A 115,343-nucleotide genomic window follows, 5' to 3' on the forward strand; every position below is an offset into this window, starting at 1 on the left:
GATTCTAGCCTTCAAAGATAAGGAATTACCGATAGAAGTATCTTTATCGCTGCTATCTCAGCGTTTCTTTTCCCACAGAGGTACACGGAAGAACACAGATGTTTATTATAAATGGATTGAAACTTAGCGGCGTCTTTGCGGTTCATTAAACCCATTTTAGTTTTTACCGCTAAGATGCAAAGAACGCGAAGGATTGAACCTCACTTTTCTGGAACAAGAATGAGAAACAGAATCAGAATGAGGATTTAATTCATCATTCTCGTTTTCATTCTCTTTCCGTAAAACTTAGCCCTCAAAGATAAGGAATTACCGATAGAAGTATCTTTACCGCTGCTATCTCAGCGTTTCTTTTCCCACAGAGGTACACGGAAGAACACAGATGTTTATTATAAATGAATTGAAACTTTGCGTTCTTTCACTTTGCGGTTTATAAAAGGGCTGTAATTACCCTCTGCTACGTCGGACAAAGAACGTTAAGTATTACCCTTCAAAAATAAGGGAAATCCAAAGTACTTTGTTGTAAAGTCGATCGATTGGCTTAGAAACAGGTGAATTGTCCTGGATCAAGGAATTGGAGAAACTTTGAGAGAATTTCACTTCAAAACCAAACTTGAAGAATGGAGCGAACCATTCCAAACCACCTCCGACCTGTCCCTGAAAATCATTTGCCTTGATTTTGATAAAGGGGTCTATGAAATTTTGGGAAGCATCTTCCTGGGATTGCAAATCGAATGAATACTGTCCACCTACCAGAACGTATGCTGCAAAGTTATTGATGCGTAAGGTCCGGAACTGAAGCATAAGCGGAAAATCGAGGTTGGTGGAATTTACGCGTTCCTCAACAAAAATATCCTTTGTTTTCGAAGGATCCGGATCCTGATAGTAATACTGAACCGCCCGCTCCTGGAAAGACAATGTCGGGATAAACCGCAAGCGCACAATCGGGTGACCTAATTTGATGGTGGTCACGATTCCAACTTGTCCGCCCGGCTGACGTTTGGTCTCCAGAGATTTCAAATTATAGCTAGCATAGGCATCGTTTACAGGAATCGCTTTGAAATTAGCCATGTTGACACCCAGCATGAACCCAAAGTGAATCCAACGCTCATCGAAGCGCTTGTAATTCTTTGTTTTCTCTGGTTGTGCAAAGAGCAAACCGGTTATTAAAACACAGACAAACGTAATGACCCATTTTCTATTCATACCTTTCAAACGTTGTTTGACATTTTTTATTTTGCGGGGCTTCGACTACGCTCAGCCACCGCCCAATTACCAAAGTAGACTGAATGCTTGTGCTAGAGCTCTTGCCTTCGCATAGGCGCAGCGGAGCCGAAGTCTACTTAATTCCGGAATAAATCGTTGCAATTCCACCGGAAACTAATCTGGCAGATACCTTTTTGTATCCGAGTTTTTCCAAAATATCTGTAAAATCCTTTCCTTCAGGGAATGCTGCCACCGATTCCGGCAAGTAAGCATATGCTTTCTCATCTTTCGAAATACGTTTTCCAAAGAATGGGATGATGTATTTTGAATGGAAGGAATAGTATTGTTTTACCGGAAATTTCTTTGGTTTCGAAAACTCCAGGATGATGATTTTTCCACCCGGACGAACCACACGAAGCATTTCAGCCAACCCTTTCTCCAGGTTTTCATAATTCCGCACTCCGAAACCAACTGTTAGGGCATCAAAATAATGATCATCAAATGGCAGATTTTCGGAATCACCCAACAACATGGAAATGACCTTGTCAAAACTGCGTTTCTTCATTTTCTCCCGTCCAACTTCCAGCATTCCTTCAGAGATATCCATCCCCACCACTTCGACCGGATTCAGTTTCAGTAATTGAATTGCAAAATCACCTGTCCCGGTTGCCAGATCCAAAATGCGCTTGGGCTGGATTTCCTTAAGCATGTTGACCGCTTTTCTTCTCCAGATCTTGTCTATTCCAAGGGATAAAAAGTGATTCAAAAAGTCATAGCGCTTCGAAATCTTGTTGAACATCTCTGCAACTTCTTCTTTCTTTGACTTGTCGTCTGTATTATACGGTTTTACAACTTTTCTTTCCATCTTACTAATTGAGAATGGAAAAGGGCCTTCGACTACGCTCAGTCACCTTTTCAATTCTACATTTTAAATTTTCAATCCTAATAACTATCGGGACTTAATTGAACTGTTTTCCTTCACATTCCTGGATCAACTGATCCGGTTCGATACTTACCACTCCGCTCTTTTCACAAACCAAACCTCCTGCAAGGTTTGATAATTCAGCAATACTTTCAATTGAAAGCTCTGCAGTCAGACACAAGGTTGCAACGGAAATAACAGTATCTCCCGCCCCACTAACATCCGCGATATTACGCACGTGTGCCGGTGTATGGAATTTCTGCTCCTGGTTTTTGATATAAACCCCATATTCGGAAAGCGTTACGAAGGTAATTTCGTTTCCTAGGTTCTGCTCCAGCAAATCAATCGCCTGATCGAACAAATCTCTTTTTTGAAAGCTGCAGTCGATCCCAACACCTTCTTTCAATTCCTTCAAGTTCGGCTTGAAAAGCGTCACTCCTTTGTAGGCCAGGAAATTGTCTTTTTTCGGGTCGACTGTTGTTGGAATTTCGTGTTTTTTAGCCAGCGCAATGATTCCACCGATGACTGTTGGTGTTAGCAAACCTTTATTGTAGTCCTCAAAAATAATTGCGTCTATTTTCTCCGTTTGAATGGTCTTTTCGACAGAAGCCAGAAACAGTTGTTCCTCTTGTTCATTCAAGGGATGTGTATCTTCCGCATCAATGCGCAATAATTGCTGTTGATTACCGATCACGCGTGTTTTGACTGTCGTAACCCGATTTTCGCTGGCTACAATCCCTGTTGAAAGCATATTTTGCTCTTCCAGCAATTGTTTCAGCATCTTACCATCCTTATCTGAACCAACAATAGCACATAAAATCGGAGTAGCTCCCATGGATTGAAGATTCAAAGCCACATTGGCAGCTCCTCCTAATCGTTGTTCCTGACTTTCCAGGCTTACAATAGGAACCGGCGCTTCAGGACTTACACGGTAAACTTTCCCCAACATGTAAGCATCTATCATCACATCACCAATCACTAAAATGCGTTTGGTTTTGAATGCAGCAAGTATTTCGTGTATTGTCATCTAGTTCAATTCTGCTAATGCGTTTGCAACGCGTTTCATCGCTTCGGTCAAGGTTTCTTCGGAAGCTGCATAAGATATACGCATGCAATTGGCATCACCAAATGCTTCACCGGAAACCAACGCGACTCCCTTATCCAATAAGTACATGCAAAGATCTTCTGCAGTTTGGATCGTCGTTTCTCCATTCTTTTTACCAAAGAAACTGGAAATATCCGGGAATACGTAAAACGCTCCCCCCGGCTTATTGGTCTTCACACCCGGCATTTTATCCAACGCGTCTAAAACCAATGCCCGTCTGTTTTCAAAAGCTTTCACCATGTCTTTCAAAATCGCAGGATCTGCATTTACTGCAGCAATCGTTGCACGTTGAGCAATGGAACAAGTTCCGGAAGTAAACTGACCCTGAATCTTATTACATGCATCTGCAATCTCTTTTGGAGCACCAATATATCCAACTCTCCAACCGGTCATCGCCCAAGCTTTCGAAACACCGTTTACGGTGACGATCTGCCCACGCACATCATCAAATTGAGCCATCGAATGATTGTGTCCTACAAAATTGATATGTTCATAAATCTCATCAGACATGACGATGAGATTTGGATTCTCTTTCACTACATCCGCTAATGCACGCAATTCTTCTTTGGTGTAAACGGTTCCCGTAGGATTACACGGAGAAGAAAACATCATCATTTTTGTTTTCGGGGAAATAGCTGTTCTAAATTGTTCCGGAGTGAATTTGAAATCACTTTCAATCGTTGTAGCAACCACCACCGGGATTCCTCCTGCCACTTTTACAATTTCCGCATAGGAAACCCAATAAGGTGCCGGAATAATTACCTCATCTCCCGGATTGATTGTAGCCATCACCAAATTGGCAATGGATTGCTTGGCTCCTGTGGAAACTACAATGTTTTCACGTTTATACGGAATTCCATTATCGCGATTAAACTTATTGGCAATCGCATCTCTCAAATCATCGTATCCGGGAACAGGAGTATACGTTGTGTAATTCTGCTCCATTGCCTCAGCAGCTGCCTGCTTGATAAAATCCGGAGTATGAAAATCGGGTTCACCCAAACTCAATGAAATAATGTCTTTCCCCTGAGCACGCAACTCCCTACTTTTTCGAGACATCGCAAGGGTTGCCGACTCTTCCATTTCCAATACGCGATCTGATAATTGAATCATAAAATTGCTTCGTTAATGAGTCCCAAATTTAGGGATAATTCAGAACAACAGCGCACTAATTCGGGAATAGTTTGCTATTCGATACAGAACTTTTTTCCTTAGGTTTATAACCCCAGAAACAGATCCGGCAATCCTCCGAAATTTTTTTCATTTGATTTACACTAATTTACATTTCTTTAAACGAGGTCCGATCCGGAGGGCTTACCTTTAGTGGAAACAAATGAGATTATGAAAACTCTTTTTATCGGGATGTCTCTAATTGCTTGCCTTTATAGCGCCCAACATTCGGAAAACACCAAACAACCAATTTCAATTTCATCAAGCCCTGATCTGGACGATTCAGTGGTATATGGTCCAACATTGCCTTGTTATTATAGCAACGCTGTCAGCGAGTATGTGAGACGGATTTTTCAGGATAGCAGGGGATTTCTATGGTTTGGAACCAATACGGACGGTTTAGCTCTTTTTGACGGGTATAAACTCTCTTACCTAAACACCGATGAAGGACTAATTGGTTCACAGATTACGGGAATTATGGAAGACAAAGAGGGGAAAATTTGGTTTTCGACCAACAATGGAATTTCCCGATTTGATCTTTCAGCGGCATCCGGCAAAGAATTTCAAAATTTCGGAGAGCAGGAAGGATTGAACAATAAGAGCACCTGGTGTATTTTTCAGGATCGCAAAGGAACAATCTGGGTCGGAACATTTCAGGGATTGTGTCGCTTTAACGGCAAAAATTTCGAGTCGTTTCCAATCCCTACTGCAGAAAAAAGCTGGATCAGATCTATCACTGAAGACCGGAAGGGCAATCTGTGGGTTGCAACGGCTGAAAAGGGAGCTTTCAAGTTCGACGGGAATACTTTCCGGCAATTCTCTTCCAAGGACGGCTTGTGCTCCAATGATCTGACCTGCATTCTGGAAGATAAACAAGAAAACATCTGGTTTGGTTCCATGGATGGTGGAATAAGCAAATACAATCCTTCGGAAAAAGGTAAAAAGGCTTTCGAAAATTTCAATTCCGAAAAAGGGATTGGAGGAAATGAAGTCTGGACAATCTACGAAGATTCAAAAGGAACAATCTGGTTTTCCTGTGAAGGTTCCGGAGTTTATATTTATCAGAATCAGAAAATTTACAATTTCAACGAAAAGCAAGGACTTCACATGAATGCGGTACAGGCATTTTACCAGGATCGTTTTGGCCTATTTTGGATTGGAGGTGGCGGTGGTTTGGTTCGTTTCACCGAAAATTCCTTTCGGGTGATTACCAAAGATGGACCCTGGGATGACGGTTGTTGATTGTTTTATCTTCTATGATATTCTGTTGGGACGCGATGCGTCGTGTCCCAACTAAACTAGTTATCTATTATTGTTTTACAAACTTCAGGTACTGATCCTTTATTTGAATGAGATAGATTCCATCATTTAAGGAAGAAATATCCAGTGGATTTGAGTCAGAGATTTTTCCTTGTTGGATTAGCTCTCCGGTACATGAAATTACTTCAACCACTGATTCTTCTTTCAGACCCGCGATTTGAATAAAATCGGACGATGGATTCGGATAAATACTCCAGTCTGAATTCTTGAATTCGTTTATTCCCAGCACATGAGCGGGTTCACAGGAGACGATTGAATCCAGGTTCACATAAAATGCATCGCTGTTCTTGAAAAAACAGTTCAACTGTCCTACTCCGTTGAAGTCAGGCTGAGCTCCTGCAGCATTGATCAAAGAAAGCGAACCGACTCCTTCCACCCAAACGGGATAGGCATTGTAAGTAGTATTACTTGCTGTTGGCGACCAATAAAAGTGACGGTATGAATTCCCGTCTTCCAATGGACGTAAGCGAATCGAATCCAATTGAAAAAAGCCGGGATCTTCCATAAACGGACTATTCGGATTAAATAATTCCATTGTATCCCCTTCGTTCTTCGCGAAATCGTAAAGCAGGAATTCGTCAATTTTAGTTGGATTGATCTTTGCCAGAGTCACCGTACGATTCGGAACATCTTCATAAAGCAGAAAAGTACGTGAAATGTAATGGTATCCATTGAGAATCTTATAGGTCTTTCCTCCCATAACCGTATCTCCGTCCGTATAATACACATCCGTGTTACATCCTGAAAAGCAAGTTGTGAAATGCCATTCATTGAGATTATCCAAAAGTGGTTTATAGGGTTGTGCCTGCGCCAAATGCGTGCAACAGATTATTCCGATAAAAACACTCCAAACTTGTTTCATGGTTCGAAAATACGAATTTTATGTTTGTAGGCACGCGATGCGTCGCGTGCCTACAAACAAACATAATTATTCCTTCACCTTCACAAAAATGTGCTTGGTGTTCTTGTTCGTTGTCTCACGGATATCAATCTCAAATTCGTCCATGCTTTTGATCAAAGGAAGTAGTTTTTGGAATCCGTAGTTCCGCGGATCAAAATCGCGTTTCTTTTTCAGAAGGAAATTCCCCAATTCACCCAAAAATGTCCAACCTGTTTCGTCTGCCAGATCACTCACACTTTCCTTTATCAAATTCACCAAACTCATATCGACCTTATTCATCGGACTGGCAGCTTCTTTCTTGTCCTGCTTTTGTTTGGTTTCGGATTTCGATGGAGCCGGTTTCGGTTTCAGGATTTCGATGTAGACAAATTTATCGCAGGCTGTAATAAACGGAAGCGGGGTTTTCTTTTCACCAATCCCCATTACCTTCTTTCCTGATTCACGCAAACGTGTTGCAAGTCGTGTAAAATCGCTATCGGATGAAACGATGCAAAAACCATCCACTTGCTGGGAATACAAAATATCCATCGCATCGATTATCAAGGCACTATCACTGGAATTTTTTCCGCTGGTATAACTGTATTGTTGAATTGGTGTAATTGCATTTTCAAGGAGTACTCCCTTCCATCCGTTTGCATTGGGTTTTGTCCAATCCGCATAGATTCGTTTAATTGTTGGGGTTCCGTTTTTGGCAACTTCTTCCAACATTTCTTTGATGCTGGAATAAGGTACATTATCGGCGTCAATCAAGACCGCCATTTTTTGTTCACTCATATCATTCATTTAATTCATTCGATCTGCTGTAATTCATGCTGAAAATGAAAATCACTTCCAAGAAAACAAATCGAACAGCTTACAAGATAAACATAATTACGAATGCCGAATTCCGAATGCCGAATTATTTGAGAATCACTTGAGTTAAGTTATTAACCACTAATCCTTTATGTTTATTATGCCGTTGAAGTTTTGGGTATGAGGGGATCATTGCGAATGCCTAATTTTTTGAATTAGTTCTTAGGAGGTGATTTCTTTTTTTCGGAGAATTCCTTATCCAAATCTTCCTGAACAATCATTTCGTGGAGATTATCCAGTTCCAATTTCTTATCCGCTAGTTCTTTTGAAAAATCGGGGCTATCTGAAATGAATAATAGTTCTCCCTTTGGCTTGGGTTTCATCAGTTCTTCCATGGAGGCAATGGTCGATTCACGTTGCTGCTTCCACAACTCATCCAATTCGATACTTTTTCGGCAATAGGATGTTCTCAAATTGTAAAAATCGGTTTTTAGCGAATCGTATTTCTGTCTATTCAATCGCAGGCGCTCATCAATTTCCTTCAAATCCGCTTTCATATCCCGGATGTAATCCAGTTTTTGTTGTTTCGGATAATTTGCATAAAACAACTGATCGTTGAGATGATCCAACAACGGATTTCTGTTTGCGTAGCGCTTTTGCAATTCCCGGTATTTCGAATTGGAGGTATCTATCTGATTCAAACCAACCAAAAAGATATCTGCCTGATTGGGATTCTTGTAATGGTCTGCTAATTCCAGGTGCAAGTATCCCGTTTTATCGAAGGAAACAGCTTCAACAAGCCAATCCGTATTCATTCCGCCTTTTGGTTCCGGAAAACCACAATCACCGCTAATCTTAGTCAACTTGAGCGGAAATGGTGCCGTGAATTCAAAAAAGACCTCCCCGTTACGATCCGTAATCCCGCGTACCTGTCGCTCTCCGAATTGAGCTGCTTTGTCCGGAAACTCAAAATACATCCTGGAATTAATCAATGGCAATCCTTTGAAAGAGATCCGGAGATGGAAAACAGCTGAAGATGCCTCAAAAGGCAAGAAAACGCAAAGGCAGATGAAGAGTTTTTTGAGCATGGTGCTTAAAATTACGAATGAAAATTCAATGTTTGACTTGATGTTAAGAATTGGTACAAAAGACGCTCTATCCATGCTCTATCTATGGAGTATCCATATATAATCCATAAGGTAAATTGTCTTTTCAAAAACGCAAATTTTCTATTTCGGAAAGTATGTGGTTTACCACATTCTGGAAATGTGGTAAATACTGAAAATGAGGGTGAAAAGATCAACTAAAAAGGTGTTTGATTAGATTCGCAGGGAAACCTTTTTGTTACTATGAAAATAATTACTCTTGCGCTGCTGCTATTTGGCTTTTTTAATACCTCATTTGCTCAAACTTCTTATCCAGGTCAAGGATTAATTGGCAAAGGTTATAATGTATTCGGTGAGTTTGCAAACAACAAAAGTGTACAGAGATACAAGTTATTTGATTTTTCTAAAGTTTCCACTATAGAAAATGACCTTGGCTTAAAAACACCGGAATTAGTTTATGTTGAAAGTTTTTCCGAACATCTTATTAAAAAAATAGATGGCTCATCAATAAGTGAATATTCAAATAAATTTTCTCAAGATTTTGGTCTGGGAGCGCAGGCATTCTTTTTCAAAGCCTCTTTTGACGTTCAATTTAAAAATACTGCACAACAAACTGAGAGCCTACTCTATTATACCTATATGGATATCAATACCAAATGGAGAGTTTCATTGGATATGCGTAACATGGAAAAAATAATTTCCAGCTTAGATCAACAATTCAAAACAGATCTTGAAACAATGGAACCCAAAAAGCTTTTTGAATTATACGGTACTCACTTTGTTTCAAGTGCATATTTGGGAGGGCGGGTTGATTATTCAACAGTTTCACAGTTAACGGAGGATATATCTACAGCTGAACTCAAAGGTGCACTCGCTGCTAAATACGGCGCAATAAACGGGTATTTTTCAGAAAACAATTATTACGAGAACATACTAAATGAAACACATACAGAAACAACACTTGCAGTAGTTGGAGGAAATGCTGAATACACAAACTCTATTTCAAATAAAGACCAATATAAAAAATGGGTTGAGGGAATTGAAAAAAATTCCGTTTTATGCGGTTTTGACAATAACAGCTTATTACCAATTTGGTCGCTAACCCTTAATGAAACTAGAAAAAAAGAACTTGAAAATTATTTCAACCTATCAATTTTACCATTGTATCCATTACCCAGCGCTGTAAAGAAAGATTTAACCTTAGAAAGTACAGAATTTATTGAAAAGTTCAATGTCTATCTTAAGGGGTTTTATGTCGCTCAGGATTGTGATTACTACCTCCTAACCGGTGATGAAGCTGGTGATTTCAGATGTAAAATTCAAGTTGATTCAAATGGCGAAACTGTTTACGAATATGTTACAGAGACGGGAAAGGTGCAACCAGTTTGGAGTGGTGAATGGCTAAACATAAATAAAACGACTAAACTCGAAATTCCATTGAATTCAGCAAGTGAAATTGAAGTAAAAGCAATACTGGTTGAATTTGATGATTTGCAAGAGGAAAATCTCGGGTCAAGATCACACAAACATTTATTCCCGTTTTCAACAAATGACTTATACAATACAGTTCTTGATGAAATAAACTATTATAGAATTGATTTTAACAATGCAGATGATTGCAAGGCTGTTTTATTCTATCATATTTCTCCATTTGAGGATAAAACGGCAATTGATTATGGAAACAAAGGCTGGGAAGAGTTTTTAAATGGAAACTATGAAAAGGCACAACATTACAATCGGGAAGCTTTAAAACTAACTAACACCCTTTGGTTTGTGCAATATAATGTTGCACTTATTTACCTTATTCAAAACAATCCTTTGGCTCTGGAAAAATATAAAGTTATATCCGATAATTGCCCTAATGCAGAAATCTATAAGGCTGCACTAAAAGATATTTTAGATTATGAAAAGAAACATGGGCAACTGAATAATTCAGAACAAGTAAAAATCTTATTACAATCAAAAATTAAATAATAAGCGTTTACGATTGTTCAATTTAAGATGTCGTATAAATAACCAAATTATGTCTAATAATAAAATTACGATACATGTCAGTAACGAATGAACAGAAACAACAGCAAAAAGAAGCTATCCTTGAGAATATGTTAGCTATCAAATATTGTCTTGACTTTAACAAAAATGAAGATGATTTACTGAACATTGATGAAGGAGGTTGTTTAGGTTATCCGGCTTTTATTCTTATTTGTTCAGTAATAGATACAATCGGATCTTTTTTTAGCGGTGGTGACCTTGAAATTCAAATTGATGGAGATAAAAGGAAAATTGAAAAAGCAGCTGAACACTTCTTCATATTAAACCAACTCAATCTATTTAATTTTAATCTTTCGGGCACCACAATTTTCGACTTTTATAGTTGTTTCAGGTCCACTTTAACCCACAATAATTCACTTCCAGAAAACCGATTCCTAAAGAAGGGGGAATCTGGTTCTAAGATATTCGAAATAGATAACAATCAAAAAATTCATTCCATAAGTCTCATCCCATTGAATGAAACATTATGCACAGCAGTAACCAGATTTATTCATTGGTTGGAATATGGAACATGGAGTCCAGACCATAAATTGAAAAAGGATTTGGAAGAAAAGTCTAAAAATCACAATTCGAAAAGTATTGATTTACTTCGAGATTCAGGTTTTACCGAAACTATTATTGTTAAAATAATTTCTTAATTAAAGTAATATGACAGCACGTTCAAGAGGAGCCATACTCAGTGATTTTTTCAGTGTCGTTCAAAACTTAAGACAAATAAACGTTTTAAGAAGTGATAGATATCTTGGTGATATTGGAGAATTCATCGCTTCAAAAATATTTGATGTAGAGCTATCAATTAATCAACGAGAAGAAACAATCGACGGTGAAATAAATGGCAATACAGTTCAAGTTAAATTTAACTCCTCTCCTACCAAGACAAACATTAATGTAGGCAGAGCCAGAGATTACGACTTGATGGTATTGATTTTATCAAGTTCATCTAAACATTTTCCAATAAATTGTAATTCTGATTTTGTCGGTTATTTGATAGATCAAAATTCCATAATTAGTAATTTCTCTGAGACAGCTAACAGTACTTTTTCATGTACTAGAAGGACATTAGGAGCGTTCGAATACCGAGAAATCAATTTTGTAGATTTAAACTAAATCAACATAACATGCATTAAGCAAAACACCGAAGAAAGCTAACGAACTACCAATTAATACCTTTCTACGAAATTAAAACCACTATAACATGTCTTTAGCTATTCAGGCGAATTTGATTGAAAAGGTTCTGGAAATAAAACAGAAACACCAATTACTTGAAAAACAAACAGGAGCTAATTTTTCCGTTTTTAATCTTCTGAAAATGGAACATGATGAAGTAAAAACGCACAATCGCCTGATCGGAGCCTTGCTCAACCCAAAAGGCGGTCACCATCACGGCGATCAATTTTTACAATTATTTTATGATGTTCTTTTATATTCTGAAAGTGCACGATTAAGTGAAGAAAAGAAAAACTTGATCTTAGAAATGCGAAAGGCAACAAATACCATTGTAAAAGCTGAAAAATGGCTTGGTAAAAAAGATTTGATCCAAGTAAAGGGAGGTTCGGTTGATATACATATTTCAACGAATGTTGGAGAAATACGAATTGAAAACAAGATTCATGCAGGTGACCAGGACAAACAAATAGCAAGATATTATAATGAGAAAATTGCTGATAAATTAATTGTTATTTATTGGACCAAATTCGGTACTGAACCTACCGATTCAAGTAAATTACATCTGAAAAAGGAGGAAGATTATTTTTGTTTATCGCACAAAACAGATACTGTCAATTGGTTAAACACCTGTATCGAGCAAGTTGGTGACAAACCTTATCTGCGGGAGGTCATTTCTCAATATTTAACGAGCATAAAATCAGTAACAAATCAATTAAGCAATCAACAGATGGAATCGGAAATCATTGAAGAAATATTATCAAGTCCTGAAAAATACCATGCTGCAATAACCATCTCAAAAGCAGTTGAAAACGCACGATTTGGAGTATACCGTGACATTTTAGATCGAATTGAAACTAAACTGAGAGCATCCGGATATTTTCCTCTGCAAAGGCGCCGATCCTTGCGCCAAGATGGTGGATTCATTCCAATCATCATTATAGAACTTGAAAATGAGGGAACTCATGATATCGGTTTGAATTTAGAATTGGATAACAACTATTTTTTCTTTTGTGCCATAAAACAAGGAACAAATCGCACCTACACGCAAATAAACAAATCACCAGCTGTAGATTCGATTTCGGAATATTTATTAGCCAAAACATATTCCGGTAATCATGGAGGCTCACGCACTGGGTATTGTCTATCAGGTCTTCATTATTTCACCGAAGGTTTTTCCTTCACTAATTATTTAACTTTCGATGCCGAAAAACGCAATCAATTAGCAACGAAGTACGCAATTGAAATTGTTCTAGGGATTGAAGAAAGTGAACTTAAAAAATATCATTTATAAAATGACTACGGAACCAACTCCCCTATCCAACTCTGCTTTTCAAAAGGAACAAGAAGTACAAATAATAAAATCCTTCAACGAGACTTTTCCTGTTTTTGTCACTGCTCAATTTGGTATAGTGTCTGAAGATGGCTTTTCCTTTCACTTCGACTTTGCTAATGAGGAACGCACAACGATTGGTGAGATTTACACCTGTAGTTTTCCGTTAAAACCCGGCCAACTGAGAAAAGTAAAAGGGGATATTCTCAAAATGCTGACCTTCGAAAAAATGAAGCCCAAAAAGTTAGATGAATTAGAGAAATACTACATTCTGACCATTTCTAGTCAGGATGCTTTGGGTAAAGACAGAATAGGTGAGTTTGTAAAAGATCACCAAGGTCAATCCATGTTCCCCGATAAAAGTTGGTTCCGAAAAACATTGAATATCTTTAATATCCACGTTTACTATTACGTGTTGGATGAAGATAAGCGCAAAGAATTGGAAGAGGTGCGCAAAATGCAGCAGGAAGGGATGAATACGAAGAAGTAAATTAGTGTCAAATTAATACAAACAAATTATCACTATTTTCACCCCAATGGCAATCTCCAAAAAACAAAAGCGAACTATTACTGTTGATGGGAAAACCTATCTGTGGTGGGTGTTTGATGAAGTGGACCAAACGGAATTTGATGGTACGCAAATCAAACTGATCTCTGAAGGCCAATCGCATTATCTAAAATACGGATTGGAGCAATCGGATGACAATCGCAGGGTGGTGATCGGCTTGCAAAATGCAGGAGTCCTCATTCAATTGGAATGCCCGAAGTTTGAAGATGAACAGGGAATCATCACTCCTGGCGGGGTTCGGAAACTGATCGAATGGTGCAGAATGAGACCGGATGAAAATACCGTTCGAACCATCAAACATGCATACGAGCCGAAATTACATCCTTTGTCGGAAGAGCGGATCGGGCAGCTTTACAAACGTATTCTTGATGCTGTGAACAAAGGAGTTTAGGACTCACATGTGACCCAACCTCACTTCATCTTCCCCTTCCCACGCAAATGAGCTTCGAATAGATCCTGATCCTCCTGAGTTTTAAAATAACCTTTCGGAATCCACAGGGTTTGTCTGGTCTTCAAACTGACTTGATAGTGTTTTCGCAGCGGGACAATTTTTTCTATATCGACCAGGTAAAATGGAGTTTCTTTTCCATCCTGATCTTCTATTTCAATGCAGTGTTCAAAAACCTTCACCACCCGCAAATGCCCGATCGCCGGATTTTTTTTCAATTTGCTGATAAATCGATAACGCGCCCGAATAGTAATTAACGTAAACATTCCAATAGGAATGAGTGAGATGACGGATGGATTTTTAATCGTAGCGTAAGTAAATATTCCAAGTACAATTCCAAAAACAGGAATTAATACAAACCAGAATTTTCGAAACAGCAATGAGAAATACAACGCTGCAAACTCAGATGCACTAAACTGGTAAGGATTTGTCGTGATTTTCGGTTCCATCTTGCAAAGATGAGGAAAATTAGTCTCATTCTCTCCTCATTCTGTTTCTCATTCTCATTCTGTTTCTCATTCCGTCTCATACAACTCCCTGCCCCATTCGTCTACGCTTCGGTGATTGTAATGGTCATTCCAAAGCAATTCGCTGAATTCCTGTTTTAACTCGCGGATGGCTTCGGGATCTGTGATCCGAATACGGGTTTCGTGATTGAATGAACATCCGGAACGGGTAAAGTTCACAGAACCCAAGTAGGCAATGCTGTCGTCGATGATGTATAACTTGCTATGCAGATTAAAAGCTTTCGAGCGATCGTGCTTCTTCCGGGAGAAATAGGAGTAAAACACCTTGATCGGGAAAAGAGAACTGTAGGAATAGTACCAGAATCGGATGCCTTCGGCGTGTTTCCAAATAAATCGTCCGATCAGTGCAAGACCCGAAAACAGGGAAAATTGAACGACATCCGGAAGTTCGATGGAAGAAGATAAAACACCCGACAATCTGGTGACGGCAAGCAACCCAAAAACGATCATCAACCCGATCCCCAACCAATGAAGGAATTGCTTCTTGCTCTTCAGTTCTTCGTCCACATGTTTGTGCTGTTTAATGATGTGATAACAGTTTTTATCTGCATGCTTGTGGTCTTCAATATCATCAGAGGTTACCAATTCGATATGTACTCCAAACCGGAGACGTTCCAGGAGGATATCCACCAATCCGGCAGACAGATAAGGCGACATTACCCGAATGGACCGTTTCGCCCGAAGCATGTCTTCGATAATCATCTTCCCAGCTCCTTTTCCAATGTAGATGTCTCCTACAATCGTATTGATTTCCTTGCTCATATCCGCTATTTTTTCAGTCCGGCACTCCTTTACTATCCGGTAATTACCTATATGAATAATGGAAAACAGGGAAATTGGTACAGTTGACGAATCCTTTTCCTGAAAAATTTAGCGTAAAAAATGAAGAGCGTCTACTATGGCAGACGCTCTTTGCTTTAAACTATTTTTTAGACTTCGATTTCTCAATCCGGAATAATTGTCCAGCTATTGTCTTCATTCAATGTTGCATTCATCTTTGTAATTCCCGGAGGAAATGATACCTGAGCACTATTCGTCATTTCCTGAACATTAATGACTTGGCTCTGTGTGAAATCACCGAAAGCAATCCAATATTCCGGAGTTGGAGTAAAAACCAATTCCATATTCGGTTGCGCCTGAATCATAAAAGTCGGAGCTCCACACATCCCGATACCAACTGAAGCACGATCCAATGGAATCGTACCATCTTCCTTGATATACAAACTTCCCTCAGGAGTTTGATCAACCGGATCAATAAAGCTGTAGCCTTTGTCGTAAGTAAGCGTAATCCCGTTCATGGTTAATAAACCTTCGCCGGCAGGAAGGGATTGGGATGTTCCCGAAGTAATTCCAGAAGTAATCGACTCACTTTCCATCCATGAAAAGTTGTAATTGATCGTCCAGGAAAAGAAACCTTGCGTCTTGGGATTCGCATATTTGGTAATCCAAGCTAAGGAGTTAATTCCCGGCATTGCCATATTGGGATCTTTTTGGAAAACCATAAAGGTTCCGGAATTACTCGAATTGTTTACAAAATTGATTTGGAACACCGTTCCGTTAGAATTGTTTTCAGCCATAATGAATATTAGTTAGGGTACTAAAATTAATAAATTATTTAATTCTAACTTCTTCAAAATATCAGTCGGGGCTAAAAATTTTTAGCCCCGACTGTGCTCTATGAATCATGCTTTATTGAATAATAAATCGTTCAATCAATGCTTCTTTACCTTGCGGAATCACTTCCAGGAAGTATTCACCTCTCGGAAGATCTTCTGCATGAATATACAATTGATTCATTCCTGAAGAAGTGGGAACCTCTTGTGTTCGAATCACTCTTCCGGTTATATCCATAATGCGCGTTGTCGTTGATTTGGATAAGTTTTTCAAGTTCAAAACAGCTACAAAACTTCCATTGGAAGGATTCGGATACAAGTACAACTCTGTTTCACTGATTTCACATTCCACACTTATCGGATTGAAAGTTGTCACTGCTCCATCCAAATCAGTTTGTTTCAATCTATAATAGATCATGTTCGGATTGGTTCGCTCGAACTTCACTGAATAATACTGAAGTTCATTGGTTGTACCGGCTCCGGCAATTTGTTGAATCGGTTGATAATTAATTCCATCGATACTTCCTTCCAATGTGAAGTAATCATTCTTGAATTCCGATTCAGTTGTCCATGAGAAATCAATGATCCGATCGGTACAAGCTGCATTGAATGCTGTCAAGGATACTCCCAATCCACATGGATCAACCACTAGTGTTACACTTGAAGTCAATGGAACCAAGCAATTGCCATTCACAGAAACCAAATACATGGTCTGTGAGGTCATAATCCCCGGAATAATAATCTCCTGATCATGGTGGCTTAGAACGATTGTACTGTTTCCTCCTCCAAAATTATAAGTCAAAACTGCGCCATCTGTTCCGGAAATATAAAAAATCCCGTCCAATCCTGCGCAAGGCTGAGAATTGGTTGTAATCGTGTAATCCGGTGCAAGCAACTCCGGAATCGTTACCGATGAGTTGGAGATACATCCGTTATTATCTACTATAGAAACCGGATAAGTTCCTCCGGGAAGATTCGTTTGTGTTAATGTCGCCGTATTCGGATAATTTGTTCCATTCCAGTTGATCGTATAAGTTGGAGTACCTCCCATTGTATTTACAGTTGCAGCACCATTTGAATTTCCTTCACAAGCTGGCGTATTTGCTGTAACAAATAAGTTTGGTTGTCCACTTGTCGGGTAAACATTCACTGCTGCCGTATCGGTACAACCTGTTAAGGTATTCGTTACAATTACCGAGTAATTCCCGGGAGCAAGGTTGGTAATACTTGAACTTGGAACTGTATTTACATTACTCCCATTTGACCAGGCAAAGTTGTAATTACCCGCTGGACTTGGAGTTGAGTTTACTGAACCGTTATTACCGCATGAAACTGCATTCGAAGTTAAGTTTGCCAATGGATTTGGTTGAACTGTAATCGGGAAATTCAATGTAACAGGGCATCCCTGAACGGTATTTCCACCGGCCGTTTGATAAGAAGTAATTGTTGCGTTATAGGTTACATTACCTGTTGGTGAAACAGTTGCCGTATTTCCTGTTTGCGAAATGATCGAACCAGTTGGACTCCAAGTCAAAATATTGGTTGCAGGATTAAATCCATTAACTGTTAAAGTAACTTCATTTCCCGCGCAGACACTCGTCGCTCCTGAAGCAGTAACTGCGGGAATAGGGAGCACATGTAAATAAATAGTCTTAGGAGTTGATGGTCCACAACAATCAGTTACCAAAGTCAATGTAATGGTATAATATCCCGGTGTATTGAATTGTGCGTTCACATTCTGAACAGATCCCGGATTCGCAATGGCTCCACCAAAATTCCAGATATAGCTGTCTGCGAAATACACACTTTGGAAGTTCGCAAACGAGCCTACACATAATTGGTACACATCTGTTGCTACCAAGGTTGCATTCGTTGTAATTTGAGGAGTCAGACCTCCGTCAAAAGCAATATTGTGAAACCCGGTATAGGTATTCGCTCCCATGGAAACGCTGTATCTATTGATGGTTGAATATTGAGTAATTGTCGGACTAACTGCCCCCGCTGTTGCAGGAGTTGCAAAATTTGTCACCACATCAAAATCCCATGCTGCTGGTGCAGCAGCAGTATAAGTTACATTCGTATTGGTACAATTGACATTCGTTACAGTAATAGTAGGTTGTCCGGGTAAATTGAAGTTATTGACATTCGTTGCTAAAGCAGTTCCGCTTTGTAAGTGAACAGCAATAGAAACACCTGCCTGACCAGCTCCTCCACTTCCAGCGGCCCCACCGTTTCCGCCGTTTCCGCCATTTCCTCCGCCACCAACTTCAGAACCTCCATAAGGACTTCCTAAACCACCAGTACCACCAACACCACCTGCACCACCTGCTCCTCCGGTTCCTCCAGCTCCGGCAGTTCCTGCTATTACGCGCGATTGAATAATATTCCCCCCGGTTCCATTCGTTAATAAGTAAACTCCAAATGATGCACCTCCTCCGGTTCCACCGGTTCCACCATTTCCACCTTGGCCGCCACCGCCACCGCCACCGCCGCCGGATCCGGAACCATCAATACAAAATGTACAACCTTGACCGCCGCCACCGCCGCCGCCTTTTCCACCTTGACCGCCATTTCCAGCAGTTCCGTTTCCACCGTTTCCACCAGGAACCCAAAACCCAGCAGTATGCGTTCCAGCTGTCCCTGCTGCTCCAGCCGTTCCGGCCGTTCCTCCTGCTCCATTTCCACCATTAGCGCCATCAACACTTTCACCGCCGCCGCCGCCGCCTGCAGTATTTGAACCTGATACGACACCGCCACCAGCTCCACCGGCTCCACCGGAACCATTTTCTTCGCCTCCGGAACCACCTCCGCCTCCACCTCCACCACTTTGAGCAGAAGTTGAAACTGAACCTGCAACACCTGTTGTTCCATTTGCACAACATCCGCAACCATTTGCATCATTTGCACCTTTTCCTCCATTTCCAGCCGTAGTACCGCCAGTACCGCCATTACCTCCTGTTATTGAACAGTTATTTGCTGCATTATAATTTCCAGTTGCATTTACTCCAGCTGTTCCAAGTGTGGTTCCAGCACCGCCGCCGCCGCCGCCACCACCGCCTGCATCCTCTTGATCATCAATATCTCCGGCTGAACCATTCCCTCCATTACTTCCCGCATTTCCTGCAACTCCTGCCGTACCAGAGGCACCAGCTGATGCTGTTCCTGGCAAAACTTGCGTGCGTACCATATTGTAGTTCGAACAATTGGTTAAATGAATTCCATAGGTGGACATACCAGGCGAATTGGCATTTGCTGTAGTAATCGTTAAATCCTGTAAGCGGAAACCAACTGCGCTGTTCCCATAAAATGCGACTAAGCGCTGAGCGCCGGCCGTTCCTTCAGGAGCAACAGTACTTCGTGTAATGGTGGTTGCTCCCGCTAAACTCGTCTTCACCCAGGTTGTTGGATCAAATCCACCTTCAAGTGTTAAATAACTTCCCAAATAGAGCGGTGCATTAATCGTATAAGTTCCTGTTGCCAACTTGATGACTGCATTATTACACTGCGCCATAGCTAATGCATTTTGCAAAGAAGTGGGACTAGCTTGAGTACCCGGATTTCCAGAACTACCAGTAGTAGAAACATAAATATTCACACAACTTGCCAATGCAGGAGGCGAACCAACAACTACTGTCATGGTTGCATCAGATGAACAACCTGTAATAGTATTCGTTACCCGTAATGTGTAGATATATGTTCCCGGAGTAGCGGGAGCCGTTATAGGTAAAGAAGAAGAAGTTGGGGATAGAGTTCCAGTACCCAAACTGACCATCGAAGGATTAAACCATTGGAAGTTCATTCCGGTTGCATTCGTATTTCCTGTTAACAGCACCGTCGAACTTGCACAGGCAGAAATAGTTGTTGGAAAAATCGTAGCTACAGGGTCAGCTGCAACGGTAACTTGTACCACATCAGAAGAGGTACATCCATCCGTATTCACTACTGAAACGGTATAACTTGTTGTAGATCCCGGAGAAGCTGTAACGCTTGGAGTACTGGTACCAGATAATCCCGTTGGAGGTGTCCAAACCAGTGAGGTGATACTTCCTGTATTCGTTGCATTTAAAACAGTACTCGAACCCGCACAAATAGTCACATCTGGTCCTGCATTTACTAAAGGATTGGGATTTGGAATAACATTAAGTGTAATTACTTTTGAATTCTCACCCACGTATGGACAGGCATCATCCTCTACATTAATGGTCAGATAATGTATCCCGATATCACCTGAAGAAGGAGTCCAACAAATTGTTGCTGTTCTATTTACTCCTGTTCCAATAACGCTGAAAGTTGCCCCTACCGGTAAGTTGCTATTTGAAATGGTCAGTTGTTGACCTGTATTTGCATCTGTAAGATTTATCGTGAAACAAGTAGCAGAATTTTCGCAGATTGTAATATCATAATCATTTGCAACACCGTTAATACCTCCAACATTCGGTAAGGCATTGGTACAATTGGAAATACTGATCTGCAAATCACGGACTACTGATCCGATTAGAATACCACCTCGGTATTCCTGCACCAAAATAGAAATGACTGCGATTTGTGGTCCGTTGGGAGTAACGGTTAATTCTCCTGTAGTTGAATTAATTGTTGCCGGATCTGTAAATGGACTAATCCCGCTATATCCGGAATTATAACCAACAGAAGTTCCCGGATTGGAATTGGCATTTATCAAGGAATAAACCAATTGATCCCCATCAGGATCTGAGGCTAATTGTTGAAAATGAATGGTATTCCCCACACATCCGAACAATTGTGGAACGGATGCAAATTGAGGAGAACTATTGCACGATCCAAGTGCATTATTAAGTGTTGTTTGAACATAAATATCTTCACTATCCGGAGTAGAAAGATTCGTTATCGAACCATTCCGGCAACAAAGATCGTAGCTTAAAATCCAATCACTGCAACCATTGGGTAGGGTTAACACTCCTGTATAAACCAATTTTTCAATTCCATGAACTGTCCCACCGGAACAAGTACTCACAGCAGAATTACAGACTGGAGTAATATCGACTGTTGACTGTAAATTTAATTGGATGGAGGCGTTTACTCCACAGGCAACACTTTTGTAATTGATGATAGTGCTCGCATCTGCGCTAATTCCGCTGCAATCTCTGTAAGTCACTAGTTTAACCTGGTATTGATTGGGTCCAATACAGGTATAGGTAATTTCTGAACCTGCCATGTGAGAGGCTCTCAAGGTAAGGCTTGTCAATAGAAAAAAGACAGAGAAGAAAAACTTCCTTGAAAAAATCAGGTCAATCATAAGTAGTAGCTAAAATTCAATTCAAATTTAGACATAATAAAGCCCCCCCTGTTTCAATGAAAATTAAATAACAATTAATTTTCAGTTAGCTCAAAAACAATTCGGAACTTGGAGAGAAGTATTTGATTTTCATGAAACTCGGCATTATGAGCTAAATAACGAGAGTTAAGGATCACAATCTGATACCGAACTCATATTAAATACCTAAACACAGGAAATAGTTAGATCTTTTTTAAACTATTGAAAGAAATTCAGGCAAATGCACTTGTTATGAAAATTTAATTAGATTTGCTTCATTCATTATTCACTATTGCTGTAAAACTGCAATTTTGCAGCATCCTAAACAAAATCTATTCATGAATAAGTATTTATTTAGTGACAATCCGGCTCTGAAGCAGCGCGATTTGTCAAATTTGGATGCGGATAAGGCGGCAGTTAATGCCATGGTTCAAGCCGCGGTAAACGTCGAATTATTTACCATTCCCCTCTACATGACTTCCCTGTATTCTGTTTATGGAATGCATCAAATCAATGGAGCCGGAAACAACTTTTATCAAGGTCGTTTATGGCCCGGACTAACTACTACGCGTAAAACAGACACTTCTCTTACCACAAACCAAGACGTTTTCAACAAAGTATTCAGTGTCTTTATTGCTGAAATGCTGCATTTACAGTTAGCATCAAACATTTGTACTGCAGTAGGTCATGCTCCCACATTCACTAGTCCTATGTTGCAAAACCCGGATCACAGTTGGAATTGTTACGGAGACGACAAAACCATCATTCCACATGTGATCGATTTGAAAGATGTGAAGAAAGACAGTGAATTCTACGGTTTGAAAGTAAAATTAGACTCTATGAATTCCACTCAGGTTCGCTTGTTTTTAGCAATCGAAGAAACGGAATACAATGCAGAAAAAAATGTAGATCCTGCTATTTGGAAAAGTAAATACTCACCAACAGTTCCTTACGCTGGCTGGAAAAGCACTAGCACAGAAGCGGATCTTCCATTATTCGGAACGATCGGTCATATGTACATGTGCTTGTGGGAATACTTATCCCTTGAATACACCGATGGGAAAAACTTATGGGATAAAATGTACGATCCCAATTCCATTCAACAAGACATTTTCAATAGCGGACCAAGTACAGCTCCACAATATCCGAAGATGAGTGTCCAAATCGATCCTACTTCCGAAAAACACCCTTTACTTCAAGTAATGGACATGATCAACGGAATCACAGACCAAGGAGAAGGAAGTGGTGTAGTTGGCGAAATTCAAAAGCGCTTACACATTCAAATGCTGAAAGCGGTTCAGGGACAATACCAACCGGATGAGGCAAATGTTGCAACAGACTACCCTAGCTACTCGGATGTTGGAGTAGAATTACCTACTTCTGCTGATGCAACAGCACGTGGAGGAGTAAACGGTGGAATGGATCACTTTGAAATATTCCAGGCGGTTCAGCAATTGATTGAAAAATCGGATTTCCAAACATGGGATCAATGGCATCAAAAAAATAAAGGATGGAATGCGAGTGATTTGATTAAGAATCAAGCGGATTATGAAGCAAACCTGAAAAATTATCCGCAATTGCCAACAGCAGATCAAATTGCAACGGCAATGAACAACCTCACTCCTTCAGCAGACGCACTGGTTTGGCAAAAGAATTACGAATTGTTCAGTCAAATAGCGACAGGTTCTATTTCCGGAATGACGACTGTTTTGAACGATTACTGGAATGTTCCCGGAACGAAGTTCCCAATGCCGGCAATGAGTGGAACGGGAGATCGCATGTCGATTTGTTGGGCACTTTTTGGAAAAGCACCCGATTTATCCATCGCTCCTCCTGCTAAAAAATCAAATACATTATACCATGCCTGTCAGGGAATGACACTTGATCCGAACACACCTGTTCAAGATTGGGGATGTGCTTCTCCGGCTATTTATCATACTTGTATCGGTTCAAATGAATGCCGCACAGAAGGTGGTTGCGGATTTGTTCAATCGACTGCCGGAGGCGGAAGCTGCGGAGGACCAAGTTGTGGTAGTAAAACACTTCGCGGACCAGTTGCTGCAGGAAATGTACTTTGCGGTTCGAAAGCAACAACTTATGGTGCTCCGGCAGATAATAAATGTCGTGCATTCGGTGGTTGTGCAGTTCCAATCTCAGCTTCTCAAATGTATCCTGATCCGAAAGGTCAAATGGAATTCTTTAAATTCGAACAAAATGCAGACGGAACTTGGTCGAGTATTCCATTGCCTGACAAATACACTTATCAGAAAGGACAATTGGTGCATGATGTGGCGTGGGATGCTTACACAGCGGTGTTGAACAATGAGAAAAAACCTGTTCCACCAAAACCTGCTCCAAACGATATTCGTTTAGCATTCCCTCCTTCGACCTAGGATTAAAAACTTACAAAAAGGTAGCCGAACGGGATTTTGACTCCGTTCGGTCGCCTTCTTATCAACTAGCTTTTCACTATTTTTTAATCCGAAACAAAATGGATCAACAAAAAAGTCTTCCTAGAATGGGATTCCCGAATTTAGGTTTGGGAGTTGGTTTAAGAAGTCAACACTACGATTACTTGCTGCAAAACGATCCACAAGTAGATTGGTTTGAAATCATTACCGAAAACTACCTGGATAATTTTGGATTGGGTCGTCATGTTCTGGAACACATTCGAAATCAAAGACCGGTTGTGATGCACGGCGTTTCCATGTCCATCGGAAGTACCGATCCAATCAACTTCAAATACCTTCAAAAAGTCAACGAATTAGCAGACTTTATACAGCCAAACTGGATCTCAGATCATTTATGCTGGACAGGTGTTGCACATACAAATACTCACGATTTATTGCCATTACCACTTACAGAAGAAAGTTTGAACCATGTTTCAGAACGCGTGCTTCAAGTACAAGACTTCTTAAAAAGACCTTTAATTCTTGAAAACCCTTCTACTTATTTGGAATTTAATCACTCCACTATCACAGAATGGGAATTCCTTTCAGAACTTACCAAACGAACAGACTGTGGCTTACTTCTCGATGTGAATAATGTATTTGTATCCGCAACCAATCACGGATTCGATGCAGAAACCTATATTCGTAACATTCCCGCAAACCGGATTGTACAAATTCACCTGGCAGGTCCAACGGATTGCGGTTTTTATCTGGTAGACACACACGACAATCCTGTACCCGGTGAGGTTTGGAAATTATACCAATTGGCGCATAACTTAACCGGTGGTGTTTCGACTCTTTTAGAATGGGATGCCAACATTCCTGCTTTCCCCGAATTGATTCAAGAATTGCATTTAGCCAAAGAAGTTATTCAGGGAAATATTCCCAATACTCCCTTGTTTCAATCCAAACATGAAACCGTTTCCAATCCTGTTTCTCATCAATTGACCCAACCCTATGAGTGAGAAAACAATTTCACAAATTCAAAACTGGTTCAAAACCGTATTGGTAAGTCCGGGACATATCCCTGAGAAAATTTATCATGCAGAGAAAAATTCGCCGTTAAAGGCCTATGAATTAATCAAAAGCGACGAAAGGGTTTCTGCTGAAACACGACTTGGAATTTATGCCACCGGATACATGTTGCGTTTACTGGAATGTATGCAAGCTGATTTACCTTCCCTTTATGCTTTTTGGGGACCTTCCCTCTTTGACATGTTCGGGAGAGCATACATTTTACAACATCCATCCCAATCTTATTCGCTCTTTGATCTGACGGCCGCTTATGCCGATTTCTTAGATCTTACGCGCCCGGCAGCAGAAAAGATTGATCCTGAAAACAGAATTCGTTATGACATTCCGGCAGAGTTGGTTCGCATGGAAAGAGCACGTTTATCAGCTATCCTTAGCAAAGGAACCGAAGGGAAACCATCAATTCCATCATTGAGTTTCTTTTCTTTTTTCTCCGGTTCAGAAACGGCTATTCAAGCACATCCTGCCTTGCAATTGGTGATTCAAAAAATGCCTTTAGTTGAACTTTACCGGCAATTGATGCAAGAGCAAGAACCAGTTATTCCGGAATATCAAACAACTTATCTCGCAGTATCACGCCTGAATTTCAAAATTCAATTTTATGAAATCAATGATTGGCAGTTTCAATTCCTGAGCTATCTCCAATCTCAAAATCGGCTGGTAGATTTGCAAGAAGCAATTCACTATACCAGTCTTCAAACCTTACAAGACAAAGCGGATTTATTGAGCATGATTTGTCTTTGGCTACCCAACGCTATTGAAATGGGATTGGTTGTTGAAGCTTAAAGGTTTCTTAATAAAGTTATCTTTTCAACACCAAACTTTCATTGTAAGCAAGTAGAGTTAATGACTAACAATTACATGTTTTTGATGATTTTTCCTGAAAATTGCTGGTTCTCTGATTCAATTGTGATAAAATAAATCCCTTCTGATTGATCAGTAAGATCTATAACTGAACTGTTTTCCCCTTTGAAAATTAGATTCCCCAATGGGTTAACAATTCGTACCTCGAAATAATTCCACTCTAGTGGAATATTCCATTGAGTTTTACCTGAGGTTGGATTCGGAAATATACTGAAACTAAAATCCTTTGAAAGTGATTCGATTCCTAGCGAAGAGGTACAAGGTGTATAATTAATCGTCTCATCCCACAAATCTGATTCTGCTGTTCGCAGGCCACATTGAGTTCCGTTTGAGGTTGCTTTGATTTCCAAATAACAATCTGTTGTACTTTGATATCCCGACCATGTTGCCAAACCTGCTCCATTTGGATTTCCTGTATTAGCAAAATTTACCCAATATTGAAGCATCGCATTTTGTACCGAATCATCTTGAGGACTAAATAAAGGTCCGCTTCCAAGGGTTGCATTTTCCCAGTTATTGAAAACGTAAAACAGTTCCATCCCATGATAACTCCCAAAAGATGAGAGTGCCGCAACACTGTGTTTATGTGTAAAAAAGTAACGGAACACCGGTTCTGATTGATTCATACTCACACAAGCTGCCACACGTCTTGTTGTAGCTGTAAACTGTGCGTCTGTCAACAAATTAATGTATGAAACACGTGCCTCCGTGGTATTTGAACCAGGAGGATACAAAGCGGTAGCTTGCGCCTGTAAAGGAGTTGGAACATACCCACTTATCAATGCTGAAACCATCAATGGAAAAACCGTTGCCGGCGCGGATAAACTCATTTCCTCCGAATTGGAACCAATGATTAGTGGTACGTGATTGAAATTCCCCGACTGGAAGCTATTCATTGGTAAATCAAAAAAAACATGATTGTCCACGACTGCTTGCCAAGTCAAGCCAACTGCCCCTCCACTTATTGGAGGCTCCTCATCTTTCACTAATGAATCACTCGGCAAAGAGCGCATATATGCTATTTTTTGCACATCTGTCCCGACCACAATAAAGCTGTCTACATAAGCTGTTCCGTTGTTTCGCGCAGTGGAATAATCACTAATCATTGGCACTGCAGATTGAATAATTGCACGCTGAAAAAGTCCATTTCCAAGCGGAGTGGTTAACAAATTCCCCACATTGATTCCTCCTGCACTTTCTCCAAAAATCATCACCTTGGTTGTATCACCACCAAACTGTGAAATGTTATTCTTTACCCAATTCAAAGCCAACAGCTGATCCATAACTGCATAGTTTCCTGATGTTCCTTGTACATTTTCCGGCTCCAAACCTGCATGTGCCAAAAACCCAAGTGGTCCCAAACGATATTGAATGGTCACTACAACCGCATTGCCACGTTCTGCCATATTTTTACCAAAGAACATTTCCGTTCCACCATTCACTTCAGAAGCACTCCCCTGCTGGTTTCCACCACCGTGAATAAATACCAATACCGGAAGATTTGCCGTATTCACCTCTGGTGACCAAACATTCAGGTACAAACAATCTTCATTCCCAATGACTGTTCCATTAGTTCCGCCTTGATCAAAACTTTTTTGCGGACAAACAGGTGCAAAACTCGTTGTGTTTAAAACACTTGCCCATGCTGTAGGATTTTCGGGTGCTTTCCATCGCAAATTTCCAACAGGTGGTTTCGCGAAAGGAATACCTAGGAACTGGTACACCGAACCATTCATATTTCCTTGTATTGGACCAAATTGAGTCGTTATCGTTTGTCCTTTTACACTAGTGATTGTTAGAAAAGAAAGTATGGACACTATTAGTTTCATCATGATGGAGTCTATTTAATCCGTAGTAGAATTGGAGTCGTTTTATACTCATGAACGCTACATTTCCAACTGTATAGATACACAAAAAACGAAAAGGTTTAATACAAAAAGCAAATTCTTTCTTATGTAAACTTATTCTTTCCGCGCTAAACTTTCACTATCTTCGCACACGAAAAATAAGAACTCACTTCATGAAAAACGTAGCAGTAATTGGTGCAGGAACAATGGGAAATGGAATTGCCCACACGTTCGCACAATTTGGATATAAAGTGTCATTGATCGATGTGGCTCAGGCCTCATTGGACAAAGGATTGGCGACAATCACTAAGAACCTGGACCGTCAGGTTGCGAAAGAGGCAATCACGGAAGCTGATAAAGCAGCTACTTTGGCTAACATCACCACATTCACTTCCATGGAAGAAGGTGTGAAAGGTGTTGAATTAGTGGTTGAAGCGGCAACGGAAAATGTCGATTTGAAATTGAACATCTTCAAACAATTGGATACGCTGACAGCTGATAACGTAATCCTTGCTTCGAATACATCCTCCATTTCCATCACGAAAATCGCTTCGGTTACCAATCGTCCGGAAAAAGTGATCGGAATGCATTTTATGAATCCTGTTCCGGTAATGAAATTGGTTGAGATCATCCGAGGATATTCCACAACGGATGAGGTTACGAACCTGATCATGGAAACTTCCAAGAAACTGAATAAGGTTCCTGTTGAAGTGAATGATTACCCGGGATTCGTAGCAAACAGAATTCTGATGCCGATGATCAACGAGGCAATTTACACCTTGTATGAAGGAGTTGCAGGCGTAGAAGAAATCGATACCGTAATGAAATTAGGAATGGCTCATCCAATGGGTCCATTGCAATTAGCTGACTTTATCGGACTGGATGTTTGCCTGGCAATTTTGGAAGTGTTGCACAACGGTTTCGGGAATCCGAAATATGCGCCATGTCCCTTATTGGTAAACATGGTCACTGCCGGTAAAAAAGGAGTGAAAACAGGAGAAGGATTCTACTCTTGGACACATGGAACAAAAGATCTGGTTGTTGCTCCGAATTTTGCAAAAAAGTAATTCAAAAAGATCTGAATACTCATTGAAAGCGGGGTTCTGAAAAGGAATTCCGCTTTTTTGTGTTTTGGAAAATCTAGATATTTGAACATCGCAATATTGCGATGTTCAAATATCTCTTCATTGCAATTTTCCTACTTAGAAAAATCTTGAAACAAGGCATTTCAAACTTTTCTCCTAACTTAGCGAGCATCAAAGAAAACACGTGAGATCATTCTTCGCTCTTCCCCTATTTAAAGACATTCGGTTCTGGATCATCCTGTTCTTCCTGATCCGCATGTACGGGATTACCAACCCTCCATTGGAAGTTGCCCACAACTGGCGACAAACCACCGGAACAATGGTGACGCGTAATTTCTACGAAGGTTCTTCCAATATTTTTTATCCGAAAATCGATTTCGCCGGCGAAAAAACGGGAATTACCGGAATGGAATTTCCATTGCTGAATTATCTGGATTATCTGGTATCGGAGGTTTTTGGTTATCAACATTGGTATGGCCGACTGATCAACCTCATCGTGAGCAGTTTCGGGATTTGGTTTTTCTTCCGACTTCTGAAACGGTATTTCACCAAAGAAACGGCCTTTAATGCTTCCATCATCTTACTGGCTTCCATTTGGTTTGCCTATAGCCGTAAAATCATGCCCGATACATTTGCCACTTCATTGGTTATTATGGGATTCTATTATGCCGCATGTTTCTTCGAGGATAAAAAACGGATGTGGCTCAATCTACTGCTCTTCGCTTTCTTTACACTTTTAGGTGTTTTAGCTAAACTTCCTGCGGGATTCATACTCATCCTTTATGCATTTTTCATCTTCAACAGACAGATAGCTATCCATCTCAAGATCGTCTTTTTCATCACCGGCGGAATCATACTGGCACCTATCGCCTGGTGGTATTTCAGCTGGGTTCCATATTTGGTGGAAAAATATGAATTCTGGCATTTTTTCATGGGAAAACCAATCAGCATCGGCGCAAAGGAACTCGTTGATAATTTGGGCGACGGATTAAAGCATTTCTACGATTCCGCCTTGAAATTTATCGGATTCGGACTATTTCTTGTTGGAATATACTTCGCCTTCAAAAAGGGAAATAAATTGCTTTTTTGGATTCTTGGGCTTGGCTTTTCGGCATTCCTGGTGATTGCTTTGAAGGCTGGTTTCACCTTTACGCATCACTCCTACTACATTATTCCATTTGTTCCGATTATGGCTTTGGTTGCAGGCTATGGAGTTGCCGGATTTCAAAAGAATCTCGTACAAATTGTTATTCTGGCTGCAATTATGTTGGAGGGAACGCTCAATCAACTGCATGACTTCCGATTGAAAGAACATGAGTTGGCATTTGTGAAATTGGAGACCGATCTGGACCAATTCTCCAAACGATCCGATTTGATCGCGGTCAATACCATTGATAATCCAACTCCGATATACTTCGCACACCGAAAAGGTTGGGTAGCCAGTAATGATGAACTTCTGAGCGCATCATTCCGAAAAGAGATCCGACAAAAAGGGTGTAAGTATATTGTGGTGTTAAAACGTTACTTAGGTGGTGATTTGTATTTGGAGCTTCCCGTGGTTCTGAACACTAAGGATTGGGTGGTTTACAAACTTTGATTTAGCGTATAATTCTTTATTTTTGCTGAACTTTTCAAATCAATCAATGAAAAAAATAATCACCCTTTTCGTACTCACTTTTCTTCACGCGCTTGCATTCGGACAAATCATCAGTCCAAAAGTCAAGTCAAAACCAGTCAGAACGAAACCAGTCAAGGTTTCCTCGAGTGACACCAATAAGATTTTCATCGTTAGGCATGCTCCGCAAAACATGCGCTATGTTCAATTTGGAATTGAAGTTGGAACTGCTTTCATTGCTGATTCTGCTCAAAGGTACTACCTCCCCAAAAAACAAGTCATTCATTACGGACTCAATCTACGCATTGGTGATATCTATAAAAATCGTGTTTACGGAATCTTTGGTCTTGAATTATATGCTCAAAAATCATATAAAAGTAAACCGGTTCCTGAACCTAGTCCTACCGGAACAACTGTCGGAATGGATAAGAGCTACAACAACAAAAATGTCATTAACTTCATGGGATATATGGGATGTCAGGTTCCTTTTCATCTTTCAGAATTAACTTCTATTAATCTATCATCGGCATTGATGTTTGGTATTTCTGCGACACCAAATAGTGAAGATGAAATTAATTATTTTGGAATCAGACTGGCAGCAAATGTAGAACGAAGATTGGGAAGTCTTCCTGTTATCGGAATATTTGGAATTGCCTATGACAACAATTTTCTCTTCAGGGATGATCGCTCATCTGCTACAAGAAATCCGAATCTTTTGAAGATTTATTTTGGGATACGCATTTGATACTTTCTTTCTTTAACCCGACTTCAATAAGCTTTTTCAACGTAATTTAGTCGCCGAATGGCAAAAAGAAGACAACCCCGTAAAAAAGCGGCTCCAAGAAAGAAATCATCGTCGAGCAAGAAAGGCAAAAGCAAATTCTTTATTTGGATTTCAATTCCTGTCGGAGTGCTGGCATTCTTCTATTTCTGGTACGAAACCAACGGAATGATTCAAACTTCCAGCCATTTCCACGAGATTATTCCACCGGGTTATAAAAGTGTCGGTTTGGATGTGTCGCATCATCAGGGAGAAATTGATTGGGATTTACTGCTCAATGAAAAAGGATTCGACACGATCATTGATTTTGTTTATTGCAAAGTCACGGAAGGCTCCGATCATCTCGACACACAATGGGAGCGGAACAGGGAATATCTGAATAAACACGGGATCTCAAACGGCGCGTATCATTATTTCAATCCGAAATCGCTTCCAAGACCGCAAGCAGCACATTTTCTTTCTGTCTATAAAATCAGAAGCATCGACCTGCCTCCGGTAATTGATGTGGAAGACGAAGGTTTTTCGGATGAGGATCTGAGAGCAAAAGTATTAATCTGGTGTGAAGAGGTCAAAAAAGCCACCGGAGTAAGACCCATTATCTACACTTCACTCAGTTTTTATGAAACGAAATTTCGTGGAAAAATGGAAGGATATCATTTTTGGATTGCAGCATATAGCCGGGAACCTCAATACATGACTGATCGCGAGGTACTTCATTGGCAATTTTCAGAAACCGGAAGATTACCCGGAATTTCGGGAATGGTGGATTTGAATGTGAGTAAACAAGAACTTTATTAAAAAGTTGCCTTCGACTACGCTCAGTCACCTTTTTAACTGATCATAGAATCTAAGTACACTGAGCGAAGTCGAAGGGTTAATTATTCCAGTACTGCCCTTCTCCTGTTTTCATCTGATGGTACGAACGTGTGATATACGCCAATAAAACGCGCATGGCATCAAAGGCTTCTTCTGTTTCCTGACTGATCTCTTTCTTCTGTAATTTCAATAAGAGCTTCATGTAAAGTGCATGGAAACAAACTTCCAGGTGATTCATCCCTTTCAGATTGGAGTGCTCGATAAAATCTTCAATGTATGGAAGAGCTGTCGAATAAAGGGTCCGGTATTTCTCATCATTGACTACTGTGAGCAATGAATTATGCAAATAAGATAGTTCAACCAACACATCCTGCAGTTCCAGGCGATGTCCTGCTTCAATAATCCGTTCGGATTTCATATCCCGGATCAATCCTGCATACCATTCCTTGTAGCGCTCCAAATAAGCACGATCCGGAAGATTGGGTTCCACTACTTGTTTAACAATACGATCAAGGTCGAATTGATATGCACGGATCAGATCTTCAATCTGATACATGTATAAAATATATTCAGCGATGTTCTCGTTAAGTTTCTGTTGGGCTATCAGCATATCTTATTTTCCCAAATCCTTATCCATAATTTCCTGCTCGTGATTCAAGAAGTCTATGAATGATTGGGTTACGTTCATTTTATCATTAATGAAATTGATCTGTCCACCTTGACCGTGGATCAACAAGATATCAATTCCATATTTCTCACAGTATTTTTTTCCTGCAACTTCAATCTTTTTGGAAAGGACAGTCAATGCTTCATTGGTTTCTTTTTCCAATTGTGCACCTCTTGTTTGCTGCTGATTCATCAACTGCTCACGCATACGCATGATTTCATTTTCCATATTCTGCATATCGGAACCGGTTAATGTTCCCTCACGCATGTATTTCTCGTAATTCTGTGCTTTTTGCTCCAAAAGACGCTGTTTCCCCAACATCTCATTTTGGAAAGCCTCCCCTTTCTTTGTGATACGGGCATCTTCGTTCTTATAATAAGTAAATCCATCCTTCAAACTATCCGAATAATAGAACGCAATTTTCAATCCTTTCGAATCAACAGTTGGAATTGCCGGAGCCGATTCCTCTTTCGTCTTTGCAGCCGCGTCTGAGTCTTTTTTATCCGAACAAGCAACCGTTGTTAATCCTAAAATCAAACCTGTTGCGATGAAGTGTACTAATTTCATATTTCTTTGTTTTTAAATGCTTGTTCCCAATCCGATCTCATGGAAATAAACCGTTCAAGTGAGTTCTGTAATAATTGATCTGTTATCATGCGTTTCAGCTCTTCCAACCCATTCACATCCGACTCGGCGATTTTAAATGTCTGTTCGAATTGACCTAATTCGATCTTCACTAAGTACTTTGCATTATACAAGAAAATCTGAATCTTGTAACGGGCATGAGGTATATCGGCTATTACACGCATAATTGCACAAAAATAATGAAATTGGAAAAAGAGGGGCTTTTTCTAACCGATAAATGAAAAATAAATAAGGGAAGTCTGTTTTTAAGCTACCACTAAATCGTTATCCGTATACTCACGGAAATCAAACGGAACATGAACCATGAAAGCATAATCCTGACCTACTTCATACATATCCTCATCGGATTGTCTGTAGTACCATTCCACTTTTGCTTTCTTTCCGGAATCAACCAGTTCGTTCAATTTGTAAAGCAAAAACAGAATGCGTTTTGAAGAAGTAATATTAAAATACTCCAAGTCAATTCTTACAAGTGTCTCTTCAATCGGATTCGCCATGTAACCATCAAACCATGTCAATACTGCACCCCAAAAAGCTTCGGGATCATCCGGAATCGAACGACCTCTAATTTCCATGATTCCTGTATCAGGATTCAAATTTACCAAGGGGGTTTGAGCAGTTGCCTGAATTAATAATGTGTCCATTTTTCACTTTCGCTCCTGCAAGTTGTGAATTATTTTCCAAACGACAAGATACTTTTCTACGAAAGATTTAATATTTTCGACTAAACTCCTCTGTATCAATTGTCAAAAGTTAACAACAACTTGACTATTCATTCATTTGATAATAACTCACCAAATCCTTGATAGGACTGGCTATTCCCTCTCCCATCTGGATTCCAGCCTGTTCGAATGCTTCCTTGAAAACCGTTTTTTGTGCGTAACCGTAAGACCCGACAAATGATATCTGCTCCAATCCGGGAACCGGGCTGCAATACAATTCAACAAAAAGCCGGGCATTTTCTTCATGCAGGAATCGGAAGTCCATAGCGGAAGTTTTCTCACCCAATCCGGAAATCCAGTGCTGGGCATCGGAACTTGCCAATTTTGAAAGAATCCATGAGCGCGATTCAAAAACGGCTACCCACTCTTCTTTCCATTGTTCACTTCTCAGCAGGTATTGAACGAGCAATTTGCCAAAATAGAATCCACTTCCTTCGTCTCCGATCAACGAACCGTATCCTCCAACTCGATCGATTACATTCGAACCATCGTATCGGACCAAAATGGAACCGGTTCCCAATATGGCAACCCATCCGGCACTATTCCCATAAAGTGCTCTGCAAGCAGCCAGGGTATCCGGGTAAATAGTCACTTCAGAAAATCCAAGTTGCGATAGAAGCGTTCTCATTTCAGCTTGAACGGATTCACTGGAACAACCTGCACCATAAAAATAGAGCGGCAGATTCATTTCCTTGAATTGATCTTTCAACTTTCCAATCGGATAATCCGCAGATAGCGCATACTTCGGATGCAAACTGCCCGTTTGAATGAATACGACCTCATTATTTTTCAGGACAATTCCCCAGTTTGTAGATGAACCTCCGGAATCAGCAACTATGTATTTTGCATCCATAAATCAAAAATACCTTTTTTAGGGTATTGTTGTTCGAGACTCCCAAAACTAACTTTGCACCCGAATCTAAATTTAGAATTAAGTTTTATGAAAACTTTCCTTTATTTCCTTACAATTTGCACACTATTAACTCCTCTTACATCGTGCAAGAAAAGTGGGTGTACAGATCCTACCGCATCAAATTACAGCTCAAAAGCTAAAAAAGATGATGGAAGCTGTACTTACGATTTCACATATACAATCCCGACAACCTATTCGTTTACAAATTCAAGCGGACAGTCAACAGTGAACTACGCAGGACAGACAGATCGTATCAATCAGTTGATTGAAATGGTCCAATATGCCGATTTAGGAACGACACAGGTGATTTCAGCTCAAGTCTTAAAAGACATGTTCGCCAACACTAACGGAAATGGAAACGGAAATTTCTCCTTTACTTCTTCCAGAAATTTAAGAGACAAATGTTTTATCATTGATACAGCACTAATCATTGCACACCTTCAGGACATTGCTGTTGCAAGTAATTCTTATATGAATGCAGCAGTAAACGGTCAAGCGGGAACCTTAACTTCCGGGGCATCTACTTATTTGTTTGATGCTAACGGATTCGAAAAATCAGAACTAATTGAAAAATCAATTATGGCTGCCGTTTTTAAATATCAGGCTTTGAATGTTTACTTGGGTTCTGCAAACATGAATGCTGACAATACAACTCCGGTTTCCGGACAAACTTATACCACTCTGGAACATTACTGGGACGAAGCCTTTGGTTATTTGAATGTTCCTACCAACTTCCCTACTGCACCGTCACTTGCTTTTTGGGGTAAATACTGTAACTCTCAGAATGCGGTATTGAATTCCAACCAGGTCATGATGGGTAGTTTTCTAAAAGGTCGAGCGGCAATTTCAAATAACGTGCTTGCAGACCGTGATGCGGCAATCGTTGCAATTCGTGAAATGTGGGAGAAAATTGCAGCTTACCAAGCAATGCATTATTTGACTCAGGCTACAAGCTATTACGGAACTGATCAGGCAAAATACCTTCACGTACTATCTGAGGCATACGGATTTGTTTACTCTTTGCGATTTGCACCTACCGAAACACGTAAAATGTCGGTTACTGAAGTGGATAATCTGTTGGCAGATTTTAACGGAAATTTATGGTCGTTGACTTTAAATGACGTCAATGCAATCAAAGCGACTATCGACGCAAATTATTAAACATTCCAACCATGAAGTTAGTTAAGTGGACAATTCCTTTATGTGCCGTTCTTCTGATTACTGCGTGTAAAAAGAAAAAAGACGAAGACACCGAATTTGATAAAGGACCGATCATGGTAAACATGGCGGACAACTATATCATTCCGGGGTATGCTGATCTAAAAAACAAGATCAGTACACTTGAAACTTCATGGAATGATTTCTTATCCGATAAAACCCAACCCAAATTAGATGTTGCAAAGCAGGCATGGATCGATGCAAACAGTTCTTTCCAGCACGTCAAAGCATTTGATTTCGGACCTGCAATGACCGCAAATATTGCATTCACATTCGGAACGTTTCCCTGCGACACATCTCAGATTAACAGCAATATTCAAACCGGTGGATACGATTTGAATGCTTCGCAAAATTTAGATGCCGCCGGTTTTGATGCATTAGACTTTTTGTTCTACAGAACCGATGCCTTGACAAAGTTTCAGACAGTGAGCAGCAGTTGTACGTATGTTTCTGATATTATCTCGAAAATGAAATCGGAGATCACAGCCGTTGTTAACGGTTGGAGCAGTTACAGAAGCACTTTTGTTAATGGAACGAGCAACGAATCAACAAGCCCCTTTGCATTGTTGGTAAACAACTTTTGCAAAGATTTTGAACTGTGTAAGACAACCAAAATTGGATTCCCTATTGGAAATCACACCTTGGGAATTCAGCAGCCAAACTATTTGGAAGCCCGCAGATCCGGACTTGGAAAAACATTGTTAATTGAAAACATCAGAGGATCCCGTGCCATTTTCTACGGACTCAATCTTTCAGGAAGTAATAACGGAGTAGGTTTTGATGATTACTTAAATGCATTGGAAGATAAAGCAGCACTTTCAAGTACAATCCAATCGCGTTTTGACTATATGTTGGGAACACCTCAAACATGGACAGGATCGCTGGAAGATTTAATGGTTTCATCTCCCTATACTTTAACCGAATTTTATGCTTACCAGCAAGCCTCTGTTATCTATATGAAAACAGATATGGCTTCTGCTTTTGGTGTCTTGATAACTTATCAGGATACAGATGGAGATTAGAAAACGATGGTCTGATTTTCTTTTCAGGGAAGTTTCCATTGCTCCTCTTATCGCCTTTCGGATTGTCATCGGATTGCTGTTCTTATTCAGTACCATCCGATTCATTTCCAATGGGTGGATAAAACAGCTTTACATCGATCCTCCTTTTCATTTCACGTATCTGGGTTTTGATTGGATACGTCCGCTTCCGAACGATTGGATGTATCTCCCATTCATCGCATTGATTGTTGCCAGTTTGGGAATCATCTTCGGAGCATTTTACCGGTTTTCCAGCATTTTATTCTTCCTGGCATTCACTTATGTTGAATTGCTTGACAAGAGTTACTACCTCAATCACTACTATTTCGTCAGTATCATCGCTTTTCTATTGATCTGGCTACCTGCTCATGCACAATTCAGTATTGACGCAAAACGATCTCCTTCAATCCAACGAAATACCATTCCGCAATGGCCGATCTTTATCCTTCGCTTCCAATTGGGAATTGTTTACTGTTTTGCAGGAATCGCGAAAGTAAATTCGGATTGGCTCCTGGAAGCACAACCTTTGCGCATGTGGCTTCAGGCATTCCGGGATTTACCGCTCGTTGGAAATTTACTGGCTACTTCCTGGGTTGCTTTCGTCTTCTCCTGGTTTTCGTGTTTTTATGATCTGACGATTCCATTTTTCCTTTCAAAAGCCAAAACACGAAACATCGCCTACTTTTTCGTTATTGCATTTCACATTTTAACCTGGTTGCTTTTCCCCATTGGTGTTTTCCCATGGGTAATGATCTTTAGCACCTTGATTTTCTTTCCCGCAAGTTTCCATGAGAAATGGTTGAATCCATTACAAAAATGGCTTCGTTGGAAAAGCATCCAAACCGAATTAAAAATTACCCGATCAAAGACGGTGATTGCTTGCCTGTCTGTTTTTATCATCGTTCAATTGCTCATCCCATTCCGTTACCTGGTTTATCCGGACAACCTGTTTTGGCACGAAGAGGGTTTCCGTTTTTCCTGGAGGGTGATGCTGATGGAGAAAAAGGGATATGCAACTTTTTATGTGGAAGATCGTGCAACAAAAGGATCGATTGAAATAACGAATTCGGATTACCTGAGTCCGCAACAGATTGATCAAATGTCACGTCAACCGGATATGATCTTACAATTTGCACATTTCCTGGGTGAAAAGTACGCTGACACCACACTCCATTTCGGGAGCAAAAGCGTACATTTGTGGCGCCCCAGGGTAAGTGCAGATGTCTACGTTACTCTAAACGGCAGACCCAATCAGCACTTTGTGAGCAGAGAAACTGATTTAATGCAAGAAGAATACAATTTGAAACACAGAAAATGGATTTTACCTCTCGAAAAATAACCCTTTCCTTTCTGTTTTCAATACTTGTTTCCCTTTCCTGGTCTCAAAACTTCGAAGGAACAATTATCGATCAGACGAAGAGTCCTCAATTTGGAATTTTTGTTCAATGCGGGGAGAAAAAAACCATGACGGATGAACAGGGTAAATTTCAAATTCCTTGTGATAAAGGTCCGTTAATCATCTATGGTGACCAGATTGACACCTTGATCTATGTCTTGAATGGCATGGTAGCTCCCAAGCACACGATAGAGGTTCAAACATCTGAAGCGGTCGAAGAAGTGGAAATCCGTGGAAAACGCCTGCATTATTTCGATATTGGATTTATTCCACCTATAAAAGGAGTTCAGATTGCAACCGGAACAAATACATTGATTGAAACGGAACGCCAGGGAGGTGCCAAATCAAGTGCCAATCCGCGGGAGTTGTTTGCAAAGGTTCCGGGTCTGAATATCTGGGAAAGTGATGGTGCCGGAATTCAAATGGGTGTTGGTGGAAGAGGTTTGAGTCCGAATAGGGCTGCAAATTTCAACACGCGTCAAAACGGATATGATATTTCCGCCGATGCACTCGGATATCCCGAAAGTTATTACACTCCGCCCCTGGAAGCACTTCAGGCGATCGAAATTATTCGTGGTTCAGCCAGTTTGCAGTACGGAACCCAATTCGGAGGTCTGATGAACTTCATCATCAAGGATCCTGTTCAGACCAGTCCTTTTCAATTCACATCCCGAAATACCATCGGAAACTATGGATATTTCGGAACATTCAATCGCATTTCCGGGACTTCAGGTCGCTTTGAATACCAAGGATATTATCAATTAAAAACAGGAAACGGATACCGACCAAATTCTGATTTCACTCAGCAACAAGGATTTGTACAAGTAGGATATCACCTCAATGAAAACAATCAAATCCGCCTGGAATACACCCGGATGAGCTATCTGGCAAAACAGCCCGGAGGATTAACGGACAAACAATTCGAAGAAGATCCGAAGCAAAGTATTCGTGACCGAAATTGGTTCAAAGTGGATTGGAATATTCTTGCGCTTCACTTTGATTCGAGACTTTCCAAAAAGACAGTCCTGAACATTCGTGCATTCGGAATGCTTTCCAGCAGGTATTCCCTGGGATATCTTGGAAAGATCAATACCGCCGACCCGGGAGGAAAACGCGACCTGATTGCAGGTGATTTCAAAAACACAGGAGTGGAAGCACGTGTGCTGCATCGATACAAACTGACGAAAAAACAGAAACAAGAAAGCGCATTTTTAGTTGGCGCACGCTATTATAGAGGTCAGACTACCAACCTTCAGGGATTGGCAACGGATGGAGACCGCGCTGAATTCAAATTCAATGACCCTTCCAATATCGAGAACTCAGATTTCCGTTTCCCTTCGGAAAATTTTGCAGCATTCACGGACAATATCTGGTTCCTGGGAGACCGCTGGACAGTAAATGCCGGTTTGCGATTTGAGTTCATCAAAAGTTCGGCTATCGGATACTACAATCAATACAACATTCACCCACTCACTTTTGATACCTTGAGTGCGTATAAGATCGAAAATTCCAATACGGTCATTCGATCCATTCCACTGGGAGGCGCCGGAGCATCTTTCAAAACCGGAAAATACTCGAATGCCTACATCAATTTCTGTCAGAATTACCGGGCTGTGAATTTCTCAGATATCCGGGTTGCCAATCCTAACATCGTAGTCGATTCACTCATTAAGGATGAATATGGAAACACGACAGAAATTGGCTGGAGAGGATTTATCGGAAAGTACTTCTACACAGATCTAGCCGTATTCACTTTATTTTATGGTGATAAGATCGGTTTAGCTCCGGAACCCAACTCTACCAAGAAGATTCGCACCAATATCGGAAATGCATTGAACACCGGAGTAGAATGTTTTGTGGAATTCGATTTCATCAAAGCATTTGTGGATAGCTCCAGAATCGGTTCCTCCATCTTTGTGAATTTCTCTTACATCAATGCCACTTATATTTCTTCGAGGGAGAAAAGCTATGTGGGCAAGCAAGTGGAATACGTAAGTCCTATCATGTTAAAAAGCGGACTAAAGGTTCGTGCTAAAAACTGGCAAGTTCAAATACAAGGTTCGTATAATTCGGCCCAATTTACGGATGCAACGAATTCCAAGGAAGGAAGTGGTGACGCTGTCATTGGAGAGATTCCAGCCTATTTTGTCATGGATTTAAGTGCGCGATATACCTTCCGCAAATATTTCCAATTGGAAGCAGGCGTAAATAATTTATTGAATTCGTCTTACTACACAAGGAGAGCAACTGCTTATCCCGGTCCGGGTATCTTACCTTCAGATGGTATTACAATTTATGGTACATTGCAATTTACTATTGAAGTAAAGCGATGAATCCTGCGGAGAAATACAGAATTCTTGAGCAAATAGACGGTAATAAAAAACGAAAATTTGCACATGTCTTTTTGACCGAAAACAAAATTTCGGGCGTGAAGTCCATTCTCAAAACGATCCAAAAGACGGATGACAATCTAGTCGTGCAAGACCGTTTGAGAAAAGAGGCTGCCTTTTCCTTTATTATAGATGGTTTACCGGAAACTTTGGACTTTTTCGAAACTGATTCGGAGATTTTCCTGTTCAAATCCTTTCAAAACGGAATCACCCTGAGAGATTACCTGGAGCAATTCCGATCCAAGGAAAAAGCAAAAAAGCTATTTGAAGTCCTGAAACAGCTGGAACCGATCCTGGAACACATCCATGAAAGTCAGATTTATCATTTGGATATCAAACCCGGAAATATCATTGTGGATTCTTCCAAAGGAGTTCGGGTGTCACTCATTGATTTTGGACTAGCACTCAATAAGCAGGAAGCGGAAACACGAAAAACCCTTTTCCCATTGGGATTTGCAGCGCCGGAATTGTTATTGAATCATTTGGAATTGGTGGATGCCAGAACAGACTATTTTGCACTTGGAGTAAGTTGCTGGACTTGTCTGCAAGGACGAATGCCTTTGATCGATCCGAATCCGAGTATTACGACCAACTTGCAATTGACTTATCCCTTACCCAATCTCGATTCCAAATACAAGGCTTTCAGCGAAGTTTTGCAGAAGCTATCCGGAAAGCACCAATTCACAGTTCCTCCAAACAAATTGAGTGCGGAAGAACAAATAGCTGCGCTCCAAAAAGGAATGAACAAACGATACAACACGTATAGCGAGTTTATCTCTGATTTTGAGAAACAGCTTGCATTAAAGAAGAAAACTTGGTGGTCCTTTTGACTTCGACTCCCCACAAGACTATCAAATAAAAAAGGTGACCAATCCGACAGAGCGGAAGTCACCTATATTCAATAACTCCTTATCAAAAGCTGGCTGAACCTAGTCGAAGCCAGAATTTATCAGAAGAACAAGTCTTTTCGATACCCGATTGTAAATCCGAAATTAAGTACGGAAACTTGCGAACTGGCATCTCCCTGAAGTTTCGAAGAACCTGCCGCTACAATGGCGTATGACAGTGATAGGTCAGTAAATAAGGTTCCAAATGAGAATTGCTTTTTGACACCACCCTGAAGACCGAAGCTCAACAAGAATACACTTCCACTATTTGAAGTTTGCAAGCGATATGCATTTACATCAATTGGAGACGTCACTTTAGTAGACAATTTATAAAGTGAAAAATCAAACACAGTTCCTCCATACAACCCAAATCCGTAATCAAAATTAGATCCGATGAAGTATCTTCTCGTTCCTCCCTGAATACCGAATTGGGTAACCCCGTTTTTCACATTCACCATCAAAACAGAAGGACTTGTTCCCAATTCAATCGCCTCAGCAAATGTAGAATCCATCTTACTGTTTTTCAAACTTGCATAAGCACGAATGATAATAGATGCATTTTCATCCCTTGGAATTTCAACACCTAAGTTCAATGTCTTGAACAACTGACCGGACCCAAAACCATAATTCAAACCTGGTCCAATCATCAGACCAACCTGTGCTTTCGCGGAAAAGCTAACAATCACCAGGATTATCGGTAGTAAAATTTTTGCTTTCATGACTCTACTATTTTTGTAATTCTTTATATCTAAAACAATTTGCGTGATGTGCTCCCGGAAGATAGCCTGTACTCATTAGAAACTCGTTCACAATTTCACCTCCAACAAACTTAAACTGTTTTTTGAATAATTTCACCCACTCTTCTTTTGATTTACCTAAGTTACTGTCTAACCAGAACTTAAAGCTACCAAATTCTTTTTGTATTAACAACACCTGATTTGCATTATAAATCACGGCATTAATTTTTAATTTATTTCTGATTATCCCGGCATTCTGAAGTAACTCATTTATCTTATCCTCCTGGTAATTAGCAATCTTATTTATATCATAAACGTCAAAAGCTTCCAAAAAGTTTGTTTGTTTCTTTAAAATAATATCCCAGGACAATCCTGCCTGGTTAATTTCAAGGATCAACCGTCCAAAAAGCTCGTTATCATCTTCAATTGGCGTGCCATAATGAAAATCATGATATATACGGTGATGGTCGTCTTTTGGTTTGGTTAAAACATAATCACAATAACTCATTTTGCCGTTTTGATTTCATATTTTTACCAAAAATAGGTATTCATGGCGGTATATTCATTCAATGGCTTTGTCCCAGTTGTTAAAAAATCCAGTTTTATTCATCCACAAGCAACTGTAACTGGTAATGTAATCATTGGCGAAAATGTATATATCGGACCGGGAGCCGCAATCAGGGGTGATTGGGGACAAATAATCATTGAAGACGGATGCAATGTCCAGGAAAATTGCACAATCCATATGTTTCCCGGCACAACCGTAACCTTAAAAAAAGGCGCACACATCGGTCACGGAGCAATTGTACACGGAGGAACAATCGGTGAAAACTGTTTGATTGGAATGAACTCCGTAATCATGGACGATGTCGTTATTGAAGATGAATGCATTATCGGAGCATTGTGTTTTGTACCTGCAAATACCTTGATACCAAGAAGAAGTTTGGTGGTTGGAAATCCTGCAAAGGTGATCAAAGAAGTTTCGGATGAAATGATTGCCTGGAAAACCAAAGGAACCGCATTGTACCAAGCTCTGCCAAAAGAATGCTACGAAACTCTGATTCCCTGTGAACCCTTGGAGGAAATCGAAGAAAACCGCCCAAGTCAGGAAAAAATGTACCAAACCTGGGAGGCGATTAAGAAAGGATAATTGCAACTGGTTTTGCTGACCTAAACTCTATCATCTTCCTACTTTTTTCCAAGGCAAAAAAAGTAGGCAAAAATGCCTTTTTCCAATTACAGCGTTCAAGCAGCTCCCCATTCCAGACCGATTCATGGAAAGACGGGATCAGGATCCCAAATGGCAAGCACTTTCCAGTATCGGTAGCTGGAATGGGAAGCTTTCACTTAGGCATACTAAAAGAAGTTTGGGAACAATTTTCAAATTCAGCTGGAGATTTCCTTATCTGTAATTGGAGAATCTGTCATCATTGAACGATGCTACTTCCTCTGGCGAAATTCTCATGTGAATACCATCAATATTCATTCAAAAATTGATAATATTCTTTTTCTTAAAAAAACCGGTTTACCTATTCACTATTTCAACATCTGTTTCTGTTAACTCTACAAAAGATCTTCTATGAAACGGTTCATCACAGGTATCATTTTACTTCTTGGAAGTGCTGTAAATGCGCAGTGCAAAATTTGTTACTCTCTGGAAGAAGCCAAAAAAGCTCCGAAACTAGTGGAAGAGCTTCATTTGACAAACTCCCCGATGGTACTTATCGATACGAATTTTAATCAATTCACTTCCCTCCGGGTCTTGAATTTGTCTTATAACCCGATCATGGAAGTCACTACCAACACCTCCATTCCTTCCTTGAAAGAACTCAATCTTTCGCATGCGTCATACAATCCATGGAAAATCGGGGCAATCGGTGCAGCATTTCCCAATCTGGAACAATTGGACCTGAGCGGTAATCAACTTTCGTTCATTTGGTCGGGACTTCAAAGTTTACACCGACTTATCCGTTTGGATGTTTCGGATAATCACCTGATCGATATTCCGGTGGAAATGATGTACCTGTCGAACCTGAAGGAACTCAACCTATCCAAAAATGAAATCAAGCTTCAGGCAAACGAACTGGGCGCACTTTGGTCGTTGGAAAAACTGGACATTTCTGAAAATTCCGGTTTAAGCACCAATAACCTCATCCTCAGTATTGCTGAGAGCAAACAATTGAAAGACCTCTCGCTAGATGGGGACGAACTGACTCCGGGAAGCATTCAGATGCTTTCCCAAATGAACCTGGAGCGATTGGAATTGACTGATGTGAACAAACCTAGTCAAATAGATTTCACCCGTTTTCAGAACATCAAAACGGTGGCTCTTACACGCTCTCCCAATTGGCTTTCACCCCAAAACTCCAAACAATTTAACACGATCTCCAAGTTGGAATTGACAAACTCCGGTGTTCCTGCAGGACTTGACAAACTGAAATCCTTAAGCGTATTGGTTGTGAGCACCATGAATCAGTGGCAAATAACAGAACTGTATCCCTTGAAAAAATTAAGTGTCCTGGATATTTCAAACTCCAACTTCAAGGAAGATCAAATTGCACGTCTGAGACTCGAATTACCGAACACCCAAATCATTACAGGAAAGGATGATGTCTCTGAGAATATGATTTCAAACAAGGTGGAGCCAATCATTGAAATTCCCGCTAACCAATTCGTTGTTCCGTCCGACGCTGCAACTTCGATCACAGAGAAAAACGTAACTCTCGCCATTCCTGAAAATGCCTTCCTTGATCCCACAGGAAGTGTTTATAAAGGAAAAGTGACTATTTCCCTAACTGTTTACGATGATCCGATTCAAACAGCTTTGGCAGGAATCCCTATGACCTTCGTTCAAAATAGCCGACAAGAAATTTTCGCCTCGAATGGCATGCTTCGATTTGAGGCAACAGGTGAAAACAATGAACTCTTAAAACCGGACCCTACGAATCTGATCCAGGCTTCCATAGGAAATTTACAACCTCAAAACCCCGGCGGATTGTATGCTTTTGACCCTCAAACGGCACAATGGAAAACCATTTCAGATACAGTGAATACCACCAATGCAAATGCGAGCCTTCAGGATGCCATTGATTCCATTAACCGATTGGATCTGAAACACCTGATTCCGCGCGCATTCAATGACCGCATTTTCGCGATTTACCCCAAATTTTCGCGTTTCGACCGCACTCAACTTTCCCTGTATTCCGAATTTGTTCCGGCTCAACCCAAATCTATTGTAGTGACCCATAGTCGAAAGAATGCTTTGGGAAAATTGATGACCAAACAAACCTGGGTAATCGACACCCTTGTTAGCAAAGAAATGAAGCAGCAACTCAAGGTAATGAAAAAGGAAACAAAAGGCTGGTATGCGAAACGATCGAAGAAAAAAGGTGGTTCCATGAAGTTCATTCCTCGCTTAATGAATCAATTGAGCATCGAACCGGATCCGGCACGTGACAATTACAGACTTCATTTCAGGTACCGCGATTCAGCAGTGAGCCTTCCGGTTGCTTTAGCAGGAACTACCAATAAAAAAATCCAGCGGAACACCCAGAAGTTCCAGTCTGCTGTTAAACAGGCTAGTGCAAGTGATAAAAAGGATGAACAGAATTATCTGAAGGCACTGGATGAGCAATTGAAACTGGCAGAAGAAACCATTCGTCAAAGACTGATTGCCGCTGAAATTGCACGAATCAATCAACTTCGTTTCGGGATAAACCAAGGACCTGCTCCCAATCAGTTGAACTTCGGATTAAGTATCTTCGGATTGATCAATTGCGATTTCTTCCAGCGACAAAGACCTGATTTTTCCGTAACTGCCAGTTCGAAACTAAAGGATCAGGATGGGAAGTTGCATAAAGTACCCGAATCGGTCATTTCCATTGATCCGAAAATGAATTTCTACATGGAAACTCAGGCCAGTTCCAAAATCCGCTGCTTCAAGTCCACCATATTGGTGTTTGATTTCGGTTCGAAGAAAATCGGTGTGTCAAAACCTCAAAAAAGGGATGGCACCGTTTCTGAAATCATCCTGATTGATATCACGGACAAAACTCCGGCTGAAATTTCACAGACCATTTTATCCATCTGATCATGCAAAACAAACTTCTATTTTGCTGGCTCCTGCTTTCCGGTTTGAGTCATTCCCAAGCTGAATTTATTCGGGAAGCACGCTACCATTTACCTCGTACCGATTCATTGATCACTTTTGAGTCGGGCTTTACAGGCTCCGGTAAATACAATTATTACGAGGATTCCACCATGAAACTGGAGCTGATGATGAATGAATTAATCCGGAAGGGAAACAGGAATCGAACGGATACCTTGAAGCAGAGTTTGGTGCTGACCCAATTATCGACACTTTGTGTGAAACGGATCCACACCCTCATGCCGACTAAAACAGCGCGAAAAAAAAGTCTTCAGAAACGCATCCGCAGGATATTCTTTGGTTCGAACTGTAGTTTCGGATTGATTGAATCGATCTCCTTTGAAATCCCTTTGGTAAAGAAGTCAGGGAGTTTCCATTACAATAAAACCGGTCCGGATGGAGGTTTCAATCTGTATAAGGGGAAATCGAAGCCGAAAGCAACGAAGGAAAATCCAGAGCCTGAAGAGATTCCACTGGAAGCTTACACTTATGAAGAGATTCCGCAATTGATCAGGACCCAGTTCAATAGAAAAAAAATAAACAAGTATCTGTCCGAGAAGAATATCGCAGCTTTCGGTTATTACATTCAGCTGGATGAATCTACAGTGAATAAGAGCAAAATTCCAAAGTTAAAGGTATTATTGATTTTAGGTGAAAAGCGTTTTTCGTATCGGCAACGGAGAAAGTTCACTTCGACTCCGCTCAGTGACCTTTACACTAAATGACCTATAGTCAAAAGCAGACTTCGACTCCGCTGCGCCGATGCTATCCTTGCTTTGCCGAAGCGGCTATGCGAAGGCAAGAGCTCTAGCGCAAGCATTCAGTGACCTTTCCTTTATGCTTGATAATCTACCATCAAAAGGATGCTGAGTCAACTGTGGTGGAAAGTCTTATAAATTAAAAACCCTGACGATTCATAAATGAATGTCAGGGTTCTCAAAGAAAATATCTATATAGTTATGCGTGTTTCACGTTAACCGCCATTAATCCTTTTCTTCCTTCTTCCAAGTCAAATGTAACAGCGTCGTTTTCATTTACTTTGTCCACCAATCCTGAAACGTGTACAAAATACTCTTTGTTAGTTTCATCTTCTTTAACAAAACCAAAACCCTTAGTTTCGTTAAAGAACTTAATAGTTCCTTTATTCATATTCTTTGATTATTTGATAAACAAAGATGTAATAATAAATTGAATACGAACTATTTATTTAAAAAAAATCGCATAAAATTAAAATGGCCACTCTTAAGAGCAGCCATTTCAATGAAGTATCAATTTTTAAACCAGCATCATCACTGGATTTTCCATGTACTGTTTAAACGTTTGAAGGAATGCAGCACCTGTTGCACCATCAACTGTTCGGTGATCACAAGAAAGTGTCACTTTCATAATATTTCCGGGAACCACTTGTCCGTTCTTTACAACAGGCTCTTGAGAAATTCCTCCGATTGCCATGATGCAGCTATCAGGTGAATTTATAATTGCAGTGAATTGCTCAATTCCGAACATTCCCAAATTGGAGATTGTAAAGGTATTTCCTTCCCACTCTGCCGGTTGTAATTTTTTATCTTTTGCTTTTTGAGCCAATACTTTCACTTCGTCTCCGATTTGAGTCAAGCCTTTGCTATCTGCAAAACGAACAACCGGAACCAATAATCCATCTTCTACAGCAACTGCTACTCCGATGTGAATATGACTGTTTCTGCGGATGACATCACCTAACCAGGATGAATTAATTGCAGGATGTTTGCGCAATGCCATTGCTACGGCTTTGATCACCATGTCATTGAATGAAACTTTCACTCCTTCATTGCTATTCATAGACTTACGTGCTGCAATTGCATTGTCCATATCCAACGAAATCGTCAAATAGAAATGTGGAGCAGTAAACATAGATTCACCTAAACGACGTGCAATCGTTTTACGCATTTGAGAAATTGGTTCATCCACAAATGATTCAGTCATCGAACCACCTCCTGTTGTTCCTGCAGGTCTTGCAGGCGCATCGTAAGGAACGTAATGATCCACGTCTCTTTTTGTGATTCTGCCTCCTTCACCCGTTCCTGAAATGAAACTTAGGTCAACTCCTTTTTCTTCTGCCAATTTCTTAGCAAGTGGTGAAGCTAAAATACGTCCGTTAGCATTCGTATTGGAAACTGCAGGTGTCGATTTCGGAGCAGAAGTAACTGCCGCCGGAGCTTTTTCCTCGACTTTTGTTTCTTCTTTCTTTGCCGGTTCTGCCTCCTCTTTTTTATCTGCTTTCTTTTCAGCTGGAGCATCCGTTTTTCCGGCAGAAGCCAACAAGGCTGAAATATCTTCTCCTTTTTCACCAATGATCGCTAACAACGAGTTCACCGGAGCCGGTTTTCCTTTTTCGATTCCAATGTGCAATAAGACACCATCAAAAAATGATTCGAATTCCAAAGTTGCCTTATCTGTTTCAATCTCGGCAAGTAATTCACCTGACTTTACAGTGTCCCCAACTTTTTTATGCCATTCCGCAACAACACCTTCTGTCATGGTGTCGCTCAATTTGGGCATGTTAATGATTTCAGCCATCTGCGATCTATTATAATCTATTAATATTCAATAATGTAAGGATAATTCGGTTCCTGGTAAATGTCTTCGTACAAATCATCTGCATCCGGGTAAGGAGATTCTTCAGCAAATTTCACTGATTCCTCTACTTCATTTTTCACCCATGCATCGATTTCTTCGATTTCTTTAGCAGTCAACCATTTATTGGATTGGATCATTTTCAAACAATGTTCAATCGGATCTTGCTCCATCCACTCAGCAACCTCTTCTTTGGTGCGGTATTTTTGTGGATCCGACATGGAATGTCCTTTGTATCTGTAAGTGCGGATATCCAATAATGTAGGACCATCCCCTCTTCTAGCTCTTGCAACAGCTTCCTCGATTGCTTCGTGAACCGCTTCCGGAGACATTCCGTTTACTGATTTCGAAGGCATTTCGTACGAATCACCGATTTTAGACAAATCTGTTACGTTAGTTGTACGCTCAACAGAAGTACCCATTGCATAATTGTTATTCTCAATGATGTAGATTACGGGTAATTTCCAGTTCATCGCCATATTGAATGTTTCATGCAAAGCACCTTGACGAACTGCTCCGTCACCCATTGAAACAAACACCACATTGTCTGTACCGTTATATTTTTCAGCAAAAGCAACACCTGTACCCATTGGAATCTGAGCTCCAACGATTCCGTGTCCTCCCATGAAATTTTTCGATTTGTCAAAGAAGTGCATTGATCCACCTTTTCCTTTCGAACAACCTGTCGAACGACCATATAATTCAGCCATCAACACACGTACATCAGTTCCTAATCCGATCGGATGTGCGTGATCACGGTAAGCCGTCATGTGCGAATCAGTTGGCTTTGATGCACTGACTGTTCCAGCAACGATTGCTTCCTGACCTATATATAAGTGACAAAATCCACCAAACTTCTGTTGGATGTACAATTGTCCTGCCTTCTCTTCAAAACGGCGCATCAAAAGCATATCCTTATACCATTTGATGTAAGTTTCCTTTGAAAATTTAGAGTCACTTTTCAGTGCACTTTTATTCGTTGTTTTTGATGGTTTTGAAGCTGTTTTCGTAGCCATGCTTACCAATTTTTGTTTGTTTAACGGACAAATATAGAAAGAACTCAGCAGATTTAATTCAAAATGCAAAATTCAAAATGCAAAAGGGAGAATTATCAATCAGGAATGCGTTAATTATCAAGTACACTGTTTTGAATTTTGCATTCATAATTTTGAATTCATTAGTTTTGTGAGCATTCAATTCATTTAATGGTAAAAATCGGTTTACTCTCTGACACGCATGGATTTCTTCCTGAACGCGTTTTTGAATTATTCAAGGATGTGGATGAAATATGGCATGCCGGGGATATCGGAAGTCTGGAAATTACCGATCGGTTAAAAGCATTCAAACCTTTAAGGGCAGTTTTTGGGAATATTGACGATACGAAAATCCGCTCTGAATTCCCTGAATACCTGAACTTTCACATAGAAGGTCTTTCCGTTTCCATGACCCATATTGCAGGAAGACCAGGAAGATACAGTAAGCATGCAGTGGATTTCATTCGTGAAACGAAGCCGAATATATTTATCTGTGGACATTCTCACATATTACTGGTTCAGCAGGATAAAAGCAAGAATCTACTTTGGCTAAATCCCGGAGCATGTGGAAACAAAGGATTTCATACCATGCAAACCGCACTTCGATTTCAAATAAACGGGACCAAAATTGAACACATGGAGGTGATCGAATTCGGAAAAAGATCGAACCTGAACAATGAAGACAAAATTTAAACGTTATTGCCACATATGAAATTTAAACTGGCGCTCATATTACTTATCACAGTTCCATTTATTGCTGTTGCACAAACAGGAGGAATTCATTCATTTCAGAATTTAAATTCTCAATACAATTCAAGAACCATGGGATTGGGTGGTGATGCGATCACCATTTATGACAATGATCTGAATCTCGGATTGAACAATCCGGCAATCTTGAATTACCAAATGCATGGACGTTTTGGATTCAATCAATCCATCATGTCAAGCGGTGTGAATACGGGAGCATTGACCTACGCTCGAAAAATAGGAGGCACCATGGGAATGCTGAATTTCCGCTATTCCTCTTATGGGAAGATGAAACGCACGGATATCGATGGAACCGACCTGGGAACATTTTCACCCGGTGATTTTATTTTGGGTGCAAGTGCCCAACACTCCTTTAATAAGCGCATGTCCGTTGGAGCGACATTGAATATACTCTATTCCCAATTGGATTCGTACACTGCCTTTGGAACAAGCTTGGATATCGGCGGGCTTTATCGGGATTCTGCACGTAATTTAAATATCGTTGGTGTCATCAAAAACCTGGGAGTTCAGTGGAAAGGTTATACCAAGGAGAAAAATCCATTGCCTTTGGAAGTTCAACTGGGTATTTCACATAAATTGAGACATGCACCATTCCGAATCAGTTTGGTAGCCCAACATTTGCAAAAGTGGGATCTTTCTTATGTAGATCCGAATGCAAAAGCAAAAGTGGATCCATTGACCGGTGACACCATTCAAGTAAAGAAAACCGGGTTCTTCGACAACCTGGCCCGACATGGTAAATTGCAATTGGAAATTTTAATCGGTAAAAAAATCCAGATACGAACTGCTTTTGACTATCAACGAAGAAAAGAATTAGCCATTGTAGGTAGGGGCGGTTTGGCAGGATTCAGTTTTGGAGCAGGAATGGCATTCAAGCGTTTCAGCATCGATTATGGATGGTACATCTATTCCGCGGCAGGCAGTCAACATGGTCTGACATTAAATTTTTTACTTTCCAAAAAGTAAACACATCTACCTTTTAATCAGTTTATTACGCTTGACAAATCAACTTATCCTTAAGTTATTCACTGAAATTTGTTAACATGTTTTTGTAAGCTGAATCTTTTTAATATGTAGATTTGCCCAAACCAATAATAATTTATAACATGAAAAAGTTAAGTTTACTTTTAGGTGGAATGATTTTAACAACTGCTGTAATGGCGCAAAAACCAACAGAAGGAGCTCCAATGACATTGGAAGGAAATGTTGCTGGTTTAGCTGCTTTCGGTTTTGGAAATTCATCTGCTACTAACTTGAATCCTACAACTAATGGTGGTACTACTCCATCAATCGTTGCTCCAGGATTACGTTTCCGTTACTTTGCTACTGAAAACATCGCAATTCGTTTGTCTTTAGGATTCAGCAGCAACAAAACAACTAACAATTTCTACGAAAACGAAATTGACAACACTGGTGGTGCTGGAACGTATGTATCTAGATTAGGAACTACAACTATCGGAATCGGTGGTGAGTACCATTTCAAAGGAACAGAAAAATTGTCTCCTTATGCAGGTTTAGATATCAACTTCGGTATGGGTAAAGCTACAACTGAAGGAGATCAGTCTGACGGTGCTACTTGGGTAGCTCCAGATTATTCTGAGAAATCAGAGCAAAAAACAGCTGGTTTCGGTGTTGGTCTTATCGCTGGTACTGATTACTATTTCGTAGAGAACTTCTATTTAGGAGTTGAGTTAGGTCTTGGATTTAATTCTTACACTATGAAAGAAGGTACTGCTTCAGTTACATCTGCTGGTGTTACTGTTGAGGCTAAAGGAAATGAAATGAAACAAAGCGGATTCTCTAACAACGTTATGGGTATGTTCCGTTTAGGATGGAGATTCTAATCTAGAATTCATCTTTTAAATACTAAAGGGCTTCTGCTAATTGCAGAAGCCCTTTTTTTATTGAAATAAATTGCCTTTCCATCCATTTTAAGCTAAATTCGCACATGCATTCAACGCAACATATTACAATTACAATTGCAATTGACGGGTTCTCTTCCTGTGGGAAAAGTACCTTAGCGAAAGCACTGGCCAAAAAAATGAATTACACCTTCATTGACTCCGGAGCCATGTATCGCTGTGTTGCACTATATGCGCTGAAAAACGGATGCGCCTTGGGTGCGCACAAAATCAATTTGACATGCATTGTCAACAGTCTTCCAAAAATTCACATTCAATTTGGAGAACCCGATTCCAAAGGCAATCGTCCGGTTCTTTTGAACAACGAAGATGTATCCGATTCAATCAGACAATTGGAAGTTGCAAACATCGTCAGTGAAGTTGCTGCAATCATGGAAGTCCGGGAGTTTTTAGTGAAACAACAGCAGGAACTTGGAAAAAATGGTGGTGTTGTCATGGATGGCAGGGATATCGGAACAGTTGTCTTCCCCAAGGCAGAATTAAAGCTCTTCATTACTGCAAAACCGGAAATCCGTGCACAAAGACGATTCCTGGAATTGAAAGCTAAAGGAGAAACAAATAGCCTCGATGAGATCCTTGAAAACCTGAAACACCGGGATCGGATAGACAGTACCCGAACAATCAGTCCACTAACCCAGGCACACGATGCTTTAGTGGTTGACAACTCCGAAATGAGCGAAACAGAACAATTGGAATATGTTTTAAATCTTGTTAAGAATCATACGCGTGCATAACACTAACTATAACTAAAGTTTACTGATTTAACCGCTTCATAATCTTACTCAAACAGAATATTCATCAAACATTAAGTTTCCTTCGTTGAAATCAATAGTTTGTTCATTTTGTATAAAATCTAACAGTTTCCCACTGTTTTTCCATTGCTTTCGTTTAAATTTGCACACCTATTAATTCAAACCAAATTATGTTATCAATTGGAAAAATAACAGAAGAAATCATTGGAAGAAGTCCATTCTTGCGTGAGGCCATGACAGACGACCTAATCAATATCTCTTCGTTAGCAAGAAAAATCAAACCTGAGATTGAAGAAGCGTTAGGAAAGGAAGTAAAAGAAGGAGCGATTGTAATGGCAATCAAACGGATGTCTCCCGGTCTTTACCACCGCTTAAATATTAAAATCACCAACATCATTGGAGAGTTGGGTGACTTTTTGGTCCGATCAAACCTGGAAGACTTTACATTTGAAAATACGGAATCATTGCGTTTAAAGCAATCGGATCTGGTTCAACTGGTAAATTCGGAATCAGATATCTTCTACACCATTTGCCGAGGGGTTACTGAAACAACTGTTATTTGCTCGCAAAGCATTTCCCCAAGAGTTGAGAACTTACTGATCAATGAGCGATTAAAATCACACACAAGAGATTTGGCGTCCATTACAGTGAAGCTTCCTGCAGTGAATTCAGAGGTATATGGTATCTATTACTATATTTTGAAACACCTTGCCTGGGAAGGTCTTAACATCGTAGAAATCGTTTCAACGGCAAATGAATTTACAATTATCGTAAAACAAGATCATGTCGACAAAGCATTCAAAGTGCTTATGCAATTGAAAAGAGGAAAATAAAAAAAGCTCCAACAAATGTTGGAGCTTTTTTATTTTCCTGTAGGGACGCAATGCATTGCGTCCCTACATTTTTCATTTCAATTCGTACACCTTTCCGGTACCATTCAACAATACATCTGTACCAAGTGGGTTTCCCTTGTAAAAAATATTCCCTGATTCGGTGATGTATCCGTGAATAATCAAATTATCGGCATTGATCTTCATATCACCGACTGTTTCCGAAGCAACGTAAATAGAGTCTGTCACCGTCAATCCCGTCACATCGCAATAACTGTTGCTCTTCGCACAAATCCGTGCTTTTTGGGTAATACCTGTCAAGGTAAAATTACACCATCCGTGATTCGCTTCTGCATCAATCTGAATGGCGTTCAGATCCAAATTGACATCTCCTGCCCCATCCCGACTATAAAAGGTGAAATAATCCGTATAGATCGTTCCCTGACTTCTCAATGGTTCTGTTCCTATGAAACGAATGTTGATCAATTTGGTGAAATGAATTTCGGCAACAACCACTTTCTTCGCATTTCTCAAGAAACCGCATCTGTTTTTATTTTCGATTGTCAGTAAACCATCGGCAACATTCACCTCGATCAGATTCAATAGGTTTTTCCCTCCTTTCAAAACCACCTTATCCAATGAATCCTGGATCAGCACATATTCCACATGTTCCTTCAACTCCAAACGGTTAAAAGAAGCAAGTGGAATCTCCTTGGTTGTTTCAGAGCCTAAAAACTTGAAGCAAGTCCTGTTTTCCGGTTTTTTACATGAAAAAACCAGTAACGCGATGAACAAAATAAAAAAACTACTTCGCATGATATCTTCCCTTATAGTTAAAGGTGTATCCAACACCATATTCAATATAATCAGCTTTCGCCCAATGTGATTTCAGAACCAAATTCAACAATAAGCCATTTTGGAACTGGTAGCGCATTCCTACCCGGTGATAGAACATCCCGTCAGGATCATAGCGATCCTTGATATAAGCTCCCATACCGATTACAAACCGAAATTTATCCAAAGGGATATTGTAACCGACAAAAGCCCCCACCTGCAGAATCGTCGCTTGTGTTTTGGGAATATAATCCCTGTAATGTAGAATGGATTGCTTTGAGATCACGTCCAGCGCGATTTCCATTCCAACTTTCGGCTTAAATTGCTTGTGGAGTATTCCACTTAGTGCAAAAACAGGATAGCGCTTTCCTCCTGTCGGGAAAATCTGTTTATCTGAAAGAATTCCGACCACCGAAGCATTCCAACTTTTAAAAAAGGGAACGCGTTCGAATTTTGCCAGTTTAAAGTCAGGAGGAGTTTCTTTCTTCTTGAACGTATATTCATAACCCAAACCAACAAAAGGCATATTGACTCCTAAATTAGGCACCTTACTTGATCCATTCGAAAAGTGAGTCATATCCAAACTGTAAATCAAGGCGTGTTCAGGCTTCATGTACCAACGTCCTTGAATACCCAGACAAATAATTGTATTGAGATAGGTACTCATTGGAACATTTTTCGGATTCTTAGTTTGATCAAATACTTTTGTAACTCCACCCAAACCAGCACCAACCTTACACGTAAAAACATGTTTTTCACCTCTTGTCCATGGAAATTCTATGAATCCATAAGCTCCAAAACCATATCCTAAAATCTTCTTGTTTCCTAAATTGGAACCATAAAGCGTTACTCCCATATACGGATTTCGATATTCATCACTCCAATCCTTCGATCGCATGCGCTTGGAAAAAGAAAGCTCCCCGGCAAACAGCCGGTCTTTGGCAAGATGTCCCATCGTACCACGGTGTGCAGCTAAAAACCCCGACTTTCCTTTCAAAGACAAGGCCCAATCATCTATTCTACTTTCCTGAGAATAACAAAATATCGGTAATAAAAAAAACAGCAAGGCAATTTTCATAATCCAAAATTACAAATTTTGTTCTATGTACATTTGCAGTATGGAATTAGCTAATAATAATTTAAACTCCGATCCAAGATTGGAAGCTTTTGCGCGTTTGTTAACTATCATGGATGAATTGCGTGAAAAATGTCCCTGGGACAAGAAACAAACGATTCAATCATTGAGACATTTGACCATTGAAGAAACGTATGAATTGGCCGACGCCATCCAGGAAAATGACTTAACAGGTATTCAAGGTGAATTGGGCGATTTGTTCTTACACTTGGTATTCTATTCCAAAATAGGCTCTGAATTAGGAGCTTTTGATGTAACAAGTGTTCTAAACGGGATTTGTGACAAATTAATTCACCGCCACCCGCATATTTATGGAGATGTGACTGCTGATTCGGAAGAAGAAGTGAAAGCGAATTGGGAGAAAATCAAACTGCAAGAAGGCAAGAAATCGGTTCTGGAAGGCGTTCCGAATACACTTCCTGCTCTCATCAAAGCTATGCGAATTCAAGAAAAAGTAAAAGGGATCGGCTTTGAATGGTCGGACATAGAAGATGTAAAAAACAAAGTGATCGAAGAGTTTTCCGAACTTCACGATGCACAGCAAACCAGAGATCCGGAACAAATTCAGGATGAATTCGGAGATGTGTTGTTCTCTTTGGTGAACTACGCTCGTTTCATCGATATCAATCCGGAAGATGCATTGGAATCTACCAACAGGAAGTTCAAGGCTCGCTTTCAAAAAATGGAGGAGCTGATAGCTGGTGATGCACAGAACATGACCGAAATGTCCTTGGAGGAGATGGATGTTTATTGGGAGAAGGCTAAGAAGATTCTTCGAGACTCAAGACTATAGACGTAAGACTCAAGACTGGAAATTAGTCTTAAGTCTATTGTCTTTGATCTTCAGTCTTTTTCCCCATTTCAATTTTACATTTTCAATTCTCAATTGGCTTTAAAGCCCGTTTAATCAATAATCTGCACGTTTAATCATTTTTCGAAATTTTCACTCGTTAATTAGTGTTAATTATGTAACTTCGGAACTTCTTTAAACGCATGGTAAAACTTATGAAACAATTTCTCTCCTTAGTTGCATTTTTAACCATTTCAATTGTATCTTTTTCTCAAGATCACACTATACGAGGGTTCGTATTCAATTTTGATAACAGTGAGGTTATTCCGTTTGAAAAAGTCGTATTGATCCCAACTGAAAAAACACAAGCTATCTTAGGAGCAACGACGGATGTCAATGGATTCTTCTCCATTCCGAAAGTTTCCATGGGAACATACCTATTGAAAATACAATCAGTCGAATTCAAAGAATACAACAAAGAAATTAAAGTCAACGAAAAAGGTGGAATCACCGAAGTTCGAATCGAAATCATTCCAATTGATGCAACTGAAGTAGGAGAAGTTGTCATTTCAGCAGAAACAAAAGCAAAAACAACAGAGGTTTTGATGTCTGTTACCAAATTGGATAAAAAAGGATTGGAACGCATCCCGTCAGTAGGTGCTGAAAATGATATTACGGCAGCCTTTTCGGTTACTCCCGGAGTTGTAACAACAGGTGACCAGGGAGGTCAGTTATATGTTCGTGGTGGAACACCGATTCAAAATAAGGTATTGTTGGATGGAATGACGATTTACAATCCATTTCACTCAATCGGATTCTTTTCCATTTTCGAAACCGAATTAGTTAAAAACGTAGATATCTATACAGGAGGTTTTGATTCCAAATACGGAGGAAGAATCTCTTCTGTGATGGACATTACTTACCGCGACGGAAATAAGAAAAACTTCGGAGGAAAGGTATCCGTTTCCCCGTTCCTTGCAAAACTGGTTGTAGAAGGTCCGATGTATCGCGCCAAAGAAGGTCGTGCCGGAGCTGGATCATTCATTTTCTCAGCGAAACATTCCTTATTGGATTATACTTCCAAAGATCTATACCGCGGAGTAAACAACGGGAATGGACTTCCATACAAATTCACAGACTTATACGGGAAACTAACATTCGCTACGGGTCAAGGTTCCAAAATTTCCGTATTCGGATTCAGTAATACGGATAAAGTAAATTACAACGAATCCGCTTCGTTAGACTTCCAGCAAGCCGGCGGTGGATTGTCTTGGATCCTTCTTCCGGGTGGTGGTAAAACATTTATCAAGGGACATTTGACTGCATCCAGTTACAAAACACATTTTGAAGAAATTGGCTCACAACCACGTACAAGTTCGATTTTCGGTACAGACCTTGGATTTGACTTCTCCTACTTCCTGAAAAAGGAAAGTCAGATCGATTACGGGATCGGGATCAATATTTTCAAAACAGATTATTTGACATACAATGAAGTCGCTTCCAAAATCCAGGATCAAAACAATACGGTTGAGATCGGTGGATATGTGAATTACAAGTTTGTTTCAAATCGTTTTGTTATTCAACCGGGACTTCGGGTACAAGCCTATGCGAGTTTGAGTACGATTTCACTTGAACCGAGATTGGGAGTCAAATACAATGCAACAGATTACTTCCGCTTAAAATTATCAGGAGGACGTTATTCCCAAAACTTTACCACAGCTTCTTCGGATCGGGATATTGTGAACTTGTTCAATGGGCTTTTGAGCGCTCCTTCAAATGTTCAGGCGAACTTCGTTACAGAAAGCGGTAAAGAGAAAAATCCTAAAAACGGAATCCAATACTCTTGGCATGCAATTGTAGGTGCTGAATTTGACCTGACAAAAAACCTATCCCTGAATATCGAGGGATATTTCAAATATTTCCCGCAATTAAGTAATATCAACGTAAATAAATTATATGATGATGTTTCCGAATTCTCCAAGGAAGATGATGTCTACAAGAAAGACTTCCTAATTGAAAGTGGAAAATCTTATGGGGTGGATGTATTATTGAAATACACCCTGAACCGCTTGTTCTTATGGGGAGTTTACTCATACGGTAAATCAACCAGATGGGATGGATTCACGACTTATGCTCCTGTATTTGACAGAAGACACAATATTAACATCGTTGCCTCTTATGCTTTCGGAAAGAAAAAGGATTTGGAAGTGAACATGCGTTGGAACTTTGGTTCAGGTCTTCCATTCACTCCGACATCCGGTTATTATCAAACGGAATCATTCGGTCAGGGAGTTACGACAGATTATACAACAAGCAATTCCTCATCTGTAGGAGTCCTTTTAGGTGAGTTCAACTCGAAAAGACTTCCAACTTACCACCGATTGGACATTACTGTGAAAAAACAGTTTAAATTCAAAAACAAAACAGAACTTGAAATCATTGCTGCTGTTACGAATGCTTACAACAGAAAGAATATTTTCTATGTGAATCGTGTTACCAACGAAAAGATTTATCAATTCCCATTCTTACCGAGTTTAGGGGTCAGTTATAAATTCTAACTATCTCATTGAAAAGCGTGTTATTGATAACACGCTTTTTTTATTAACATTAAAAGCAACCACTATTCAATAGTTTCGTTTTATATTCGAACACGAAACTAAATACTATGTACTACTACTATAGAGCAAAGCTAATGCATTGTCTAATAACCGCTTCGCTTGCACTTTTTTCAACTACAAGCTTCGGTCAAACACAGGCAACTGTAGATTCATTAAGATCGGTTCGTTCTCAATTGATTTCAAGCAACCAATCCACCACTGACGTGGACTTGCTATTGCATCAATCGGGAAATAATCCTACTTGTATCATTCATCAATCCGATGATTACACCTTCACTTTTGTCCCTTACCAGCCACTAGGAAACGAGCAACGGGAGCAAAAAATGAATCTTCGGTTAAAAGCACATTACACCTACTTAAACGTGATTGACTTCAGTGATGATTTCACTTCTGTGCGAATTACCTGTAATGAACAACTCACACCTGCAATTATCAATGAATTAATTATACATTTCGGATACAACGGCTATGAAACACATTAAATCACTATTCGTTACTCTCCTCCTCTCATTTTCCTTTTATATTGTTATTCCGACAGCGATCGGGACGAACTCTGCAAACGCTCAATGTACAACAAATACCTCCATTTGTACACCGGGAACTGCAGGACCATTTACCTTCGTAACCCCAGGACCTTATGTGAGTTCATGCCTGGATTTTTTCGGACCAAATATGGGATACATTATCTTGCATATTACTACTTCTGGTCCTCTAAACATGTTGATTGATGGAAATTCAAGTACAGGATTCCTGGATGTATCCGTATTCAATATCCCGAATGGACAGGCTCCATGCACAGCAATTCAGAATCTAAGTAATGAGATCGGATGTAATTATGCCAGTGCATCAAGTGGATGCAATCAATTTGGAACATCGTTTCCATGTTCTTCTTCCGTACCTGCTCCCATGGTGACTGCAGGACAGGAAATCATGATTGTCGTTGAAAACTGGAGTGGATCTTCCAGTAGTTTCACCATGCAACTGGGACCAACAGGAGCTCAAACAGGACCTCCAAATCCGGCTATCACTCCTGCCGGACCGTTTTGTATTTCTTCAGGATCAACTCAATTGATTGCAGCTGACATGGGTGGGACTTGGTCCGGACCAGGAGTTTCAGCTACAGGAATGTTTAATCCTGCTGCTGCCGGACTTGGAACTCATACTATCAACTATTCAGTTGGGGTTGCACCTTGCAATTCTGCTTCATCCACTACCATTACTGTAAACAGTGCAACTGTCACTCCACCTGCAGCTCAAACGATCTGCTCAGGAGGAAGCGCAACACTCACAGCAAGTGGCGCAGGAACTTATACCTGGTCACCTTCTACCGGTTTATCGGCAACAACAGGCGCCACCGTAACTGCAAGTCCGGCTTCAACAACAACTTATACCGTAACCGGAAATACAGCCGGTTGTACCAGCAGTGGAACTGTCACTGTTACCGTTGCTCCTCTCACGGTCGGTGTTTCTCCGAATGCAAGTATCTGTTCCGGAGGTTCAACCACTTTAACGGCAACCGGAGCAACCAATTATACTTGGTCGCCAGCGACAGGATTATCCTCCACTACCGGTGCTTCTGTTACAGCAAATCCAACGACAACGACAACTTATACGGTTACCGGAACTACCGGTTCGTGTTCATCCACTGCAACTGTAACGGTCACAGTTACTCCATTAAACCTAACGGTTTCTCCCAATGCAAGTATTTGCACTGGTGCTTCAACAACACTGACAGCGAGTGGCGCTACCAGCTATGCGTGGTCTCCACCAACCGGTTTATCTGCATCAACAGGAGCTAGTGTCAGCGCAAGTCCAACCACCACCACAACGTACACGGTTACCGGAACGACCGGAACATGCTCAGCCACGGGAACCGTAACTGTAACGGTTACACCCCTCGCTCTTACATTATCTCCAAATACAAGTATCTGTAATGGTGGATCAGCCACATTGACTGCAGGAGGTGCGACCAATTATACATGGACACCATCAACAGGTTTATCTTCCACTACTGGAGCTACTGTTACAGCAAGTCCAACTACAACGACAACCTACACCGTTTCAGGAACAAGCGGAAGCTGCTCCTCTTCCCTGTCAGTAACTGTAACTGTGAGCCCGATTGTAGTTACCGTTACACCAAGTACCAGTATTTGTAATGGATCTTCAACGACATTAACTGCCGGTGGGGGAACAAATTACACCTGGTCACCGGCAACGGGTTTATCTTCCGCTTCAGGAACAAGCGTGATAGCAAATCCTGCAACAACGACAACTTACACGGTTACCGGAACGACTGGAACCTGTTCGAATACTGCAACAATGACCCTTACTGTAAATCCGATTCCGACCGTAACTGCGACCAACAACGGACCTTTATGTGAAGGAAGTACAATACAACTTCAGGCTAACAGTTTACCGGGAACAAATTATAACTGGTCCGGACCAAACGGATTTACTGCTTCGACACAAAATAGTTCTGCACCAGCTACAATGACTGCAGCCGGAACGTATACTGTCACGACCTCTTTAAATGGTTGCACCTCTTCCACCACAACAAATGTTGTTATCAATTCGACTCAGATACCTGTGGTCAATCCTGCCGGACCTTTCTGTGAAGCAACTTCAAACGTATTTCTTTCTGCCAATGTCTCTGGCGGAACGTGGTCCGGAACAGGAATAGTTGATGTTACAACCGGTGAGTTTTCACCTTTGCAAGCAGGAGTAGGATCACATGTGATAACTTATACAGTTACCGGTGGTTGTTCCACCCCGGGAACAACATCCATTCAGGTAAATGCGATGCCGGTCATTCAAATATCCAATCCGGTTGCTGCAGGTTGCGCGCCATTCACGGCAACTTTGGTCGATGCAAGTTCTCCAACCAGCGGTTCTATAACTTGGGACTTTGGTGATGGGACGGCAAACTCCAATCAGCTAAACAATACGAACCATACTTTCAATAGTCCGGGTTGTTACGATGTGACTGTCACTTCCGTCAGTACTGCCGGATGTTCAACTACAACTGCTTTCCCCGGATTTATTTGTGTATTACCGAATGCTATTGCTGCGTTCTCTGTAAATGATCCGATACACGGTTTGATGAATCCTGAATTCCATACATTCAATACTTCGTCCAATGCTTCTATCTATTCCTGGGATTTTGGTGATGGGGATTTCAGTAATCTATTCAATCCAAGTCATACCTATTCGGAAGATGCCGGGAGCTATGTGATCACATTGATTGCAAATAATGCGGGAAATTGTCCGGATACAGCAAAAGTGACGGTGACCATTCAAGAGGAATTGGTTTACTATGTTCCAAACACATTCACTCCTGACGGCGATGAATTCAACAATGTATTCTTTCCGGTATTCACTTCCGGATTTGACCCTTACAATTATACCTTAACGATCTATAATCGTTGGGGAGAGACCTTGTTTGAATCAAATGACACCAAATTCGGTTGGGACGGAACGTATAATGGAGAATTGTGTAAAACGGGAATCTATACCTGGACCATTCGTTTCAAATCTTCGCAATCGGATAAAAAGATTACAAAGACCGGACATGTCCAGTTATTAAAATAAAAAAAGAGGCTTGGGCCTCTTTTTTTATTTTGTTCAAAAGGTTGAAGCTTTGAACGCTTTTAATTACTTGTTTGCTTGAATGTAATCCCACTTTTCCTGGGTTGTTTTCTTTGTTTTAATTTCTTTGTTCATCGTCTTCAACAAATTTTTGTCTTTTGTAGCGATGGTATACATTAGTTCCAAATCTTTTGACAATTCCGCAACAGATGCAATAAATTTTTCTGCATTCTCAGGAGATTTTTGAGCTTGAACCTCCTTCACTTTCGAATTCCAAACCTCTGTTAAACCGTCGGATAATGCCCCATAAATGGGAGTTGCTACTACCGGAGCAACATACTGATTCACATTCTGCAATACATTTCTTTCGAACGAGGACTGCATACGATCCATATCTCTTTCAGCCTGATAGTAGTTGTTCAGTTTCTGTTTTGCATTGTAGTCTTCTAATTGTTTCTTATTGTAAACGGTATTCAACTCAATAAAACCAAGAAGTTCTCCTTCGGAATACTTGTTTCTAAACTGATAAGTTTCATTCGCATCAAAGTATCCCTCTTCACCAGTGATAAAACTACCGTATACAGCAATTTTACGTGAAACAGGTGTTGGACCTTCGTATTCGATCAAATCCTTTCCCAGTGTTCTGTAATCCGTTTCTTTGAATTTTTTATTGTCATACGCATAAACAGGAACAATTCCCTTTCCGGCATATTTTTTTGTATTCAGTACTGACTCCAGTTCATGAATGTATGAAAAGTTAACCCTGTCATTACGCAAATACGAGACGATGATCACATCATACTTATATGCTTTTTTAAATGCTGCAAGATCCAAATCAACTACAAAGTTCTGCTCAACACTACCTGTTGGACTTAGACGCAAATCAACTTTTTCACCTGATTTCACTCCTGTTTTGATTCCATCAGCTACATTTACTTTTGAAAATTTGAATTGTGCATTTACCGAATTCGAGAAAATAAAAACAGCGCTTACCAGTACTATTTTAAACCATTTTTGATTGATCATTTTGTAAATTTTTCCACAAAACTAATCAATCTCCATCCCCCATATCTGCGAAATTTATATTCGCCAGCATCTAATTGATAAGCGTTTTAAAGTTCCTTAAACTCATTGAGAGAATCCGTTCATTAACTCTTCAAACTCAACTTTTCCGGTATTCGGCTTACCATTCTAATTTCTAGACTCTTATCCTTTACGCTTTCCAATATTCAAATGCTTTTTTCTGAGCGGAATTCGGATTTTCGATGATTTGAACTCCATACTCCAAATAGAAACTGCGTTGAACTTCCGGTAAAGGCAATTCGACTAGTTTCCCTTGACGAAGAACTGTTAATCGTTTGTTCTGATCATCCAGGTAATTCAACCATTGATCAATATCCCCATTCAACTTAAACTCATTGACTGCGATGATTTCGTCGTTGATCATCAGACCAGCCAGATCTGCCGGCGAACCCGGATAGATTGCTGCAACCTGAAAATGATTTCCAATCTGCAATGCCTTAAATCCAATTCTACCTGCCGAATATTTGTAATTCGGTTTATGAGTCAGTTCCAAACCGATTGATTCCAATGCTTCCGTCAAGATCGCTTCAAAAGGTCGTGTCCCGTAGAAATAATCCTTCACCAACTCTTCGATGCTTTCACCTCCCAATTCTTTCAATAATCCAATGTAATCTTCTTCACTTACTCCTTTGTTATTGAGTGCAAAGTTGAAATACAGGCGTTTCATCAATTCATCCAGTCCATGCTTATTCCCGGAATGTTCCCGGATCTTGACATCACATACAAAGGCCAACAAACAACCTTCCGTATAGATAGAAACTTTCCGACCCGGAGTTCCTGCCGAATAACCATCCAACCAGGTATCATAGGACGAATCCGCAACCGAGTAATGGAACCGCCCGAAATTATCGAAGTGTTTTTGCAACTGTCCCGTAAATTCATGCAGGTATTGCTCCAAATCAAAAACTCCTGATTTATACAACATCAAATCGCCCATGTAGGTAGTCACACCTTCACACAGATATCCCAATCTGGATAGATTCTCACGTTGGTAATCATACGGATACATCTCAATTGGGCGAATGGCTTTCACATTCCAGGTATGATATAGTTCATGAGAAGAAACTCCCAATAATTCGGTGTAAAGCGCTCCGAAAACATCATAAGTCGGTCCAAGCGCGATCACTGTGGATTTCTGGTGTTCCACTCCATGATATGCTTTATAAGGTAGAATATGAAACAGGAAGTGGTAGTGAGGAACCGGAAATTCCATGAACTTCTCTATCTGTTTATCCGTAAAGGCTTTAAAATCTTTGATTATACGTGACCAATCGACAATGCAATCTCCCTGGAACCACAAATGAAAGATCGTCCCATTCGATTCGTACTGGTTGTATTGCAAAGTAGCTGAGCAAATGAAAGGTGAATCTGCCAACTCGTCAAAATTGGCTGCACGCAGCACATTCCCTTCGCGCTCCATCGAACCTGCGATATTCCAATCTGCAGGAATGTTCAAAATCACTTCGCAAGCCTCCTCCTTCTTTCCATCCTGATAGATAAAACAGTTTACCGGATTGGCATACAATAGTTCTTTCGTCAAATAGGTTGATCCGGCGTTTAATTCAGAAGCATAATAGCTGTATTCCACCCGAATGGTTGTGGGTTCCTTTACACGGATTTCCCAGGAAGAAAGATCCACCTTCTGAAAATCAACTGCTTTTCCATCCTGGCTAAATACCTTGAATCCTCTTACATTTTTAGCAAAATTGCCCAACTCATACCTTCCGGGTCTCCATTTCGGTAAATGAATAATGGTATTTGGCGCAACGTTCTCAAAAATTACCTTGAATTGAATGTATTGCTGATTTGCTTGTTCGATTGCTAAATGATACTGAGCCATTTGATGAGTTTTTGCCAAAATTAGAAATTCCACCTAGATTAAGTGGTATTATTCTCAAACCATTTACGGCAAAGGGCACTTTCTATTTTGCTACAAATGCACAAATAAATGGCTCGGCTAATGCACTCGCTTTTTACAAAATCAATAGTTTTGATAGCTTAAAAGAAAAGAGGCGACTGGTAAGCGCCTCCAAAAATTTGTGCATTTGCGGTAAAAATATGATCAAGCATCAATCATGATTATAATCTCTTTTGAATTCAGCTACATATTCGTTCACAATTCCTGAGAATTGATTAATTTCGTGCCATTACCATTTTATTGAAAGAGAAATGAATTACGATATCATAGTTATTGGAAGTGGTCCTGGAGGATACGTTGCAGCTATTCGCGCATCACAATTGGGTTTAAAAACGGCAATTGTAGAACGTGAATCATTGGGTGGAATTTGTTTAAACTGGGGATGTATTCCAACAAAAGCATTATTGAAAAGTGCAAATGTGTTTGAATACATTCAACATGCATCTGATTACGGAATTACTGTAAAGGATTCAAAAGCAGATTTCGGCGGAATGGTTGAACGCTCCAGAGGAGTTGCAAACGGAATGAGTCAGGGGATTCAGTTCTTGATGAAGAAAAACAAGATCGATGTGATCAAAGGTACCGGAGTTGTGAAAGCTGGAAAAAAGGTTGCTGTTACCGGTGAAGATGGTAAAGTGACTGAATATGCTGCTGACAAAGGAATCATCATTGCAACCGGTGCACGTTCCCGTCAATTGCCGAATTTGCCACAAGATGGAACTAAAATCATTGGTTACCGTGAGGCAATGACCTTGAAAACACAGCCTAAAAAATTGGTTGTAGTTGGTTCAGGTGCTATTGGAGTCGAGTTTGCGTATTTCTACAACGCTATCGGAACAGAAGTGACGATTGTCGAATACTTACCGAACGTGGTTCCGATTGAGGACGAAGAAGTATCCAAACAATTAGAGAAATCATTCAAAAAAGCCGGAATTAATATCATGACCAATGCATCTGTTGAAGCAGTTGATACTTCAGGAAAAGGATGTGTTGTAACAGTGAAAACAGCAAAAGGAGAAGAAAAAATCGAATGTGATGTGGTTCTTTCTGCGGTTGGGATTCAGGCAAACATTGAACATATCGGATTGGAAGAATTGGGAATCGTTGTTGACAAAGGACGAATCCTGGTAAATGACTTCTACCAAACAAATATCCCTGGTTACTTTGCAATCGGAGACGTGATTCCTACTGCTGCATTGGCTCACGTAGCTTCTGCAGAAGGAATTATCTGTGTAGAGAAAATTGCAGGTCACCACCCGGAACCATTGGATTATGGAAATATCCCGGGATGTACATACTGTTCTCCGGAAGTTGCTTCAGTTGGAATGACTGAGAAAGCAGCTAAGGAAGCTGGTATGGAGATCAAAATCGGTAAATTCCCATTCTCTGCTTCAGGTAAGGCATCTGCCGCCGGAGCGAAAGATGGTTTCGTGAAATTGATCTTTGATGCGAAATACGGCGAATTATTGGGAGCTCACATGATTGGTGCAAACGTAACTGAAATGATCGCTGAAATCGTTGCTATCCGCAAATTGGAAGTGACCGGAGAAGAGTTGATCAAAACGGTTCACCCTCACCCAACAATGTCTGAGGCAGTAATGGAAGCTGCTGCTGCTGCATATGGAGAAGTGATCCACTTGTAAGAAGTATTTTATCCTATCATAAGGGAGACTCTAACTATAGTGTCTCCCTTTTTTTGTTGGAAAACCTGCAGGAAACCATTCGTTTTATCCAAAAAAATATAATTTTGACCTAAATAACATCAAAACAAATACTTATGAAACATCTTTTACTTTTTATTTTTGGTACCATTCTTAGTTCTGGTATTTATGCTCAAACACAATTATTGGCAGACACTTCTTTAGAAGCAAGTGGCCCTAACAATTCACCTTGGTCTTCTACTTCCACAAACTTTGGAACATCTTTCTGTGATGCTGCAGGATGTGGAACCTGTGGTGGACCTTGTGTTCCAAACAGCGGAAGTTGGTATGCTTGGTTCGGAGGTACCACAAGTGCAGAAACCGGAACAATTGCTCAAGGATTTAATGCAACAACGGCAGGAAGTGGTACTCTAACTTATTTTATGAAAGTTCCATTGAAAGGGGCAATCGGTGATACGCTCTCCATTATTATGGATGGTACTGCTATCGACAAAATAAATACCGTTGATTCCATTGGCGATTATCAGCAAATGACGTTGAATATTGGTGCAGTAACTGTGGGATCTCACAACCTGACAATCCAATTTCAAAAACAAGCCAGTGCAGCAGTTGTAAACGTATTGGTTGATGACGTTAAGTTAACAATCGGCGGTACGGTTGGTGTCGAAGAAATTGACTTCAGCAACGGTATCCAAATTTCCAATAACATCGAAACAGGAAATATTTCTGTCGCATATAACTTTGACGAAATCCAACACATTCGCTTAACGGCAACAGATTTAAGCGGAAAAGTTCTTTACAGTGATTTCCTTGAAAATCAAACAGCAAACATGCAAACAATCAATTCTACAGGTTGGTCTGCCGGAATTTACACGATTTCAATTGTTTCTGACAAAGGACTGGTAAAAAACCACAAAGTGGTTGTAAACTAATCCAAAACAAGAAATATATAAGTCAAAATAAAAAGCCTTCGGAAGAAATTCCGGAGGCTTTTTTGTTAATCTTGCAGGCACGCGATTAATCGTGTGCCTGCAAGATTTATGTTGAAAAATATTCAACCAAACTCCCTATTTGTTCATTTGACAAATTATTTTTCCAACTATCAAATTCGTTGATAGGTTTTCATTTGCTTGAACAACCGACAAATACCTTCCGAGTCACTTAATCTTTAGTTTTCAAAATTTCATTTGACACATCAATTTTTATTGAATTTGTAAAACAAAAATTCTAACTTGGGTCACTGTTAATTCCAAAAACAGAACTGATTCTCTCTTCTTCCCTAGTTAAGTCTAACGAGTTATGACTTTAATATTTTATTGGTAAATAAAACGAATACAACTAGTTACTTATGGCATCACTCAATCCGATTTCAGGTGCTTTGGGTTCCCAAAAAGCTGCGCACTTGTTGCGTCGTGCAACTTTAGGTCCCAAGCTACAAGATATTTCCACTTTCTCCGGAATGACAGCACAGGCGGCGATTACCGCTCTGACTCAGACACAGGCAATTCCAGCCCTTCCCATTGATCCCATGAGCGGTTCAGATTGGGTTTATCCCAATACTGTTAACACGAACCAAAATGCAGAGACATTATCCAACTACACACGTAGCTGGTGGATGGAGAACATGCGTTCTGCCGGTCCGAACCTTACCGAACGGATGATCTGGTTCTACCATACGCACTTTCCAATGATCATGAGTCGAATTGAAGGGAATCCGCAATTTGCAATCGATTACTCACGCTTGCTTCGATTCTACGCTTTGGGAAACTACAAGGACTTGGTAAAGGCCATTTGTATTGATAACGCTATGCTGGTTCATTTGGATGGAAACCTGAATATCAAAGGTGTTCCTCAGGAAAATTTTGCACGTGAGTTTCTGGAATTGTATACCGTAGGAAAAGGAGATGAAGTGAGTTTGGGTAACTACACCAATTTCACGGAACAAGATGTACAGGCGCTCACCAAAGCCTTAACGGGTTGGGGAATTGACACTTCCTACCAGACAATGGATGCGGTAACCAATCTTCCAACAGGAAAAGTAAAAGGAAGTGCAACCACTTCTTCCCAACACGATGTGAGCTCCAAGCAATTCTCCGGTGCATTCAGTAATACCCTGATTCAAACAGGAAGTATTACAGGAACAAATGCTGCCGTGACAGCAGTTTACACGGAATTGAACGATGTAATCGATATGGTATTTGCTTCACCTCATACCGCAAAACACATTTGCAGACGTCTTTACAGGGAATTCGTTTATTACAATATCACTCCCGAGGTGGAGACCGATATCATCGAGCCATTGGCAAATACATTAGTCAGTAACAATTACGACATCACTTCGGTACTGGAAGTTCTATTCCAAAGTGAACACTTTTACGATCTGGATACTCCCATTACGGAAGACAACAACATTGGTGCAATCATTAAATCACCGATGGATCTGGTTATCGGAACCATGCGCTTATTCAATTTGACGGTGCCTGATAAGACAACTCAATTGGCGGCACATTACGAACTCTACGACCAACTCATCGGGCAATTGGACCTGCAAGGGCTACAATTTTTTGAACCATACGATGTAGCCGGATATGAGCCTTATTACCAATTCCCGGATTATCACCGGTATTGGATCTCGTCCAATTACCTGGCTAACCGCTATAAATTTTCAGAACTTCTGATCAGCGGATTTACCGGAATGAGTGGAGTTTTACTGAAATTGGATGTGGTGGAATTCGTAGACACCAATTGTTCTAATCCGGGCGATGCAACGATCCTTGTACAGGAATTAGTGAGTTGGCTCTTCCCAATGACTATCGATTCGACGCGTTTCAATTATTTCAGGGATACGGTTTTGCTGGATCAACTTCCGGCTTCAAACTGGACGACAGAGTGGAATAATTATGTCAATACCAGCAGTGATGTGAATGTAAGGCTCCAATTGGAAGCACTGATCACTGCGATGATGCAAACACCGGAATACCAACTATTTTAATAACCAGGCTTTATGGATAGAAGAGACTTTGTACGCATTTCATCTTTAGTAGGAACTGGAGTGCTTTTAAAACTAAATGGTATTTCATTACACGCGGCTCAACCCGATGGAATTTTGGAGTCCATGGCAAAATCAAGCCTGAATGATAAAATACTGGTGCTAATTCAGTTGCATGGAGGAAACGATGGCTTAAACATGGTTATTCCGATCAATCAATATGGAAATTATTACAACTTGCGTCCGAATATTGCAATTCCGCAAAGTGGAACGCGCCATTACATCACCTTGGATCCGAATTTACCGACCAACAAGCAGGTAGGACTTCATCCGGACATGGTCGGTTCAAAAGCCATGTATGATGCCGGAAATATGGCAATCATCCAAAATGTTTCGTATGAAAACATGAACGGTTCACATTTCCGTAGTCGGGATGTCTGGTACATGGGTGGAAATTACGACGACTACTTCAATTCGGGTTGGATGGGTCGTTATTTCGAATACTATCATCCAAACTACCCAACCGGTTATCCGAGTGCCACTATTCCCGACCCATTAGCACTTGAAATAGGAACAGGAGTATCACTTGCATTTCATAGAGAACAAGGAATACCTGCGGGACTTTCAATCCAAAACCCCGATGCATTCTATAACCTGATCAACAGTGTTGGGACTGAAGAACCTACCAATTTCCCTCCTACACATGCGGGTGATGAAATCGAATACATCATGCAGATCGAAAGACAATCGAACAATTACGCTGAGCGATTAAGAGACGTCTACGATGCCGGCTCGAATTCCGGGACAGTTTATCCGGATTTATATCCATACATTGCTCCTAGCGGCTCTTTGAACAATCCTTTGGCACCTCAGTTGAAAATTGTTTCGCGTTTGATCAGTGGAGGAATTGGAACAAAGATTTTCTTGTGCCGAATCGGTGGATTTGATACACATGCCAATCAGGTGATCAATAACAATACAACCATGGGCTCACATGCCGCATTGTTATACCATATTTCTTCAGCAGTAAAAGCATTTTACGATGATTTGGGAAATTTAGGATTGGCTGATCGCGTTCTGACGATGACCTTCTCCGAATTCGGACGTCGGGTTGCATCCAATGCAAGTTACGGAACAGATCACGGGAATGCAGCTCCGATGCTGGTTTATGGAACCTGCTTAAATCCGGGAGTTTATGGAGACAATCCCGATCTGCAAAACCTGCAAAACGGAAACATTCCACTACAACACGATTACCGCCAGGTATTCACTTCGGTAGTGAAAGACTGGTTTGGTGCACCTGATGCGGCAATTCAACATGTCAAGTTTGAGAATTTTGTTGCCAATCGGGTGGATTATATTGCATGCAAGGAGTTGAGTGTATCCGAGATGTTCAAGGAGAATTTGTGGCTGAAATGCTATCCGAATCCGACCAACTCCAGTATCAGCATATCCTATCTGTTGCAGAAGGAAACCAAAGTACACATTGAGGTGAAAGATATTTCCGGACGAATCGTAGGAAATATTGCAGATGCCCCAAGTGTTCCCGGTGAACATGTACTTGATTTCAATTTATCCGGTTATGCCAATGGAACGTATTTCGTTACGCTTATTGCAAATGACAGTGTAGTACTTACTGAAAAAGTAATCCTTTCAAAATAATGATATTCAAACGCTTTTCACTTCTTCTATCAGTCCTTCTATTCAGCTTGAATGGATGGTCTCAAAAAAAATACACTGTGCATCGGCAAAACAAAATCTACATCGGATTATTGGGTGGTATGAATTTCAGCAACGCGCATGTGGTTAAGGATTACAGTCTGTTAGTGACAACTCCTCAATCTGCCATCAATAATGAGGATACGGAAAAGGATTATCAAAAATTATTCAAAAACAAAGGTTCCCAATTCGGATTGTACCTTTCCTACTCTTTTTCCAAGAATCTTTCGGTTGTTTTTGAACCATCCTATCAAACCAATAGCTTCAATTACCGTACAGCTTATTCCTGGTCGGATACGGTGAATGGTTCAGACTTTTCCATGGAAATGATGCACCAACAAAAATTGTCTGGTGTGAACCTTCCCTTGTTGGTTCGTTGGGACTTTACGGTTTCCCAATTCTCACCGTATGTACAAGCCGGGATTTTTACCAATTTCAAGAATCAGGCTAAAAAAACCATCTTCTATGATTATGCGATTGATAGCGAAGTAGACAAAAAAACGGCAGATAAGACCGGCGAAGCGGACATGACAGAACACATCAACAAAGCCAATTTCGGGCTTTCTGCGGGTGTTGGATTCACCTATTTCGCCAATTATTTTGCTGTCAGTTTGGAAAGCAATTTCCAATACGGATTCCGCTCCATAGTGAATGATCAAAATCGCTATGCAGATTACACGGGCTTCAGTGTTCAATATCTGGATGTATTGGATCAGTTAAAACTCATGAATTTGAATTTCCAATTGACAGTCATGTTCCCGATCGACAATTCCATCTCACTCGGAATACTTAGAAAAAGCAGACATTAATTGAAATCAATACCGGTATTATGAAGCTATTTATTTATTGTATGATTTTTTTAGGGCTGGCAATGGGCTTTGCCGGATGTAAGAAGGATTCCAAACCGGAAGATTCTTTCATTAAGATCTATGACGACGAAAACGGGAATAAGCATTTTCATCCCTTGAGTATCACTACTTCAGCCAGCAATGACGGATACCTGATCATGAGTGCATACGATGGTTGGAGAATCCATTTAATGAAGATTGACAATGCCGGGGAATTCGTTTGGAATTATGAACTGCCTGCCAATTATGTCAATGCAGTTCCAAACCTGATCAAGAGCAATGGAGAAAACTACCTGGTCTGCATGGATGCCGTAGGATTGTTTACCTATGTTTTGAAAATCGACGAAGGAAATCATAGCACCACGGAAATTTCCAATTTCCCCAATGTACTTTATCCGACATACGCTTACAACTCCGGTTCAACTATCTACATTCAGAATTACAACCGCTTAAGCATGCAAACGGGCATTCATAAATTGACTTCCGATCTGGGCTCCATTACGCAATCCGCAGACCTGGATATCTTTACGGATGTGGAAGACCGGATTGTAAATCACATAACGTTTAACGGTAAACGCATCCCATTTTTTGTGAGTTCAACCCCTGAACAAAACTACCTGGTCATGAATGGGTTCTACAATTACAGTTTTTCATTGATTTTTCTAGACCAGAACTTGAATTTCGCCGGTGTCTATAATGGAGCAGGATTTAATGGTGGATTAGCTGCAATTTCGCCTTCAGGAGGTTCCCAATTCTCGTTGGCGCGCTTTTCCTACGACAATATCTATTACAATGCCAGTGTACCACTTGTTCCAACCACTATTGACATCGCGGAATCCATTCCAGCACAAGGTCATTCGGAGTTGGATGCAGAAAAACCGGTATTGATCAAGGATATTTCAATCGGGAGTGTCCAATACAAGGCATTTTTATCCTCCACCAGAAGTAATCAGTTGTTATTGAGTATCTATGATCGTGCAAGTGGTGCGTTGATCGGAAAAAAATACTTAGGTAAAAACACTCCATACACAGCTTGCGATTTCATCCAAACTGAAGACAGTGGACTCAATATACTTCTTCAGGCAAAAATCATGGGAAGTTTTGATCGCATTGCAATCATTAAATTGTCCAAGGAGCAAATGGAAGAGATTGTGGAATAATAAAACATGTAGACCACGCGATTAATCGCGTGCCTACATGTTTTATCCAATGTTCTCATCCAATAGTTGATTGATCGAAGCGATTGTAAACTTGCCTGAATCCATACACAATTCGATATCGATTCGACCAAGTTTGAGCCCGCCATAACCTACCTGGTTTACAAATACATTTTTTCCATCCTTGTTCTTGAACTCTTGAAGTTCTTCCAAAAAGGTATGTGTATGTCCACCGATAATGACATCGATTCCTGAAGTTGAAGCCGCCAGGACCTTATCCGAAACCTGGTTTGTTTTATACTCGTATCCCAAATGAGACAGGCAAATCACCACATCACACCCTTCCTTGCGTAAAGAATCTGCCTGTTTTTGCGCTGTCAGGACAGGATCCTGGTATTTTAATCCTTTCCAGTTTTCTACCGGAACCAATCCCTGAAGGTCTACTCCAACACCAAAAACACCGATCTTGAATCCGCCTTTCTTGATGATCGTATATGGTTTCACCACTTCGGAAAGAGGTGTAGAACTCAATTCGTAATTTGCATTCACAACCTGAAACGAAGCATGGGATAAGGCACTTTTATAGGCATCCATCCCGATATCGAAATCATGATTACCCAGCGTTACAATCTCATAATTCATTGCTGCCATGGCTTTCATTTCCAGTACTCCTTTAAACTTATTGAAATAGGGGGTTCCCTGAAAAATATCTCCGGCATCCATTAACAATACATGTTCTTCCTGCTCCCGGATCGATTGAATCAGGGTAGCTCTCCTGGAAACACCACCCAAATTTGGATACTTGGGATGATTCACAGGAAATGGATCAATATTCGAATGCGTATCATTGGTATGTAAGATCACCAATCTCTGCTGCTTTTTCTTCGCACTGATTAATGACGGAGCAACCATAGCGGCTCCTGCAATCACACCGGTCTGCTGTAAAAATAGTCTTCGTTCCATCTTACCAATTTATTCTTTCTTCTGGATAAAAAGCAATTTTTTTCTCTTTTTTAACAGCTTCAATAATGAAGTCCCGAAAGAGGATGTTTGTATCAAATCGTTGCAAGGGATTATTAAAGAAGAACATATTATCTCCTCCGTTGGCCAAAAAGTCGGAAGTGACCACCCAAAAATAGTTTTTGCTTTGAGCCAGGCTATCCGGAAATTCCAACTTTCCTTTTACCAGACGGAATCCACCGATGGGCTCTCCTCCTTTCTCTTTCAAATAAGCTTCCATTTCAGGAATGCGGTCCAATGATAATTTCAAATAGACCATCCGATTGTCAAAAGGCATCACTTTATAGATGTCACCAACGGTAATAGATCCCTTTGGTAAATCCGCTCTCAAACCACCGTTATTGATAAATGCAACCAGGGGCTCGTCTTTGAAGAACGAACTGTCTTTTGACTTCTCAATCAATTTATCACACAACCAAAAACCCAGGGATGAATTTGGTCTTCCAACAACCAGGTCAGTGGTTGTTTCACCAATTACCAAACCGAATTCCTTCAACATCTCCCGTCGATAGGGAGCTACCAATGAGTCCATTGCTACAGATGATTTACTTGAATCGTCCACATTTTGTCTGGATCCCTTTATCTGTAAATGATAAGAGCAGGCCGAAAGACCTGCTCCTATTAGAAAAAAAAGAAAAACTAGTTTCTTCATACTTAATTCTTAACTATCGTTTTTTGTGCTTCTCCGTAGGGCGTTCTTACTTTAACAATATACGAACCTACTTTCAAATCCTGAATATTCAATTCAACCAAAACCTGATTAATTCCATCAGCAGATTTCACGACTTTACCATCCGTTGCTATGATTTGGTAACCTGTAATGGTTGTTGCATCTACATTCATCACCAATACATTGGTTACAGGATTAGGATACAAGATAAATCCGTTCAATAATGCTTCTTCTACATCCGCAGTACATCCTAAAGATTCGTAACTCATATTTGTAAAATTCACAAAACAAGCATAGTTCGGATTATCCACAAATGGGTTTCTGTTGTCTTGCAATGAATCGATATAATCGTTTCTTGAAATTTCCCATGCATCCGGCATATCCTGTAAGTTCCATTGTTTCAAGATTGCCTGATCCTGTCCGTAAGGAATAGAACCGCTGATCGGATTCGGGAATCCCCAGTTATTTCCACTTACTGTTGTATAACAAATCGCTTCATACATCATTGCTCTTGCAGCATCTCCCTTGTGTATATCTCTTGGTTCGAAAACCTGATGACCATTTGCATCCGTTCCGAATTTACACCCAAGGTACGTGCTAGTCTGGTTTACCACTTTCCCTAGAGGGTAATTACTTCTCAATGCATTTGCATTGTTCTGGTTTGTTGGGAACAAATGGTGATAATCATTGTATTCCGGAAGTGCATCTGCAGGGTTTGTCGGCATCCAGCTATGGCAATATGTATGCTCACGGCTATACCCTGTTGCTGTAAAGTCAAATGGCTCCGTATAGATCTTATTTTCACCACTGTAAACACATGTAATCACACGACGATCCAATGTGGTATCACGTGCAGCAAACTTAGCTACCATCAATGCTCCATAGTTGCTATAGAATTGCATTTGGTGTGGATTAACCAAATTATGCAAGTCTGAAACAAATGTAGGGCTGCTTGTAGAGATTGTAGAATAATAACCTACAGGCTGCATCGAACCGGAAGAAGTCACATTTCCCGCCAAAGGAGCAGTTGTCAAATAATTTCTATAAGTTCCTGCACCATTGTAAGCATAAACTACAAAGTAATATCCTGTACTTGCCACGATGTTGTTCGGTAGGAAAGTAGTTCCTGCTCCTGAATAAACAACCTGACCATCTCCAACCATATCTCCACGTTGGTAAACTGCACCATCAACAGGAGTTCCGGTGATAGCAGAACCTTTTTTACGCAATACCAAATAACCATCTGCAGTTGTACTTGTAAAAGATCCTGTAATTCTATATGATTTCACATTCGAGAAAACAAGATTTGTAGGTTGGCTAGCCGGTTCAGTAGCAAAGTTACCACCGATACCGTTCAAATTGATTACGTAAGCTGCTTCATCAGAATCATCACTATTGATTGTCAAGACCGCAGTTCTTGTTCCAGCCATTGCCGGAGTGAAATTCACAGTCAATGATTGGTTTGCAGTTGCTGCAACTGTTGAAGGGAAAGATGCAACTGAAAAGTCAGCAGCATTTGCTCCCGAAATAACAGCACTTGAAATATTCAATGTGTTTGTTGTTCCTAAGTTTTCAACTGTGAATGCGAACGGAGTCATTGTTGCAACCGGAGAGCTCACTGTTTGAGTCCCACCGGAAACGATTGTTGTACCGGCATATTTCACGTTGATCTCTTGAGCCGGTGTTGCTGCACCAACAGCGATATTCACATCATCCAATCCGATATTTCCGCTTACCTTATTCGTGTAAATGAAACGAATGAAACGCGTCAATGAATTCGGTACATCTGTGTACATCTGATATACTCCAGCAGGAGGCGCTGTATGAGCATGCAAAGAAGTATAAGTTGTACCATTTGCAGATTCTTCTACAGTAAATGTTCCTCCTGAAAAAGAGTTTCCTGCCAAATAATAAGTCAATGCTCCCGGAGCACTTGCAAAATTGATGATCATATAGTCACCAGTGTTATCAAATTTCATTGCCGGAGGTGTATTCCCCGAAGCAGTATAAAACGCTGTTCCGGATTCTGTCCAACCTACAGGCAATGTCGTTGTCGTAAAACTCCAAGTTGTTGGTAACACCGCTTGTGCTACCGATACGCTATAAGCAAAAGCTGATAACAGTACTAAAAAAATCGACTTTCTCATTTTTTTCATTTGTTTCAAATTCCTATTTTTAAGCCCAGGTTAAATCTTCTACCCATCCCAACGAAAACCGTCGCTGAACTGGCATCAAAGTTTGCCCCATTTTGTGAATCGGTAATGTATATCTTATCCAGAATATTCATTATTCCACCATTCAATGTAAAATACACTTTAGATAATCTGAAAGTATATCCTACGTTAAAATCCAATAATCCGTAGCTCGGCATTTGCCATGACTCTCTATCCTTATTTGCCCCTACAAGAGCCAATGGATCGAAATTAGCAAAGTTTCTTCCGAAATAGGTATATCTTAATTTGACATATAAATCTTTGATGATCTCATATCGGACAGAACCTCCGATCTGAAGTTGGGCAGCATCTCCTACGTGTACATTCTTTGCACTAAAATCTACCGAATCAACCTGAACACCATTGTTATCCACGATGTATACTTTTGATCCGGAAATGGTTTTCCAGTCTGCAACCGTAACAACACCTTCTAAATTGATCTTTTTGGTGATGTTGTAATTGAAATCCACTTCAACTCCTTTGTGCAATGCGTCCAGTCCGTTGATATTGTAAGAGAATGTTCCGTCCGGGGTAACAACCGAAGGCGTATATTGCGGTGGTTTGTTCTTCCACAAGGTGTAATACAAGTTTAAGTTCGCAGCAAATTTCTTGCTTTTGTATCCGTATCCCACCTCCACAGAAGCCACTTTTTGGTTTTTCGCCTCCAGGAACGGTAAATTGTTGTTATCAAAGATGGTATTCATTTTCGGAGCAATACTCAAGTATCCAAGGTTTACAAAAACATTGTGACTCTTGTTGATATTGTAATTCACCCCTCCTTTGATTGTTCCACCCAAGAACCATTTTCTATCTGTAGTTGCCGTTCTTGCTTCGGAAGATTGGTTGGTATACTTATTTCCTTTATAAGTAACAGTATCCCCGTATCCAACCGCCTGAACCATCGTGGTATCTTCGAAAACAAGGTCTTTCTTTTTGAAGTAATCAATTCGCTGATTCCCCGTTTCAGAAAGAGATCCTGTCAAGAAGGTCGACCATTTATCCTTTTTGTATTCGATCTGACCGAAAGCTCCTCCCCACATCACGATTGCATCATTGTAATAAGACACCTTATCACCTTCACGCTTCATCGCATAACTTAGATTTGCCAATCCTTTCGGTTGATTTTTGTCTGAGTTGTCAATGGCATAATCTCCCCCCATCAGATCATAAACCGTCTGGTAGTGGCTTCCTCTGTAATATCGTGCATCGATACCAAAAAGTGTTGAAATGTTATTATTCACTTTGTAAGATACCGAAGAGATCAATCCAACCCATTTGTGGTCGTTGTTTGCAGAACGCAAATAATTGGAAGAAGAATGCTCTGTTGTACTGTACAAATTAGAAAAGCTAGTCGAATTCTGATCGTAAATCCCTTGTAAGTTATACAAACCGGTTGTCGTATCTCTTGCCGGGGTGTTCTTCATCGAAGTTCCACCACCTTTACCGATAGACAAGTAAGCGATTGTTGTCCAATTGAACTTATTATTCGGGTTCCAGGAGTGAGCCAGATTGAATTGCGGTTTGTGGAAATAATTCACCTTTTCATTGAAAATCTCATCGTTGATCATTCCATAGTTCGGGTTATACTTGTTTCCTCGTGCACCAATAGCCGACGTGGTATAATATAAGTTACTTGTATTTGCTACAGAATCGATTTGTCTCTGGTAGTCGACTCCGGCTTGTTTCGCTAATTTCTCATCCACAACAGAGATCGGTAATTTGGTTGTTCTCTGACCGTGAGACTGAGGAGCACCATTCACACTGAAACTCAATAAATGCTTACCTAATTTCTTCTGAACCTTGAAGAAGTAAGACCAAGCATCATCATACGTTGCATCAGCATAACTGCTTCCCCATTTTCTGGAACCAGCTACTGAAATTCCCCAGTTACCTTTCATCATCCCCGTATTTAATCCGAATGATGCTTTGTAAAGTCCGTAACTGTTCACTTCGCCTTTTGCATGAACACCAAACTTCTGGTCAATTCCTTTGGTAATGATGTTCATCGTTCCTCCTACTGAAGTAATTGCAAGTTTGGAAGCTCCCAATCCTCTTTGAACCTGGATTGTTTTCGTGATATCACCCAAACCGTCCCAGTTACTCCAATATACCTGACCGTTTTCCATGTCATTTACCGGAACACCGTCCACCAAAACTGCTACGTTTCGTTGATCAAATCCACGAATGGAAATCCTGGAATCTCCGGATCCTCCACCTTGCTCGGTTGCATAAACACCCGGTGTAGAGTTTAGGATCATCGGTAAATCACGGGTTCCCAATTCTTCCGCAATCTGTTTTGCAGAAATGGTTGAAAACGCAATTGGTGTTTCTCTCAGTTTTGCAACATCACGAACAATTTCCACATCTTCAATGATGTTATCGCTCACTTTCAGTTTAAAATCATGAACATAATCTGTATTTCCAACCGCTACAACAGCCTCATAGTTATCAAAACCAAAGTAGTCCATTGTAATCTTATGGCTCGTATTCTTCGAGACTTGGAACGTATATTTTCCATCGACGTCTGTCTTTGCTTTCAAGATTGAATCACATAAAACAAGTGCATCGACAACAGGTTCATTCGTTTCTGGATCTGTTACCACCCCACTCAGCATTACCTTCTCTTGTGAAAAAGCGGACACACCGATGAACATACAACAAATCAATAGCAGATTTTTCATAATCAGTAAAAAAACATTCTATAATATAGAGAACTTCTGAATTACTCGATTATAATGCTTTGTTGAGAAGAAGATTTATCAGTAAAGTTGATTCTTACCAAATAAGATCCTTTTCTTAATTTATCAGTTAATGTAACAACTGCAGCTGTGCTTTGGTCGTTCTTAACTTCTTTCGCTACCACTTTCCCAAGCAAATCAACAATCTCGATTGTTTCGATTGCATTGTTTGTATTGATGTAAAGAACACCGTTTGCAGAAGGATTCGGGTAAATTGAAACCGTGTTCAATTTGTTCTCACCAACGCTTAGGAAACAATCACATGTGTGAGCCCCTAAGTTTGTCCAAGTATCTTTTGGCAAAGAATCCCATTGTTGGTTTACGATAAACGGATCCGGGTTAACAGTAACTCCTGTTTTAACAGATGCTTTACGAACCAATGTGTGGTTTTCTGTCCAAACACGACCAACTGACCCATCGTATGGAGGTTGATCACCCCATCCGTAAGCACTTGTCATAGCTGCATCACCAATTTTCCCCATTAAATCGATCATCACTGTGTTTTTGAACAAAGCGATTGCATCATTTCCATTCATGTAAGTTGGAGCAGGATAAGCACCATCCAATTGATCTGCCATTGCCTGTAAAGCCGGTGAAGCTGCAGGTGAATTCGGTTGAGTAGTTGTTTGACCATTCACAATTACATACGTAGAATACGGTTGAATTGTTCCGGTAAGATTTGTTACACCTCCAGCGTTTGAAGTGTTCGCTCCATTTGAAAAACGTTCGATTCTATAACCAGTTAAACTAATTGCTGAACCTGTTGGGTTATACAACTCTACCGCTTTATCGTTTCCACTTCCCTCAACGTATTCAGAGATAAAAATTTCCGTACAGTTTTGTGCTTGAGCAGCAACGGCAGTAGACAACATACCTAAAAATAGTAATGCTTTTTTCATAACTAATCGATTATTAAATTTACAGATAAAATACAGTGTGGTGGTACAACGAATCCATCCGGCTCCATTGCCGAAAAATAGCTCCAAACACTCCGAGAGAAGTCTTTGCTATTATGGATACGATTCATTTCTATTTCATTATACCAAATATCGCATTTCTAAATGGTTTCAGTCTGCATAAAACACAGCATCAAGGATAACATTCAGAAATTTACGAGGCAAAGTTAAACGAAATTATCTATTCCAACATTACATAATTGTTAACAATCAACTAAGGTTATACACGTAGCCTTCATTCTATCAACCTCATATTAAACAAGCCGTTAACTATTTTACACCACTCATCAATAATTCACTCCTTCGGAACACTTTTTGGTTATTTTTGCCCAAAACACAATCGTATGAGAATTAAATTATTCATTTCCTTTATCTGTATCATCTCGTTTGGATATGCTCAAAACCTGACTGTTGAGAGCATTTGGAAATCGGGGGAGTTTTACCCCAACCGTATTGAAGGCTTCACCGCTTTAAGTGATGGTCAGTCTTTTACCAAGATCGTTGAAGAAGACAACAAGTACTTCTTGAAGAAGTATCAATTTAAAGACTACAAAGGTGCCGGAACGGTTCTGGTAAATTTATCAGCAATTGAATTTAATGGTAAGAAATTGGAGTTTGATGATGTCAAACTGAGCAAAAGTGGAAAATGGTTATTGGTTCAGGCAAATACGAATTCCATATACAGACACAGTTATTCCACCACTTATTACGCCTACAACATCCAAACCAAGGAAACATATAAAGTAAGTAATACGGATGCTGCTCAAACATTGGGAACATTCTCTCCTGACGAAACCAAATTGGGATATGTTTCAGGCAATAACCTGTTTGTATACGACCTGGTGAATCACACCAACAAGCAAATCACGTTTGACGGAAAACAAAATAGTATTATCAACGGAACAACTGATTGGGTTTATGAAGAGGAATTTGCAATCACGCAAGGATTCGAATGGTCACCTGATTCCAAATACCTGGCTTTCATGCGTTTTGATGAAACTGAAGTGAAGCAGTTTCAAATGGCAATGTACGGACCGCTTTACCCGGAGGAATACACATTCAAATATCCAAAAGCAGGAGAAGCGAATTCGAAAGTAACTTTTCACATTGCAAACAGTGAAACGGCAACTATAAAAGCTGTGAATTTGGGTGAATACGAATACTTACCTCGCTTTCAATGGTCACCAATCAAAAATGAAGTATTCGTTTCTACACTGAACCGTCACCAAAGTCAGGTGAAATACCATTTGGTAACAAATCCGGAAACTCCGACCGACCGGATCTTTTACGAGGAGCAATCTGATACCTATTTAGATGCTGACAATGTCATTTTATTGAAAGATGGAGCTTCCATGCTTCGTACTTCTGAAAAAGACGGATACAATCATATTTATCATCTGACTTTTGCCGGAAAACTAAGTCAGGTTACTTCCGGTAACTGGGACGTGATTGACCTATATGGAATTGACGAAAAGAAAGGGACCGTATTCTATTCCTCTTCGGAAAACGGGGCAATCAACAAATTACTTTATTCCATTAACTGGAAAGGAACGGACAAGAAACTGATTTCAAAAGCTACCGGATATAACGAAGCGGAATTTGCACCCGGGTTTAACTATTTCATCCGGACAAGTTCAAGCGCAAACACGGTTCCAAGCTATACACTTTGTGACCGTACCGGAAAAGAGTTTCAAGTGTTGGAAGCAAATACCGAACTTCAGAATAAGTTTAACGGTATGAACTTCAGTCAAAAAGAATTCATTCAAGTTGATGGTGCTGCAGGAAAATTGAATGCCTGGATAATGAAACCCGCAAACTTTGATCCGAATAAAAAGTATCCTGTTTATTTTAATGTCTATTGTGGACCGGGAAGCAACATGGTTACCAATGATTATGACGGAGCAAATTACCTGTACCACCAATTATTGACACGAAAGGGATACATCGTTTTTTGTGTGGACACCAGAGGGACACAATTTCAGGGAGCGAAATTCAAAAAATCCACTTATTTGCAATTAGGTAAATTGGAAACCGAAGATCTGATTGCAGTAGCTAAAAATCTTCAAAAAGAATCATTCGTTGATCCAAGCAGAATTGGGATCATGGGATGGAGCTACGGTGGATTTATGACTTCTCTGGCTATGACAAAAGGAGCGGATGTTTTCAAAATGGGAATTGCAGTAGCACCGGTCACCAATTGGAGATACTATGACAACATCTACACAGAACGTTTCATGAGAACGCCTCAGGAGAACGCCAGCGGATACGATGATAACTCTCCTGTAAACCATGCAGACAAATTGAAAGGGAAATTCCTTTTGATCCATGGTTCTGCAGACGATAATGTACATTACCAAAATACCATGGAGTTCATTACCGCTTTGGTAAAGGCAAACAAACAATTCGATCTGTTCGTTTATCCAAATAAAAATCATGGTATTTACGGTGGGAATACAAGAAACCACCTTTTCACGATGATGTTGGAATACACCATGAAGAACCTGTAGGAATAACTCCTTCTATTTTAGAATAAAAAATGAAGCCCTGTAGAAAAGAATCTACAGGGCTTTTTAGCTATACTTTTTTAGCAAAAAAAAGATTGGCACTTGCACATTACCGTATTCAATTCTTTATTAATTTAGTGCGGCTAATAAAAAATTGTTAGATAACACTCTTATAGATCATCATGAGCAAAATTGCGAAAATCGAATTAGATGGGAAGGTTTACGAATTCCCAGTCGTACAAGGTACTGAAAATGAATTGGCTATTGACATTTCAAAGCTACGTCAAGAAACAGGTTATGTAACCTTAGATACGGGTTACAAGAACACAGGTGCTACTACCAGCGCCATTACTTTTTTAGATGGTGAGGAAGGAATCCTTCGTTACCGTGGTTACCCGATTGAGCAATTGGCAGAAAGCGCTACTTTTATTGAAGTTGCCTACTTGTTGATTTATGGTGAACTACCTACTCAAGTTCAATTGGATGATTTCATTTCAAGTATCACCAAACACACTTTGGTACACGAAGACATGAAACAATTCTTTGAGGCATACCCTGCTCAGGCTCACCCGATGGGAGTTTTGTCTTCCATGGTTTGTTCACTTTCCACTTTCTATCCTGAATCATTGGATCCAAATAGAAGTGCAGAGAAAAAGAACAGAACAATCTTACGTTTGTTAGCAAAATTGCCAACACTTGCTGCTTGGTCTTATAAGAACTCGATGCGTCACCCATTCATGTATCCGAAGAATGAGTACGATTATGTAAAGAACTTCCTATACATGATGTTTGCAATGCCAACGGAGGATTACAAAGTGGATCCGGTTGTTGTTGACGCTTTAAATAAATTATTGATCCTACATGCTGACCACGAGCAAAACTGTTCTACATCTACAGTTCGTATCGTTGGATCATCACAAGCAAACTTATACGCATCCATTTCTGCAGGTATTTCTGCTCTTTGGGGTCCACTTCACGGTGGTGCTAACCAGGCAGTAATCGAAATGTTGGAGAAAATCCATAACGACGGTGGCGATGTGGACAAATGGGTATTGAAAGCAAAAGACAAAGATGATCCATTCCGTTTGATGGGATTCGGTCACCGCGTTTACAAGAACTTCGATCCGCGTGCAACAATCATTAAAAAAGCTGCAGATGACGTATTGGAGAAATTGAAAATCAATGACCCATTATTGGATATCGCTAAAAAATTGGAGAAATACGCATTGGAAGATGAGTACTTCAAATCAAGAAGCTTGTATCCGAACGTAGATTTCTATTCCGGAATCATTTACAAAGCTCTTGGAATTCCATCTGAAATGTTTACAGTGATGTTTGCATTGGGTCGTTTACCAGGATGGATCGCACAATGGAAAGAAATGTCAGAAGGCGGAGAACCAATCGGTCGTCCAAGACAAATCTATACAGGAGAAACTACAAGAGAGTACGTTCCGATTGCAAAAAGAGGATAAGATTTAAAATTAAAATACAAAAAAGGTCGGGGTGAAAAATTTTTCACCCCGACCTTTTTCATTCTTATGGATTAATAACATTCTGTTTAAATAGAATTAAACAAAATCAATTTAGTTTCATTTTAAATTTATCTATAACATAACTTACTAATAAACAATCCACTAAACGGTTACTATACCTTTGTTTTATTCAAATGGACTACTAATTTTTCCTATTGCAATGAAACAAATTCTACATCTTGCGCTCTTATCATTTTTTTGGATTGGTTCCAATTCCAGCGTGTTCTCACAATGCCCTTCCGGTACAATTGGAGTTACCGGAGCAGGTTGTGGTTGTTTGTCCGGCTGTAATTTAACCAGTTTAGGTGGTCCGAACTGTTCACCGGCCGTAAGCGGAGACTGCTCGGGAGGGCAAAGGAGTATGTCTGTGAATATTACCGTACCGAACGGATGTACATATACCGTTACTGCAACCATGCGACCACGAGGATCTTCCTGTTCTGCTTCCGGAGGTGACAGCGGTGACAAGATGAAAGTAGACATTTCAGGTGGTGGAAAAGCATTTCAAAGCGGAACCGGTAATGCAACTTTGGATGACAGTTATACACTTGTCGGTCCGGGAACGATCACTGTTTCAGGTACAGCAAACCGTGCGGATGAAATTATTACCTATTCAACAACTTCCAGCGGCGCAACTTGTGTGAATTGCATGAGTAGTCTTCCAATAGAATTAACTTCATTTCAAGTTTCTTTGGAAAATAATAATGCAGTTGCATGTGATTGGTGGACCGAAACAGAACTGAATAACGATTTCTTCACCATTGAACGAAGCCTGGATGGAATTCACTTTGAACCGATTGCCTACATGAAAGGAGCCGGAACCAGTTTCGAGCAATTGCATTACAAAATTTACGATTACGATCCTTACTTAGATGTCGTTAGTTATTATCGATTAACTCAAACAGATTTCAACGGACTCACAAGATATCACGACATCCGATCGGTTAAACCGAAAAAAATCAATGAATTGACGATTTATCCCAATCCATCAAACGGGACAATTCAAATCACAGGGGATTCTAAAACCTTGCTTGCATCAAAACTGTTTGATATTTCCGGAAGGGAAATCGCCTTGCCTTCTTCAACAGAAAGCAACGAAATTACCGTTTCGTCCTTGCCGGTCGGGGTTTACACCTTCGTTTATTTCGACAATGAAAAAGTAATTTCCGAACGAATCGTTGTCACTCCTTAATCTTCCGATCGTTCAACTCCTTTTTTGGAACCTTCGTAGATGGAGTATTTTCTGAAAGAACATTCCAAATCTCCGTTAAAGAGTTTGTATTTCTTATCCGGTTTCAATGCCAGATATTTGAAACCAGCTTCACTGGAAGAGATCACAAAACAGGTATAACCCAACAGGCGGTGTTTCATGATACTTCCCAATGTTCCGTACAGTTCTTCAGCATCTGTTTCCAAACGCTCGCCATATGGAGGATTCGTTATCAGAAAAGCCGGACCTTCCGGAAACGGGAACTCATCCAAAGCAGCATTGTGCACATCTACAAATCTTCCGAATGAAAAACCTCGCAGATTTCGTTTTGCTTTCATCACCATTTGGGAATCGATATCTCCACCGATCAGGGTACATGGAAGTTCTTTCACTACTTTATTGGCTTTGGAATGGATCTCCTCCCACAAATCAGAATCAAAATTCGCCATGTTCTTGAACGCATAATGAGTTCGTTCGATGTTGGACGGAATTCCTGCTGCAAGCAATGCCGCTTCGATCAGAATGGTTCCTGAACCACAAAACGGATCGATCAGTGTCGTTTTCTTATCCCATTCACTCATCCTTAAAAGAGCTGCAGCAACCACTTCGTTCAAAGGTGCATCACCGGTTGATTGACGATAACCTCTTTGAAACAAAGGTAAACCACTTGTATTGATCGAAATGATTCCTTCATTCTCACGAACGTATAAGTCAATAACAACTTGCGGTGACTTCACATTGATATCCGGTCTTTCTCCTTTCACATCCCTGAAATGATCCACAATCGCATCTTTGATTAATAAAAATGGAAATTGGGAATGATTGAAAAGACTCGAATTCACAGCACCTTTTACTGCAAATGTTTTCTTTACGTCAAATAAAGAAGACCAGTTGATTTTCGATGCTTCCGTATAAAGATCTTTTTCTGATTTAACAGGGAATTTTCGCAACTCGACCAAAACGGAAATTGCACAGCGAACATGCAGGTTCAGAAAGTATACATCTTTCCAGTCACCCTCAATCTGAACAGCTCTATTCAGTTTTGTACTATCGGGAAAACCCAGTTCATTCAGTTCGTCAGCGAGTACATCCTCTAAACCGTAAAATGTCTTAAGTACTATTTTCATAAAGCGAATTCAATTATTGATAACCCGGCAAAAGTAGATAAAAGGTCAGAGCTTTTACTAAATAGCGTAGAAATAAAGCAAAACAAGATGCGTTTAGGTAAAAAAAAATTACTTTTGAGTTTAATGCAATTAGCAAAGCGATTAACTATCATTTTATTCTTAAGCATTACCCCTTTATTTGCTCAATCCCAAGGGGTTGGAGTTGTATTAAGCGGTGGTGGTGCTTCCGGCTTTGCTCACATCGGCGTACTGAAAGCGCTCGAAGAAAATAATATTCCAATCAATTACATTACTGGCACTTCATCAGGCGCATTGGTTGGTGCAATGTACGCCAGCGGCTATTCTCCGAAAGAAATTGAAGATTATGTGCTAAGCAATAAATTTCAATTGATGTCCAAAGGTGCGATTGAACAGCGCTATGAATTTTTATTGCGGGAAGACAATGAAAATGCTTCCGGAATCAGTTTTCCCTTTTCACTGGATAGTCTTTTCACTAAATCATTGCCAACAAACTTTATCCGACCTGAATTATTGGACTTTGAGATGCTCCGTTTGTTTGGTGCCAGTGGCGCTTCCCAACAATATGATTTCGACAGTCTTTTTGTGCCCTTCCGATGTGTAGCCAGTGACATTGTAGCAAAAAGAGGAGTTGTCTTTTCAAATGGTCAATTAAACGAAGCTGTCCGGGCTTCCATGACCTTCCCTTTCTATATCAATCCTATTCGAATCAATGGGGTGCTTTATTTCGATGGTGGACTCTATAACAACTTTCCTTCTGATGTCATGTACAATAGTTTCCCTGTTGATTTCATCATTGGAAGTAATGTTTCCTATAATGCATCGCCACCAAGAGAAGACGATCTGATCAGCCAGCTGACAAATATGCTGGTGACTCATACTTCTTTTAAAATACCTTGTGAATCAGGAATTATCATTGAGCCGAAATCAAATATCAGCACCTTTGATTTTGATGAAGTGTATAAAGCAATTGATGCAGGATACAATACCACCATCGCCATGATGGACAGTATCAAGAAAATGTTGGATGCTAGAATTTCAACTGCGGAATTAAATAAACGGAGAACAGATTTCAAGGCAAGTGTCCACCCCTTGGTAATTTCGGAAGTGAACACCTCCAATAAATCTGGACTGGATGAAAGCTATATCAGAAAATCCATTCTGAAAAACAAAAAGGGAGAAGAGATTTCAGGAATGCGTTTCAAACGACGTTATTTCAGAACGTATGCAACACCCCAAATCAAATACTTATACCCTACGCTGGAAGCGAAGCCGGATTCAACTTATGCTCTGAATATCAAAGTCACTGAATCGAAACCATTCCGGATAGATTTGGGAGGAATTGTAAGTACAAGAGCGATAAACACCGGTTTTGTCCAGTTGAATTACATGCGATTGGACCGTTTTGCGAGCACTATTCAAGCAGGTGGATATTTTGGTAAATTCTACAATTCGGGAAGAGCCAATGTCGATTTGCATTTTCCGTCCTACTACCCTATTTCCGCTAGTTTTTACGGTGTGATTAACCGGTGGGATTATTTCAAAAGTTTCACCACTTTCTTTGATGTCGAAAAACCATCCTTCCTGGTTCAAAATGAGGCATATCTGGGCGGTGGAATCAAACTCCCCATCTTTAACAACTCCAAATTTGCCTTGGACTACAGGCACTTTGAAACTCAGGACCGCTACTACCAAAGCTCCGATTTTACCAATAAAGACACAACAGATAGAACCATTTTATTTGGAAACACCTTGATCTTGACATTGGAACATAATTCGTTAAACAGGAAGCAATGGGCATCATCGGGAACACTTGCCCAATTTAAAGCTATTTACAGCGACGCCCAGGAACACAGTGTCGCGGGGTCAACTTCCCTTGAGCCGTACGATTATAGAAATGGTCACCATTGGTTCAATATCCGCGGTGAAATCCAAAGTTTCCCTCTGAGTACGAAGTATTTTTCCTTTGGAGTACACGGATTAGCAAGTATTACCAATCTTTCCTTACTGAAAAATTATACTGCAACGATCTTAAACATGAATGCTTTCCAGCCCTTACCTGATCTGCAAACTTATTTTTTCACTGAATACCGCTCACCACAATACATTGGAGGAGGATTAAACATTATCTTTTCACTTCGGAAAAACATCGATCTCCGGGTAGATGGATATTGGTATCAACCTTTCATTTCCATTACAAAAAATGATGACGGATCCTTTGGATACTCCAAACCATTCAAAGGAGAATCCCAGGTAGCATCTTTATCAGCTATTTATCACTCTCCTTTAGGTCCGATAAGAGCATCTTTAAATTATTTTCCAAAGCAAAAAAGTCCATTGACATTCCAATTCACTTATGGTTTTATCATTTTCCATGAGCGGGCATTCCGTTAGGAACAGGTTCCAAAGGTTAAAAAAGTTCAATGGAGCGTGAAGAGTAAAATCAGAATAACCATCCCACATTTGAACTCTTTGAACTTAAATTCTAATACAAACTTCTTCAAAATAAGGTCAGAACCATTAAATTCGCATCAAATTCAATCTCTGACGATAAATGTCAGGATACAAAAAGCAAAAAATGACAAAAATCATCTGTGGTATTCAGCAAATGGGAATCGGTGTTCCCGATGTTCAATCAATTTGGCGTTGGTATAGAGAACACTTTGGTGTGGATGTGCGCATTTTTGAAGAAGCGGCTGAAGCGCCTTTGATGACGCGATACACAGGTGGAGTGATTCATTCCAGAACTGCTACTTTAGCCCTCTCCATGGAAAGTGGCGGTGGATTTGAAATTTGGCAATTCACTTCACGTCCAACTGAAAAAAGTACGGAACCGATTATTTTGGGCGACTTTGGTTTGTTCGCTTGTAGGATCAAATCCAAAGATGTTAAGGCGACTCATGCATTTTTAGTAAAAAAGGGGGCAAAGGTATTATCTGAGCCTCAGCAATTGCCTAATGGGAGCTATCATTTCCTGGTGGAGGACCCAAATGGTAACCTCTTTGATATCGTGGAAGGTTCAGGATGGTTCATGGATACCAAATTCGAAGGAAAAACAGGTGGTGTTGCCGGATCAATGATCGGAGTCAGCTCAATAGAGAAAGCATTGCCGCTTTATCAGACCATTTTAGGCTACGACAAAATTGTCTACGACGTAACGGACACATTTGAAGCTTTCAATACGATTCCAAATGGAAATCACAAAGTAAGAAGGGTGTTATTACAACATTCTGAAGACCGGAAAGGTCCATTTGCAAAATTATTGGGTCCAACTCAAATTGAATTGGTTCAAGCAGTGGATAGAACAGATGCAAAATCCATCTTCAAAAATCGTTTCTGGGGAGATTGGGGATTCATTCATTTGTGCTTTGATGTACAGGGAATGGATGAGTTGCAAAAAGAATGCGAAGCACTGGGCTTCCCTTTCACCGTTGATTCAGGAAAGACTTTTGACATGGGTGAAGCTGGCGGAAGATTCAGCTATATTGAAGATCCGGACGGTACCTGGATCGAATTTGTTGAAACACATAAGGTTCCGGTGATGAAAAAACTGGGTTGGTATATTCATCTGAAGAATAAAAAACCTGGAGCATTTTTACCCAACTGGATGCTCAGAGCAATGAGATTCAATCGAGTAAAAGATTGATTCAACAGTAGCTTCTGTTGATTTTAATTCGATAATCTTATCATTTTAAATTGTAATTTTGAATCAAATTGTATACTTATGAGATTTCTCCAATTTTCACTTTATTCCATCCTCCTTGCTTCTTTGGTATTGATCACGTCTTGTGAAGACGATATCGATTTTGCCGGAGACCATGTGGAAACTCCTGTTTTGTTCGGATTATTGGATAAAAACGATTCCTTGCATTATGTGAAAATCACACGGACTTTCGGTGGTTCAAATAATTCTTTGGAGGTTGCTCAAATTGAAGATTCCAGTTATTTTCAAAATGTAGATATCAAAATTGAAGAGTGGGCATCTTTGCCTCCGAATAATGTTTTTACAAAAATCAGAACCTGGACTTTAAAAGATACGATTTTAACAAACAAGGTTCCCGGAGCTTTTTATAGCCCGAATCAAAAAGTATATTACTTCCAAACAGATTCTTATAACAGTTTGAATCCTCCAAATATCGGGGATCAAAATTTGTTAACAGCTTTAAAAGATGAAGCCACATACAAAATAATCGCTGACGTTAATGGCGGTCAAATTGTCGTGAATGGTGAAACCAAACTGGTTACCGGAATGTCAATTACTTCTCCTTCAGGTAATGGAAATTATTCATTCGTAAAAACGGTAAATGGTATTAAGCAGTATTCTTCTGCAAGTTTGAAAGCGAATGTCGGAAATGCAAAAGTTGTTGATGCACGTATTCAATTCTTTTTCAATGAGTATTTCAATGGAGTACCCGTACAAAAATCATTTATCTGGAAAGTTGGAGAGCTAAATGGGGACCAAATTCAAGGGAGTACATCCAATTTTGTTGCCAGTGGAGAAACCTTCTATAACTTAGTAAAACAAAATTGCACCAATGATGCAAGTATCACGAAGCGTGAGATGACTTCTATCCGATTGATTATGACCGGAGGTTCTGAAGATTTGAGTAAATACATTTTAGTCAATCAACCAAGTTCTTCATTAGCTCAAAACAAACCGACATTTACAAATTTGACAAGAACAGATGGAGGTCCGGTAATTGGGATTTTCAGTTCCCGAATGACAAACAAGCAAGATAAATTGAAATTCAATCCGACATTGCCAAACCAACGCGCACTTGATTATTTATCTATCAAAGAATTGTGTGCAGGACCAATCACCGGATTGCTATTATTCTGTAGCGATAACCCGATTGATATCAATAATGGTGAGTCTTGGGTTTGCCAGTAAGAAATAATAATTAAAACTTATAAAGTCCCGTTTATTTGCTCAAGTGAATAGCGGGATTTTTTCTTTATCCCCCAACCCTATCTGACGAATTATAGACTTATGGGATAAGTGTACACTTATCCTTTGCATCCGTAGTAAGTAATTATTCTCCTGAAGTAAATTTTATCCGCCATTCAAAAAGCTCTTTTTTGTTTTTAGTTCATTAAATTTGTTTCATGAGCGAGCGTATTACTCTTTTCGTTGACGTCATCTTACCCATTCCATTAAGTCAGGAATTCACATACCGGGTTCCATTCGAAATGAATGATTTCATTCAAGATTATCTCCGAGTGATTGTACCTTTCGGGAAAGGAAAGCTATATACGGGGATTATTACGAAAATACATCAGGAAGCGCCCCGTATATATCAGGCAAAGTATATTGAGCATATTCTGGATGAAACGCCCCTCATAACCAAAAAACAATTTTCCTTTTGGAAATGGATGTCTGAATATTATATGGCTCCAATCGGTGATGTCATGAATGCAGCCCTTCCGGCGAATTTCAAATTGGCAAGTGAGACAAAAATTGTCATTCACCCGGATTTCGATAGTGAAAATACCCCGTTGACTGATCGGGAATACCTGGTTGTGGAAGCATTGGAAATCAAAGAGACGCTCGACTTAAAAGAAATTTCCGAAATTATTGGACTCAAGACAATCCAGCCTTTAATCAAGACACTGCTTGAAAAGAACATTGTATTGACTCTGGAAGAGGTTTCCAATAAATTCACACCAAAAACAGGCTTATTTGTGGTAATCCATGAGAATTACCGATCAGATGCGATCCTGAACGAGCTGTTTGAACAACTTGCACAAAAAAAGACAACACAGAAACAGGAACTTGTCCTATTGAAAATACTTCAACTTGGAGGTTTTCACGCTGGAGAGGTCACTCCTATACTTCGGAAATCATTGGAGGAACACGGATGTTCACTATCTGCGATAAACACATTGGAAAAACAGGGTGTTTTGCGGACCGAGCGTCTGGAAATTTCCAGAATCAGTTCCCTGGACCAAAGTAAGTTTACCTTTCCTGTCCTCAGCGATGCACAAACAACTGCACTTCATGAAATTGAAGCAGGCTTTCAGGAAAAAGACACCGTCTTACTTCAAGGGATTACCGGTTCCGGAAAAACAGAAATTTACATCGAGCTGATCCGAAAAGTGTTGGATCAAGGAAAACAGGTATTGTTCCTGGTTCCCGAAATTGCCTTGACTACTCAACTGATCCAACGTTTATCAGCATACTTCGGCGAAAAAATCGGAGTTTACCATTCGAAATTCAATTCCAATGAACGGGTTGAAATTTGGAATAAAGTATTGCAAAATGATCCGAAACAGTTTCGGTTGGTTGTCGGTGCCCGTTCTGCCATTTTCCTGCCCTTTCAAGACCTGGGATTGGTGATTGTAGATGAAGAACATGAATCTTCCTACAAGCAGCATGATCCTTCTCCAAGGTACAATGCGAGGGATATGGCTATTGTTCTGGCCCATTACTTCAAAACCAAAACCCTTTTGGGTTCGGCAACTCCTTCCATTGAAACTTTTCAAAACACACGCGACAAAAAATACGGACATGTATTGCTGACCGAACGTTTTTCACAAGTCAGGCTTCCGGAAATTCTGTGTGCTGATATGAAGGAGGAACGCAGACAAAAAAGTCTGAATGGTCATTTTTCCAAATTCTTATTGGAAAACATCATTGAAACCCTGAAAAATCAGGAACAGGTCATTCTTTTCCAAAACCGACGGGGCTATACTCCTATCTGGACATGTGAAATTTGTGGTTTCAGCCCGAATTGCATCAATTGTGATACGACTTTGAATTATCACAAACATTCGAACCTCTTGAAATGCCACCATTGCAGCTATCAGACAAATCCAATCGGAACCTGCCCGGCTTGTGGAAGTAACCGATTGAAAATGTTAGGGTTTGGAACGGAGAAAATCGAAGATGATCTATCGTTAATTCTTCCAGATGCGAAAATTGGCAGAATGGATCTGGATACCACCCGAAACAAAAATAGCCACTTGGAATTGATCCAGGCATTTGAAAAGAGGGAAATCGATGTCTTGATCGGAACTCAAATGGTCGCGAAAGGCTTGGATTTTGATCATGTTGGCCTTGTTGGGATTCTGGATGCCGATTTAATGCTGAATAAGACCGATTTCAGAGCGTTTGAACGCGCTTTCCAGTTAATGACTCAGGTTGCAGGAAGATCAGGCAGGAGAAATAAGCGTGGCAAGGTAATTATCCAAACAGGAAACCCGGATCATTGGGTTATTCAAAAAGTAATGGAGCATGATTATGATTCATTTGCTATCAATGAACTAGTTGAACGACGAAATTATCATTATCCACCATTTTATAAATTGATTCGCTTTACATTGAAGCACCGGGACCGTGATTTGGTTGAAGCAGGAGCACTTCATTTCAGTAAATTGCTGAAGGAACAATTCCACGAACGTGTTTTGGGTCCTGAATCCCCAATAATTGCGAGGATTCAGAACTTTTATTTGAAAGAAATTGTTTTAAAAATTGAGCACGAGGCTCCACAAAAGAAAGTAAAGGAACGCTTACATGAGCTGACGGATCAATTTTTCAGCGTTCCCCATTTTAAACCTATTCGACTTATTGCAGACGTCGATCCCGCTTAACCAAGGTATGATTTAAGCATCCGGCTTCGGGATGTGTGTTTCAAGCGTCGAATCGCTTTTTCTTTTATTTGTCTTACCCGCTCTCTTGTCAAATCGAATAGATCTCCGATTTCTTCCAAGGTGAGAGGATGTTTTCCGTTTAATCCGTAATAGAGTCGGACAACGTCCCCTTCTCTTCCTGACAAGGATGAAAGTGAACGTTCGATTTCTTTTCTCAATGATTCCTTCGTCAATTCATTTTCAGGACTAGGAAGCGAATCATTCGGCAATACATCATACATACTGGATGAACTTTCATCTCCATCTACCAATGGTGCGTCCATTGATAAATGTCTTGCAGTATTTGCCAGCGACTGACGAACATCTTCTACTGAGCACTCCAGGAATTCAGCCAATTCATCCGCTGAAGGAGGACGTTCATAAAGCTGCTCCAATTCACTGTATGCTCTATTGATCTTATTAATTGTACCAATTTTATTTAGAGGAAGTCTTACGATACGCGCCTGCTCAGCCAATGCTTGCAAAATGGATTGGCGAATCCACCAAACTGCGTACGAAATAAATTTAAATCCTCTTGTTTCATCAAAACGTTCTGCCGCTTTGATCAAACCTAAATTTCCCTCATTAATTAAATCAGGAAGTGATAAACCTTGATTTTGGTACTGTTTGGAAACAGAAACCACGAATCTTAAATTAGCTTTCGTTAAACGTTCCAACGCTCTCTTATCCCCCGCCTTAATTCGTTTAGCTAATTCTACTTCTTCGTCAGCAGTAATTAATTCAACGCGACCAATTTCCTGAAGGTATTTATCAAGAGATGCTGTCTCCCGATTTGTAACTTGCTTTACAATCTTTAACTGTCTCATGGTCTTTACAATTGATTTACATGAATATAACGATTATAAGATACAGTTAGTTGTGTTGGTTGCAATCAAAAAATGTTAAATGAATAAACGGTTTGTTTAAACTAACAAATTGTGTGAATCAGCGAAGATTTCGCTTAATCAAGTTAAAAAAGTAACTTTGCACCCAATTAACAAGGAATCTATGCGGGTCTTAATGGTTTGTTTGGGAAATATCTGTCGTTCACCAATGGCTGACGGTTGGCTTAGACACAAGGTAAAATTACATGACTTATCAATTGAAGTCGATTCTGCAGGAACAGCCAATTACCATGTGGGGGAGAAACCTGATCACCGAATGAGAAGACTTTCGCAGGAATATGGGGTTTCAATTGATCAATTACGAGCTCGTCAATTTTCAGTAGCTGATTTTGACAATTATGACATTATCTTTGCAATGGATCAGAACAACGAGCAAAACATTTTGCGCTTGGCCAGAACCGAAAATGACAAACAGAAAGTAAAACTTCTTTTAAACGAATTACACCCGGATCAAGATCTGGAAGTTCCGGATCCATATTATGGAACGGATGCTAATTTCAAAGAGGTCATCGAATTATTAGATCATGCGACAAACGCATTTTTATTGAACAGGCAATTAATTACAAAACAATGAGCGCAGGCAAATTATACCTTATTCCAAACACACTTGGGGGAGAATCCACAGAAGACATTATCCCACAAAAGGTAGCTGAAATTGCCAGTGAATTACGTGTGTTTGCCGTTGAAGATATTAAATCAGCAAGGAGATTGCTTCGCAAAATAGATCGTACTTTTCCCATTGATGAGTCTGAGTTTTTCGTGCTTAATAAAGCAACTGCCGTGACAGAGGTTTACCACTTGATCAAGGCAATGAAGGCCGGGAAAGATGTTGGAATCATCAGTGAAGCCGGATGTGCAGGAATAGCCGATCCGGGAGCAGTTTTAGTTGCTTTGGCTCATGAAAATGAAATCCAGGTTTGTCCGACCGTTGGTCCAAGTTCCATTCTTCTTACATTAATTGGAAGTGGGTTTAACGGGCAACAATTTTCGTTTCACGGCTACTTGCCAAAAGAACAGAAAGAACGGATCAGAAAGTTGAAAGATCTGGAACAGCGTGTGAAAAGAAGCGGTGAAACTCAATTATTCATGGACACTCCTTTCAGGACTATGCATGTTTTTGAAGACTTGTTGAATTGTTTGGCAGACGACACTTTATTGTGCGTAGCTTCCAATCTAACCTTGTTTACAGAACGTATTCAAACCAAAAGCATTAAGGATTGGAGAGAGAATGCATACGACTTGAGCAAGCAACCGACGATGTATGCGTTAGGAAAATTATAGTTATCCAACACACAACGAACCCTTTATTCAAGAACGTTATTCTTCCAAGATAGAATCTAATTTATACTGGTAATTATCCGGTAAAAATTCTATTTTATCAAAGTTATATGTCCATTTACCGAGTACTTTTTATCCGTATCCGGGTCTTTGAATGTGATTGTCCAGCTATAAATTCCTTCCTGAACCAATGCTCCGTTGTAGGTTCCATCCCAACCAACTTTGGCATCCTTCGATTCAAACAGTACTTCTCCCCATCTATTAAAAATGAGTAATCTGAAACTGTAAGGATCAAATCCGGAAGTAAATACCGGTTGGAAAGTTTGGTTGAATTCGTCACCATCCGGAGTGAATGAATTTGGAACATAATAAACCAATTCATCTAACACACGAACAACCACTCTTGCTGTATCCGAGCATCCAAAGGCATTCGTTGCAATTAATTGGACGGTGTAATTACTCGCAACCTCATCATACGTATAGGTTGGTGAAAAAGCAATTGAGTTACCGCCATCTCCAAAACTCCAGCTATAACTTGTCGCATTGGAAGAGGTATTGATAAAATGAATTTCAGGATGTGTAATCGTTGCATCGTATGGAGAAGGTGTAAATGACGCATCAGCATTCGGATTAACGCATATAAAGTTGACCTTCGTGGAAGTTGCTGAACAACCATTCAGGTCTGTTACTGTTAAAGACACCGTAAAACATCCTGCGGACACAAAGTTCGCTGCCGCAGTCAAAAGAGATGCAGCTGTTTGACCGTTACCAAAATTCCATTGTGAACTTACGCTTGAAGGTGTTGAATTTGTAAAATTGACAGCCAAAGGAGCACAACCGGATAAGGTATCAGCCACAAAATTCGTCACAGGTGCTGAATTCACGACAATAGTTGTAGTTGAAGCTCCTGAACAAGAACCAGGAATATCGTATGTAATGGTAAATGAACCAGGTCCGGAAACACTCGGATCGAATAATCCCGTTGCCGCATTTACGATTCCTGTCCCTGACCAATTTCCTCCCGGACTTGCCGCAGAAAGAGAAACTGTGCTGCCATTGCTGCAAAAAGGACCTGCAGCACTAATAGCTGTCGAGGTTCCGGAATTTATGATCACATTGGTTGTAGCTGAAGCGGTGCAAGAGTTGACTGTTATTGTTACAGTGTATACTCCAAAATCACTGCTTGTCATGGATGCCACACTTGGATTCTGAGAAGTTGAATTAAAGGAATTCGGTCCTGTCCAGGAATAAGTTCCTCCCGCAGTTCCCGTCGCTGTTAGATTTAATGGTTGATTCACACACAAAGGACCATTATTGGACGCTGTAACCGTTGGAATTGGATTTACAGTGATTGCTGTTGGAACAGAGGCGGAAGAACAACCTGAAGAGGAAACTGTGACTGTATAAGAACCACTTGTTGTAACTGTAATGGATTGAGTTGTAGCTCCGGTTGACCAGGTATTTCCGGTTGCAGCGGATGAAGTCAAGGTAACGGAACCACCCGAACAAAAGGAAGTTGGACCACTAGCTGCAATGGTTGGCACAGCTGGAATCGGATTTACTGTAACAGCGGTTGCTACCGATGTAGAAGAACAAGAACCATTTGAAACTGTTACTGTATAGGAACCACTCGTTGTAACCGTAATGGATTGTGTCGTAGCTCCTGTCGACCAGGTATTTCCAGTTGCAGCGGATGAAGTCAAAGTCACGGAACCACCCGAACAAAAAGTGGTTGAACCACTAGCTGCAATGGTTGGAACAGCTGGAAGTGGGTTCACGGTAACGACTGTCGCTACTGATGCAGACGAGCAGGAACCATTTGAAACTGTGACTGTGTAAGAACCACTTGTTGTAACGGTGATTGATTGCGTCGTAGCTCCTGTTGACCAGGTATTTCCTGTTGCTGCGGATGAAGTCAAAGTAACGGAACCACCCGAACAAAAAGTGGTTGGACCACTTGCTGCAATGGTTGGCACAGCAGGAATCGGGTTCACCGTAACAACTGTCGCTGCTGATGTAGAAGAGCAAGAACCATTTGAAACCGTGACTGTGTAAGAACCGCTTGTTGTAACGGTGATTGATTGCGTCGTAGCTCCCGTTGACCAGGTATTTCCGGTTGCGGCGGATGAAGTCAAAGTAACGGAACCACCCGAACAAAAAGTGGTTGGACCACTAGCTGCAATGGTTGGCACAGCTGGAATCGGGTTTACTGTAACAGCGGTTGCTACCGATGTAGAAGAGCAGGAACCATTTGAAACGGTGACTGTGTAAGAACCACTCGTTGTAACGGTGATTGATTGCGTTGTTGCTCCTGTTGACCAGGTATTTCCGGTTGCGGCAGATGAAGTCAAAGTAACGGAACCACCCGAACAAAAAGTGGTTGAACCACTAGCTGCAATGGTTGGCACAGCCGGAAGTGGGTTCACTGTAACAGCGGTTGCTACTGATGTAGACGAGCAAGAACCATTTGAAACAGTAACCGTGTAAGAACCACTGGTTGTAACCGTAATGGATTGTGTCGTTGCTCCTGTTGACCAGGTATTTCCGGTTGCAGAAGATGAAGTCAAAGTAACGGAACCACCCGAACAAAACGTGGTTGGACCACTAGCTGTAATCGTTGGCACAGCTGGAAGTGGGTTCACGGTAACGACTGTCGCTGCTGATGCAGAAGAGCAGGAACCATTTGAAACAGTAACCGTGTAAGAACCACTCGTTGTAACTGTAATGGATTGTGTCGTTGCTCCTGTTGACCAGGTATTTCCTGTTGCAGAAGAGGAAGTCAAAGTAACGGAACCTCCTGTACAAAATGTAGTGGATCCGCTAGCCGCAATCGTTGGTACAGCAGGTAACGGATTTACAGTAACTGTTGTAGCAGTAGATGTGGCAGAACATGATCCGTTCGAAACAGTAACCGTATAAGAACCGCTTGTTGTAACGCTGATTGATTGCGTCGTAGCACCTGTTGACCAAGTATTTCCCGTTGCTGAAGACGATGTTAAAGTAACGGAACCTCCTGCACAAAAAGTGGTTGGACCACCAGCGGTGATAGTAGGAACTGCAGGCAATGGATTAACTGTAACGGTCGTTGATGCTGAAGCCGATGTACAACCGCTAGCTGAAACCGTTAATGAATAGGTTCCACTTGATGAAACTGTAATCGATTGCGTCGTTGCTCCGGTCGACCAGGTATTTCCTGTTGCAGATGATGAAGTCAAGGTAACTGAACCACCCGAACAAAAGGAAGTTGGACCACTTGGAGTTATTGTTGGTGTTGCGGGTAAAGGAGTAACTGTGACTACTGTTGCGGCCGATGTTGAAGTGCAACCTCCACCCCCCAGGACAGAAACAGTATACGAACCACCGGTTGTAACTGTAATCGATTGAGTTGTAGCTCCTGTTGACCAGGTATTTCCAGTTGCTGAAGAAGAAGTCAATACAACGGAACCACCTGCACAGAAAGTGGTTGGTCCGCCAGCAGCAATAGTTGGAGGAGTTCCCGGAGTTACTGTTACAGTCCGGCTATTTGTTACCTGATTTCCACATGCATCTGTAACAATTGAGTAAAGTGTAATCGTCCCTGAAGTCGGAAATGAAATACTTGCACTTGCTCCAGTAGCAATACTTGGTGTACCGGATGGACTAAAACTCCAATTATAAGTATATCCCGGAACTCCACCCGTTCCTGAAGTAGAAGCAGTAATTGAACCTCCCTGACAAACAGTAGTTGCAGAAAGTGTGATCGGACTTGCAACATTCGTATATTCCAACGTTTTTCCTGTAATATTCATTACCCATGGAGAAGCTGCTCCGATACAGGTATTTGAACATCCGGTTGCTCCCCAGCAAGATCGGTAGAATTTCAGAATAAAAGTGATGTTTTGAGGAGAACAACTTGGTGCCGGAAGGCAGGTAGAAAGATCAGAATACACCGTTTGATTGGTTGCTGCACAGGTTCCTCCCCCAATTGCATTACAAAACCAATAGAATCCTGCGGCAGAAGGACTAGTACATGCACCGGTCCCAATCCGCATTCCCCCGTCTTGTAACCAACAGGTAGTTCCATTCGCAGAATAAGTAAACGAGAATGTTGCATCTGTAATGGTAGCATTCGCCGGACTGGCAACTACTAAATTATAATCGCATGAATTGGTGAAATTGCAAGAAGCATTGTATCTGGAACCGGTGATGGAAGCCTGCGCCAAAGTCGCTGTTCCTGTTACAAGTGGATCTACGATTAGCTGATAAGAACTGATATTGTCATTGATCCAGTCAGAATCAACTACTAAATCTATTTGATTGGAATGAATCCTATATTCGCCTGAACGAGCTAACTCTTTGGGACCATTTCTAGCAAACAATTTAGCTTCCCCCATTACTGCCAGCTCGGTTGAACCTGCCATTAATTTCAGATTTCCGATACCTTGAGAGTATTCACCATCCGCGAATTGAGCATGAATACCATGCATCCCCCCTAGTTCTTCCCGAAAAAGTAATTTATCGAAAACTCCAAACTCATTGGATTTAATAATAAAACTTGTCTTGATAGCCCCTCTTAGAATGACCATTTCAGCATCAATTCCCGGGAAAACATTGTGAATCAATGCACCGTCAGCTCCTACCGTATAATCAGACCAATCAGCAATCAGTGATGTTAACTCGATACCATTTTGAACCAGGATCAATTTCCAATTATTAAACTGAATAACCCCATTCGCAGTTTTCAGTTCCGTTCTTGCAGTAGAGAAATCAATTGCGGGTTGATCCAATAAATAACCGGATTCATATCTTGTTCCTGAAACCGGATGCAATTCATGTTTAATCGTCAGCCATTTTCCATTCACCAATTGATGCAAATCGCCCAATGCCTTTTGTGTAACGAATTCATGATTATCAGAAACACTTACAAAATAGCGCTCATCTATGGTTCGCTTTTCCAAAACTTCCACACAATTCTCACATGGTGCATTTTCAGGAAGGATTCCAAATTCCGGGTGATTGTAATTTTCGGGAAGGTTATTTTTTCTCCATTCTTCCGGATTCTTTATTTCAGAAACAGGAAAAGAAGTTAGATTGTTAGCTTTTGCAGCCATTCCTGACTGAGCTTGTTTTTCCTGACCAAATAAATGACCAATTCCCACAAAAAAGAGAATGAAAACGAAGGCAAGCTTTGTAGAGTAGTTTCTTGTCGGCATGAACCAGGTATTATTTAACGCTATGATAAAGAGACGTAAATAATCTCACATGGTGGTGTGCATTTTTATTTTTTTTAATACTGAATTAATAAACAGGTAAATTCAAGAAAACTATATCGTTCTAGTTGGCTTTATTCCTTTTAAATCCCTCTCGCCTTCTTAATATTATCGTAAGCTTCCTGAATGCGCTGGAATTTTTCTTTCGCCCCTTTTTGATATTCTTCACCTAGTGAAGCAACTTTATCCGGGTGATAACGAACAGCCATTTGACGGTAGGCTTTTTTCACTTCCTCATCACTTGCTGATTCCTCAATTCCTAAAATTTCATAGTCTGCATTGAGGTTTTGTCTGAACATTCCCTGTACGGATCTGAAATCCATTGGAGGAACCTGAAGCAGATTTGCAAGATACTGCAATGTCTTCACCTCCTGTTCTGAAACCTGACCATCCGATTGTGCGATTCCAAAAAGATAATGCAACAATTGGATTCGAATCTCTACCTGGGCACGCATTCGGATATCCGAACAAATCTGATCTATCGGAATAGTCGGAGCATCCAGGAAGTGCTTGAGCGTTTGTAAATGGGAGGTATTGAACTGGTTCCCGAATTGTTGTGCAAGAAACTTTTTAACGAAATCCAATTCTGATTTCACCACCTTTCCATCACTTTTCATCATATATGCTGAAAGCGCCAAAAGCTGCGTAGGAAAATCATACCGTTGGGTTTGCTGCGTGTAGTATTCAAAAACATCCTGAAACGATTGGCGGGAACCTCCTCCCTGTTGTTGGTTAGGAGTGCGTTTTTGCGCGAATTGTTGTACAATTCCGCCAATTACGAAACCCGCAATAGCTCCAAAAAAACTCCTGGTTAAAACAAACCCTAAAATTGCAAAAATGATACTATACACGCTAAAAAAAATAAAATTCCCGTCAGATAAAGTCCGACGGGAATGATGTATTATACAAATGAGATACTTCTCTCAATAAATTGATTCAACTCCTCGCCTTTCAGCATTCCTTGTGCTAACAAAGCTAAATCTGTCAATTGTTTGATCTTAGTTGATTTTTCTTCGTCGTTAGTCAAGCCTAACAATGACTCTACTTTTTCATGATTTGCATTGACAACCATGCTATATGTTTCCGGGAATGCACCGAAGAAACCACCTCCACCGTATTTTTGCTGCTCCATCATACGACGAACAAACTCCGGCTGGGTAACTATGATCGGTGAATCCGTTTCACTCATTGACTTGAATTCGATCTTGAATTTTCGGTTATCAACTGCAGATTCAAACAAAGGTTTCAAACTGGTTTGTTGTTCTTCTGTCAATTTTGACGGTAATTCACCTTCCTTTTGAATCAATTGATCCAAAGCATCCGCGTCCACCCTTACAAAACTGAAGTTCTCAAACGTTTGCTCCATCAAGGAAATCCAATGTACTGCCAATGGTCCGTCAATAATTGCCACTTGGTATCCGCGATCTTTCGCTTGTTTCACAAAAGAAAAATGCTCTTCTACACTATGTGTGTAAAGGGCGATCACTTTTCCATCCTTATTTGTCTGAAGCGGTGAAATCTGCTCTTTAAATTCTTCAATCGTATAGTATTTTCCATCCGAATTTTTCACCAATGCAAAGCTTTTCGCTTTCTCGGCAAATTTATCATCCGAAAGCATTCCGTACTCTACAAAAATCTTCAGATCGTCCCATTTCGACTCGAAATCAGCCCGATCTTTCTTGAACATTTCAGCCAATTTATCTGCAACTTTCTTTGTAATGTGAGCAGAAATTTTCTTCACATTCCCATCACTTTGTAAATAAGAACGGGAAACATTCAGCGGAATGTCAGGCGAATCAATAACTCCATGAAGTAAAGTCAAGAATTCAGGAACAATCTCCGCCACCGAATCGGTAATAAACACCTGATTCGAATACAAGTTGATCTTATTGCGTTGAACTTCTACGTTTTCCTTGATTTTCGGGAAATACAGAATTCCTGTCAAATTGAAGGGATAATCTACATTCAAGTGAATATGGAACAATGGATCTTCAAAAGACATTGGATACAACTCCCTGTAGAATGAATTGTAATCCTCATCCTTCAGATCAACCGGAGCGGAAGTCCATGCTGGTTTCGGGTTATTCACCTGATTCGGAACATCGATGGAAATGCGTTTCACTTTCCCATCCTCATCCATTTCACCTTCCGGAGAATTGATGTATTCGACCTTGTCTCCGAAGAAAACCGGGATAGGAAGGAATTTACAATACTTGTCCAAAATCCCTTGAATGCGCGTTTTTTCCAGAAATTCAACCGATTCTTCATTGATGTACAAAACGATGTCAGTTCCTCTGGTTTCTTTCTCAATGTCTGTCAAGGTATATTCCGGCGAACCATTGCTCTCCCATTGGACAGCTTGCGAACCATCGTGACGTGACAAGGTGCGGATCTGAACTTTTTCAGCCACCATGAATGCGGAATAGAACCCTAAACCGAAATGTCCGATAATGCTTTCAGCCCCTTCCTTACCTTCGTATTGCTTTACGAACTCCTCTGCACCTGAAAAGGCAATCTGATTGATGTATTTATCGATTTCGTCGGCTGTCATACCGATTCCATTATCTCTGATCGTTAGAGTTTTCGCTTCCTTGTCCAAAAGCACCTCCACTTTCAATTCACCAAGTTCACCTTTAAATTCTCCGGTTGAAGAAAGCACTTTCAACTTCTGTGTTGCATCCACCGCATTCGAAACCAACTCACGTAGGAAAATCTCATGATCGGAATACAAGAATTTTTTAATAATGGGAAAAATATTTTCCGTTGATACATGTATCTGTCCTGTTTTCATACTTACTTGAAATTTCCCTAGACTTGTCAAGGTTTATGCCAAGTAAGTTTAAGTGACAAAATGACAGATTGAATGAAGTGTTTTTTATAAAAAATGCCAGAATAATACTTCTGAAGTTATTGATTTTACAAATAATCTTCAATCTGCTTTCAATTACTCCAAGAAAGATCCAACTAAAATATACGATTTTACAAACTCAATTTGAGTATCAAAACAATACTTGAACCAATCAACTTAAACCTTTCCAAAATAAGCAGTTTTAACAAACCAACAGCCTTTCTTTCGGTTGGGTATTACTTCTGAGAACTACTTTTCAGGAATACAAATGATATTGTCGTGAGCCGGCAATTCTTTCGGAGTTGTAATCTCTATCAGTTTACCTCGTCGTTCTTTGGTTCCTTTTTGTTTGAAAAATCGATAATTCCCAATTGTCTGAACGAGCTCCATCACTTCCAAAGGACTTGGTCCTACTTCCTTTTCCCGCTTTTCTGAAACCTCTATGATGAAGATCGGGAGTTGTTTTCTGAACCAGGACATTCCACCACGGAGCACCTGAGGTTCAAATCCTTCCACGTCGATTTTAACCAAATGAACAGGAGTTTCTTCCTGGAACAAATCGTCCAGACGTTCCATTTTCACTTCCATTCCATTCTCATCCGAACCTTGAGAAATCAGGGATGCTCCTCCCCGATTGACTTCCCAGTTTTCAAATAGCAAAGCTGTTCCTTGTTCATCTGAAAGCGCTACAGGAAGCAATTCGATATTTTTACATTCATTCAGTCCGATATTCGTTTTCAAAATTGAAACGGTATTTGGATTTGCCTCCACGGCATAAACAATTCCTCTTTCTCCAACCCGTTTGGAAGCGATTACGGACATCAAACCGATGTTTGCGCCAATGTCCAGAAATGAACTACCCGGATCGAGATATTTCTCAAGCAATTGAATGGTTCCTTTTTCATAAGTACCGGTTTGGAAGAGCGATAATTCCACTCCAGTATCTTTGGAAGGATCAATGAGTAATTTCACACCATGAATCGTTTTCAGCACATGTTTACCAACCTTCGAAGGATTTGGTAATAGAAGCTGAGGCAGCGCAATAGAAAGCCTGCGAATTCCTTTTACATCCCAATCTCGAAGGGTTGAAATTAGTTTGTGACGAAATAAAAACGAACGATCCGGAACCGACATATCTTGATTTGAGCTCGAATTTAAGTTTTATTATTAACCACATAGGAACATAGGCCACATAGTTTTTAAAAAATAATTGATTATATAAATTTACATTCCCTATGTTTCTATGGCACTATGTGGTTTATCAGGAATAAAAAAAGCCTCGATCCAAACGAACCGAGGCTTTAAATATAATATGAATGCTTCTTAAGCGTAAAGTTCTTCTTGTAAGCTTGCGATTTTCGTGTCTGCCAAATAATCGTCGTAAGGCATCATTTTGTCAATGAAGCCATTCGGTGTCAATTCGATAATTCTGTTTGCAACAGTAGATACCAACTCGTGGTCATGAGAAGTAAACAACATGGTTCCTTCGAAAGATACCATTCCATTATTCAAGGCTGTAATCGACTCCAAATCCAAGTGATTCGTAGGTTCGTCCATTGTCAGGAAATTTGCTTTTGCCAACATCATTCGGGACAACATGCAACGCACTTTTTCACCTCCTGAAAGAACTGTAGCACTTTTCAATGCTTCTTCTCCGGAAAATAACATACGTCCAAGGAATCCACGGATATTCACTTCTTCACGCTCTTCGTCCGTTTGTGCATACTGACGCAACCAATCGATCAAGGGCAATTTTGATTCAAAAAAAGAAGAGTTGTCATTTGGCAAATAAGCTGTTGTAATAGTCGTTCCATATATGAAATCACCTTTATCAGCTTGCATATTCCCATTCAATATTTCGAAGAATTGCGTAATTGCCAAGGAGTTCTTAGAAACGATTGCGATCTTGTCGCCTTTGTTCACCGTGAAAGACAAGTCCTTGAAGATGTATTCGCCTTCATGCATTTTCGACAATCCGTTTACTGTCAAAATCTGATTTCCCGCGTCGCGTTCCTGGTGGAAAGTAATTCCCGGATAACGACGTGATGATGGCTGAATTTCTTCCAAATCCAACTTATCAATCAATTTACGACGGCTGGTAGCCTGTTTCGACTTCGAAGCATTCGCCGAGAAACGGGAGATGAAATCCTGTAATTCTTTCTTTTTATCTTCTGCTTTCTTGTTCTTATCTGCACGCTGACGAGCTGCCAACTGAGAAGATTGATACCAGAAAGTATAGTTACCTGTAAATACATTGATCTTACTGAAATCGATATCACAAATGTGCGTACAAACGGTATCCAAAAAGTGACGGTCATGCGATACAACAATCACCGTGTTTCTGAAATCCAAAAGGAAATCTTCCAACCAACCGATCGTTTTCAAATCCAAGTCATTCGTAGGCTCATCGAGTACCAACACATCCGGATTACCAAAAAGTGCCTGTGCCAACAAGATTCGCACTTTATACTCTGATGGAATGTCTTCCATTTTCATATAATGCTTGCTCTCGTCAATACCTAAGTTACTCAATAATGTTGCCGCATCTGTTTCAGCATTCCAGCCTTCCAAATCCGCAAATTCACCTTCCAATTCAGAAGCACGCATCCCATCCGCATCCGAAAAATCCGGTTTTGCATACAAGGCATCCTTCTCAGTCATGATCTCAAACAAACGTTTGTGACCCATGATTACGGTCTGTAATACTTCGTACTGATCGAATTCAAAGTGATTCTGACTCAAAACAGCCATGCGTTTTCCAGGCTCCAATTCAACACGACCTGAAGTAGGATCTTGCTCTCCCGTTAAGATCTTTAAGAAAGTAGATTTACCGGCACCATTTGCACCAATAACACCATAGCAGTTACCTGAACCGAATTTGAGATTTACATCATCAAATAGAACACGTTTACCAAATTGAAGTGAGAGATTATTTACTGAAATCATGAGAAATACTTGGAATTTTGGTGCAAAGATAGCACTAATTCCCCCTTTATAAAAAAGAAAAGAGTAAAAACCCTGCTAAATAATTATAAATCAACACAAAACCAATTATCAATTATGAATGATTTAATTATCAAGGAGTATCTCCCAAAGAAAGATTTACCCCTTGATAATTCATAATTGATAATTAAATCCTTATTAATATACGACCACTCTATGAGTAGACTTCGCTGTTCCCTGAACTGCATTCAAAATATAGCATCCTTTCGCAACGTTCATCGGGATATTCACTGTTTGAACTCCGGAAGAAGCGGGAACTTGTGTTGTCGAGATAACCGCACCTTTCAGGTCCATCACAATCAGTTTCATCCCGGCTTCCGCGCTAGGAACTTCAACTGACAGATCAGCTCCCGTAGCAACCGGATTCGGAGCAATTGAAATGGTGGATAAGATTCCATTGTCCTCAATCCCAAGTGTTCCGGAAATATTGAAGTTATCCAAGTAGAAGTTAGAAGAGAAATCAGAAGCGATAAACTCAAATTTGAATTTGGTTTTGTTATCCGCAGCTGTCGGAGTGTAAGTGAAACTTGCCGTTTTCCATTGAAGGTCGTTATTTGGAACGTAATCTCCATTTTGGTAGCCAGCCGTTACTAATGCAGCGCCGGTAAGGGAAGTTTTTTGAATCCAGGTCTTCCCACAATCCCGAGAGTAATAAACGACCAATTTCTCTGTGATATCAGCAGAAACATTTGTTCTGGTGCCGTAAGCATAATCAAATGAGATAGTCACATTTGAAGTGCTTCTCAGATCAATCGCAGGAGAAATGAGGTAATCCTTTGCATTTCCCAATCTGTCATTATAGAACCAATCCGCTGTAAACATCTGAGCGTTGGAAACATCCTTGAAGTTGTTTAACTTGAAACATCCTGTATTTCCTCTTCCCCCGGTTGCAACACGATTGAATGAAGCATCATTTTCTTCCGGATTATGTGTGATCCAGAAATTTCCATTTTGGTTGAAATCTTCCATTCTCGGACCTAAATATTCCGCCCAATCACCTTGAACATAAATCATGTGATTGATAGTTTTTGTATCCGATCCGGATGCATTTGCAACTGTAAGTGTCGCGGAATACCATCCCGGTGCAGCATACGTTACCGTTGGATTTTGAGCTGTCGAGGTTGCAGGACTTCCTCCGGGGAAACTCCAGGACCAGGAAGTAACAACTGCTTTCCAGGAAGCATCTTTAAAAACAATAGGGTCTCCTGCACAAGCTGTCATTGCATTTGCATTCGGACCAAGGTTTCCGGTCGTTCCGTTTACATCCACAAAGAAATCAGCCACCGGAATACATGTAACCGATGTCAAAGTAGAAGTTCCTGTCGCCAACAGGTTCTCAGCAGCATACAAATTGTTCCGACCGCTTGTTATCTGGTCCAGCACATTATTCATAAAAGTTGCCTGACCATTGGTGAACATCGAATTACAATAGGAATAATCCATGTAATTCTGCGTATTGTCATTGACGTCTACAGGCCAGTAATTCCCCGGCATAGTCGATTCAACGCAGGTATTCGCATTCATATCGCATGATTCCAATCCGATACAATTGGGAGTATCTCCAATTCCATCATCCTGATTACAGCTACTTGAAATACCCGGATCATTATCACTTCCCCATGTATGTGCCAAACCTAGATAATGACCGATTTCATGTGTCAATACTCTGGATCGGTCAACGTCACCAGTACCGATACTTCCTGTATAATTATGAAGAATAACCACACCATCACGCCAGAATCCACCACCGGTAACATCCGTAGGATAATGAGCAAATCCGGCAACATCCGGATCATCCATTGTTCCAATCACCCAAACATTCAGATACTTATCCCTGTCCCATTGGTTCAACTTCGAATAAGAATCCGCCTGAACGGTCTGATGACTGTAAATATGCTCGATCCCATTTGTACAGTTTCCATACGGATCCAATGTTGCCAAACGAAATTCAAGTCGTGTGTTCCCGATAATGGTATCAAATGGCGATACCACCACAATGGTATCCATATTCTTTTTCTGAAAATCCTCATTTAAAATCCGGACCTGATCCTTGATTTGCAAATCTGTAATATTCTCCGCACCATACTCATGGATTACGTGAAAGACAATAGGAATGATACGAACAGTGGTAGATTTCCCATTGACCAGCTGATTTTCCTTGTATCGGTTGACTAATTTCCGATAATCTTCTGCTAATTCAGGATTTTCAGCAAGCAATTTCTGACGTTGTTTATCAATTCCGCAACGTTGGTGCACTTCTTGGGCAAATGAATTTCCTGTTGAAATCATTCCCATTAAAGTAAGCACACTTAAAAGTAAATTTTTGCGCATGTTTAATAGTTTAATAGATTGGACATCATTTATTTATGATGTGAATCTTTTAAATCCGAGGGCCCATTCGCATTTTAAAAAATCACATGAAACAAATGTAAATGAAGTATTTACACGTTTTGTTAAATGTTCAGTTGTTTAGTTAAGTGCGTCTCGGGAGAATTAAAAGCATACAAAAACGAAACGAATGGTTGCCAATTTCTGTTAAAATGGCTTCGATTTATCTTTTAACGGTATGAAAATTAGTCTAAAACGAATTTTTTAAATTTTTGGAAACGCAAAAAACTCATGAATTGAAAATGGAGAATTGAAAAGTTTTTTGATTCTTCTAACCTTTCAATTATTTAGTTCACCAGAGTGAAAACAGGATAAAAGTCAATCTTTAATTCCTCTTTTAAACTTAAATCGTTATCACCATCCAAATTTGAGACACCAAGGCTAAACGAAGTAGCAAATTTTCTTTTATGTTCTATTCCACCAATATCCCTGTATTGAATATTTAAATTAAGTTTAGGAAAAAATTCAAAATCTTCATGAAAGATTAAATAATCATTTTTTATTATTTGCAATTTGTTTTTAAACAAAAAATAAATAACAAACAGCTGAATTACATCCGGTTGAATGAAAGGTGATTTATTAAATTTTTCGTCTTTCCTTGGAAGAATGAAATCGTATTTAGTACTATTAAGTTCTCTGCTACAATAAATGCTAATAAAGGATTTTTCTGTTTCAATCTCATTAATACAGACTGAATTTTGATATACTTTTAATTCATATCGTTCAGGAAGAACGTCAACTATCATCTTCAAAGCCTTATCAAAGTCAAATTCAACAGTTACTTGGACATTCTTGGCAACACCAAAACCTACATTTTCAATAGAATATACTAAACCATGAGAGTCAAACTCTTTGCTTTTTCTTGTAGCAAGGATATTTATTTCTTTTTCTTGATCTTTATTCCAATTGTAAACTTTGACAAAATTAGATGTATGAAATGACAAAAAAATGTCAGGCATGTAAGAACTGTTTGTCTGTCTCTTTAAAGCACGTAATGTAATTATCGCAACTATAGCCGAGGCAAAAGTCCCCAAAGAAGCTAAAACACTTATATAATTATTAAATTCCTTCAATCAAAAAATCAGTTTATAGTAGTCTTTTAAAATCTTTTAACTTTTCAATTTTCAATTATTTTGTCATCCACTTCAAACTTCTACTATACAGGAAGATAAACAATCCGGAGAATACAAGTCCCATAATAACAGACGCCATGGAAACCATATGGGAAGGGGCGGTTAAGAAGATACTTCCAATACTGGTAAGACAGTAAATGATGTACAAATGAAAGCCCAGTTTTCTTCCGCGAAACATAAACAAAGCTCCTACTAATCCTATTGCTGATGCCAACAAATTCAAAGACATAACAGTCCAGAAATGATTTTGCTGATAAGCTGTTACTTCAGCAGCCTGCTCTATCATATCAGCCATGAAGGTCATCTGACGATCGCGCATATCATCAGCAGCTTGTACTGACACATTGTAATCATTCTCTATTTTTTCAGGACTTGGCTGCCCCATTAACATAGAAGGCAAAGTCACCAATAGTGCCCCACCGGTCGAAATAAAACTCAAAATACATAGTACCGTCAATAAAACGGGTCTTTTTGGATTCTTTTCAACCTCTTGATCTATTTCTGTATAATTTTCACTCATATTCCAGCTTTTACAAATTCTTTACTTGCTTGCATCAACGGATGCATATATCCATCCTCTTTCACAAAAGGAACATTTTTTCTAAAGTTAACAAAGATTTCTTCTTGTCGTTTTCCCGATTTCGCAGGTCTGCGGAATTCCAACGATTGACATGCATGCAAGATCTCGATTCCCTGGATTGAATAACAATTGTCAATTACACGGAATAATTTCGTTGCAGCATTCGCTCCCATGGAAACATGATCTTCTTGTCCATTACTGGAATCAATCGTATCAATACTGGCAGGTGTACACAATTGCTTATTCTGACTTACGATTGAAGCACAAGTATATTGCGTAATCATAAACCCTGAATTTAATCCGGGTTTTGCCACCAGGAAAGCCGGTAAACTGCGCGTTCCTGAAATGGATTTGTAGATTCTTCGTTCACTGATACTTCCCATTTCTGCCAAAGCAATTGCAAGGAAATCCATCACCAACGCCAAAGGTTGTCCGTGGAAATTTCCAGCTGAAACAACGATATCATCGTCCGGGAAAACGGTCGGATTATCTGTAACCGCATTAATCTCTCGTTCTACAATCGTTGCACAATGCTCGATCGTATCATAAGAAGCTCCATGAACCTGAGGGATGCAACGGAACGAATAAGGATCCTGAACGTGCGCTTTTTCGCGATTCGCCAATTCACTATCCCCCAATAATGTTCTGAAAATCTCAGCTGTTTTGATCTGACCAACCTGATTGCGGATTTCATTTACCTGAATGCCGAACGGTTCTTTGCGTCCATCATAACCATCCAATGAAATTGCAGCCACTTCATTGAATTGCTTCCACAATTTTCGTGCATGGGAAATGGCATAAGATCCATAACCGGACATGAATTGTGTTCCATTCAACAAAGCCAATCCTTCTTTCGATCTCAATACAATCGGTTCCAAACCGAAACGTTGATTGATTTCCTGACTGGAATATTCTTTCCCTTCGAATAGTACTGTTCCTTCGCCCAAAAGCGGCAATACCAAATGAGCCAAAGGAGCTAAATCTCCCGAAGCACCCAAACTTCCTTGTTGAAAAACAACCGGATGAATGTGATTATTGTAGAAAAAGATCAAGCGTTCGACTGTTTCCAACTGCACTCCTGAAGCTCCATGGGAAAGCCCCATAATTTTCAGGATCAAGATTCTTCTGACGATTTCTTCCGGAACACGCTCTCCCATTCCACAAGCGTGAGAAAGTACCAAGTTGCGTTGCAATTGCTCCAGATCTTCTGTTGAAATAGCCGTATCACACAAACTTCCGAAGCCGGTATTCACTCCGTAGATCAAGCGGTCGCTTTTAGCAACTTTTTCATCCAAATATGTGCGACATTTTACAATTCCT

General features: G+C 40.2%; 88 protein-coding genes (1 of these 88 running past the window's edge). 46 read left to right on the plus strand and 42 right to left on the minus strand.

Annotation, left to right across the window (positions count from 1 at the left end; genetic code table 11):
- Window positions 1-480: 480 nt before the first annotated feature.
- The 4 genes from AAG807_RS16560 to AAG807_RS16575 form a co-directional block, all read right to left on the minus strand.
- Entirely contained in the window at window positions 481-1,203 is a 723-nt protein-coding gene (locus AAG807_RS16560) for a porin family protein (RefSeq protein WP_341906354.1), read from the minus strand.
- Window positions 1,204-1,336: 133 nt separating this feature from the next.
- A complete protein-coding gene (gene ubiE / locus AAG807_RS16565; RefSeq protein WP_341906356.1) occupies window positions 1,337-2,068 on the minus strand; it encodes a bifunctional demethylmenaquinone methyltransferase/2-methoxy-6-polyprenyl-1,4-benzoquinol methylase UbiE in 732 nt (243 codons plus the stop codon).
- Window positions 2,069-2,162: 94 nt separating this feature from the next.
- Window positions 2,163-3,152: a bifunctional ADP-heptose synthase gene (locus tag AAG807_RS16570; protein ID WP_341906358.1), complete on the minus strand. Its 990-nt coding sequence runs from the start codon at window positions 3,150-3,152 to the stop codon at window positions 2,163-2,165.
- Window positions 3,153-4,343, minus strand: a complete 1,191-nt coding sequence (locus tag AAG807_RS16575; protein ID WP_341906360.1) for a pyridoxal phosphate-dependent aminotransferase — start codon at window positions 4,341-4,343, stop codon at window positions 3,153-3,155.
- 228 nt (window positions 4,344-4,571) lie between these two features.
- Between AAG807_RS16575 and AAG807_RS16580 the strand changes: the two genes are divergently transcribed.
- Entirely contained in the window at window positions 4,572-5,642 is a 1,071-nt protein-coding gene (locus AAG807_RS16580) for a two-component regulator propeller domain-containing protein (RefSeq protein WP_341906362.1), read from the plus strand.
- A gap of 67 nt (window positions 5,643-5,709) precedes the next feature.
- Here AAG807_RS16580 and AAG807_RS16585 read toward each other — a convergent pair whose 3' ends face one another.
- The 3 genes from AAG807_RS16585 to AAG807_RS16595 all read right to left on the minus strand — a co-directional run bounded on the left by AAG807_RS16585 (window position 5,710) and on the right by AAG807_RS16595 (window position 8,501).
- Window positions 5,710-6,582, minus strand: a complete 873-nt coding sequence (locus AAG807_RS16585) for a T9SS type A sorting domain-containing protein (RefSeq protein ID WP_341906364.1) — start codon at window positions 6,580-6,582, stop codon at window positions 5,710-5,712.
- Window positions 6,583-6,648: 66 nt separating this feature from the next.
- A complete protein-coding gene (locus AAG807_RS16590) occupies window positions 6,649-7,395 on the minus strand; it encodes an NYN domain-containing protein (protein ID WP_341906366.1) in 747 nt (248 codons plus the stop codon).
- 233 nt (window positions 7,396-7,628) lie between these two features.
- Complete coding sequence (locus AAG807_RS16595; RefSeq protein ID WP_341906368.1) at window positions 7,629-8,501, minus strand: hypothetical protein; 873 nt, start codon at window positions 8,499-8,501, stop codon at window positions 7,629-7,631.
- A 261-nt stretch (window positions 8,502-8,762) separates the two neighbouring features.
- Here AAG807_RS16595 and AAG807_RS16600 point away from each other — a divergent pair, with 261 nt between their 5' ends.
- The 6 genes from AAG807_RS16600 (at window position 8,763) to AAG807_RS16625 (ending at window position 14,027) form a co-directional block, all read left to right on the plus strand.
- Window positions 8,763-10,493: an MAC/perforin domain-containing protein gene (locus AAG807_RS16600; RefSeq protein WP_341906370.1), complete on the plus strand. Its 1,731-nt coding sequence runs from the start codon at window positions 8,763-8,765 to the stop codon at window positions 10,491-10,493.
- 74 nt (window positions 10,494-10,567) lie between these two features.
- Entirely contained in the window at window positions 10,568-11,209 is a 642-nt protein-coding gene (locus AAG807_RS16605; protein ID WP_341906372.1) for a hypothetical protein, read from the plus strand.
- A 10-nt stretch (window positions 11,210-11,219) separates the two neighbouring features.
- Window positions 11,220-11,678 carry a hypothetical protein gene (locus tag AAG807_RS16610; RefSeq protein WP_341906374.1) on the plus strand — a complete coding sequence of 153 codons (459 nt, stop codon included), beginning with the start codon at window positions 11,220-11,222 and terminating at the stop codon, window positions 11,676-11,678.
- Between the two features lie 88 nt (window positions 11,679-11,766).
- Window positions 11,767-13,029 (plus strand): PD-(D/E)XK nuclease family protein, encoded by a 1,263-nt coding sequence (locus tag AAG807_RS16615; protein WP_341906376.1) that lies wholly within the window; start codon window positions 11,767-11,769, stop codon window positions 13,027-13,029.
- A gap of 1 nt (window position 13,030) precedes the next feature.
- On the plus strand, window positions 13,031-13,558 hold the full coding sequence (locus AAG807_RS16620; RefSeq protein WP_341906378.1) for a hypothetical protein: 528 nt from the start codon (window positions 13,031-13,033) through the stop codon (window positions 13,556-13,558).
- Window positions 13,559-13,604: 46 nt separating this feature from the next.
- The gene (locus tag AAG807_RS16625) at window positions 13,605-14,027 is read left to right on the plus strand and encodes a hypothetical protein (RefSeq protein WP_341906380.1); all 423 of its coding nucleotides are present in this window, start codon (window positions 13,605-13,607) and stop codon (window positions 14,025-14,027) included.
- A gap of 20 nt (window positions 14,028-14,047) precedes the next feature.
- Here AAG807_RS16625 and AAG807_RS16630 read toward each other — a convergent pair whose 3' ends face one another.
- The 4 genes from AAG807_RS16630 to AAG807_RS16645 all read right to left on the minus strand — a co-directional run bounded on the left by AAG807_RS16630 (window position 14,048) and on the right by AAG807_RS16645 (window position 21,496).
- Window positions 14,048-14,533 (minus strand): hypothetical protein, encoded by a 486-nt coding sequence (locus tag AAG807_RS16630; protein WP_341906382.1) that lies wholly within the window; start codon window positions 14,531-14,533, stop codon window positions 14,048-14,050.
- 66 nt (window positions 14,534-14,599) lie between these two features.
- The gene (locus AAG807_RS16635; RefSeq protein WP_341906384.1) at window positions 14,600-15,373 is read right to left on the minus strand and encodes a phospholipase D-like domain-containing protein; all 774 of its coding nucleotides are present in this window, start codon (window positions 15,371-15,373) and stop codon (window positions 14,600-14,602) included.
- A gap of 182 nt (window positions 15,374-15,555) precedes the next feature.
- Window positions 15,556-16,188 carry a hypothetical protein gene (locus AAG807_RS16640; RefSeq protein ID WP_341906386.1) on the minus strand — a complete coding sequence of 211 codons (633 nt, stop codon included), beginning with the start codon at window positions 16,186-16,188 and terminating at the stop codon, window positions 15,556-15,558.
- 112 nt (window positions 16,189-16,300) lie between these two features.
- Window positions 16,301-21,496, minus strand: a complete 5,196-nt coding sequence (locus tag AAG807_RS16645; RefSeq protein ID WP_341906388.1) for a T9SS type A sorting domain-containing protein — start codon at window positions 21,494-21,496, stop codon at window positions 16,301-16,303.
- Between the two features lie 356 nt (window positions 21,497-21,852).
- Here AAG807_RS16645 and AAG807_RS16650 point away from each other — a divergent pair, with 356 nt between their 5' ends.
- The 3 genes from AAG807_RS16650 (at window position 21,853) to AAG807_RS16660 (ending at window position 25,782) form a co-directional block, all read left to right on the plus strand.
- Entirely contained in the window at window positions 21,853-23,907 is a 2,055-nt protein-coding gene (locus AAG807_RS16650; RefSeq protein WP_341906390.1) for a ferritin-like domain-containing protein, read from the plus strand.
- A gap of 98 nt (window positions 23,908-24,005) precedes the next feature.
- The gene (locus tag AAG807_RS16655; protein WP_341906392.1) at window positions 24,006-24,929 is read left to right on the plus strand and encodes a DUF692 domain-containing protein; all 924 of its coding nucleotides are present in this window, start codon (window positions 24,006-24,008) and stop codon (window positions 24,927-24,929) included.
- A complete protein-coding gene (locus AAG807_RS16660) occupies window positions 24,922-25,782 on the plus strand; it encodes a DNA-binding domain-containing protein (protein WP_341906394.1) in 861 nt (286 codons plus the stop codon). Before AAG807_RS16655 ends, AAG807_RS16660 begins: the two co-directional genes overlap by 8 nt.
- 71 nt (window positions 25,783-25,853) lie before the next feature.
- Here AAG807_RS16660 and AAG807_RS16665 read toward each other — a convergent pair whose 3' ends face one another.
- Entirely contained in the window at window positions 25,854-27,692 is a 1,839-nt protein-coding gene (locus tag AAG807_RS16665) for a carboxylesterase family protein (RefSeq protein WP_341906396.1), read from the minus strand.
- Window positions 27,693-27,880: 188 nt separating this feature from the next.
- Between AAG807_RS16665 and AAG807_RS16670 the strand changes: the two genes are divergently transcribed.
- The 4 genes from AAG807_RS16670 (at window position 27,881) to AAG807_RS16685 (ending at window position 31,986) form a co-directional block, all read left to right on the plus strand.
- Entirely contained in the window at window positions 27,881-28,774 is an 894-nt protein-coding gene (locus AAG807_RS16670) for a 3-hydroxybutyryl-CoA dehydrogenase (RefSeq protein ID WP_341906398.1), read from the plus strand.
- Between the two features lie 202 nt (window positions 28,775-28,976).
- Window positions 28,977-30,389 carry a glycosyltransferase family 39 protein gene (locus tag AAG807_RS16675; protein ID WP_341906400.1) on the plus strand — a complete coding sequence of 471 codons (1,413 nt, stop codon included), beginning with the start codon at window positions 28,977-28,979 and terminating at the stop codon, window positions 30,387-30,389.
- Between the two features lie 46 nt (window positions 30,390-30,435).
- Window positions 30,436-31,152, plus strand: coding sequence for a hypothetical protein (locus AAG807_RS16680; RefSeq protein ID WP_341906402.1), 717 nt, complete (start codon window positions 30,436-30,438; stop codon window positions 31,150-31,152).
- A gap of 57 nt (window positions 31,153-31,209) precedes the next feature.
- Entirely contained in the window at window positions 31,210-31,986 is a 777-nt protein-coding gene (locus AAG807_RS16685; protein ID WP_341906403.1) for a GH25 family lysozyme, read from the plus strand.
- 76 nt (window positions 31,987-32,062) lie between these two features.
- Here AAG807_RS16685 and AAG807_RS16690 read toward each other — a convergent pair whose 3' ends face one another.
- From AAG807_RS16690 to AAG807_RS16710, 5 genes are all read right to left on the minus strand, one after another.
- Window positions 32,063-32,614, minus strand: coding sequence for a DUF4924 family protein (locus AAG807_RS16690; RefSeq protein WP_341906405.1), 552 nt, complete (start codon window positions 32,612-32,614; stop codon window positions 32,063-32,065).
- A 3-nt stretch (window positions 32,615-32,617) separates the two neighbouring features.
- Window positions 32,618-33,238, minus strand: coding sequence for an OmpH family outer membrane protein (locus AAG807_RS16695; protein ID WP_341906407.1), 621 nt, complete (start codon window positions 33,236-33,238; stop codon window positions 32,618-32,620).
- Window positions 33,235-33,480, minus strand: a complete 246-nt coding sequence (locus AAG807_RS16700) for a hypothetical protein (protein WP_341906409.1) — start codon at window positions 33,478-33,480, stop codon at window positions 33,235-33,237. Before AAG807_RS16700 ends, AAG807_RS16695 begins: the two co-directional genes overlap by 4 nt.
- An 81-nt stretch (window positions 33,481-33,561) precedes the next feature.
- Window positions 33,562-33,960 (minus strand): DUF1987 domain-containing protein, encoded by a 399-nt coding sequence (locus AAG807_RS16705; protein ID WP_341906411.1) that lies wholly within the window; start codon window positions 33,958-33,960, stop codon window positions 33,562-33,564.
- 124 nt (window positions 33,961-34,084) lie between these two features.
- Complete coding sequence (locus AAG807_RS16710; RefSeq protein ID WP_341906413.1) at window positions 34,085-34,891, minus strand: hypothetical protein; 807 nt, start codon at window positions 34,889-34,891, stop codon at window positions 34,085-34,087.
- Between the two features lie 87 nt (window positions 34,892-34,978).
- Here AAG807_RS16710 and AAG807_RS16715 point away from each other — a divergent pair, with 87 nt between their 5' ends.
- The 5 genes from AAG807_RS16715 to AAG807_RS16735 are packed head-to-tail and all read left to right on the plus strand — an operon-like array spanning window position 34,979 to window position 41,825.
- Window positions 34,979-36,112, plus strand: a complete 1,134-nt coding sequence (locus tag AAG807_RS16715; RefSeq protein WP_341906415.1) for a DUF4856 domain-containing protein — start codon at window positions 34,979-34,981, stop codon at window positions 36,110-36,112.
- An 11-nt stretch (window positions 36,113-36,123) separates the two neighbouring features.
- Window positions 36,124-37,191, plus strand: a complete 1,068-nt coding sequence (locus AAG807_RS16720; RefSeq protein WP_341906417.1) for an imelysin family protein — start codon at window positions 36,124-36,126, stop codon at window positions 37,189-37,191.
- Window positions 37,181-38,548, plus strand: a complete 1,368-nt coding sequence (locus AAG807_RS16725) for an HTTM domain-containing protein (protein WP_341906419.1) — start codon at window positions 37,181-37,183, stop codon at window positions 38,546-38,548. Before AAG807_RS16720 ends, AAG807_RS16725 begins: the two co-directional genes overlap by 11 nt.
- Window positions 38,524-40,938: a TonB-dependent receptor gene (locus AAG807_RS16730; protein ID WP_341906421.1), complete on the plus strand. Its 2,415-nt coding sequence runs from the start codon at window positions 38,524-38,526 to the stop codon at window positions 40,936-40,938. Before AAG807_RS16725 ends, AAG807_RS16730 begins: the two co-directional genes overlap by 25 nt.
- A complete protein-coding gene (locus AAG807_RS16735) occupies window positions 40,935-41,825 on the plus strand; it encodes a protein kinase (RefSeq protein ID WP_341906424.1) in 891 nt (296 codons plus the stop codon). Before AAG807_RS16730 ends, AAG807_RS16735 begins: the two co-directional genes overlap by 4 nt.
- Before the next feature lie 119 nt (window positions 41,826-41,944).
- On the opposite strand, the gene AAG807_RS16740 is transcribed toward AAG807_RS16735, so the two are convergent.
- Entirely contained in the window at window positions 41,945-42,601 is a 657-nt protein-coding gene (locus AAG807_RS16740; protein ID WP_341906426.1) for a hypothetical protein, read from the minus strand.
- A 7-nt stretch (window positions 42,602-42,608) separates the two neighbouring features.
- Window positions 42,609-43,127: a DNA-3-methyladenine glycosylase I gene (locus AAG807_RS16745; protein WP_341906428.1), complete on the minus strand. Its 519-nt coding sequence runs from the start codon at window positions 43,125-43,127 to the stop codon at window positions 42,609-42,611.
- 42 nt (window positions 43,128-43,169) lie between these two features.
- On the opposite strand from AAG807_RS16745, the gene AAG807_RS16750 reads away from it, so the two are divergent.
- The 3 genes from AAG807_RS16750 to AAG807_RS16760 all read left to right on the plus strand — a co-directional run bounded on the left by AAG807_RS16750 (window position 43,170) and on the right by AAG807_RS16760 (window position 47,491).
- Window positions 43,170-43,769, plus strand: a complete 600-nt coding sequence (locus AAG807_RS16750; protein ID WP_341906430.1) for a transferase hexapeptide repeat family protein — start codon at window positions 43,170-43,172, stop codon at window positions 43,767-43,769.
- 429 nt (window positions 43,770-44,198) lie between these two features.
- Window positions 44,199-46,709, plus strand: a complete 2,511-nt coding sequence (locus AAG807_RS16755) for a leucine-rich repeat domain-containing protein (RefSeq protein WP_341906432.1) — start codon at window positions 44,199-44,201, stop codon at window positions 46,707-46,709.
- A gap of 2 nt (window positions 46,710-46,711) precedes the next feature.
- On the plus strand, window positions 46,712-47,491 hold the full coding sequence (locus AAG807_RS16760; RefSeq protein WP_341906434.1) for a hypothetical protein: 780 nt from the start codon (window positions 46,712-46,714) through the stop codon (window positions 47,489-47,491).
- Window positions 47,492-47,723: 232 nt separating this feature from the next.
- On the opposite strand, the gene AAG807_RS16765 is transcribed toward AAG807_RS16760, so the two are convergent.
- From AAG807_RS16765 to pdhA, 3 genes are all read right to left on the minus strand, one after another.
- On the minus strand, window positions 47,724-47,915 hold the full coding sequence (locus AAG807_RS16765) for a cold shock domain-containing protein (protein ID WP_013687512.1): 192 nt from the start codon (window positions 47,913-47,915) through the stop codon (window positions 47,724-47,726).
- Between the two features lie 126 nt (window positions 47,916-48,041).
- Window positions 48,042-49,322: a pyruvate dehydrogenase complex dihydrolipoamide acetyltransferase gene (locus tag AAG807_RS16770; protein ID WP_341906437.1), complete on the minus strand. Its 1,281-nt coding sequence runs from the start codon at window positions 49,320-49,322 to the stop codon at window positions 48,042-48,044.
- 20 nt (window positions 49,323-49,342) lie between these two features.
- Window positions 49,343-50,395: a pyruvate dehydrogenase (acetyl-transferring) E1 component subunit alpha gene (pdhA, locus tag AAG807_RS16775; protein ID WP_341906439.1), complete on the minus strand. Its 1,053-nt coding sequence runs from the start codon at window positions 50,393-50,395 to the stop codon at window positions 49,343-49,345.
- A 189-nt stretch (window positions 50,396-50,584) separates the two neighbouring features.
- Here pdhA and AAG807_RS16780 point away from each other — a divergent pair, with 189 nt between their 5' ends.
- From AAG807_RS16780 to AAG807_RS16800, 5 genes are all read left to right on the plus strand, one after another.
- Window positions 50,585-51,106, plus strand: coding sequence for a metallophosphoesterase family protein (locus AAG807_RS16780; protein ID WP_341906442.1), 522 nt, complete (start codon window positions 50,585-50,587; stop codon window positions 51,104-51,106).
- Between the two features lie 15 nt (window positions 51,107-51,121).
- A complete protein-coding gene (gene porQ, locus AAG807_RS16785; protein ID WP_341906443.1) occupies window positions 51,122-52,147 on the plus strand; it encodes a type IX secretion system protein PorQ in 1,026 nt (341 codons plus the stop codon).
- Between the two features lie 140 nt (window positions 52,148-52,287).
- On the plus strand, window positions 52,288-53,025 hold the full coding sequence (locus tag AAG807_RS16790) for an outer membrane beta-barrel protein (RefSeq protein ID WP_341906445.1): 738 nt from the start codon (window positions 52,288-52,290) through the stop codon (window positions 53,023-53,025).
- A gap of 104 nt (window positions 53,026-53,129) precedes the next feature.
- Window positions 53,130-53,837: a (d)CMP kinase gene (gene cmk / locus AAG807_RS16795; protein WP_341906447.1), complete on the plus strand. Its 708-nt coding sequence runs from the start codon at window positions 53,130-53,132 to the stop codon at window positions 53,835-53,837.
- 188 nt (window positions 53,838-54,025) lie between these two features.
- Window positions 54,026-54,688, plus strand: a complete 663-nt coding sequence (locus AAG807_RS16800) for an aspartate kinase (RefSeq protein WP_341906449.1) — start codon at window positions 54,026-54,028, stop codon at window positions 54,686-54,688.
- 72 nt (window positions 54,689-54,760) lie between these two features.
- Here the strand turns inward: AAG807_RS16800 and AAG807_RS16805 are convergent, their stop codons facing one another.
- Window positions 54,761-55,501: a DUF2807 domain-containing protein gene (locus AAG807_RS16805; protein WP_341906452.1), complete on the minus strand. Its 741-nt coding sequence runs from the start codon at window positions 55,499-55,501 to the stop codon at window positions 54,761-54,763.
- Window positions 55,491-56,597 carry an acyloxyacyl hydrolase gene (locus AAG807_RS16810; protein WP_341906454.1) on the minus strand — a complete coding sequence of 369 codons (1,107 nt, stop codon included), beginning with the start codon at window positions 56,595-56,597 and terminating at the stop codon, window positions 55,491-55,493. Before AAG807_RS16810 ends, AAG807_RS16805 begins: the two co-directional genes overlap by 11 nt.
- A gap of 40 nt (window positions 56,598-56,637) precedes the next feature.
- On the opposite strand from AAG807_RS16810, the gene mazG reads away from it, so the two are divergent.
- The 4 genes from mazG (at window position 56,638) to AAG807_RS16830 (ending at window position 63,650) form a co-directional block, all read left to right on the plus strand.
- Entirely contained in the window at window positions 56,638-57,447 is an 810-nt protein-coding gene (gene mazG, locus AAG807_RS16815; RefSeq protein WP_341906455.1) for a nucleoside triphosphate pyrophosphohydrolase, read from the plus strand.
- A 212-nt stretch (window positions 57,448-57,659) separates the two neighbouring features.
- Entirely contained in the window at window positions 57,660-60,002 is a 2,343-nt protein-coding gene (locus tag AAG807_RS16820; protein ID WP_341906456.1) for a TonB-dependent receptor plug domain-containing protein, read from the plus strand.
- Window positions 60,003-60,109: 107 nt separating this feature from the next.
- Entirely contained in the window at window positions 60,110-60,544 is a 435-nt protein-coding gene (locus AAG807_RS16825; RefSeq protein ID WP_341906458.1) for a hypothetical protein, read from the plus strand.
- Window positions 60,531-63,650 (plus strand): PKD domain-containing protein, encoded by a 3,120-nt coding sequence (locus tag AAG807_RS16830; protein WP_341906460.1) that lies wholly within the window; start codon window positions 60,531-60,533, stop codon window positions 63,648-63,650. Before AAG807_RS16825 ends, AAG807_RS16830 begins: the two co-directional genes overlap by 14 nt.
- Before the next feature lie 63 nt (window positions 63,651-63,713).
- On the opposite strand, the gene AAG807_RS16835 is transcribed toward AAG807_RS16830, so the two are convergent.
- Window positions 63,714-64,673, minus strand: coding sequence for a hypothetical protein (locus AAG807_RS16835; protein ID WP_341906461.1), 960 nt, complete (start codon window positions 64,671-64,673; stop codon window positions 63,714-63,716).
- Between the two features lie 187 nt (window positions 64,674-64,860).
- Complete coding sequence (locus AAG807_RS16840) at window positions 64,861-66,570, minus strand: PDZ domain-containing protein (RefSeq protein WP_341906463.1); 1,710 nt, start codon at window positions 66,568-66,570, stop codon at window positions 64,861-64,863.
- Window positions 66,571-66,899: 329 nt separating this feature from the next.
- Here AAG807_RS16840 and lpdA point away from each other — a divergent pair, with 329 nt between their 5' ends.
- From lpdA to AAG807_RS16870, 6 genes are all read left to right on the plus strand, one after another.
- Window positions 66,900-68,291: a dihydrolipoyl dehydrogenase gene (lpdA, locus tag AAG807_RS16845; protein WP_341906465.1), complete on the plus strand. Its 1,392-nt coding sequence runs from the start codon at window positions 66,900-66,902 to the stop codon at window positions 68,289-68,291.
- Window positions 68,292-68,425: 134 nt separating this feature from the next.
- Window positions 68,426-69,241 (plus strand): T9SS type A sorting domain-containing protein, encoded by an 816-nt coding sequence (locus AAG807_RS16850; RefSeq protein WP_341906467.1) that lies wholly within the window; start codon window positions 68,426-68,428, stop codon window positions 69,239-69,241.
- Window positions 69,242-69,657: 416 nt separating this feature from the next.
- Entirely contained in the window at window positions 69,658-71,301 is a 1,644-nt protein-coding gene (locus AAG807_RS16855; RefSeq protein WP_341906468.1) for a DUF1800 family protein, read from the plus strand.
- Window positions 71,302-71,313: 12 nt separating this feature from the next.
- Window positions 71,314-72,960 (plus strand): DUF1501 domain-containing protein, encoded by a 1,647-nt coding sequence (locus tag AAG807_RS16860; protein ID WP_341906470.1) that lies wholly within the window; start codon window positions 71,314-71,316, stop codon window positions 72,958-72,960.
- Window positions 72,960-73,826, plus strand: coding sequence for a hypothetical protein (locus tag AAG807_RS16865; RefSeq protein ID WP_341906473.1), 867 nt, complete (start codon window positions 72,960-72,962; stop codon window positions 73,824-73,826). The genes AAG807_RS16860 and AAG807_RS16865 overlap by 1 nt, the downstream gene beginning before the upstream one ends.
- Before the next feature lie 20 nt (window positions 73,827-73,846).
- Window positions 73,847-75,025, plus strand: a complete 1,179-nt coding sequence (locus AAG807_RS16870) for a hypothetical protein (RefSeq protein WP_341906475.1) — start codon at window positions 73,847-73,849, stop codon at window positions 75,023-75,025.
- Between the two features lie 42 nt (window positions 75,026-75,067).
- Here the strand turns inward: AAG807_RS16870 and AAG807_RS16875 are convergent, their stop codons facing one another.
- Genes AAG807_RS16875 through AAG807_RS16895 form a run of 5 tightly spaced genes read right to left on the minus strand, consistent with a single transcriptional unit; the run spans window position 75,068 to window position 82,562 of the window.
- A complete protein-coding gene (locus tag AAG807_RS16875) occupies window positions 75,068-75,985 on the minus strand; it encodes a metallophosphatase (protein WP_341906477.1) in 918 nt (305 codons plus the stop codon).
- A 1-nt stretch (window position 75,986) separates the two neighbouring features.
- Window positions 75,987-76,694 (minus strand): 5'-nucleotidase, encoded by a 708-nt coding sequence (locus AAG807_RS16880; protein ID WP_341906479.1) that lies wholly within the window; start codon window positions 76,692-76,694, stop codon window positions 75,987-75,989.
- A gap of 2 nt (window positions 76,695-76,696) precedes the next feature.
- A complete protein-coding gene (locus tag AAG807_RS16885; protein ID WP_341906481.1) occupies window positions 76,697-78,859 on the minus strand; it encodes an endonuclease in 2,163 nt (720 codons plus the stop codon).
- A gap of 14 nt (window positions 78,860-78,873) precedes the next feature.
- Window positions 78,874-81,606, minus strand: a complete 2,733-nt coding sequence (locus AAG807_RS16890) for a TonB-dependent receptor plug domain-containing protein (RefSeq protein WP_341906483.1) — start codon at window positions 81,604-81,606, stop codon at window positions 78,874-78,876.
- A 41-nt stretch (window positions 81,607-81,647) separates the two neighbouring features.
- Window positions 81,648-82,562 (minus strand): lamin tail domain-containing protein, encoded by a 915-nt coding sequence (locus AAG807_RS16895; RefSeq protein ID WP_341906485.1) that lies wholly within the window; start codon window positions 82,560-82,562, stop codon window positions 81,648-81,650.
- 401 nt (window positions 82,563-82,963) lie between these two features.
- Between AAG807_RS16895 and AAG807_RS16900 the strand changes: the two genes are divergently transcribed.
- The 3 genes from AAG807_RS16900 (at window position 82,964) to AAG807_RS16910 (ending at window position 87,847) form a co-directional block, all read left to right on the plus strand.
- On the plus strand, window positions 82,964-85,126 hold the full coding sequence (locus AAG807_RS16900; RefSeq protein ID WP_341906487.1) for a S9 family peptidase: 2,163 nt from the start codon (window positions 82,964-82,966) through the stop codon (window positions 85,124-85,126).
- Window positions 85,127-85,305: 179 nt separating this feature from the next.
- On the plus strand, window positions 85,306-86,595 hold the full coding sequence (locus tag AAG807_RS16905; protein ID WP_013687488.1) for a citrate synthase: 1,290 nt from the start codon (window positions 85,306-85,308) through the stop codon (window positions 86,593-86,595).
- A 220-nt stretch (window positions 86,596-86,815) separates the two neighbouring features.
- The gene (locus AAG807_RS16910; RefSeq protein ID WP_341906490.1) at window positions 86,816-87,847 is read left to right on the plus strand and encodes a T9SS type A sorting domain-containing protein; all 1,032 of its coding nucleotides are present in this window, start codon (window positions 86,816-86,818) and stop codon (window positions 87,845-87,847) included.
- Here the strand turns inward: AAG807_RS16910 and AAG807_RS16915 are convergent.
- Window positions 87,844-88,992 carry a THUMP domain-containing protein gene (locus tag AAG807_RS16915; RefSeq protein ID WP_341906493.1) on the minus strand — a complete coding sequence of 383 codons (1,149 nt, stop codon included), beginning with the start codon at window positions 88,990-88,992 and terminating at the stop codon, window positions 87,844-87,846. The two genes, AAG807_RS16910 and AAG807_RS16915, sit on opposite strands and share 4 nt — an antisense overlap.
- Window positions 88,993-89,115: 123 nt before the next feature.
- Here AAG807_RS16915 and AAG807_RS16920 point away from each other — a divergent pair, with 123 nt between their 5' ends.
- The 4 genes from AAG807_RS16920 (at window position 89,116) to priA (ending at window position 96,600) form a co-directional block, all read left to right on the plus strand.
- Complete coding sequence (locus AAG807_RS16920; RefSeq protein WP_341906495.1) at window positions 89,116-91,404, plus strand: patatin-like phospholipase family protein; 2,289 nt, start codon at window positions 89,116-89,118, stop codon at window positions 91,402-91,404.
- A 184-nt stretch (window positions 91,405-91,588) separates the two neighbouring features.
- Entirely contained in the window at window positions 91,589-92,656 is a 1,068-nt protein-coding gene (locus AAG807_RS16925; RefSeq protein ID WP_341906497.1) for a VOC family protein, read from the plus strand.
- 78 nt (window positions 92,657-92,734) lie between these two features.
- Window positions 92,735-93,901 carry a hypothetical protein gene (locus tag AAG807_RS16930; protein WP_341906499.1) on the plus strand — a complete coding sequence of 389 codons (1,167 nt, stop codon included), beginning with the start codon at window positions 92,735-92,737 and terminating at the stop codon, window positions 93,899-93,901.
- A 215-nt stretch (window positions 93,902-94,116) separates the two neighbouring features.
- On the plus strand, window positions 94,117-96,600 hold the full coding sequence (priA, locus tag AAG807_RS16935; protein ID WP_341906501.1) for a primosomal protein N': 2,484 nt from the start codon (window positions 94,117-94,119) through the stop codon (window positions 96,598-96,600).
- On the opposite strand, the gene AAG807_RS16940 is transcribed toward priA, so the two are convergent.
- A complete protein-coding gene (locus AAG807_RS16940) occupies window positions 96,597-97,466 on the minus strand; it encodes a sigma-70 family RNA polymerase sigma factor (RefSeq protein WP_341906503.1) in 870 nt (289 codons plus the stop codon). The two genes, priA and AAG807_RS16940, sit on opposite strands and share 4 nt — an antisense overlap.
- A gap of 181 nt (window positions 97,467-97,647) precedes the next feature.
- Between AAG807_RS16940 and AAG807_RS16945 the strand changes: the two genes are divergently transcribed.
- Complete coding sequence (locus tag AAG807_RS16945; RefSeq protein ID WP_341906504.1) at window positions 97,648-98,118, plus strand: low molecular weight protein-tyrosine-phosphatase; 471 nt, start codon at window positions 97,648-97,650, stop codon at window positions 98,116-98,118.
- Entirely contained in the window at window positions 98,115-98,825 is a 711-nt protein-coding gene (locus AAG807_RS16950) for an SAM-dependent methyltransferase (RefSeq protein WP_341906506.1), read from the plus strand. The genes AAG807_RS16945 and AAG807_RS16950 overlap by 4 nt, the downstream gene beginning before the upstream one ends.
- An 89-nt stretch (window positions 98,826-98,914) precedes the next feature.
- On the opposite strand, the gene AAG807_RS16955 is transcribed toward AAG807_RS16950, so the two are convergent.
- From AAG807_RS16955 to hutH, 9 genes are all read right to left on the minus strand, one after another.
- Complete coding sequence (locus tag AAG807_RS16955) at window positions 98,915-104,014, minus strand: PKD domain-containing protein (protein WP_341906508.1); 5,100 nt, start codon at window positions 104,012-104,014, stop codon at window positions 98,915-98,917.
- Between the two features lie 140 nt (window positions 104,015-104,154).
- Window positions 104,155-104,922, minus strand: a complete 768-nt coding sequence (locus tag AAG807_RS16960) for a TerB family tellurite resistance protein (protein WP_341906510.1) — start codon at window positions 104,920-104,922, stop codon at window positions 104,155-104,157.
- A 50-nt stretch (window positions 104,923-104,972) separates the two neighbouring features.
- Window positions 104,973-106,862, minus strand: a complete 1,890-nt coding sequence (htpG, locus tag AAG807_RS16965; RefSeq protein ID WP_341906512.1) for a molecular chaperone HtpG — start codon at window positions 106,860-106,862, stop codon at window positions 104,973-104,975.
- A 306-nt stretch (window positions 106,863-107,168) separates the two neighbouring features.
- On the minus strand, window positions 107,169-108,053 hold the full coding sequence (locus AAG807_RS16970) for an FkbM family methyltransferase (RefSeq protein ID WP_341906514.1): 885 nt from the start codon (window positions 108,051-108,053) through the stop codon (window positions 107,169-107,171).
- A gap of 189 nt (window positions 108,054-108,242) precedes the next feature.
- Window positions 108,243-109,865, minus strand: a complete 1,623-nt coding sequence (locus tag AAG807_RS16975) for an ATP-binding cassette domain-containing protein (protein ID WP_341906517.1) — start codon at window positions 109,863-109,865, stop codon at window positions 108,243-108,245.
- Between the two features lie 195 nt (window positions 109,866-110,060).
- Window positions 110,061-112,253, minus strand: coding sequence for a M43 family zinc metalloprotease (locus AAG807_RS16980; protein ID WP_341906519.1), 2,193 nt, complete (start codon window positions 112,251-112,253; stop codon window positions 110,061-110,063).
- 344 nt (window positions 112,254-112,597) lie between these two features.
- Entirely contained in the window at window positions 112,598-113,383 is a 786-nt protein-coding gene (locus AAG807_RS16985; RefSeq protein WP_341906521.1) for a hypothetical protein, read from the minus strand.
- 55 nt (window positions 113,384-113,438) lie between these two features.
- The gene (locus AAG807_RS16990; protein WP_341906523.1) at window positions 113,439-113,963 is read right to left on the minus strand and encodes a hypothetical protein; all 525 of its coding nucleotides are present in this window, start codon (window positions 113,961-113,963) and stop codon (window positions 113,439-113,441) included.
- Window positions 113,960-115,343, minus strand: the 3' portion of a protein-coding gene (gene hutH, locus AAG807_RS16995) for a histidine ammonia-lyase (RefSeq protein ID WP_341906547.1). Its footprint extends 101 nt past the window's final position; 1,384 of the gene's 1,485 nt are visible here — the last part of the coding sequence; its start codon lies off the right edge, out of view — the gene reads right to left on this strand; the stop codon is at window positions 113,960-113,962. Before hutH ends, AAG807_RS16990 begins: the two co-directional genes overlap by 4 nt.

Origin of the sequence: Fluviicola taffensis DSM 16823 (assembly GCF_943372375.1) — a bacterium.
Classification (GTDB): domain Bacteria; phylum Bacteroidota; class Bacteroidia; order Flavobacteriales_D; family Crocinitomicaceae; genus Fluviicola; species Fluviicola taffensis_A.

What these genes read in the sequence shown, in the direction of transcription:
- AAG807_RS16560 (WP_341906354.1), bottom strand. Translation starts at nt 1,203, where the DNA reads ATGAATAGAAAATGGGTCATTACGTTTGTCTGTGTTTTAATAACCGGT.
- ubiE (WP_341906356.1), bottom strand. Translation starts at nt 2,068, where the DNA reads ATGGAAAGAAAAGTTGTAAAACCGTATAATACAGACGACAAGTCAAAG.
- AAG807_RS16570 (WP_341906358.1), bottom strand. Translation starts at nt 3,152, where the DNA reads ATGACAATACACGAAATACTTGCTGCATTCAAAACCAAACGCATTTTA.
- AAG807_RS16575 (WP_341906360.1), bottom strand. Translation starts at nt 4,343, where the DNA reads ATGATTCAATTATCAGATCGCGTATTGGAAATGGAAGAGTCGGCAACC.
- AAG807_RS16580 (WP_341906362.1), top strand. Translation starts at nt 4,572, where the DNA reads ATGAAAACTCTTTTTATCGGGATGTCTCTAATTGCTTGCCTTTATAGC.
- AAG807_RS16585 (WP_341906364.1), bottom strand. Translation starts at nt 6,582, where the DNA reads ATGAAACAAGTTTGGAGTGTTTTTATCGGAATAATCTGTTGCACGCAT.
- AAG807_RS16590 (WP_341906366.1), bottom strand. Translation starts at nt 7,395, where the DNA reads ATGAGTGAACAAAAAATGGCGGTCTTGATTGACGCCGATAATGTACCT.
- AAG807_RS16595 (WP_341906368.1), bottom strand. Translation starts at nt 8,501, where the DNA reads ATGCTCAAAAAACTCTTCATCTGCCTTTGCGTTTTCTTGCCTTTTGAG.
- AAG807_RS16600 (WP_341906370.1), top strand. Translation starts at nt 8,763, where the DNA reads ATGAAAATAATTACTCTTGCGCTGCTGCTATTTGGCTTTTTTAATACC.
- AAG807_RS16605 (WP_341906372.1), top strand. Translation starts at nt 10,568, where the DNA reads ATGTCAGTAACGAATGAACAGAAACAACAGCAAAAAGAAGCTATCCTT.
- AAG807_RS16610 (WP_341906374.1), top strand. Translation starts at nt 11,220, where the DNA reads ATGACAGCACGTTCAAGAGGAGCCATACTCAGTGATTTTTTCAGTGTC.
- AAG807_RS16615 (WP_341906376.1), top strand. Translation starts at nt 11,767, where the DNA reads ATGTCTTTAGCTATTCAGGCGAATTTGATTGAAAAGGTTCTGGAAATA.
- AAG807_RS16620 (WP_341906378.1), top strand. Translation starts at nt 13,031, where the DNA reads ATGACTACGGAACCAACTCCCCTATCCAACTCTGCTTTTCAAAAGGAA.
- AAG807_RS16625 (WP_341906380.1), top strand. Translation starts at nt 13,605, where the DNA reads ATGGCAATCTCCAAAAAACAAAAGCGAACTATTACTGTTGATGGGAAA.
- AAG807_RS16630 (WP_341906382.1), bottom strand. Translation starts at nt 14,533, where the DNA reads ATGGAACCGAAAATCACGACAAATCCTTACCAGTTTAGTGCATCTGAG.
- AAG807_RS16635 (WP_341906384.1), bottom strand. Translation starts at nt 15,373, where the DNA reads ATGAGCAAGGAAATCAATACGATTGTAGGAGACATCTACATTGGAAAA.
- AAG807_RS16640 (WP_341906386.1), bottom strand. Translation starts at nt 16,188, where the DNA reads ATGGCTGAAAACAATTCTAACGGAACGGTGTTCCAAATCAATTTTGTA.
- AAG807_RS16645 (WP_341906388.1), bottom strand. Translation starts at nt 21,496, where the DNA reads ATGATTGACCTGATTTTTTCAAGGAAGTTTTTCTTCTCTGTCTTTTTT.
- AAG807_RS16650 (WP_341906390.1), top strand. Translation starts at nt 21,853, where the DNA reads ATGAATAAGTATTTATTTAGTGACAATCCGGCTCTGAAGCAGCGCGAT.
- AAG807_RS16655 (WP_341906392.1), top strand. Translation starts at nt 24,006, where the DNA reads ATGGATCAACAAAAAAGTCTTCCTAGAATGGGATTCCCGAATTTAGGT.
- AAG807_RS16660 (WP_341906394.1), top strand. Translation starts at nt 24,922, where the DNA reads ATGAGTGAGAAAACAATTTCACAAATTCAAAACTGGTTCAAAACCGTA.
- AAG807_RS16665 (WP_341906396.1), bottom strand. Translation starts at nt 27,692, where the DNA reads ATGATGAAACTAATAGTGTCCATACTTTCTTTTCTAACAATCACTAGT.
- AAG807_RS16670 (WP_341906398.1), top strand. Translation starts at nt 27,881, where the DNA reads ATGAAAAACGTAGCAGTAATTGGTGCAGGAACAATGGGAAATGGAATT.
- AAG807_RS16680 (WP_341906402.1), top strand. Translation starts at nt 30,436, where the DNA reads ATGAAAAAAATAATCACCCTTTTCGTACTCACTTTTCTTCACGCGCTT.
- AAG807_RS16685 (WP_341906403.1), top strand. Translation starts at nt 31,210, where the DNA reads ATGGCAAAAAGAAGACAACCCCGTAAAAAAGCGGCTCCAAGAAAGAAA.
- AAG807_RS16690 (WP_341906405.1), bottom strand. Translation starts at nt 32,614, where the DNA reads ATGCTGATAGCCCAACAGAAACTTAACGAGAACATCGCTGAATATATT.
- AAG807_RS16695 (WP_341906407.1), bottom strand. Translation starts at nt 33,238, where the DNA reads ATGAAATTAGTACACTTCATCGCAACAGGTTTGATTTTAGGATTAACA.
- AAG807_RS16700 (WP_341906409.1), bottom strand. Translation starts at nt 33,480, where the DNA reads ATGCGTGTAATAGCCGATATACCTCATGCCCGTTACAAGATTCAGATT.
- AAG807_RS16705 (WP_341906411.1), bottom strand. Translation starts at nt 33,960, where the DNA reads ATGGACACATTATTAATTCAGGCAACTGCTCAAACCCCCTTGGTAAAT.
- AAG807_RS16710 (WP_341906413.1), bottom strand. Translation starts at nt 34,891, where the DNA reads ATGGATGCAAAATACATAGTTGCTGATTCCGGAGGTTCATCTACAAAC.
- AAG807_RS16715 (WP_341906415.1), top strand. Translation starts at nt 34,979, where the DNA reads ATGAAAACTTTCCTTTATTTCCTTACAATTTGCACACTATTAACTCCT.
- AAG807_RS16720 (WP_341906417.1), top strand. Translation starts at nt 36,124, where the DNA reads ATGAAGTTAGTTAAGTGGACAATTCCTTTATGTGCCGTTCTTCTGATT.
- AAG807_RS16725 (WP_341906419.1), top strand. Translation starts at nt 37,181, where the DNA reads ATGGAGATTAGAAAACGATGGTCTGATTTTCTTTTCAGGGAAGTTTCC.
- AAG807_RS16730 (WP_341906421.1), top strand. Translation starts at nt 38,524, where the DNA reads ATGGATTTTACCTCTCGAAAAATAACCCTTTCCTTTCTGTTTTCAATA.
- AAG807_RS16735 (WP_341906424.1), top strand. Translation starts at nt 40,935, where the DNA reads ATGAATCCTGCGGAGAAATACAGAATTCTTGAGCAAATAGACGGTAAT.
- AAG807_RS16740 (WP_341906426.1), bottom strand. Translation starts at nt 42,601, where the DNA reads ATGAAAGCAAAAATTTTACTACCGATAATCCTGGTGATTGTTAGCTTT.
- AAG807_RS16745 (WP_341906428.1), bottom strand. Translation starts at nt 43,127, where the DNA reads ATGAGTTATTGTGATTATGTTTTAACCAAACCAAAAGACGACCATCAC.
- AAG807_RS16750 (WP_341906430.1), top strand. Translation starts at nt 43,170, where the DNA reads ATGGCGGTATATTCATTCAATGGCTTTGTCCCAGTTGTTAAAAAATCC.
- AAG807_RS16755 (WP_341906432.1), top strand. Translation starts at nt 44,199, where the DNA reads ATGAAACGGTTCATCACAGGTATCATTTTACTTCTTGGAAGTGCTGTA.
- AAG807_RS16760 (WP_341906434.1), top strand. Translation starts at nt 46,712, where the DNA reads ATGCAAAACAAACTTCTATTTTGCTGGCTCCTGCTTTCCGGTTTGAGT.
- AAG807_RS16765 (WP_013687512.1), bottom strand. Translation starts at nt 47,915, where the DNA reads ATGAATAAAGGAACTATTAAGTTCTTTAACGAAACTAAGGGTTTTGGT.
- AAG807_RS16770 (WP_341906437.1), bottom strand. Translation starts at nt 49,322, where the DNA reads ATGGCTGAAATCATTAACATGCCCAAATTGAGCGACACCATGACAGAA.
- pdhA (WP_341906439.1), bottom strand. Translation starts at nt 50,395, where the DNA reads ATGGCTACGAAAACAGCTTCAAAACCATCAAAAACAACGAATAAAAGT.
- AAG807_RS16780 (WP_341906442.1), top strand. Translation starts at nt 50,585, where the DNA reads ATGGTAAAAATCGGTTTACTCTCTGACACGCATGGATTTCTTCCTGAA.
- porQ (WP_341906443.1), top strand. Translation starts at nt 51,122, where the DNA reads ATGAAATTTAAACTGGCGCTCATATTACTTATCACAGTTCCATTTATT.
- AAG807_RS16790 (WP_341906445.1), top strand. Translation starts at nt 52,288, where the DNA reads ATGAAAAAGTTAAGTTTACTTTTAGGTGGAATGATTTTAACAACTGCT.
- cmk (WP_341906447.1), top strand. Translation starts at nt 53,130, where the DNA reads ATGCATTCAACGCAACATATTACAATTACAATTGCAATTGACGGGTTC.
- AAG807_RS16800 (WP_341906449.1), top strand. Translation starts at nt 54,026, where the DNA reads ATGTTATCAATTGGAAAAATAACAGAAGAAATCATTGGAAGAAGTCCA.
- AAG807_RS16805 (WP_341906452.1), bottom strand. Translation starts at nt 55,501, where the DNA reads ATGCGAAGTAGTTTTTTTATTTTGTTCATCGCGTTACTGGTTTTTTCA.
- AAG807_RS16810 (WP_341906454.1), bottom strand. Translation starts at nt 56,597, where the DNA reads ATGAAAATTGCCTTGCTGTTTTTTTTATTACCGATATTTTGTTATTCT.
- mazG (WP_341906455.1), top strand. Translation starts at nt 56,638, where the DNA reads ATGGAATTAGCTAATAATAATTTAAACTCCGATCCAAGATTGGAAGCT.
- AAG807_RS16820 (WP_341906456.1), top strand. Translation starts at nt 57,660, where the DNA reads ATGAAACAATTTCTCTCCTTAGTTGCATTTTTAACCATTTCAATTGTA.
- AAG807_RS16825 (WP_341906458.1), top strand. Translation starts at nt 60,110, where the DNA reads ATGTACTACTACTATAGAGCAAAGCTAATGCATTGTCTAATAACCGCT.
- AAG807_RS16830 (WP_341906460.1), top strand. Translation starts at nt 60,531, where the DNA reads ATGAAACACATTAAATCACTATTCGTTACTCTCCTCCTCTCATTTTCC.
- AAG807_RS16835 (WP_341906461.1), bottom strand. Translation starts at nt 64,673, where the DNA reads ATGATCAATCAAAAATGGTTTAAAATAGTACTGGTAAGCGCTGTTTTT.
- AAG807_RS16840 (WP_341906463.1), bottom strand. Translation starts at nt 66,570, where the DNA reads ATGGCTCAGTATCATTTAGCAATCGAACAAGCAAATCAGCAATACATT.
- lpdA (WP_341906465.1), top strand. Translation starts at nt 66,900, where the DNA reads ATGAATTACGATATCATAGTTATTGGAAGTGGTCCTGGAGGATACGTT.
- AAG807_RS16850 (WP_341906467.1), top strand. Translation starts at nt 68,426, where the DNA reads ATGAAACATCTTTTACTTTTTATTTTTGGTACCATTCTTAGTTCTGGT.
- AAG807_RS16855 (WP_341906468.1), top strand. Translation starts at nt 69,658, where the DNA reads ATGGCATCACTCAATCCGATTTCAGGTGCTTTGGGTTCCCAAAAAGCT.
- AAG807_RS16860 (WP_341906470.1), top strand. Translation starts at nt 71,314, where the DNA reads ATGGATAGAAGAGACTTTGTACGCATTTCATCTTTAGTAGGAACTGGA.
- AAG807_RS16865 (WP_341906473.1), top strand. Translation starts at nt 72,960, where the DNA reads ATGATATTCAAACGCTTTTCACTTCTTCTATCAGTCCTTCTATTCAGC.
- AAG807_RS16870 (WP_341906475.1), top strand. Translation starts at nt 73,847, where the DNA reads ATGAAGCTATTTATTTATTGTATGATTTTTTTAGGGCTGGCAATGGGC.
- AAG807_RS16875 (WP_341906477.1), bottom strand. Translation starts at nt 75,985, where the DNA reads ATGGAACGAAGACTATTTTTACAGCAGACCGGTGTGATTGCAGGAGCC.
- AAG807_RS16880 (WP_341906479.1), bottom strand. Translation starts at nt 76,694, where the DNA reads ATGAAGAAACTAGTTTTTCTTTTTTTTCTAATAGGAGCAGGTCTTTCG.
- AAG807_RS16885 (WP_341906481.1), bottom strand. Translation starts at nt 78,859, where the DNA reads ATGAGAAAGTCGATTTTTTTAGTACTGTTATCAGCTTTTGCTTATAGC.
- AAG807_RS16890 (WP_341906483.1), bottom strand. Translation starts at nt 81,606, where the DNA reads ATGAAAAATCTGCTATTGATTTGTTGTATGTTCATCGGTGTGTCCGCT.
- AAG807_RS16895 (WP_341906485.1), bottom strand. Translation starts at nt 82,562, where the DNA reads ATGAAAAAAGCATTACTATTTTTAGGTATGTTGTCTACTGCCGTTGCT.
- AAG807_RS16900 (WP_341906487.1), top strand. Translation starts at nt 82,964, where the DNA reads ATGAGAATTAAATTATTCATTTCCTTTATCTGTATCATCTCGTTTGGA.
- AAG807_RS16905 (WP_013687488.1), top strand. Translation starts at nt 85,306, where the DNA reads ATGAGCAAAATTGCGAAAATCGAATTAGATGGGAAGGTTTACGAATTC.
- AAG807_RS16910 (WP_341906490.1), top strand. Translation starts at nt 86,816, where the DNA reads ATGAAACAAATTCTACATCTTGCGCTCTTATCATTTTTTTGGATTGGT.
- AAG807_RS16915 (WP_341906493.1), bottom strand. Translation starts at nt 88,992, where the DNA reads ATGAAAATAGTACTTAAGACATTTTACGGTTTAGAGGATGTACTCGCT.
- AAG807_RS16920 (WP_341906495.1), top strand. Translation starts at nt 89,116, where the DNA reads ATGCAATTAGCAAAGCGATTAACTATCATTTTATTCTTAAGCATTACC.
- AAG807_RS16925 (WP_341906497.1), top strand. Translation starts at nt 91,589, where the DNA reads ATGACAAAAATCATCTGTGGTATTCAGCAAATGGGAATCGGTGTTCCC.
- AAG807_RS16930 (WP_341906499.1), top strand. Translation starts at nt 92,735, where the DNA reads ATGAGATTTCTCCAATTTTCACTTTATTCCATCCTCCTTGCTTCTTTG.
- priA (WP_341906501.1), top strand. Translation starts at nt 94,117, where the DNA reads ATGAGCGAGCGTATTACTCTTTTCGTTGACGTCATCTTACCCATTCCA.
- AAG807_RS16940 (WP_341906503.1), bottom strand. Translation starts at nt 97,466, where the DNA reads ATGAGACAGTTAAAGATTGTAAAGCAAGTTACAAATCGGGAGACAGCA.
- AAG807_RS16945 (WP_341906504.1), top strand. Translation starts at nt 97,648, where the DNA reads ATGCGGGTCTTAATGGTTTGTTTGGGAAATATCTGTCGTTCACCAATG.
- AAG807_RS16950 (WP_341906506.1), top strand. Translation starts at nt 98,115, where the DNA reads ATGAGCGCAGGCAAATTATACCTTATTCCAAACACACTTGGGGGAGAA.
- AAG807_RS16955 (WP_341906508.1), bottom strand. Translation starts at nt 104,014, where the DNA reads ATGCCGACAAGAAACTACTCTACAAAGCTTGCCTTCGTTTTCATTCTC.
- htpG (WP_341906512.1), bottom strand. Translation starts at nt 106,862, where the DNA reads ATGAAAACAGGACAGATACATGTATCAACGGAAAATATTTTTCCCATT.
- AAG807_RS16970 (WP_341906514.1), bottom strand. Translation starts at nt 108,053, where the DNA reads ATGTCGGTTCCGGATCGTTCGTTTTTATTTCGTCACAAACTAATTTCA.
- AAG807_RS16975 (WP_341906517.1), bottom strand. Translation starts at nt 109,865, where the DNA reads ATGATTTCAGTAAATAATCTCTCACTTCAATTTGGTAAACGTGTTCTA.
- AAG807_RS16980 (WP_341906519.1), bottom strand. Translation starts at nt 112,253, where the DNA reads ATGCGCAAAAATTTACTTTTAAGTGTGCTTACTTTAATGGGAATGATT.
- AAG807_RS16990 (WP_341906523.1), bottom strand. Translation starts at nt 113,963, where the DNA reads ATGAGTGAAAATTATACAGAAATAGATCAAGAGGTTGAAAAGAATCCA.